The following is a 109,446-nucleotide window of genomic DNA, read 5'->3' as shown; positions in this document are numbered from 1 at the left end:
GCCAGGATGAGGCCGATGCACAGCAGCCTCTGCGGCGTGGCGGAATCGCCCATGATCACGATGCCCAGGATCGCGGTGCCCGCCGCTCCGATGCCGGTCCAGACCGCGTAGCCGCTGCCCACGGGCAGGGTGCGCAACGCCAGCGACAGCAGGAAGACGCTGGACAGTCCGGCGGCCACCGTGAGCAGCCCTGGGACCGGCCGCGTGAAGCCTTCCGACGCCTTCAGGCTGAGGGCGAAGACGATTTCGAGAACGCCGGCGACGCCGAGCAGCAGCCAAGCCATGTGAAATATCCTTTCGTCGCCTCGCCCGGCGTGACGGCCGGGCAAGGGCTCTCATGAAAGCCGAAGGCTCAGGCCTTGGCGGCGGCGGGGGTCGAACGGAACGTAACGCCGAAGCGGTTGAAGGCGTTCATCAGGCCGATCGCATAGGTCAGGTCGGCCAGGTCCTTGTCGCCGAACTCGGCGGCGGCGGCGTCGTAGTCGGCGTCCGGGACGCCGGTCTCGGCCACCCGGGTCACGGTCTCGGCCCAGGCCAGGGCGACCCGTTCGCGCGGGCTGAACACGCCGCCCGCGTCATGCCACACCGGGACCAGCACCAGCTTGTCCACCGAGAGGCCGGACTTCAGCAGGTCGCGGGAGTGCATGTCGATGCAGAAGGCGCAGCCGTTGATCTGCGAGACCCGCAGGTAGACGAGGTCGATCAGGCCCTTGGGCAGGTCGCTCTTGAGAAGGGTGGCGTACACGCCGCCGAAGGCCTTGAAGCCCTCGGGCGACGCCTTGGCGTAGTCGATGCGGTTGGTCATGACGAGATCCTTGTCTGATTGAAGACCTGGATCGTGACGCTTCATGGTCCACTCAAGAAGGTCCATGAAGCGCCTTATCGACTAGGCCATGATCGGCATGGTCCCGGCTCCTGTCACAGGAGCTTCAGGATGCGCCGCCCCAGGCTTTCGGCGACCGCCTGGGAGTCGATGTTGGTGAAGTTGATCAGGAGGGCCTGGGCGCCGTCGCCCTCCAGCGCCCAGTCCGACAGGGCTTCCCCGTAGAGGCCGTCGCCCCGCATCCGCGCCACCAAGCCACGGTCGGACAGCTCGTCCCGCGGCCGCAGGATCAGGTGCATGCCCCCGGGCTGGGCGTCGATCCGCAGGCGGCCGTCCAGCACGCTCTCCAGGCCCGCCACCGTCAGTTCCCGGCGCTCGGCGTAGAGCTTGCGCATCCGCTGGATGTGCCGCGCGAAGTGTCCTTCGGTGATGAAGGCGGTGACGATGGCCTGGGTCAGCTCCGGACTGCCGCCGGTGAAGGCTTGGCTGACCTGCTCGAACCGCTCGACCTGGGCCTGCGGCACGACCACATAGGCCAGTCGCAGGCTGGGCAGCAGCACCTTGCTGAACGTGCCCGCGTAGAACACGCGCCCGGCGCGATCCAGGCTCTTGAGGGCCGGCAGCGGGCGGCTGACATAGCGGTACTCGCCGTCGTAGTCGTCCTCGACGATCCAGGCGTCCTCGCGGGCCGCCCAGTCCAGCAGGGCCAGGCGGCGGGGCAGGGACAGGGAGACGCTCAGTGGGCTCTGGTGGGCGGGCGTGACCACGGCCGCGCGGGCCCGAGGCGCGCGCCGGAGGCCTTCGGCGACGTCCATGCCCTCGCGGTCCACCGGCACGGGCGCGACGGCGATGTTCAGGTATGCCAGCAGTTCGCGCGTGGGCGGATAGCCGGGATCCTCGAGCCAGACGTGATCCCCCGCCTTCAGCAGCGCCTGGGCGATCAGCGTCAGGCTGTGGCGATAGCCCGAGGTCACGAAGACCTGGGACGGGGCGCAGTCGATCCCGCGCGAGACCTGCAGATAGGCGGCGATCTCGGCCCGCAGCGCCGGCAGGCCATAGACCGGCGGGTGGACCATGTCGGACGGCTGCATGGCCCGCACAAAACGCGCGCCCAGCCGCGCCCAGATCTTGCGGGGGAACCGGTCAAGGGCGGGCAGGCCCATCTGGAACGGCAGGATCGACTCCGGCCGAAAGCTGACCGCGACGGGGCCGGCGTCGGGCCGGGGCGGAGGACTTGGCAGCGGCGATCCCGGCTTGAGATCGGGCGTCACGACGGTGCCCGCCTGGCCGCGAGCCTGGATGTAGCCCTCGGCGGCCAGCAGCGAATAGGCGGCGTCGATGGTGCCTCGGGCCAGGCCCAGTTCCTGGGTCAGCGCCCGCGCCGAGGGGATCCGGTCGCCCGGCTTCAGCACGCCGCCGGCGATGGCTCCGCGAAAGCGCTCGTAAATCTGCCGGTAGAACGGCTCGGCCGCCGTGGGATCCAGCGGGGAGATGCTGCCTGGCTTGGGAGCGGTCATGGCCGACCGTACCATCGCGTGGCAATCATGGCCTATCTGGAATTGCCGTTCATGGACCTTTGGCTCGGACCATGAGGCTCTAGCGTGACCGCCGAACAAACCTGGAAACGGCGATGAAAACGATCCTGCATGTCAGCTGCAGCCCGCGCGGCGAAGTCTCCGAAAGCCTCAGGCTCTCGCGCAACATCCTTGGCTTCCTGCTTCAGGCCCATCCCGAGGCGGTCGTCGTCGAGCGGGTGATCGGCGGGGTCGAGATCCCGTCGATCGACGCGGACTACGCCACCTCCCAGCAATCGCTGGCCGACGTCTCCCAGGCGGGCTCGATGGCCATGTCCGAGACGCTGGTCCGGGAGCTGGAGCGGGCCGACATCGTGGTCATCGGCACGCCCATGCACAACATGACCGTGCCCGCCGCGCTGAAGGGGTGGATCGATCACGTCGTCCGTGCCCGCCGGACGTTCAACGTCACTTCGGCGGGCAAGGTCGGCCTGCTGCGCGACCGTCCCGTCTTCGTGGCCGTGGCCTCGGGCGGCAAGTTCTCCGGCGGGCGCGCGCGCCAGCCCGATTTCCTGACGCCCTATCTTCAGGCCGTCCTAGGGATGATCGGACTGCACGACCTGACGTTCTTCTCGGTCCAGGGCACGGGTGCTGGTCCGGACGCCGTGGCCGTGGCCAGGGGCGGGACGGATCGGGCGCTGGAGGCGCATTTCACGCGAAGTTCGGCGCCGCTCGCCGACGCCTAGTCCTTCAGCCCCCGCAGCCTATTCACGTGCCCCATCTTCCGTCCCGGCCGGGCTTCGCCCTTGCCGTAGAGGTGGACGCGGGTCTCGGGTTCGGCGGCCAGCTTGGCCCAGGCGTCGACTTCCTGGCCCAGCAGGTTGGTCATCTCGACATGGGCGCGCGGGGCGGTGGGGCCCAGGGGCCAGCCGGCGACGGCGCGGATGTGCTGCTCGAACTGGTCGACCTCGCAGCCGTCCTGGGTCCAGTGGCCGGTGTTGTGCACCCGGGGGGCGAACTCGTTGACCAGCAGCTTGCCGCCGGCCAGCTCGAACAGCTCGACCCCGATCACGCCGACATATTCCAGGGCGGTCAGGATCTTGGCGACGATGGCCTCGGCCTGGTCGCGGGTGGCGTTGCTGACCTTGGCCGGGGCGCTGGTGCGGCGCAGGACGCCGCCCTCGTGGTGGTTGTCCGACAGCGGATAGCAGGCGATCTCGCCGTCGCGGCCGCGGGCGGCGATCACCGACAGCTCGCGCACGAAGTCGGCCGGGGCCTCGAGGATGGCGGGCTGGCCGGCGATCTTCTGGAAGGCGGCGGCGGCCTCGGTCGGGCGCTGGAGCCAGGCCTGGCCCTTGCCGTCATAGCCTTCGCGGCGGGTCTTCAGCAGCGACGGGGCGCCGATCCTGGCGACGGCGGCGGCCAGGCCGTCCGCGTCGTCGACGGCGGCGAAGGCCACGGTCGGGACGCCGATCTCGGCCAGGAAGCTCTTTTCCACCACCCGGTCCTGGGCGGCGGCCAGGGCCTTGGCGCCGGGCGCGACCAGCACGCCCTGGGCGGTCAGCTCGGCCACCGTGGCGGCCGGCACGTTCTCGAACTCGTAGGTGACGACGTCGCAGACCTCGGCCAGGCGCTTCAGCGCCCAGCGGTCGTCATAGGGGCCGACGATCTGGCGCGAGGCCACGCGGCCGGCCGGGCTGTTCTCCTCGGGATCCAGGATCACCACGTCGAAGCCCAGGCGGGCGGCGGCCAGGGCCAGCATGCGACCCAGCTGTCCCCCGCCGAGGATGCCGATCGTCGAGCCAGGGGCCAAAGGGAAGGTGGGCGGCGAGGAGGAAGCCATCAGTCTTCAACGCTTTCGACGACGCTGTCGGTCTGCTCGGCCCGGAAGGCGGTCAGGCGCTGGGCCAGGGCCGCGTCCGAGATCGCCAGGATCTGGACGGCCAGCAGGCCGGCGTTCTTGGCGCCCGCCTCGCCGATGGCCAGGGTGGCGACGGGAACGCCGCCGGGCATCTGGACGATGGACAGCAGGGAATCCAGGCCGTTCAGGGCCTTGGACTGCACCGGCACGCCCAGCACCGGCAGGATGGTCATCGAGGCGACCATGCCCGGCAGGTGGGCCGCGCCGCCGGCTCCGGCGATGATCACCTTGTAGCCGGCGGCCTGGGCGCCCGTGGAGAACTCGACCAGGCGCTGGGGCGTGCGGTGGGCGGAAACCACCTTGGCCTCGTAGGCCACGCCCAGGGCGTCGAGCGCGTCGGCCGCCTTCTTCATCGTCGGCCAGTCCGAGCGGCTGCCCATGATGATGGCGACGGGTGGCGTGACGGTGGGCATCGGCGACGATTTCCCTAGAGGCGGCTGTGGAGCGGCGAGTGCGCTCCGTAACCTGACGGCCGTGAATCGCGGGCCTTATAGCCGCTGGCGTCCGGGCTCCAAAGCCCGTTCTCACCGAATGATCCCGGTGAAAACCGCAATCGATCCACAGGGATAGAGCGGCGCCGCGACGCTGCGACACATGGTCGTCGCCATTGTCATGGTTAATGAAAGAACGCAGAAATACGCAAAGCTTCACCGCATAGTGATTCCCCCGAGTGGTTTCCGTCGTCCCATGAAGATCACCAGCGCGCGCACCGAATCCTTCTCGGCCATCCGTCGCCGGGCGCTGACCGAGGCCGCCGGCCCCGTTGTGGCGCGGGCCGTGGTCGCGGCCGACACGGCCGGTTTCCTGGGGCTGTCGGAAACCGACCTGACCCCGCAGGTGCAGTCGGCGCTGAAGACCCTGATGGTCGAGATCGACGACCTGCGCAACGAGGTCGCCCGGCTGAAGTTCAAGCTGGGCGAGGCGCAAGGCCTGGCTGACATGGACGTGCTGGCCCCGGTGCTGAACCGCCGGGCCTTCCTGCGCGAGATCAAGCGGGTCGCCGCCTTCGCCCAGCGCTACGGCTCGCCCGCCAGCCTGGTTTTCTTCGACCTGGACGGCTTCAAGGCCGTCAACGACCGCTTCGGCCACGCGGCCGGCGACGAGGCTCTGAAGGCCGTCGCCGGGCGTCTGCTGGCCAATGTCCGCGAGAGCGACGTGGTGGGCCGGATCGGCGGCGACGAGTTCGCCGTGCTGCTGGTCCAGGCCGACCAGCAGACCGCCAACTCCAAGGCCGAGACCCTGGCCGCCGCCGTGCGCGGCATGCCGGTGCAGGTGGGCGAGTGGTCCGTGCCGCTGCGCATCTCGTGGGGCGTGCGCGAGATCGAGGCCGGCGCCGACCCCGAAGTCGCCCTGGCCGAGGCCGACGCGGCGATGTTCCTGAAGAAGCGCGTGCGCAAGGAAGCTTGATCGCCGCCCGCTTTGCGATGTGAAGAGTTTTCAGAATATTCGGGATTGCGCCTAAATTCGCCAATTCTGGAAACAATAGGCGTTCTGGGGGTTGTTACGGTCCAAGAGGACTTCAACAATGAACGCTCATCAGATTCTGTTCGTGGAAGATGATCCGATCATCGGCATGTCGKCCTCGCAATTCATTCGAGATCGCGGCTTCAAGGTGCTGGACGCCGATTGCGTTCTGGACGCCATGAAGGTCATCGGTCGGCATGGCTATCTGTCGGCGCTGGTCACCGATATCGATCTTGGTCCTGGCCAGGACGGCTTCGCCCTGGCGCGTCAGGCGCGCACGGCCTATCCGCGCCTGCCGGTGGTGTTCATCTCCGGAACGGCCGAGGCGCGTCATGCCGTCGAGGGCGTGGAGGGCTCGGTGTTCATCAGCAAGCCCTATCACCCGCGCCAGGTCGTCGAGGCGCTGAACGACATGCCGGCCTATCGCACGGCGGCCTGACCCTTCGCGCCCGACGCTTCACGCCGGTTCTTGAAGCCGGCGTTCGCGGGCTCTACCAATCCTCCGCCGTCGTCCGGAGGTCCTTGAATGTCCAAGTCGCATCGCTACGCCACGACCCTGACCTGGACGGGCAATACCGGCGAGGGCACGGCCAGCTACCGGTCCTACGAGCGAGCCTACGAGATCGCCGCCGACGGCAAGCCGGCGCTGCTGGGCTCGTCCGATCCCAGCTTCCGGGGAGATCCAGGGCGCTGGAACCCCGAGGAACTGCTGCTGGCCTCGATCAGCTCCTGCCACCAGCTCTGGTACCTGCACCTGTGCGCCGTGAACGGCGTGGTCGTCACCGCCTATCGCGACGAAGCCACGGCGGTGATGGTCGAGGACGAGACCGGCGGCGGTCGCTTTGAGAGCGCTGTCCTGCATCCCCACGTGACGATCGCGGCGGGCTCGGATCCGGAAAAGGCCATGGCCCTGCATCACGAGGCCAACGCCAAGTGCTTCGTGGCCAACTCGCTGAACTTCCCGGTGGGGCATGCGGCGAGCGTGGAGGTCGAGGGCTGACCCCTAGGCGATGATGTCCGGCATCAGCTGGTCTTCCAGCCGCACGATCTCGTCCTTCAGGGCCAGCTTGCGGCGCTTGAGGCGGGCGATCTGCAGCATGTCGGGCAGGGGGCGTTCCTCGAGGGCCGCGACCGCGTCGCCGAGGTCCTGATGTTCCTCGCGCAAGGTCGCCAGACGCCGCTCGATGGCGATGTCGCTGTCGTCTGAAGCGTCGTCGTCGTTCATGGACGCCCCTGCTGTCGTGGCCCGATGATCCCCAAGGGGGCGGTGATAGATAGCAAAGCCTGACAGTCGGTAAAGGGTATCACGCCAAGGGGCCGCCAAGCGCGTCGGAAAGGGCGCGCAGGGCGCTTTCGCGCGGCGGATCGCCGGACGCCCGGGCGGCTTCCAGCAGCGTGTCGAACACGTCCAGTTCCGCGCCCGGTTCGCCGCTGAGCGCCTCCAGGCTCTCCATCAGCACCTTCTCGCCGTGCAGTTCGGTCGCCTTGACCGCGTTGCGGAAATCCTCGCGGGCGCCGTCGTCGATCCCGGGCCAGGCCGGCTTGATCGTGCGGCGGACGGCGCGCAGCGGCGAGCCGACCTCGGCGTCCCAGCGCTTGACCAGCCGGGCGGCCTCCCTGGCGTCGGCGGCGCGGCCCTCGCTGGCCCGCCAAGCCGCCCACAGAAGATAGGGCACGTTCTGGCCGTGTCCGTCCTGCAGCGACAGGCACGCCTGTGCGACAGACGGTCGCGCATAGACCTCCAGGGCCCACTGCCAAAGCCGCATCTTCGTTAACCCCTCCAGCCTTTTCAGGCGTCGCCAGTAATCGTCGCCAGGTCTTCGCCCCAGCGTTTGACCGGTCGCCAGGACAGGCCGAACAGGTCGAACGCGCGGCCCACCGATTGGTCCACCATCTCAGCGATCGATTGCGGTTTTGCGTAGAAGGCGGGCAGGGGCGGGGCGATCACCGCGCCCATCTCGGCCAGCTTGGTCAGGGTGCGCAGGTGGCCCAGGTGCAGCGGCGTCTCGCGCACCATCAGCACCAGCGGGCGTCGCTCCTTCAGGGTCACGTCGGCGGCGCGGGTCAGCAGCGAAGCCGTTACGCCCGTTGCTATCTCGCTCATCGTGCGCACCGAGCAGGGGGCCACAATCATGCCGAGCGTGCGGTACGACCCAGACGCGATCGCCGCCCCGATGTCGCCCACGCGATGGACGACGTCCGCCTTTTCATTGACCTCCCCGACGGAAAATCCGGTCTCCTGCGCTAGGGTCAGGACGGCCGATTTCGACAGGACCAGGTGGCTCTCCACGCCCAGTTCGCGACAGGCGTCCAGCGCCCGCAGACCGTAGACAACCCCTGACGCACCAGAGATTCCGATGACGAGACGAGGTTTTTCGAGCAGGGCCGCGGGGTCCGACATGGTGAATTTTCGTCCGTCTTGGGAGCAAGCTGCGCCAGGTCAAGCGCCGCCGATTGCAATCATATGTGATCTGACAGCTTCGAACAGCGGGTGTTGACTTCGATCTCCAACAGCAAGGAGCCGACAGCCATGGCCATCGAATCCCGTATCCGCGAGCTTGGGTCCCGTCATGAGAACCTCGACCGCACGATCCAGGAGGAGACCAGTCGACCCGTCAGCGACACCTCCCGTCTTCGGGAGCTGAAGCGGCAGAAGCTCAGGCTCAAGGAGGAGATCGAAGGCCTTAGGGCCCGACTTCATTAGCCCCCTCCACGTCCCCGCGTCGTGAGACAGCGGTGACGGACCGAGGAGGCCGAAATCGAAAAAGGCCCGCTCCGTTCAGACGGGGCGGGCCTTTTGATTCTCCGGCGGGACGGATCAGTCCTCGTCGTCTTCCTCGTCGTCGGCCACGTAGGTCGACTTGCCGAACACGTCCTCGGCCTTGGGCTCGATGCGGCCCTTGCGGATCGCGGCCTCTTCGTCCTCGTGATCGTCCGGCAGGACGCTGGTTTCCGAGGCCGGACGCAGGGTCGGGTCTTCCGGCAGGATGCCCTTCTTCAGGTCGTCCTTGGCCTTCTTCTCGGCGGCCTTCTTGACCAGGGCGTCCAGCTCCAGCTGGCCGACCAGGCCCAGGGTCACGGGATCGACCGGCTTGATGTTGGCGGCGTTCCAGTGCGTGCGGGCGCGGACCTGCTCGATGGTCGACTTGGTGGTGCCCAACAGCTTGGAGATCTGCGCGTCGGTCACCTCGGGGTGGTGGCGCAGGAACCAGGCGATGGCGTCCGGACGGTCCTGGCGACGCGACACCGGGGTGTAGCGCGGGGCCTTCTTCTGCGGCTTCAGCAGTTCGGCGTGGCGGCTGACCTGGGCCTTCATGCGGTAGGCGTCGTTGGCCTGCGCCTTGTCGAGCTCTTCGCGGGTCAGCTGGCCGTTGCCCATCGGATCGGCGCCGCGGATGTCGCGCGCCACTTCGCCGTCGGCGATGCCGGCGACTTCCAGCGGGTGCAGGCCGCAGAAGTCGGCGATCTGTTCAAAGGTGAGCGACGTGTTTTCCACGAGCCAGACGGCGGTCGCCTTGGGCATCAGGATGTCGGCCATGAGGGGCTCCAGAAATGACGGCGCCCGACCTTGCGGCCGGGCGGGATGTTCAGCCTGGAGCTATAATGCGCTTTCTCGGGAAATGGAACGGGGATCGATAATCGAGATCAGCCCGGGCCGGTCGGCGTCTAGCGGTCGTAGCGGCGCGGGTCAGGTCGGGAGATGCTCGCTCCAGGGACCTGGCGGGACGGCGGGATCGGCATGCTCGGCGACGAAGCGCGCGCGCCAGTCGTCGTTCAGCGCGTCGCGCTGGATCGCCAGGTCGATGCGGTCGGGATCGATCCGCGGCGGATCGGTCAGTCCCATCAGCCGGCTCACGGCCTCGACCGCCGGGGCGGGCGCGCGCACCACGTCCTCATAGAGCAGGCACACCGGCGTCACGGCGTTGACCGCGAAATAGTCGCGCCATCGCGCCTGCTCGACCAGCAGCATCGAAAGGCGGGCGCGGATCAGGGCGGGGTCGTAGGTCGGCTGGGCCACGACGGACGAGGTCGACCGGTACTGCCCCGTCTGTTCGGCCCGAGCCCAGGATATGGCCTGGCCCAGCACGTCCCGCCGCTCGAGATAGACGAAGGAAAGGCCGGGCAGGCGGCAGGGCCACCGCGTCTGGGCCACCTGGTCGAACTGGCTCATGAACAGCTTGAGGCCGTAGATCCCGTTCGGCGTGGCGCCCAGGCGGGGGATCGCCGCCAGCTGCGCCTCTGGATCATCCGGGAAGTCCGGATGATCCAGTACGCGGCGCGCCGGTCCGTTGAAATACTCCAACGGCCGTCCAAGAACGCCCGTCGACGTCAGCAACTGGGACAGGAAGTTACTGCCCGAGCGCGGCGTGGTGCAGATGGCGTAGCCTCGGTTGGCGATGACCATGCTTCGTCAACGCGCGAAAGCGCCTAGCGCAAGCCGATCGTCGACGTCGGTGTATTCGCCGCGCCGTTGGCGTCGAAGATGTTGTTGCCGTACGAGATTATCTGCCCTCCCGCGGCTGGCAGCAAACCGCTGGTGTTGCCGGTGATCACGGTCGAGGACAGCCGCGCCACGGCCGCGGCGCCGTTGGAATTGACGCCGGACGCGTTCAGGCTGGCCACCGTGTCGGTAATGGTCAGCAGGCCTGGCGAGACCGCGCCGGAGACGATCGAGAGTCCTGACAGGGTGTTGGCGGTGACCACGCTGTCCGTGACGACGATGTTCACCGTTCCCGACGTGCCGCTGGCGTCGCCCCGCACGCCGCGCGTGTTGTTGAAGACCTTGGTGTTGCTGATCGACACGTTCGCCGCGCCGGAACCGGTGGGCGCGACCAGAATTCCCGCGCCGTCGTTGTTCAGGCCGTTTTCGGTGATGGTGCACTGGTCGATGTTCAGTTCGACCAGCCCCGCCGTGTGGTTCAGCAGCACGCCGTTGCCGTTGGGCGCGGCCGTGCGGTTGCCGTTGATGTAGCAGTTCTCGATGTTGACCGTGCCGGCGTTGAGGATGCGGATGCCGTTCAGGCCGGTGTTGGCGGCGTTGATCGTCAGGCCGCGCAGCGTGATGACGTCGGTCGCCAGCGCATTGATGATCACGCCGTTGGTCCCGGCCGACAGTATGCCGCCCAGGGCCGGATCGGTGCCGATGGTGACGGACTTGGTGATCGTCACCGCCCCGAAGCCGCCGGGGTCGAGGACGTCGATCTCGCCGCCGGCCGCCGTCTTGCTGATCGCGCCGGCGAAGGTCTTGCAGGGCGCCGTGCGGCTGCACGGATTGGCGTCGTCGCCCACGCCGGACACCCAGGTTCGGGTCGCCTGGGCGTTGGCCGTCGCGGGGACAGCCAAGGGGGCGGCGAGCAACGCGACGGCGATGAATATGGATTCTATGGAGATTTTCATGGAGCTTCCCTCTATTGCGGTCCTTTGGACTCCCGCGCCAAGCGGCACTGCAAACAGAAGACGCGGATTAGTTGATGCGCTCAAGTTTGCACAATAAGGTAGAGTTTGGATAAATCCAGCCTCTGGAGTGTTTGGAGTTCAGGGGAGGGACCGCCGGTCTCGCCGTAGGAAAACGGACGACAATTCCGTCGCGAACGAACAGGTGGGATCTTGGGGAGTCATTCGTCCGTGAGCGTTGCGTTCGTCGTGGCGCATCCGGGCCATGAGCTGCGGCTCGCGCGCTGGTTCGTCACGACCAAGCCGTTCTTCTTCATCATCGCCAAGGGGGCGAGGTCGACGTCGTCGGAGGCGCGGATCCAGGCCAGCCGGGCCATGGCCGTGGAGCTGGGCGCGGTTCCGGTCGAGCCCTTCGGCTCGGTCTTCGACCGCGTGCTCTACGACTGGATCCTGAGCGGGAACGGTTCGGCGTTCGACGCCCTGGCGGACGAGCTGCGCGACGCCTTCGTCGCGCGCGGCGTCTCGCGCGTGGTGACCGACGCCTGGCAGAACTACAATCCGGTCCACGACCTGACCCACCTGCTGGCGCGCGTGGCCGCCGCCGAGGCCGGGGAGCGGTTGCGCCGCCCGATCGAGGTCCTGGACTATCCGGTCGTGCAGGGCGCGCTGGCGCGGGCGGCGTGCGGGGCCGAGCGGACGCGCATCGCCCTGACGGAAGCGCAGGTGGCCGACAAGCTGGCGCTGATCTCGCGTCATCCCGAGATTTCCGACGAGATCGCCAGCCTGCTGGAAGCGGCGGGCCGCGATATCCTGAGCGTCGAAACCCTGCACGACACCCGGCCGCTGGCCGACCTGACGCCCAGCTTGGACGCTCCGCCGCTTTACGAATGTTATGGACAGGAGCGCGTCGCCTCCGGTCTCTACGCCGAAGTGCTGCGCTGGAGCCACATGGCGCCGATCGTGACGTCCCTGACGTCGCGCCTGGCCGCCGCGGGCCGTCGCTGAGCGGCCGGAGATGCGTATGAGTTCTTCGAACCCGCCGGGGCTGCGAGTCCTGCTGACCAACATCACGCTGGCGGGCCGCTCGGGCACCGAGACCGTCACGCGCGATCTGGCGCTGTCGCTGCTGCGCGCCGGCCACAGACCCATGGTCTATTCGCCAAGCCTCGGGCCTATCGCCGAGGAGCTGCGGGCCGCGTCGATCCCGGTGACCGACGACATCGACAACATCCGGGAGGCGCCGGACGTGATCCACGGGCATCACGTCGTCCAGACCGCCGTGGCGGCCGCGCGGTTCCCCGACGTCCCGGCGCTGTTCGTGTGCCACGACTTCACCACCTGGCACGACGCACCGCCGCGCCTGCCCAACATCCGGGCCTTCGTCGCCATCAGCGACGGCTTTCGGGATCGGCTGGTCGTCGAGGAGGGCGTCGACCCGGCCAGGGCCCATGTCGTGCTCAACGCCGTCGACACCGAACGCTTCCAGTGGGGCCCGCCCCTTCCGCCGCGACCGCGCAGGGCGCTGGCCTTCGCCAAGAACCACGGGCATCTGGCCGCGATCCAGGAGGCCTGCGCGGTGCGCGGCATCGAGGTCGACACCGTGGGATTCGCCGTGGACCGGCTGGTCGACGCGCCCGAGACGCTGCTGCACGACTATGACCTGGTCTTCACCAGCGCCCGCTCGGCCCTGGAGGCCATGGCCTGCCTGCGCTCGGTGATCGTGTGCGACGGACGCGGCCTGGCCGGCCTGGCCACCGCGGATCGCTACCCGGCCTGGCGGCGCGAGAACTTCGGGCTTCGCGTCCTGTCCCGGCCCGTCACCGTCGAGGCCCTCCTCGCCGAGATCGATCGCTATGATCCCGCCGACGCCGCCGAGGTGGGCCGCAGGGTGCGCGAGGAAGCCGGCCTGGACGTCTGGACCGACGCGTATCTGGCGCTGTATCGCCGGATGATCGAGGACTTCGCGCCGGCCGAGCCAGGCGAGGCGAGCCGGGCGGTGGCCAAGCATCTGCAGACCTGGGATCCCAATCTGACGAACTCGCCCTGGCTGCGGGAGCGGGCCGGCCTGCTGGACTCCCTGCAGCGGGTCTCCAGCGGGGTCGAGGCGATCGCCCTGGACCGGCTGGTGACCGTCGCCGAGGCCTGGGGTCTTGGACTGGCCGGCTTCCACCCGTCGGAACCCTGGGGCGCCTGGTCCGCCCGGCGTCGGTGCAGCGTCCGCTTCAGGCTGAAACCCGGCGCGGCGCCGAGCCGGATCACGGTCGCGCTGATGCCGTTCTTCACGCCCTCCCGGCCCCGCTACGACGTCATGGTGGGCCTGAACGGGCGGCCGCTGGGGCGGATGGACCTGGACCAGACCGCCTGGCGCGCCGGCGAGCCCCTTCGACAGACGTTCGACATTCCGGACGACGCCGGGCTCCATGACGACGACGTGGCGTGGCTGACCTTCGAGACCGAGCGCTGCATTTCACCTCTCTCCGAAGACCTGTCGGTCGACGGGCGCGAGCTGGGTTTCGCCTTGGTCTCGCTGTTCTTCTCCAGGATGTGACGGACCAGATCGGACGCCGGTCAGAACCTGCGGCCGATCCCGAACGTGGCGCGGGAGCTGTAGGTCGACCAGACCCCCGCCGCGGAGCCGTCCGCGAACCGAACCGGCGACCGGTCGACCGCACCGAGACCGGTGAGCGTGGTGACGATCGCCGGATCGCGTCGCCGCTCGATCTGGACAAAGGCGTTCCACGGGCCGGCGGCATAGTCCAGGCGACCGCCCAGCCGGCCGATCGTCTGGGTGCTCCTGTGATCGATGCGGGACGAGACGTCCGCGCCGCCTAAGGCGATGTGGCTGGAATAGGTCAGGTCGCTGCTCTGTCTCCCAGCCGCGCCGTACAGCGACCAGGCGAGGGGGCCCCAGAACCTTCCGCTCAAGGCGGCGGTCGCCTGGACGCTCGCCGTCGGGCCGTCCACCTTGCGGAAGAAGTTCAGGGCGGGGCCGGAGCCGACCAGGACCTCGGCCTCCTTGACCGACCACCAGCCGCCGGTGAACTCGCCGCCCAGGTTGACGACCAGGTCGGGAACCGGCGAGGCGATCCTCAGCGCCCGCCCGAACGCGAAGTGCGCCTGGGTGAGGTCGCCGCTTTGTTTCAGGGCGTCCTGGGCCAGTTGAGGCTCGACCTGTCCTGGAAAGATCGAGGGAAAGATCAGGACGTTCCGCGTCGTGGGGATCATGCGCGTGTAGGTGCATGCGTTCACCCGCACGGCGATGTTCTGGCATTGGACGCTCAGGGCGGGCGTCCCCAGGCTTTCATAGGCGTTGGGCGACGAGGCTGTCTCGCTCTTGGTCGTGGAGGCCTCGGTCGACAGGCCCAGGCGGAAAATCCACCGCGCGTCGTCCAGACCGTCCGGGGCGAAACGGACGCCCAGGTCCAGGCCCGAGGACCAGCCGCGCACGTTGGCGATGGAGCCTTCGCGCAGGGCCGACACGCCGTTGGCGACGAAGACGCCCGTGGCGGGATCGCCGGCGACGGGTGTCGGGAAGGCGGGCGGCGGCGGGGGCGTTATCGGGCCGGTGATCTGGGTCGGACCGGTCTGCGTGATGACGCCGCTCTGGGTGGCGCTGGCCAGTCGCGACGCGCGGGACGGCTGGCGGTCGCTGACAAAGACGGCGGCCTCGACCTGGAGGCGAGGCGAAGCCGAGGCCGGGCCGATGCTCGGGGGCGCGGCGGGCTCCACTGGAGCAGCGGCCTTCCGGGGCGAGGCGGTCAGAACGAGAAGCAGCGCGCTGTCCGGACGAGAGGCGATCGGAAGCGGCATGGCGGTGTCGGGCCGCGCGACGGCGGCCTGGGCGTCGTCGAAGGCAAGCATGACGTCTTCTCCCGACGAACGTCGTTATGGCTTGACGTTTCGTTGGCGACATACAGCCTTGGATAGTTGTCCGGCGCAATCCCACGCTGGAGGGGCGGCGGCCCTAGGCCAGCAGCACCACCTTGCCCACGTGCTCGCCGGCCTCGAGGTGGGCGTGGGCGGCGGCCGCGTCTTCCAGCGGGAAGGTGGCGTCGATCACCGGCTTGAGCTTGCCCGCCGCGATCCAGGGCCAGACCACACGCTCGATCTCGGCGGCCAGGCGGGCCTTCTCGTCGGCCGAACGGGGGCGCAGGGTCGAACCGGTCAGGACGGCGCGCTTCTGCATGATCTTCATGACCGGAACCTCCAGCACCGGCCCCGCCAGGGCGGCGATGTAGACGATGCGTCCGCCGGTGTTCAGGGCATCGAGGTTCTGGCTGAAATAGCTGCCCCCGACCATGTCGAGCACCACGTCGACCCCGCCGGCCGCCTTGGCGATCGCGGCGAAGTCCTCGGTCTTGGCGTCGACGGCGATGTCGGCGCCCAGGGCCAGGGCCTGGGCCTTCTTGTCGGCGCCGCGGCCGGTGGCGATCACCCGCGCGCCGTGCGCCTTGGCCATGGCGATCGCCGTTGTCCCGATACCGGACGTCCCACCATGAATCAGAAGGGTCTCGCCAAGCTTCAGCGCCCCATGTTCGAACACATTGGCGAACACCGTGAACACCGTCTCGGGCAGGGCGGCGGCGTGGGCGAAGTCGAAGCCTTCCGGCAGGGGCAGCGCATGGCGGGCGTCGACCACGGCGTATTGCGCATAGCCTCCGCCGCCCAGCAGGGCGCAGACCTTGTCGCCGGCCTTCCAGCGACCCGATCCGACTTCCACCTCGCCCGCGACCTCCAGGCCCAGGGTGGTCGGCGCGCCGGGCGGCGGCGGGTACAAACCCTGGCGCTGCAACAGGTCCGGCCGGTTGACGCCCGCCGCCCGCACGCGGATCAGGATCTGGCCGGGGCCCGGTTCGGGGCGATCCACGGTCTCGGGACGAAGGGCGTCGGCCGCCCCCTTGCCGCCTTCGATGGCGATGGCGGTCATGGTCTCGGACATGGTGGAACATCCCGTGAGGCTTGCGTCGCGCCCTTGGTAGGCGTCAGATGCCGGATCGAAAAGGGGTCGAGCAAAGGGAGACCGATCCGATGATGGAAGAACCGGTCGAGCCGCGCGCCTTCCGTGGCGATGCGCTCAACGCCACCACGCATGAAGACCTGGACACCTACGGCGTGGCCGAGCTGGAAGAGCGGATCGAGGCGCTGGAAGCGGAAATCGCCCGCACCCGCGCCCAGCTGACCAAGAAAAAGGCGGGACGGGACGCAGCCAATGCGCTGTTTGGTCGCCTAGACTAACGATCGGTTTACGCTACAGGCGGACTCTCCAGCTCGCCTGACTCGGATAATCGGCTTTCGGTCGGACTTTGGGGGAGGGGCGGTCGCGAAACGGGACGATACGTCTGGCACGGGGGTTGCAGTCCCTCGGTCTGGCGAGACGGTCTCGCGGCCTTTCGAAGGGGCAATGAGTAGCTATGACCGAGTTGAACGTGGCCCAGGCCCCCTGGCGTGCTGGCGTGATCCAGGATTTCGCCCGCTCCGAGCTGTTTGACCGCACCTTCGAGGAAGGCATGACGCTGGTCGAGGAGACCGCCGCCTATCTCGACGGAGCCGGCCGTCACGACAGCAAGATTCTCTCGCGCAACGCCGCCCTGGCCTACGCCAGCGAAAGCATGCGCCTGACAACCCGTCTGATGCAGGTGGCCTCGTGGCTGCTGGTCCAGCGCGCGGTCAAGGAAGGCGAGATGGAGGCCCAGGCCGCCTGCGCCGAGAACTATCGCCTGGGCCTGGAAAGCGGCGAGCCCGCCGCCGTCGAGGACCTGCCCTTCGGCCTGGTCAATCTGCTGCAGCGCTCCGAGCGGCTCTATGAGCGCGTCCGCCACCTGGACAAGCGCATGTATGTCGAAGCCTCGGCCAACGAAGAAGCCCCGCGCCCGGTGCAGGCCCACTTCGACCGCCTGAGCGCGGCGTTCGGCGTCTAGCTCACCCTCTTCCCCCTCTGGGGGAGGCATCTATATACGTGATTGACCCGGCAGCTTGACTCGCACCCATCGGCGCCTGAGCTTGGCCGCCGATGGACGACGATAAGATCACTGAAGAGGAGTTCGCGGCCTGGCTTAGCCCGGCCTCAGCCCTCATTGTCCTTGACCAGCTATCGGATGCCGCCGCTATCAGGGCGATACTAAGTCGAGCCTCTAACGGCCTTATCCTGGGCGCGGCAGCCACGGCGAGGTGGACGTCTGGGGGCAAGCCCAAAACCGCAGAACTATTCTCCATCCCTAGCGACTGGTGGGAAAAGTCGGATGTTGCCGAAACATGGCACGACTTCTGGACGGTAGGCGACATGGTCGTGCGCCTATCGGATGTCCGGTCTTCCGCAGTGCACATTCACTTGTTCGACGTTCGTTTCGACCCCATAGGCATCCCCGCCATTTTAGGAGGCCTTCTCGCGCGGAGCAGACCTCCGGCATCGGCGCTCCGCCTTGCCGCGCCCCGTCAAAAGCCGGCCACGACGGATGCCGAACGCGCGCCTGTCACAACTGATGATGTGAAGGCCTGGCATCGAGCGCTTTCGAAGAGCGACAAGGCCTTGGGTATCCGGGCGTTGTGGGCGATGGCGAAAAGCGATCTGGGATCAGGCGTCGTTCGAAAGCAGATCGAGCCGTTCGTGGCGGGCCGAACGCGGGGACCTAAGGGGCCACGCAAAGGATAATTGTCCCGCGATCCAACGATAATTGTCCGGGACAATTTTCGGGACAATTACGTTGTCCGCCGGGGAAATAGACGGGGAAATTTAAAGTCGCGATCTTCTCACCGTGCGTTGCGCCACCCCACACCGGGGTAAAATGGTGCAGCCGCTTCGATCGATGAGAAGGAGACGACATGACGGATTGATGAGCCCAGACAGCAGAAAGGCCCGGTTTGCCGCCGGGCCCGTCCACTGTGTCTCGCTCGCGCGATCCACGCTCTTAAGCAAGGCGAAGAATCGCACGGGCGAGACCTCCTGACAACCTTGTTCAGAGGAGGCGCTATTGACGCCCTTCACCATTGTGCGGCCTCACCGCCGCATCACCCCGCGCGGACGTATCGTCTATGTTCGTCCTCACTACCGCCCGCAGCCGCATCGCCGCTGCTAGTCGGGTTGGCCCGGCTTGATCTTCGGAGCAGGCCGGGCCGCTTTCCTCTTCGCCCCTGGCGGCGGCGTGACCTCTTCGGGTTTGGTCTGGGCGTAGCGCGCCAAGGCCTCCCCGAAGTCCATGTCTAGAAATAGCGGCGGTTCCGTCTTCTTGCTGGTCATGCGATCAGCACCTTGTACGTCAGGCGGCATTCGATCCCGGCCAGCAGGTCGCCGAAGCGTTGGCCCTTGGCGAGGTCGCGGCGGTTATAGCGGAAGCTCATTTCGCCAACGTAGCGGTCCAGATGCTTCGGCGACACCCAGTGATGAACGCCGATGATCTGGCGCTTGAGCTGCGACCAGACGCCTTCAATCGAGTTCGTGTGGAAGTCGCCCTTGCGGTACTGGCCAGCGCTGTGACGAACCACGCCGTGATTGAAGGTGCGGCCCAGATGGCGATAGCCCGCGTGCTCGTCCGTCGAAACCGACGAGGCGTCCGGCGAGACGACCTGGTGGACGAAGCCGTCCAGGGTGGCCGTGTTCGTGCTGGTGACGACGCGGGCGACAACATCACCATCCCGGCTCACAGCGCCGATGACGGCGGTCTTGCCGGCGGTCCCATTGATGCCCTTACGCTTGCTCTTGGGCTTGTTGCTTTCCTTGCCGCCGACATAGGTCTCATCGATCTCGACGTCGCCGCTCAGGGGCGCGTTGAAGCTGTTGGTGCGGGCCGCGTGGCGCAGCCGGTGCAGAACGAACCAAGCCGACTTCTGGGTAATGCCCAGATCGGTCGCCAGCGTGGTCGAGGCGATGCCCTTGGGGTGGTTGGTAATCATCCAGATCGCGGCATACCAAGTGCGGAGCGGCAGCTTGGTGTCCTGAAAGATCGTGCCAACCTTGATCGAGAAGCGCTTGCGGCAGGTGTAGCACTTGTGGGTGTTCGTGCCGGTCAGGGTGCCGATTTTCGTCTCATCGGCGTTGCCGCAGAGCGGGCAGAACTTACCGTTCTTCCAACGCGAAGCCGTCAGGTGATCGATAGCCGATTGCTCAGTCGGGAAGGCCCGAAAGAGTTGCAGCAGGTTGTCGAACTTCTGGATCACGGGGGCGGCTCCTGTTGGAACCGTTATCCTCCATTACCGACTTTGGGTCAAGCACGTATATAGATGCCTCTGGGGGAGGAGGGCCGAAGGCCCGGAGGGGCAAGTGCTAGCCGCACGATCGCTGACCTCTGTCGGCCTTGCCGTCCCCTACTTGCCCCCACCTGACCGCTTCGCGGTCTGTCCGCCCCCATAAGGGGGCGGAGGAGTATCCCAAAACAGAAAAGGCCGGCCCGCTAACGCGGAACCGGCCTTTCGTCGCCCTTACGGCGAGAAGCGTGAGACGCTTACTTCTTGGCGGTGAAGCCGGCGAACTTCGCGTTGAAGCGCGAGACGCGGCCGCCGCGGTCCAGCATGGCGCTGTTGCCGCCGGTCCAGGCCGGGTGCACGCGCGGATCGATGTCCAGCGCCAGGGTCGCGCCTTCTTTCCCGTAGGTCGAACGGGTCTGATAGGACGTGCCGTCGGTCATGGTGACGGTGATGAAGTGGTAGTCGGGGTGAATGTCTTGTTTCATCGGGCGATCCAACCGACTTGAGGCGGCGTAATGTGGGCGGGCGCCAAACCTTGCGGGTGGCTCTCGGAGACGCGCGGCTATAAAGAAAGCGCGCGAATTTGGCAAGGGACAGTTGATGAGCGACGTGAACGCGGGCGAGATTTCGGCCGAAGGCAGGCCGAGCGCGGGCGCGGAGCTGGTGCAGAATCTGGCCGAAGCGGCCAACCGACGTCCCCGCCGCAAGGACATCCGTCCGCTGGCCCATCTGCTGCCTTTCGTGCGCCGCCACGTCGGCGACGCCCTGGCCGCCGGCTTCTTCCTGCTGTTCTCGACCGGCGCGACCCTGGGCCTGACGGGCGCTTTCAAGGGCGTGATCGACAAGGGCTTCACAAAAGGCTCGGGCGACGCGATCAACAGCGCCTTCATCGGCCTGGCGGCGGTGGCCCTGCTGCTGGCGGTGGCCACGGCCCTGCGATTCTTCTTCGTCACACGGTTGGGCGAGCGCGTGGTCGCCGACCTGCGGCGTGCGCTGTATGGCCACACCCTGAAGTTGGACCCGGCCTTTTTCCTGAAGACCCGCACCGGCGAGGTGCTGTCTCGGATGACGACCGACATCACCATCGTCGAGCAGTTGGTGGGCACCAGCGTCTCGGTGGCCCTGCGCAACACCCTCAGCCTGATCGGCGGCCTGGGCTACATGGCCGTGGTCAGCCCCAAGCTGGCGGGCTTCATCGTGCTGATGGTGCCGGTGATCCTGGCGCCGATCTTCCTGCTGGGCCGCAACGTGCGGAAGCTGTCGGTCAGCGCCCAGGACAAGTTCGCCGACGCGGTGGGCTACGCCGGCGAGAGCCTCGACGCCCTGGACACCGTCCAGGCCTTCGGTCGCGAGAGCGCGGCCGACAACCGGTTCGGCGGCGCCGTCGAGGCGGCCTACAAGGCGTCGATTCGGCGGGTCAACGCCCGGGCCAGCATGACCGCGGTGGTCATGGCCCTGGCGTTCTGCGGCGTCACCCTGCTGCTGTGGGTCGGCGCGCACCTGGTGCTGTCGGGCGAGATGACGCCCGGCACCCTGGCCCAGTTCGCCATGCTGGCGGTGTTCACCGCTGGTTCGGTCGGCGCCCTGGGCGAGGTCTGGGGCGACGTGCAGAAGGCGGCCGGCGCCATGGAGCGGATCTCCGACCTGCTCAACTCCGAGCCCGGCATCGCCGCGCCTGAGAAGCCCCAGACCCTGCCGGTCCCGGCCCGGGGCGGCATCGCCTTCGAGGGCGTGACCTTCGCCTATCCCGGTCGCCCGGACCTGCCGGCCCTGAGGGGCTTCGACCTGGTGGTGAAGCCCGGCGAGACCGTGGCCCTGGTCGGTCCCTCGGGAGCGGGCAAGAGCACAGTGCTGCGGCTGCTGCTGCGCTTCTACGACCCGCAGGCGGGCGTGGTCCGGCTGGACGGCGTCGACCTGCGCGCCGCCGATCCGGGGCAGGTGCGCGAGCGCATGGCCCTGGTGGCCCAGGACAGCCCACTGTTCTCCGGCTCGGCCATGGACAACATCCGCTTCGGCCGCGAGGACTCCACCGAAGCCGAGGCCCGCGCCGCCGCCGACGCGGCCCAGGCCACGACCTTCATCAACGCCCTGCCCCAGGGCTTCGACACCCCGGTCGGCGAGCGGGCCAAGACCCTGTCGGGCGGCCAGCGCCAGCGTCTGGCCATCGCCCGCGCCCTGGTTCGAAACGCCCCGATCCTGCTGCTGGACGAGGCCACCAGCGCCCTGGACGCCGAGAACGAGCGCCTGGTCCAGAAGGCCCTGCACGACGCCATGAGCCAGCGCACGACCCTGGTCATCGCCCACCGCCTGGCCACCGTGCTCAAGGCCGACCGCATCGTGGTCATGGAGGACGGCCGCGTCGTGGAGCAGGGCACCCACGCCGAGCTCTCGGCCCAGGGCGGCCTCTACGCCAAGCTGGCCCGGCTGCAGTTCGGGGTCGAGGCGGCCTAGGAGCGGATTGACCCGGTCTGCGCAACCCCCGATGGTAAGGCCAAGCTTACCTAGGGGCGCTTCGTGACCGACTATCTGCGCATGATCAATCCAACCGCGTCGCTGACGACCGAGGACGAGGCCACCAACGCGGCGCGAGCAGGCGCCTTGGGCGCGTTCTTGATGGCCGTGCCGGGGCTTGTCGCGTCCGGGGCCATGCTGCTCGACGTGGACGGCTATCTGGAAAAGACGCGCCATGTCATGGCGGCGATGTACGGGGAGAAGAGCGAACTGGTCCAAGCGACCATGTCGACCCTGACGCCGCAACTCATCTACGTCTCGGCCGCCTGGGGGGTGATGCTGAGCTTGGGGATCGTGATCCTGGGCGTGGTCCAGTGGAGGAAACCCAATCTGGTCATCCCCCTGGTGCTCGGGCTGTTCACGGCCTACGGCCTGCTCATGCTGCTCCTGGGATTGATGGGGGCCAATCCGGCGGCGGCGGCCATGGAAATCCCCCTGTGGCGCAACGCCCTGGCGGTGTTGATCGATGTGGCGTGTCTGGTGCTGTTCTGGGCCGGGTTCCGAGGCGGCAGGCGGCTCAGCGCTCTGCGGCGCGCGGCGGTCTAGACCTCCGCCTTCGCCGAGGCCGTCGCGGCGGGGAGGGCGGCCAACAGGCCCTCCTCGCGGCGGATGATGTCGATGTGCTCCAGCTGCAGCCGAAGCTCCTGGATCGCCTTGGTCTCGGGCATGCCCTGGCTTTCGGCCCAGGCGGCGACGGCGGCCAGCGCCTCGCCGATCCGGCCCAGCTGCCGGCCGTAGGTGCCGACCTCGTTCAGCACCCGGGTCTCGACCTCGGGCGCCTTCGAGGTTCCAAGGTTGATGCTGAGCAGGCTGAAATTGCCGAAGGTCCAGGACCACGGATTGATCGTCTGGGTCAGCTGGTTCGGGGCGAGGGCGAGCTTGAAGTCGGGCATGGCGGGGCTCCCGGGGCGAGGAGCGGTAGTATCAATCATGGGGAGTGTTCTGGCTTGAGACACTTTTGAGAAGATGCTCGCCAATCGACTACCCGCTCAACGAATAGGCGCTTCCCTCTCCCCTTGCGGGAGAGGGTGGCCTCCGGAGGAGGTCGGGTGAGGGGTTGAAAGACCTATCCGCCGCGATCAGTCAAAGGCCGGTCGCGGCGTTTTGCTTTTGAGAGACCCCTCATCCGTCGGCTTCGCCGACACCTTCTCCCGCAAGGGGAGAAGGAAGAATCAGGCCGCCTGACGCCCTTCGAGGCTTTCCAGATCCACCCCAAGCCGCTGACGCAGTTCCTCCCGCCCCAGCATCGTCAGCCGGGCCGCGCGGCTGCCGGCGACGGTCTCGATCCAGCCCAGGGCGACCATGCGGCTCAGCAGGCTCACGCCCAGCGGGCCGGCCAGGTGATGGCGGCGTTCGGTCCAGTCCAGGCACTGGCGGGCCGCGCCGCGCTTGGAGCGCATCGCGTCCAGCTCCAGGCCCAGGTCCTCGAACCAGGCGCGGCCGGCGGGCGGGACGTCGTAGAGCTTGCCCTCGACCGGACGGATGATGTCTTGGGCCGCCAGGGCGTCGGTCACCGCGATGCCCAATCGGCCGGCTAGGTGGCCGTAGCAGCAGCGGCCGTCGCGCAGGGCGCGGGCCAGGGGCGAGCGCGGCTGTTCCAGCGAGCGGACGGGCGCGGCCAGCACGGCCAGGGCCTCCAGCACGTGGGCGACCTCGGCGTTGGCCAGGCGATAGTAGCGATGGCGGCCCTCGCGCTCGACGCTGACCAGCCCGCCGTCGACCAGCTTGGCCAGGTGGTTGCTGGCCGCCTGGGCGGTCAGGCCGGCGGCCCAGGCCAGCGCCCCGGCCGGATGGGCCCGGCCGTCCTGCAGGGCCTGCAGCATGGCCGCCCGGCTGGGATCGCCGATCAGGGCGGCGGGGGAGGCGATGTTGGCTTCCATGATCCGATCATAAAACAGCCATCGCGCGGATGCTTCACCCTTGCGTGTAACATCCCGCGGCGTCCTCGGCGAAGATCGGGCCCATGACCAACGTCCGAGTCGCGTCCTCCGCCCGTCCCGCCGGCCTGCCGATGATCCTGCTGGCCGCCAGCTTCGGCTTCACGATCGTCCAGCTGGACGTGACCATCGTCAATGTGGCGCTGGACGCCATCGGCCGCGAGTTCGGGGCGCCGACCGCCAGCCTGCAGTGGGTGGTCGACGCCTACACCCTGCTGCTGGCGGCGCTGCTGCTGTCGGCCGGGGCGCTGGGCGACCGGTTCGGACCCCGCCGGGCCTTCCTGACGGGCCTGGTGCTTTTCGCCCTGTCCTCGGCCGCCTGCGGCCTGGCGCATGACGCCCTGCAGCTGATCCTGTCGCGCGCCGTCCAGGGCGCGGCCGCCGCCCTGCTGGTGCCGCCGTCCCTGGCCCTGATCACCCACGCCGCGGCCGGCGACGACAAGGCGCGGGCCTGGGCCGTGGGCTGGTGGACGGCGGCCGGCGGGGTGTCGATCGCCGCCGGACCGGTGATCGGCGGCCTGCTGATCGGCGCCCTGGGCTGGCGCTGGGTGTTCCTGGTCAACCTGCCGCTCTGCCTGCTGGGCGCGGCCCTGACCCTGGCCTTCGTGCCCGAGGTGCCGCCGCGCGAGAAGCGGCCGCTGGATCTGCCCGGCCAGGTCCTGGGCTTCGTCGCCCTGGCCTGCCTGGTCGGGGCGGTGATCGAGGGCGGGCATCGGGGCTGGGGCGATCCGCTGGTGCTAGGCGCCCTGGTCGCCGGCTTCGCGGCGGCGGCGGCCTTCCTGGCGGTCGAGACGCGCAGCGCGCATCCGGCGGTGCCGCTGGCGGTGTTCCAGAACCGCATGGTCTGGTCGGCGGTGGTGATCGGGGTCGCCGTCAACTTCACCTATTACGGCGTGATCTTCGTGCTGGGCCTCTTCCTGCAGCGGTCGGCGGGCTACGACGTGGTGCGGGCGGGCTTGGCCTTCCTGCCGCTGACGGCGACCTTCATCGTCTCCAACCTGCTGAGCGGGCGCATCGCCCATCGCTTCGGCGCGGCGCGGACCATGGCCGGCGGGGTGCTGGTGGCGGCGCTCGGCTACGCCCTGACCAGCCGGCTGTCGGCGCACAGCCCTTTCTGGGCGATGATCCCCGGTTTCCTGCTGATCCCCGCCGGCATGGGGACCGCCGTGCCGGCCATGACCAGCGCCCTGCTGGCCAGCGTCGACCGCCATTTCTCGGGCACCGCCTCGGGCGTGCTGAACGCCTGTCGCCAGGCGGCGGGCGCGGCGGGGGTGGCGGTGATGGGCGCCCTGGCGGCCGGCGGACCCGAGCGGATCGCCGCCGGCCTGCGGACCTCCGGCCTGATCGCGGCGGCGGTGCTGGTGGGGGCGGCCTGGGTGGCCTGGCGCAGCGAGGGGCGGAAGACCGCCTCGACCGTCGGATAGTCGACCGCAACGGAATGAATTATCGACCGTTTTCGCCGTCGCAGGTGGGAACGGGCTGTTTTTCGTTGGATGAGAGTCCCAGGCGCCGGCGCCGCGGCTTGAAACCCCGCCTGCCTTGAGGTCTGCTGCATCTTGGCCGTTGACCACGGCCGGGAAGGGGCACGGGCATGGTGGACACCCGTGATCAGGGGCGCGCCCCAGACACGCTTGCTCCGGACGCGCCGGACGACATGCGCGAACGGATCGACCAGTTCGACTGGGCGGCGACCCCGCTCGGCGCGCGCGAGACGTGGTCGCCCAGCCTGAGCCTCGCCGTCGACATGATCGTCGCCAGCTGTTTCCCCACCGCCCTGCGGTGGGGCCCCGAACTGGTGTTGATCTACAACGACGCCTACGCGCCCATGCTCGGCGAGCGGCATCCCCACATGCTGGGCAAGACCTTCGCCGAGGCGCCGCCGACCTCGGCCGCCGATTCCGAGGAGCCCGAACGGGCGATCCTGGCCGCCGCCAGCGGCGGCAGGATGATCGAGGACCTGTTCCTGACCACGGTCCAGCCGGACGGCTCGGTCACCGAGGGCTATTTCACCATCCGCCTGAGCCCGATGCCGGACGCCGCCGCGCTCTCCGGGGTTGGCGGGGTGCTGATCGGCCTGAGCGACGTCACCCGACGGGTGAGGGCCGAGAAGGCCCTGCGCGCCAGCGAGGAGCGCTACCAACTGGCCCTGAGGGCGGCCAGCGGCGTGGGCACCTGGGACTGGGACATCGTCGCCGACAAGGTCTATGCCGACGCCCGCTACGCCGTGTTCCACAATGTGGATCCCGAGCAGGCCGCCGCCGGCGTCTCACTGGCCGAATACAGCAAGGCCCTGCACCCCGACGACTTCGCGCGGATGCTTCAATCGGGGCGCACCCATCTGAAGAACACCGGTGATTTCGACGAGGAGTACCGGCTGATCCAGGCAGACGGCTCGATCCGCTGGGTGCAGACCCGCGGCCGGGTCGAGCGCGACGCCAACGGCTGGGCGGTCCGCCATCGCGGGGTGATGGTCGACATCACCGAGCGCAAGCGCATCGAACAGGCCCTGGAGGCGGCCGAGGCCGACCTGCGCATCGCCGTCGACGCCGCCGGCCTGGGCCGCTGGGACCACAATCCCCAGACCGGCGAGCGCTACTGGGACAAGCGCTGCCGCGAGATCTACGGCCTGCCGGACGGCATGATCGAGAACCCGCTCGACGCCTTCGAGCGCCTGGTCCACCCCGACGACCTGCCGTCGGTGATGGAGGCCGTGCGGACCGCCATGGACCCGGCCAGCGACAACACCATCAATCGCGAATACCGCATCCGGCGCGACAACGACGGCGCGGTGCGCTGGATCGAGACCTTCGGCCGGGCCTTCTTCCACGACGGCCAATGCGTGCGCATCGTCGGCGTGGTCTCCGACGTCAGCGACCGCAAGGAGGTCGAGGCCGACCAGGTGCTGCGCGAGGCGACCATGGCCCTGGCCCTGGACGCGGGCAATGTGGGCACCTGGGACTACGACGTCCGCAAGCGCCTGCTGCGCTGGTCCGAGCGCGGCTACGACATGTTCGGCATGACGCCCGGGGCGGACGTCGGCCTGGACGACTTCTACGCCGCCATGCACCCCGACGACCGCGAGGCCACCCGCCAGGCCCTGCTGGCGGCGATGGATCCGGGCCAGCGCGCCGACATCGACGTCGAATACCGCACGATCGGCCGCGACGACCGCCAGGAGCGCTGGATCTCGGCCAAGGGGCGGGGCTTCTTCGACGAGGCCGGCAAGCCGGCGCGGGTGGTCGGCGCCACCGTCGACATCACCGAACGCAAGAAGGCCGAGCTGCACCTGCGGCTGCTGGTCAACGAGCTCAATCACCGGGTCAAGAACTCGCTGGCCACGATCCAGGCCATCGCCGCCCAGACCTTCCACGCCGCCCGCTCGCTGCCCCAGGCCCAGGAGGCCTTCTCGGCCCGCATCGTCGCCCTGGCCGAGGCCCACGACCTGCTGACCCGCGAGAACTGGGAGGGGGCGGACCTGCTGGACCTGCTGGGCCGGCTGGAGGACCTGCACGGCGGGTCCGGGCGCTTCACCACCGAGGGCGGATCGGTGCGGCTGTCGCCGCGCATGGCCCTGTCGCTGTCGATGGCCCTGCACGAGCTGGCGACCAACGCGGTCAAGTACGGGGCGCTGTCGAGCCTGGAGGGCCAGGTGCGGATTTCGTGGGTCGTGGTTCCGGGCGGCGCTCATCCCCGGCTGGTGCTGACCTGGACCGAGAGCGGCGGCCCGCCGGTGTCGCCGCCCACCCGGCGCGGCTTCGGCTCGCGGCTGATCGAGCGCGGCCTGGCGGCCGAACTGTCGGGCGAGGCGCGCATCGACTTCCAGCCGAACGGCGTGGTGTGCCGGATCGAGGCGGGGCTGGACGGGTAGGGGGCTTTCGAACCCCTCTTAATCCGTCATTCCGCCCTTGTGGCGGGAACCCCTCCGTCCGCCGTGCCTCACCGTCAGCTGAACGAGGGGTTCCCGCCACAAGGGCGGAATGACGGTTGAATTGGGGAATTACGCCTGAAACCCGGAAGGGTCGCCTAGGAATCGACGGTCGTCGGCGCCGTCGTCTTCACCGCCGCCGGCTTCAGCGCCTGGACCACCGTGGCGCCCAACGCCAGCAGGGCCATCGGAACCAGGGCCAGCAGCCAGACGAGGACGATCATGGCCAGTTGCAGCACGCTGATCGCCACGACCAAGGCCTTGGACTCCTGGCGGAGGCCTCCCCGGTGGTTCTGCGAACGGAACGTGGTGTGCACGGCGGGCATGGATACTCTCGACTCAACTCTATGTCCCCGACCCGACATAGAGCCTAGCTGCGTCGGAATGCCGCGCAATCAGGTAAAACCCTAATTGGAGCTTTACCGTAAACGAAGGTTGCGGGCGATCTGGGCGTCGCTGCGCCGCAGGCTCACCAGGGCCGCGCCCGCCAGGCCCAGCGGGATCAGGGCCCAGGGCCAGAATCCGGCCACGGCGATCCCCGTCGCGCCGGCCACCAGGGCCGAGACCAGCATTTCGGCGATGGTGGCCATCCACGAGGATCCGCCGCGCCGTTTGAAGTCCGACCGCTTGCCCGGCCGCTGATGCCAGATGTTGATCAGGCCGCTGCTCCAGGCCGCCAGGGCCGCGCCCAGCGCTGTCCAGGCGCCGGCGGCGGGCAGGAACCAGGTCAGGGCGGCGATTGGCAGGAGCAGGAACAGCGCCACCGGGATCAGGGCGGCGGCGATCTTGGCGCGGCGCAGGGTGCGGATCCGGGCCGGCGACACGGCCAGCAGGTCGGGCGCCTCCTCGGCCGACAGGGTGATCCAGGCAAGACTCCCGGCCACCTGTCCGGCCAGGAACGCCACCACCCCCGCGCCGCCCGCCAGGGCCGGGCCGGTCCCGTGGACGGCGTTGCGGCTGAGCAGCAGGGCGGTGGGGATCAGGTACAGCACCCGCAGCAGCACCTGCGACAGCAGGGCCGCGTCACGGCCGATGAGCAGCAGCTCCTTGCGCAGGGTGGCCAGGAACGGGCCGGCGGCGAAGGCGCGGCTGGCCTCGCCCCGGGTCGCCTTGGTCGGCTTTGCGGCGGTCTTGCCCTGGGTGGCGGCCGCGGCGTCCGAGAACCGCCGGCCCAGGGTCAGGGCGGCCAGGGCGAACAGCGCGGCCGATCCGGCCAGCAGGGCCAGCAGCGGCAGGGGCTCGCCCAGCATGGCCCGCAGCGGCAGGCTGACGATCGGCGCCGGATGCAGCCGGCCCTCCTGGGCCTGGCGGGTGATCTCGGCGAACAGGCTGTTGCTCTTCTGGGCGCCCAGGATCGTGCGGGTCTGGCTGACCAGGAAGAAGGCGGCGCCGACCAGGGCCGCCAGCACCTGGGCCACGGTGCGGGTGCGGCGCGGGCCGATCAGGGCGAACAGGGCCATGGCCAGCAGCAGGCCGGCGGCGGTCGAGGCCAAGGCCAGGGCGCCCAGCACCCCGAACACCCCGATCCAGCCCGGATGCCCCCAGATCACCGACGGCCCCAGCAGCGGCGTGACGATCAGCAGGAAGACGGTGATCACCCCGCCGGCCACGCCCAGCGAGCGCACGAACAGCACCTTGGCGGGCCCGATCGGCGAGGAGAACAGCAGGTCCAGGTCGCCCCGGTCGTACAGCGCCTCGCTCGAGGCGCTCAGGGTCTGGGACAGCATCAGGGTGAAGATCACCAGGCTGCCCAGGGCCGCCAGGCTGATCGAGATCGGATTGATCGGGACCTCGACGTCATGCAGGCCCAACGCCGCCAGCACGCCGCCGCCCAGCATCATCGCCCCGACCACGATCAGGCTGATCAGCCCCCGCGCGCCCTTGCCGGCCCGGCCGGCGCGGAAATTGCGCCAGTAGATCCGCATCTCGTGGGCCAGCAGCCAGAGGATCGAGCCCGGCGCGATCAGCGTCACGCGGCGGCTCCGTTGGCGTCGACGGCGGTCAGCTGAAGGAAGACGTCTTCGAGGCTGGAGCCGCCCTTGCCCTCGCCGGCCTGGGCCCGCAGGGCGTCCAGCGTGCCCTCGGCCAGCAGGCGGCCGCCGGCGATGATGCCGATGCGGTCGGCCATCCGTTCGGCCACTTCGAGAATGTGGGTGGTCAGGATCACCGATCCCCCGGCCCGGACCCGATCCTGCAGCATGTCCTTGACCAGGCGGGCGGAGGCGGCGTCCAGGCCGGTCAGGGGCTCGTCGAGGATCAGCAGGCGGGGATCGTGGATCAGGGCCCCGGCCAGGGCGACCTTCTGCTTCATGCCGCGCGAGAAGCCCTCGCAGCGCGTCCGGGCCTCGGCCGCCAGGCCCAGTTTCGAAAGCAGCGCCTCGGCCTGGGCCTTGGCGGCCTTGGGCTCGACGTTCCAAAGGCCGGCCACGAACTCCAGATATTCCAGCGGCGTCAGCCGGTCGTAGACCATGGCCTCGTCGGGAGCCCAGGCGGTGATCGCCTTGGCGGCGGCCGGATCGGCCCGGGCGTCGATCCCGAAGACGCTGATCTCGCCCTTGTCGGGCTTGGTCAGGCCCGCGACCATCCGCAGGGTGGTGGTCTTGCCCGCGCCGTTCGGGCCCAGCAGGGCGTACAGCTCGCCGGCGTGGACGGTGAGGTCCAGGTCCATGACCGCCGGCTTGGTGAAGGTCTTGTCGAGGCCGCGAACGATCAGAGCTTCGGTCAAGCGCGGCGTCTCCCCTGGTGCGGGGTCATGTGAACGCGATTGGCCAAAGGGTTCAAGCGGTGCGGTGAACACTTGCCCCCTACGGGCCTTCGGCCGTCTTCCCCACAGGGGGAAGAGGAGTCCTGCGCGCGTCCTCCGCCCCCCAATGAGGGCGGACAGACCGCCGCGCGCGGATCGCCTCTTGACTCATTTCGACGATTAGCTAATCGTCTTATCATGAGCCAGGTCTTCAAAGCCCTTTCCGATCCGACCCGCCGGCGGGTGTTGCACCTCCTGCGCAAGGGACCGATGAGCGCGGGCGAGCTCAGCGACCAGTTCGACGTCTCCAAGCCGACGATGTCGGCGCACTTCGCGGTGTTGAAGGAGGCCGAGCTGGTGCACGCCGAGAAGGCCGGCAAGTCCGTGATCTACCACCTGAAGCTCTCGGTGCTCGAAGAGGCGCTGCTGGGCTTCGTCCACTCGTTCGGCCTGGGCGCGGAGGAGCCCCAGGCCGAACCCACGAAGGAGCCAGCACGATGAGCAAGGACACGATCCACCGGGAAATGACCGAGGGCCTGGCCTGGGCCGGCGGCATGATCGCCCTGGCGCTGGGCGCGACCCTGGCGCGCAGGCTGGGCGCTATCGACGCCGACACGGTCCTGAGGCTGGTCATCGGCGTCAACGGGCTGATGGTCGCCTGGTACGGCAACCGCATGCCCAAGACCTTCGTCCCCAGCGTCCGGGCCCAACAGGCCAAGCGGGTCGGCGGCTGGTCCATGGTGCTGAGCGGTCTGGCCTACGCCGCGCTCTGGGTGTTCGCGCCGATCCGGGTGGCGACGTTCGGCGGGTGCGCGGCGCTGATCGCGGGGATCGCGGTGACGGTCGGCTATTGCCTGTGGCTGCGGGCCAAGGCCAAAGCCGTCTAGTTCGGCCGCCCGTCCGGCTCCAGCTCGAACGCCGCGTCCAGGGCGACCTCGTCGACGACGGTCCCCTTCAGCGCGGCGTCCAGCACCTCGCCCAGCGAGCTCCAGACGAAGGCCAGCTGCTCCAGCACGGCCGGCAGGCGCTCGGGCTCGAAACCCGGATAGAGGTCGGCGACCAGCCACAGGCCGGTCAGCACGTCGAAGCCGAACCGGCAGCCGATCATCCGGAACTGGGCGCGGGCCACGGTCTCGAACAGGGCGTCCAGGCTGCGGGCCTGATCCAGGTCGGCCTGGTCGAACACCTGGCAGCGCACCTGCAGCCAGTCGCCCTCGGGGAACAGGTAGAAGGCCCCGCCGTCGTCGGACCCGGACACCTCCAGGCCACGGTCGATCTCGGCGACGACATAGCCCGCCTCGCGGCAGGCGTCGGCGATGTCCTGGAGGTTGATGGGGGTGTCGTCGGCCATGGTCGGATCCGATCGTTGGTGTTGAGGAGCCCTAGCTCCGGTAATCCCCGTTGATCGCCACGTACTGCTTGGTCAGGTCGCAGGTCCACACCGTGGCCGAGCCCTTGCCGACGCCGACGTCCACCGAGACCTCGAACTCCTGCTTCTTGACGTACTTGCTCATCGCCGCCTCGTCGTATTCGGCCGAGACCAAGCCGTCGCGGGCGGCGTAGAGGTCGCCGAACTTGACGCTGATGCGCTCGCGATTGACCGGCTCGTCGGCGCGGCCCACGGCCATGACGATGCGGCCCCAGTTGGCGTCCTCGCCGGCGAAGGCGGTCTTGACCAGCGGGCTCTCGGCGATGGTGCGGGCGATCTTGCGGGCCGACAGCGGGCTCTCGGCGCCGTTGACGGTGATCTTGACGAACTTGCTGGCGCCCTCGCCGTCGCGGACCAGCTGCAGGGCCAGGTCCAGCAGCACGGCCTCCAGCTTCTCGCGGAAGTCGGCCAGGCGGCGGTCGCCCGCGCGGTGGATCTTGGGCGCGCCCGACTTGCCGGTGGCGAACAACAGCAGGGTGTCGTTGGTCGAGCGGTCGCCGTCCACCGTCACGCAGTTGAAGGTGGTGCGGGTGTAGAGGCTGACCAGGGTCTGCAGGGCGGCCGGGGCGATGGCCGCGTCGGTGGCCACGAAGGCCAGCATGGTGGCCATGTCGGGCGCGATCATGCCCGAGCCCTTGGCGACGCCCGCGATCCGGACCTCATGGCCGTCGATCACCGCCGTGGCGTAGGCGCCCTTCGGGAAGGTGTCGGTGGTCATGATCGCCGAGGCCGCGCCGGCCCAGGCGTCCTCGGTGAAGCGGGTCTCCACCTCGCGCAGGTTCGAGATGATCTTGCTGTCGTCCAGGATGACGCCGATCACGCCGGTCGAGGCCATCATCACGTCGCGCTGGCGGCAGTCGAAGCGCTTGCCCACGGCCGTGGCCACCCGGCGCACCGCGTCGGCCCCCGGCTTGCCGGTGAAGCTGTTGGCGCAGCCGGCGTTGACCACCAGGGCGCGGACATCCTCGCCCTTGCTGGCGGCCAGCTGACGCTTGCACCAGTCGACCGGGGCCGAGCCGACGCCGTGGCGGGTGAACACGCCGGCGCAGCTGGTGCCCTCGGCGAAGCGCATCAGCAGCATGTCCTCGCGGGCATGCTTGTAGAAGCCGGCCCGGCCGGTGGCGATCTCGACCCCGGCGATCGGCGGGATGGTCGGGAACGGCACGGCCAGCGGCGAGACGGCCAGGCCCGGCTTGCCCGGAGCGGGCGAGGCGGCGGCCGGCTTGGCGGCCTGGACGGCTTCGGGCGAACCCTGGCTGGCGTCCTTCTGGGCGCGGCGCAGGCCGGCGCGCTTGAGGGCGGCGGTCAGCGGGTCCAGCGCCCGCTCCAGGGTGTGGCCGACGCTGGCGCCGACCTGGCCGACGATCTCGGCCGGGGTCGAGGCGGGCGCGGCCTTCGCGGCGGCTTTCGGAGCGGCCTTGGCGGTCTTCTTGACCGCTGGCTTAGGAGTCTTGGTCATTTCTTGGCCGGAGCTTGAGCGGCGGGAGCGGACGCTGGCGGGGCGTCGTCGAGGTCGGAGGAGGGGGCCTGGTCGGCCGAGCCGGGAGGCGCCGAGGCCGGCTCCTGCGGGGCGCCGGGCACGTCCTGGGGCTTGCCGGTCAGCATCTCGACCTTGGAGCCGCCGCGCAGCTTCTCCAGCAGGTCGCGGACCTGGTCATAGGTCAGGAAGCGCACGATCTGCGGCCGGGCGGCCTCCAGCGTGATCGGTTCCTCCAGGCGCTTGTCCTCGACGCGCAGCACGGCCCAGCCGCCCTCGGTCTGGAACGGACCGACTAGCGCGCCCTTCTCGGCGCCCTGCAGGGCCCCGGCATAGGCCGGCGGCATGACGTCGACGGTGAAATAGCCCAGGTCGCCGCCGTTGAAGCGGGTGGCCGGGTCGGTCGAGCGTTCCATGGCCAGGGCGTCGAACGACGCGCCGGCGATCAGCAGCTTCTTGACCGCCTCGGCGTCGGCCTGGCTGCCGACCAGGATCTGGCGGGCGCGGATCTCCTCCGAGCGCTTGGACAGCTTCTGCTGCTCGGCATAGAGGCCGCGGATGGCGTTCTCGTTGACGGCCTTCTCGACGACGCTTTCCACCAGCATGTCGCCCAGGATGCGCTCGCGCGCGGCGGCCAGGCGGCGCTGGGCCACCGGATCCTTGTCCAGCTTCTGCTTGAGGGCCTCTGAGGCCAGCAGCTTCTGGTCGATCACCTCGTCCAGGCGCTGGCGGAACAGGTCCGAACCGATGTCCAGCGGCTCGCCTTCGCTGATCAGCCCCTGGGCCACGGCCTCGCGCTTGACGTCCGAAGCCCACACCGTGTGCCCGTCGACCCGGGCGACGGCGGTGTCGCCGGGTTCGGGCGGACGCTCGTCGGCCTTGTTTCGGCCGCAGGCGGCGATCAACAGGCTGAGGACCAGGATGGCCGCGAGGCCATACGCACGAGGCTTACCAATATTCATCTGGGGCCGATCTCCGGCTGACTATTCCTCAGCGCTCTAGCGCGGTTTATCGCCAAGAGGAAACAGCTTCGCGATATGGATCGGAAAACGCGCGAAGCGGTTAAACCGGGCGCAAACCGTAACCACGGGCCCCCGCCTCGCGTTGACACCCGCTAGGCCGGTGCTTAAGTCTCCGCGCGCGTACAAGAAGTGGAAATCCCGCTAGCTTCGACGCCTATAATTTACCGTAGTGAAGGCCTTCAAGCCCTAGCGCCGGCCTCACAGACACCCGCTCCGGAACCCTCACTTCATGCTCGGCTTCGCCAAAAAGTTCTTCGGCTCTTCCAACGAACGCAAAGTCAAGGCGATGTCCGCCAAGGTGGCGAAGATCAACGCCCTGGAGCCGGAATACGCCGCGCTGTCGGACGAGGCCCTGAAGGCCAAGACCGACGAGTTCAAGGCCCGCCTGGCCAAGGGCGAAACCCTCGAGGACCTGCTGCCGGAAGCGTTCGCCGTGGTCCGCGAGGCCGGCAAGCGCGTGCTGGGCATGCGCCACTTCGACGTCCAGATGGTCGGCGGCATGGTCCTGCACGGCGGCGGCATCTCGGAAATGCGCACCGGCGAGGGCAAGACCCTGGTCGCCACCCTGCCCACCTACCTCAACGCGCTGGAAGGCAAGGGCGTCCACGTCATCACCGTGAACGACTACCTGGCCAAGCGCGACGCCGAGTGGATGGGCCAGATCCACAACTTCCTGGGCCTGTCGTACGGCGTGATCGTCAACGGCTTGAGCCAAGGCGAGCGCCAGCGCGCCTATCGCAGCGACATCACCTACGGCACCAACAACGAATTCGGCTTCGACTACCTGCGCGACAACCTCGTCTACAGCGTCGAGGAGATGGTCCAGCGCGGCCACCACTACGTCATCGTCGACGAAGTGGACTCGATCCTGATCGACGAGGCCCGCACCCCGCTGATCATCTCGGGCCCGACCGAGGACCGCAGCGAGTTCTACAAGATCATCGACGTCCTGGTGAAGGATCTCATCAAGGACAAGACCAACTACGATCACGACGAGAAGCAGAAGCAGGTCATCCTCACCGAGGAAGGCCAGGAGCGCATCGAAGAGATCCTGATGGCGGGCGGCCACCTGGCCGAGGACACCGCCGGCCTCTACGACGCCGCCAACATCTCGGTCGTGCACCACGTCAACCAGGCCCTGCGCGCCAACGTGCTGTACACGTTCGACAAGGACTACATCGTCAAGGACGGCGAGGTGATCCTGATCGACGAGTTCACCGGCCGCATGATGACCGGCCGCCGGCTGTCGGAAGGCCTGCACCAGGCCATCGAGGCCAAGGAAGGCGCCAACATCCAGCCCGAGAACCAGACCCTGGCCTCGGTGACCATCCAGAACTACTTCCGCCTCTACAAGAAGCTGGCCGGCATGACCGGCACGGCCGCGACCGAGGCCCAGGAATTCGACGACATCTACAAGATGGGCGTCAGCGAAATCCCGACCAACCGTCCGGTCCTGCGCATCGACGACGACGACGAGGTCTATCGCACCGAGCGCGAGAAGAACGACTCGATCCTCAAGCAGATCACCGACTGCCACGCGCGCGGCCAGCCGATCCTGGTCGGCACCGTGTCGATCGAGAAGTCGGAAGAGCTGTCCAAGCTGCTGTCGACCTATGACTGGGAATGGGAAGGCAAGAAGCACAAGGGCATTCCGCACCAGGTGCTGAACGCGCGCTTCCACGAGCAGGAAGCCGGCATCGTCGCCGACGCGGGCGTGCCCGGCGCGGTGACCATCGCCACCAACATGGCCGGCCGCGGCACCGACATCCAGCTGGGCGGCAACATGGACATGCGCCTGGCCAACTGGCGCCAGCAGCAGAAGGGCCTGGGCATCACCCCGACCCACGAGGACGAGCTGGCCCAGCGCGCCGAACTGGAAGTCGAGATCTCGGCCGCCAAGGCCCAGGCCCTCGCGGCCGGCGGCCTGTTCGTGCTGGGCACCGAGCGCCACGAAAGCCGCCGCATCGACAACCAGCTGCGCGGCCGTACGGGCCGTCAGGGCGACCCAGGCCGTTCGAAGTTCTTCCTGTCGTGCGAGGACGACCTGCTGCGCATCTTCGCCGGCGAGCGCCTGGACGCGATCATGCGCACCTTCGGCGTCCAGGAAGGCGAGGCGATCACCCACAAGTGGCTGAACAACGCCATCGCCACCGCCCAGAAGCGCGTCGAGCAGCGCAACTACGAGATCCGCAAGAACCTCCTGAAGTACGACGACGTCGTCAACGACCAGCGCAAGGCCGTGTTCGAGCAGCGCCAGGAGTTCATGGAGGCGACCGACCTCTCGGAGATCATCACCGAGATGCGCCATGACGTGGTCGACGACTTTGTCGCCCGCTACATGCCGCCCAAGGCCTATGCCGAGCAGTGGGACATCGAGGGCCTGGACGAGCGCGTCCAGGCGATCCTGGGCCTGACCCTGCCGCTGAAGGAATGGGCCGCCGAGGAAGGCATCGGCGACGAGGAGATGCGCGAACGCATCACCAAGGCCGCCGACGCCTACGCCGCCGAGCGCGAAGTGATCATCACCCCCGAGCAGATGCGCTCGGTGGAAAAGAACTTCCTGCTGCAGATGATCGATCTGCAGTGGCGCGAGCACCTGATGCACCTGGACCACCTGCGCAACGTCATCGGCCTGCGCGGCTACGGCCAGCGCGACCCGCTGAACGAGTACAAGACCGAGGCCTTCTCGCTGTTCGAGAAGCTGCTGGGCGACCTGCGCACCAACACCACCCGCTGGCTGATGACGGTCGAGATCGCCTATGCCGAGCCCGAGCCGCTGCATTCGCCGGAAGGCCTGGTCGAGGTGCACCTGGACCCGCTCAGCGGCGAGAACGTCGCGGTGGCCGGGGCCCTTCCGGAGGGCCTGTCGCCCGAGCAGCGCGAGGCCCTCCCGGTCTCGGTCCTGCCGGAAGGCTGGGAATTCACCGCCCGCAACGGCGCCTGCCCCTGCGGGTCGGGCAAGAAGTTCAAGCACTGCCACGGGGCGCTGGTTTAAGCCCCGAGCGCTTGGTGATCTGGAAACGCCCGCCCTGGGAAACCGGGGCGGGCGTTTTCTTTTTGCGGCGTCCCGGCCGAGCTCTCACCCCCCCGCGATCAGCCCCTTGGCCGGGTCCGTCTCGTGCACCGCCAGCAGGTTCATGCCCGCCTCGAACACCGCGTAGCCGTGCTCGGTCAGGAAGGCGCGCAGGGCGGCCTCGTCGGCCTTGATCCGCTCGATCAGCATCTGCGGCCTGCAGGCCGCGATCGTGGCCCGGGCGCCCAGCAGGGCGTCCATCTCCATGCCCTCGATGTCGATCTTGATGAAGTCCAGGCGCGTCAGGCCCAGGTCGTCGATCGCCATCAGCCGGGTGGGCTGGGCCGCCGCGTAGTCGATCGTCTGGCCGATGAACTCGGTGGTCGCCGTCTGGCGAATCTCCAGGCTGCCGAAGCTGGAGGGCGTGAAATAGTCGGGGGCGGGCACGGCGATGATCCCGGCCTCCTGGCCGATCGCCGCCCAGATGGCCCGGGCGTTGAAGCAGTTGTTGAGCGTGATGTTACCGGCCAGGGCGTAGAACATCCGCTCCTGGGCCTCGAAGGCCACGACCTCGCCCCAGCCATGCATCAGCTGCGCCCACTCGATCGTGTGCACGCCGATATTGGCCCCGCAATCAAGCGCCATGACCCCGTCGCCGAAGTGGCTGCGCCGCATCTCCAGCAGTTGCAGCACGACATTGACCTCTTCCGGATCGAAGGCCGAGGTCTCCAGCAGTTGGTGGCCCACGCCGTAGCCGCCGCCGTCCGCCAGACGATGATAGTCGTGCCGGTTGACCAGCATCGTCCCATGGATGGTCGAGGTCAGCACGAAGGCCGTGGGGCGGGAATTGAACTTGCGCATGACGACCTCGACGAATTTGCCCGTCCAGCAGGCCGCCAAGGCGCTGTTTGGGTCAAGCCGCTGGCCCTGATCACAGCTGGACGCCCAAACGAAAACGCCCGCCCCGGTCTCCCGCGGCGGGCGTTTCTGATGGGATCGAGCGGCTGCGGGGCCTTAGTCGATCGGGTTCCAGCGTTCCGACGGGGCGGCCGCGCGCTTGGGGCCGCGGAAGTCGCCGCCGCCCGAACGGGCCTGGCCCTGGGCGGCTTGACCCTGACCCTGGCCGCCGCCGTTGCGGCCACGGTTGTCGGTGCGACCTTGGCCGCCCGGCTTGCCCTGGCCCTGACCTTGAGCCTTCTGGCCCTGGCCGCCGCCCTTGGCCGGACGGTTGCGCTGGCGGCGCAGTTCCGAGGGGACGTTGTTGCGCGGGTCGGCGCGGCGCGGATCGACGTACTTCTCCGGCGGAGCCAGCTTGTCGGCCACGGCCGCGGCGGCCGCCAGGTTCTTGTCGTTGCGACGGTCGAAGGTCGGGATCGTCTGGCGGGTGGCCTTCTGGATGTCTTTCAGCAGCGGACGCTCGTCATCGGCGCAGAAGCTGATGGCCACGCCGTCCTTGCCCTTGCGGGCGGTGCGGCCGATCCGGTGGACATAGGCCTCCGGCACGTTGGGCAGCTCGTAGTTGAACACGTGGCTGATGTCGTTGACGTCGATGCCGCGCGCGGCGATGTCGGTGGCGATCAGGGCCTTGACCTCGCCGGCCTTGAACGAGGCCAGGGCCCGTTCGCGCTGGCCCTGGGTCTTGTCGCCGTGGATGGCGGCGGACTCGATGCCGCTGGCGGTCAGGTACTTGGCCACGCGGTCGGCGCCGCGCTTGGTGCGGGTGAAGACGATGGCGCGCTCGACGGCCTTGTCGGCCAGCAGTTCGGCCAGCAGGGGACGCTTGCGCTGGGCTTCGATGAAGATCAGCGACTGGTCGATGCGCTCGACCGTGGTGGCTTGCGGGGTGACCGACACCTGGGCCGGGTTCTTCAGCAGCTCGCCGGCCAGCTTGCCGATCTCGCTGGGCATGGTGGCCGAGAAGAACAGGTTCTGGCGTTCCTTGGGCAATTGGCTGGCGATCTTGCGGATCGGCACCACGAAGCCCAGGTCCAGCATCTGGTCGGCTTCGTCGAGGACGAAGATCTCGACGCCGTTCAGGTGGGCGGACTTTTCGCCCAGGTGGTCCATCAGGCGGCCCGGGGTGGCCACGACCACGTCGACGCCGGCCGCCAGGGCCTTCATCTGCGGGCCGTACTTCACGCCGCCGAAGATGGTGGCGACGGTCAAGCCCATGTGGGCGCCGTAGGCCTTGAAGTTGTCGGCGATCTGGGTGGCCAGCTCGCGGGTCGGGGACAGGACCAGGCAGCGGAAGCCGCGGCGCGGGGCCGGCTTACGGTCCTCGGCCAGGCGGTGCAGGATCGGCAGGGCGAAGGCGGCGGTCTTGCCGGTGCCGGTCTGGGCGATGCCCAGCAGGTCGCGGCCCGACAGCACGGTCGGGATGGCTTGCGCCTGGATCGGGGTGGGCGTGGTGTAGCCCTTGTCGGTCAGCGCCTTCAGCAGGGGTTTGGCGAGGCCGAGATCGGTGAATTGAGTCAAGTCAGATGCTTTCGTGCAGCCACGAGACGGCGCATGCGATCCTCGCACGGCTCGCCTGGCGGCGGGTCGGTGGGGAGCGCCCCGCGTGACACGGGCGGTCTGATGAGAAGCTTTCAGGGCGCTCGACAGGCTGGACCAGGAAGGTCCCTCACGCGGCTGGAGCACCGATAACGCCAGATGGCGTAGCCGCTATGTCGTTTATTGCAGGTGCGAAGTCAAGGGCTGTGCTTGGAAAGTCCTTTTGTCGCAAGGCTTCGGAGACCCGCACCGGGATGCGGGTCTCCGAATTCAGGGTCAGAACTTCCAGTTCAGGCCGACCAGCAGCGCCTGTCGTCCGCCGTCGCCGAACTCGCCGGCATAGGTCGCCGACAGGGTCATGCCGGGGGTGACGTCGTAGCCCGCGCCGGCGCCGACGGTGGCCAGGGTCCCGCTGCGGTCCAGCCCGACGGCGCCGATCGGCGTCGGGAAGCCGGTCAGGCCGGCGGACGCTGCGGTGTCGCCGCCGCCGGCCGTCGAGCGGAAGCCCAGCGAGGCGTAGGGATGCAGGCGCGCGCCGGCCGTCTGGCCGCCCAGCACCTCCACCTGGCCGTCGACGAACCAGGCCGAGGACTTGTCGCCCTGGACGCTGAGGGCGAAGGCCCCGCCGCCGCGTTCGACCAGGCCGTCGCGCGTGGCGCCGACATAGCTGGCGCCCAGGCGCGGCTGCACGGCCCAGTCGCCGTTCAGTCGCGCGCGGTACGACAGGTTGACGTCGGCGATCCAGCTCTTGAGCTTGTAGTCGCCGTTCGCGGTCGTCCCGCCGGGGGCGGCGCGGCGCGTATCGGCGTCGGCGCCGTCGTGGGCCGCCATGGCGCCCAGCTGGAAGCCGCCGATCCGGACTTGCCCCTGGGCGCCGATCACGAAGCTGTCGGTGCTGGTGCGGACGTCCAGGTCGCTGATGCGCTGGCGGCCGTTCAGGTAGCCGACGAAGACCCCGGCCCAGGCCGACTCGACGCCGTAGCCGACGCCGGCCAGGCCGCCGGTAGTGTCGATCTTGCCCTCCGCCACGCCGACGGCGGCGTCGCCGTCCAGGGTGCGGCGGCTGGCTATCCCTTGGCCGAAGCCGAACAGGCCGGGCGTCTGGGGCGCGAAGCGGGCCTGGTTGCGCGAGGCGTCGACGATCGACAGGCCTTCCTCGATCGCCAGCTGGGTCGCCGACGCATAGGCCTGGGGCGTGACCCGGGCCAGGGCGCGCGGATCGCTCCTGCTGGTGGTCGGGTCGACCAGGGCCGGCAGGGCGGCGATCAGCGAGGCGCTGACGGTGTTGTCGACCAGGGCGGTGTTGAACTGGCCGATCAGGGTCGAGACCTGCGACGAGAACGTCGTGTCGGTGGTGAACAGGCCCAGGGCCTGCAGGCGGTTGGTCGACTGCTCGATGTGCAGGTTCAGCCCCTGCGCGCCGTCGATGGTCGAGAACGAACCGACGATGCCGCCGCCGGCGGTGATCAGGTCGATGCGGCGGCCGGGCGTCAGGGCCGAGGCGCCGGTCAGCTTCAGGGTGGCGCCCTGGGCGATCGTCACCGTGCCCGACACCACCAGCTGGTCGCTGACGGTCGGGGTGAACTCGAACAGCGAGGTCGAGCCCGCGGCCAGGGCGACATTGCCCGTCACCGTCATCGTGCCCGGCGAAGCGCCGGGGCTGAGCGTGCCGGCCACGGTGATGTCGCCGGTCACCGATCCGGCCGAGCCGAAGGTCGCGCCCTGCGCCACGGTGATGGTCGACGCGGTCAGTTGCGAGCCGGCCAGGCCGATCAGGCGGCCGTTGTTGACCGCTATGCTGTCGAAGCCGTAGCCGCCGGACACGCTGATCACGCCCGACTGGACGCTCAGGACCTCGAAGCCGTTGAACGGCGTGGCGCCCAGCGCGATCGGCGCGGCGTCCGTGCCGCCCAGGGCCAGTTCGAGACGATCCTGGCCCGCCCCGCCCTGGGCCGAACCGGTGAAGGTCCCGCCGGTGGTCAGGCGCAGGACGTCGTCGCCGGCGCCCAGGTCGACCGCGCCGGTGAAGGCCCCGGCCACGGTCATGGTGTTGGCCGCGCCGTCCAGCGTCAGGTCGCCCGCCTCCAGGCTGGCGCCGGCGGCCAGGGTGAGGTCCTTGTTGTTGGTGACCAGGTGATCGAACTTGGCCGCGCCGCCCGTGAAGTTCAGCGCGCCCGTGCCGGTGACCTGCAGGGTCTCGAACTGCTGGAGCTGGTCGCCGCGCAGCGACAGGTCGGACGTCAGGTCGATCACGACCTTGTCGTCCCCTCTACCGCCCAACACCGTGCCGAGCAGTTGGCCGCCGGCCGCCAGCGAGAACACGTCGTCGCCGCCGCCCAGGCGCACCGTGCCCGCCAGCACGCCGCCGGACAGGATCGACAGCGTTCTGGCGGCGTCGCCGTCGAAGGTCACGGTTTCGCCGGCCGCGCCTAAGACGCCGGATACGGCCATCTGGCCGCTCTCCAGGAAAATCGTCTCGAAGCCGCTCAGCGAACCGGAGACGGTCATGGGGACCGTGGCGAAGCGCACGGTGTCGTTGCCCGCGCCGCCCTTGTAGACGCCGGCGAGCTGGTCGAAATCGATCTGCAGGAAATCGCCGCCGCCGCCCAGGTCGACCTGGGCGACGTCGGCGTCGAGCCGCACGGCCTGGTCGTCGTCCCCGGCGGACACGCTGCCGACGGTGTAGCCGTCGGAGGTCAGGTGGAGGGTGTGCTCGCCGGCCAGCCGGATGGAATCCCAGTTCTGGTCGAGCGTCAGGGTCAGGTTCCCCGACCCGGTCACGCCCAGGTTTTCGAAGCCTGTGCGATTACGCAGGGCGAGGCGGTTGCTGGTGAGCTCGAGGATGTAGGTGTCGTTGCCCGCGCCGCCGTCGATCGAGCCGGCGACGGTCGAGGTGTCGAGTTCGGTGAAGCTGTCGTCACCGGCGCCCAGGTTGACGGACCCGCCGATCGCGCCGCGATTGACGACCGTGTCGACGCCGTCGCCCAGCGAGACGCCGCCCGAGATCGAGCCTTCGACCGTGAGGTGCTCGGACCCCGCGCCGCCGCTGAAGGTGACGCCGCCGGTGGTGGTCACGGTGTCGCCGGCCAGCACGATCGCCGAACTGTCCTCCAGGACGATCGGGCCCGTTCCGAAGTCGCCGGCATAGCTGATGCTGCCGCCGCCGATCTGCTTGAAGCTTTCGAAATTGACGAACTGGGAGCCCGTGACCTTGCCGCCGCCGGTGGAGTCGACGACCAGGGTGTCCAGGCCGTAGCCGCCGTCCACAGTGCCCGTCATCTTGCCGCCCACCCACTGGACGAAGGTGTCGTTGCCGTCGCCCAGGTTCACCGCGCCGGTGATCGCGCCGTAGTTCTCGAGCCGGTCGTCGCCGTACGACAGGTTGATCGCGCCGACGATGGAGCCGTCGTTGCGGACCGTGTCGGCGTAACCGCCGGTGCTGATCGCCAGCGCCGTGTCGCTGATGATCTGGCCGGTGGCCGTGTTGGTGATCGTCGAGGCGGCGGAGGTGTATTGGATGATCGCGTTGCCGGCCGTGCTGTGGATCACGCCGCTGTTGGTGACGCTCGGCGAGGTGTCGGTCGGCGTATAGTAGTTGTAGTAATACAGCATGACCGCATCGCCAGCGGTGTTGATGACGCCGCTGTTCTCGACGACCTGGGCGTTGTTCACACCCAGCGAGGTCTGCCCCGTCTCCGACTGGACGATGCTGCCGGTGTTGACGATCTTGAGGGCGCCGCTGATCGCGACGGCGCCGTCCAGGACGATCGTGCCGGAGTTGGTCACCACGGTTCCGCCCGTGATCCCCGCCGTCGCGGGCGAGGTGAACGGACGGCCCACGACGGTCATCGCGCCGGCGTTCTCGAACGACGACTTGTCCCCCAGCGCGACGCCGACGCCCGAATAGTTGGTGCTCTTGAACGAGAGCGCGCCGCGGCTGACGATCGAGACCTCGCCCAGATCGCTGTACGACCCGTCGAACGGCGTGGTGACCACGACGCCGTAGCTGTCGGTGAGGTTCATGTCGGCCGACAGGTCGACCTTGCCCTTGCCCGCCAGCATCAGCATCGTGGTCAGGGTCTGGTCGGACGTCAGGGTCAGTTTGGCGTCGTTGCCGAGCTCGTAGACGGTCCGTTCGAAGTTCAGGGCGGAGGCCGCCTTGGTGGTGGTGTCGGCGGCCACCCGCAGGATCAGGCGGTCGACGCCGTCGCCGCCGTCGACCGTGCCGGTGATGTTCTTGAACTTGCCGTCGGCGTAGTTGTCGACGCTGGTGACGAACACGTCCTCGCCGCTGCCCATCAGCAGGCCGCCGTTCAGGACGCCGCCCTTGTCGATGAACACGTCGGCCGAGGAATAGCCGGCGGTGAAGTCGACGTCGCCGTTAAGCGTGCCGGCGTTGATGGCGCGGGCGTTGTAGCCGCTGGACAGGGACCCCTTGGAACCGGTGACGACGCCGCCGGCCAGGTTCTCGAACGTGGCGCTGCTGATCTGCACGCCGAAGCCGTTGGTCGCCTTGATGGTCCCGCTGTTGGAGAGCGCGCCGTACACGGTCGCCCCGTACGTGCCGCCTTCGATCGCGCCGGTGTTGCTCCCCGTCATGCCGTAGTTGCCGAGCGCCAGGCCGACGCCGGCGGTCGAGCGGATCGTGCCGCTGTTGACGAAGTTGGCCGAGCCGACGTTGGCCGCCGTGCCGTCGGCGACGATCGTGCCGCTGTTGGTGAAGGTCCCGCCGGGCGTCGACCACAGGAAGTTCGCCAGAACCGCGCCGCCGCGCGTCGCGGTGATCGCGCCGGTGTTGACGAACTCCTTCAGGTTCTGCAGGGCCAGCGCGTAGTCGGACGGCTGGACCGCCCCGCCGGGCGGCGAGAAGGTCGAGGCGATCTCGCCGGTGTTCTTGAAGCCGAGCGAGACGTTGTAGTCGTAGGGCGGGCCCACCGTCGTGACGAACGCCGCGCCGTTGCTCGTCACCTTGCCGGTGGTGACGAACCGGCCCGCGCCGCCGATCAGAAGGCCGTCGACCGCGTCGCCGTTGAGCGTCAGCGTCGCGTTGGCGCCGATCATCGTGCCCAGCTTCTGGAAGTTGGTCGGCAGCGCGACCTGGGCGAGCGAGTCGAGCGTCGCGTCCTGGGCGAAGTCGAAGCGCAGGGTGTTCGTGCCGCCGCCGCCGTTGATGGCGCCGGAAATCCCCGCGATCTGGCCCGTGGCGGCGTCCCAGCGCGCGATCAGGGTGTCGTCGGCCGAGCCGAACTGCACGGCGCCGTTGATGGTCCCCTGGCTGTTGTCCAGCAGGGTGGCGGAGCTCTGGGTGAGGATCCCGCCGTTGATCGTCCCGGCGTTGACGATCGTGCCGCCCGCGGCGCGGATGGCGGTCGGGACGACGCTCTGGATGACGCCGCCGACGTGGTTGGTCAGGGTCAGGACGCCGGTCGTCTCGATCGCGGCCGAGGTCCCGTCGTTGCGGATCATGCCGCTGTTGGTGATCGGAACGAAGCCCGTGGGCAGGAGGATCGTGGCGTTGTAGCCGCTCGCGGACATCGTGCCGGTGTTGGTCACCGACTGGGGGTACACCGCGAAGCTGCTGTAGCCGTTGTAGGTGAAGCTGTAGGCCGACTTCCAGCCGCCATCGATGATGCCGGCGTTGTTCAGGACCCCGACCGCGGCGGTGATGGCGCCGTAAGCGCCCATGATGACGCCGCCGGCGCGGTTGGTGACCGATTGGAAGCCCGCGAGTTGCACGTCGTTCGCGTCCAGGGCCCCGGAAAACCAGGTCGAGACGATCATGCCGCTGTTGTCGACCGTGCCGATGACGGGGGCCCAGCCCGCGTTGTTCGTGCCGTAGAGCCACACGCCCCGGCCGCCTTCGACCCTGCCGGTCTTCCCCACCGTCACGTCCAGCCGGGTGGCCGGAAAACTGTTGTTGGCGCCCACGCTGACGGCCCGAACGGCGGTGTCGTATGGGCCGCCGGAGAGCAAGCCGTCGACATTGAGCGTCACCGTCGTGCCGGCGACTGCGCCGGCCTGCGAGGTGACGACCAGGGCGTAGTTTTCGCTGTTGGGCTTCTGCAGGACCGCGCCGGCCTCGACGTTGATCGCGCCGCTGGTGGATACGGTGATCATGTCGGCGGTGGTCCCGGAACAGACCATGGGCGTCGTCGGCGTGGGGGCGACCGGTAGACAGTCCGCATAGGCGGCGCCGCCCATCCCCATCGTCAGCGCCAAGACACTGCAACCCAACAGACGCGTGCGCTTGGCGCGCGCGAATACACTCGACTTAACCACAGAAAACGCCCCCCGAAATACTACCTGGGGGGGGTCTAGCTTTGCCGCATTACTCCGTCGAGTTTCATTTCGGAGAACTAGGGCGTTTCGAAGAACCGCTCCACTTGCGCGGCCCAGCCGTAGGTGGCGCTGCCCAGCTGGTCGCGGTCGTAGGCCGGGGCCTCCTTGAAGCGGTCCTTGGTCAGGTCGGCGACATAGACCTCGTCCTTGTCGTCCCAGGTCAGCAGGCGCCAGGGCAGGGGGCGGAACTTGCCGCCGGCCGCGAACAGGCCCGCCGGTTCGACGGCCACGTAGCGGGAGATGCCGGCGTCGCGATCGATGAACACCTCGCGGATCACGCCCAGCTTGTGGCCGCCGGCGTCATTGATCTTCACGCCGATCAGGGCGGCGCTCTTCACCAGGCGATCTTCGACGCTCATCGGGGTCTCCTTCGGGTTGTTCCGGGGAACAAACGCGGCCACGGCGAAGATCGATCCATTGGTCAGACCTTGGTCGGGATGGTCAGGCCACTCGCCTTGCGAATGATAGTGGGCCCGTCTATGCCTGTTACCGCTACCGTCGCGGCCGGGCCGTCACAGGCGGAGCTGGGGAGAAACGCATGAGCGGCAAGATCCGGGCCCTGCGCTGGTGGATGATCGGTCTGGTGATGCTGGGCGCGGTGCTCAACTACCTGACCCGCAGCACCCTGGGCGTCGCGGCCCCGACTGTGCTGGCCGACCTGCACATCGGCCCCCAGGAATATTCCTGGATCACCGGCGCGTTCCAGCTGGGCGTCATGCTGCAGCCCCTGTGCGGCTACGTGCTGGACTCGATCGGGCTGAAGCTGGGCTTCGCCCTGTTCGCCACGGCCTGGTCGCTGATCACCATGGCTCACGGCCTGGCCGGCAACTGGCAGATGCTGCTGGGCATGCGCGGCGCCCTGGGCGTGGCCGAGGGATGCGCCCAGCCGGCCGGAATGAAGGCGGTGTCGACCTGGTTCCCGGCCAAGGAGCGAGGCTTCGCCGGCGGGTTCTTCAACATCGGCGCCTCCATGGGGGCCGTGCTCGCGCCGCCGCTGGTGGCCTGGTCGATCCTGCTCTGGAACTGGCGAGCCGCCTTCCTCGTGGCCGGCGGCCTGGGCCTGCTGTGGGTGGTGCTCTGGCTCTTCGCCTACCAGTCGCCCGACAAGCACAAGGCGTTGTCGGACGCCGAGCGCGACCTGATCGCCTCCGGCCAGGAGACTCACCTGGAGGACGGCGGGGCCAAGCCGTCGATGGCCAAGCTGCTGACCCAGCGCAACTTCTGGGGCATCGCCCTGCCCAGGTTCCTGGCCGACCCGACGTGGGGCACGCTGTCGTTCTGGGTGCCGCTGTACTTGACCACCGTGCGCCATTTCGACCTGGCCCAGATCGCGATGTTCGCCTGGCTGCCGTTCGTGGCCGCCGACATAGGCTGCCTGTTCGGCCCGGCCGTGGTGCTGTTCCTGCAGAAGCGCCGCGTCAGCCTGATCAACGCCCGTCGCTGGGCCTTCACCCTGGGGGCGGTGTTGATGACCGGCATGATGTTCGTGGGTCGTGTCGAAAGCCCCTACCTGGCCATCGCCCTGCTGTGCCTGGGCGGATTCGCCCACCAGACCCTGTCGGTGACGGTGATCACCATGTCGTCGGACCTGTTTCGCAAGAGCGAGGTGGCGACGGTGGCCGGCATGGCCGGGTTCTTCGGCAATCTGGGCGTGCTGATCTTCTCGCTGCTGATCGGGGGCCTGGTGGCCACGGTCGGCTACGATCCGTTCTTCGTCGCCCTGGGCGTGCTGGACCTGGCCGGCGCCGCCCTGCTGTGGACCCTGGTCCGCGACCCCGCCAACACGCCGCCGGCCGCCAAGCCCGTCACCGTTCCCGCCCTGTAGAGCCTTCATGCCGCAAGACCTGATCCACAACCCGATCCTGCGGGGCTTCAATCCCGACCCGTCGATCATCCGCGTCGGCGAGGACTATTACGTCGCCACCTCGACCTTCGAGTGGTTCCCGGGCGTGCAGATCCACCACTCGCGCGACCTGGTGAACTGGCGGCTGCTGAGCCGGCCCCTGACCCGTCCCAGCCAGCTGAACATGCTGGGCGCGCCTGACAGCTGCGGGGTCTGGGCCCCGTGCCTGACCCACGCCGACGGCAAGTTCTGGCTGATCTTCACTGACGTGAAGCGCTATGGCCGCACCACGGTGGGCGGGGCGTCGGGCGCGTCCCTGCGCGACTTCCACAACTACCTGGTCACGGCCGACGACATCGAGGGGCCGTGGTCGGACCCGGTGTTCCTCAACAGCAGCGGCTTCGACCCCTCGCTGTTCCATGACGACGATGGCCGCAAGTGGCTGCTGAACCAGCTGTGGGACCACCGGCCTGGCCGCAACCGCTTCGCCGGCATCGTGGCCCAGGAGTACGACGCCTTCGCCGCCAAGCTGGTCGGGGAGCGGAAGCTGATCTTCCCCGGCACGCCCCTGGGCCTGACCGAGGCGCCGCATCTCTACAAGCGCGATGGCTGGTACCACCTGATCACCGCCGAGGGCGGCACGGGCTTCGGCCACGCCGTGACCATGGCCCGCTCGCGGACCCTGGAAGGGCCCTACGAAGTCCACCCCGACGGACCGGTGCTGACCTCGCGCGACCGGCCGCACGTGGCGCTGCAGCGGGCCGGCCACGCCGATCTGGTCGAGACGCCGGACGGGACGACCTGGATGGCCTATCTGTGCGGCCGTCCGCTGCCCAACCGCGGCCGCTGCGTGCTGGGCCGCGAGACGGCGATCCAGCCGATGACCTGGGGCGACGACGGCTGGCTGCGCACCCGCGACGGGTCCGGCGATCCGGAACTGACCCCGCCGTCGCCGGGCCTGGCGCCGCATCCGTTCCCGGCGTCGCCGGACTGGACCGACTTCGACGGCCCCGACCTGCCGCTGGACTTCCAGTGGCTGCGCTCGCCGTTCCCCGAAGACCTGTTCAGCCTGACCGCGCGCCCCGGCTGGCTGCGCCTGCATGGCCGCGAGACCATGGGCAGCCAGTACCGCCAGGCCCTGGTCGCCCGCCGCCAGCAGGCGATGTGCTACAGCGCCCGCACGGTGCTGGACTTCGCGCCCGAGCATTACCAGCAGGCCGCCGGGCTGGTCTGCTATTACGGGGCCAACAAGTTCCACTACCTGTTCGTGTCGCGGGACGAGGAGAACGGCCGCCACGTCCAGGCGATGTCGGCCCTGCCCGACAGCCCCCAGGCCGACGCCTTCACCGCGCCTATCCCGCTGCCCGACGACGGCCTGGTCCACCTGCGGGTCGAGGTCGATTTCGAGCGTCTGCGCTTCGCCTTCAGCCTGGACGGCGAGGCCTGGACCTGGCTGCCGCAGGTGTTCGACGCCTCGATCCTGTCGGACGAGGCCACCAGCCCGGGCGCGCCCAACTTCACCGGCGCCTTCGTCGGCATGGCCTGCCAGGACCTGTCGGGCATGGCCCTGCCGGCCGATTTCGACGGGTTCGGCTATGTCGAGCGGGAGTATCGGGCGAGCGTGGGGTGACGCCTAAGAATCCCTCTCTCATAGAGAGAGGGAGGGGCCTGCCGCCGCAGGCGGTGGGAGGGTGAGAGGTTTCACCGTCAACCAGCAAATCCCGGGCGGTCGGGCCTCTAACAACGGTCCAAATTCCACCGGCGATCCGACCGACCGCATGGCCCTGTCTTCGTCGGAGCTCGGTTCTGAGAGATTGTAACCTCTCACCCTCCCACCGCTACGCGGCGGGCCCCTCCCTCTCTCTAAGAGAGAGGGATTCAAGGTTGCCAATCCGCTCGCCGCATCCGACTAACGCCCTCATGACCAAGCCCACCGTCCTCGTCGCCGCCGCCGCCCTGATCGATGTCGACGGCCGCGTGCTGATCTGCCAGCGCCCCCAGGGCAAGCAACTGGCCGGTCTGTGGGAGTTTCCCGGCGGCAAGGTCGAGCCCGGCGAGACGCCCGAACAGTGCCTGATCCGCGAGCTGGACGAGGAGCTGGGCATCAAGGTCGCCCAGGCCTGCCTAGCCCCGTTCGTTTTTGCCTCGCACAGTTACGAGTCCTTTCACCTACTCATGCCACTGTACCTGCTGCGGCGCTGGGAAGGACTGGTGACCGCCAAGGAGCACGAGGCGCTGAAATGGGTGAAGCCGGACCAGTTGGCGGACTATCCGATGCCGCCGGCCGACCTGCCGTTGATCGCCTGGCTGCGCGATCTGCTCTGAGCCGCTTTTGGCGCGACGAGCGCGGCGCCACGGCCGTCGAGCTCGGCTTCATGGTCGCCATGATCGCCCTGGCCCTGGTCGGCATCCTGGGCGCCTTGCAGGGCAATATCTCGATCTCGTTCGGCAAGATCGCCTCGGCGATGGACAAGGCCAACTCCGAGAACCCCTAGGGCTGAAGCGCCCTGGCCGCCCGCCCTAGCTTCCCGCCTTGTCGCCCGCCGGCTGCTCGACCGTGTTCAGCGCGTCGGCCAGCCGCATCTTGGCCGAGCCGGGGCGCAGGGGCTTCTGCTGGCTTTCGTGCGGGGCCCAGCCCGTCACCGTGATGATCTCGAACGTGGCCGGCACGCGGCCGTCGGGCTCGGCGAAGCGCTGCTGATAGATCTCCATCGCCCGCAGCAGCACCTTGCGGCCCAGCGGCTTGCGCGAGCGGTCGATCAGCACGCTGGTCTCGCCCATGGTCCGCAGGTCCTTGAGCAGGGCGATCGGATGGGCGTAGCGCACCTTGACCCGGTCCTTGTCGGCGACGGGCAGGGCGAAGCCGGCGCGCTGCAGCAGGCCGGCGGCGTCGACCGTGTCGGCGAACGGCGAGACGCGCGGGAAGGCCCCGCCGGTGACCTCGTCCTCGGCGGCCAGCAGGGCCTGGCGCAGCTCGGTCAGGGTGGCCCCGCCGAACAGGGCGCCGACGAACAGGCCGTCGGGTCTGAGCGCGCGGCGGATCTGGATCAGGGCCCCGACCAGGTCGTTGGTCCAGTGCAGGGCCAGGGTCGAGACGGCAAGGTCGATGGTCGCGTCGCCGAACGGCAGGCGCTCCTCGTCGACCGCGATCCGCACCCCGCCACGGCCGGCGAGCATGCCCTCCGACAGGTCGGTCTCGATCAGCAGGCCGATCTTGGCGCGGGCGTCGCTGTCTTCCAGGGCGCGCGAGAAAGCGCCGTTTCGGCTTCCGAGATCGACCGCCACCGGAAACTCCCGCAGGATCGCCTCCAGGCGCATCACCGCGTCCTCGGCGGCGCGGGCCTTCAGGAAACCGGCGGCGTCGAAGCCGGGGGCGGCGCGGTCGAGACGGGCGCGCAGCAGGGCGCGGTCGAAAAGCAGGGGGGCGGTGGTCATGTCCGCGCAAGATGGGACTTCTCGCGCCTTATGGAAACCTCCCGCTGGCGTCACGGCGTTCGCGCAAGGGATGCTGGACCTGATCCTGCCGCCGCGCGCCTTCGACGGCGGGGCGGCCCTGACCTCGGGCCTGTCGGCCCAGGCCTGGAGCCGCATCACCTTCCTGGACGGCCCGGTCTGCGACGGCTGCGGCGCGCCGTTCGCCTTCGACGCCGGCGAGCTCCGCTGCGTCCTGTGCCAGACGAGAGACTGCGCCTTCGCCCGGGCGCGGGCCGCCTGCCTGTACGACGAGCACTCCCGCGACCTGATCCTCAAGCTCAAGCACGCCGACCGCACCGACCTCTCGAGCCTGTTCGCCCGCTGGCTGTCGCGCTGCGCCGCCGACCTGCTGGAGGAAGCGCAGGCCGTGGTCCCCGTGCCGATGCACCGCTCGCGCCTGCTGCGCCGCCGCTACAACCAGGCCGCCGAGATCGCCCGGCCGCTGTGCGCCATGGCCGCTCGGACCTATCTGCCCGACACCCTGGTGCGAAAGCGCGACACCGACAGCCAGGGCGGCAAGTCGGCCGACGGCCGCCGCCGCAACGTCGCCGCGGCCTTCGCCGTGCCGGAGTCGAAGCGTCATCGGGTGATCGGCCGCAAGGTGCTGCTGATCGACGACGTCCTGACCACGGGCGCCACCGCCGAGGGCTGCGCGCGGGCTTTGTTGGCCGCCGGCGCCACGCAAGTGTCACTCGCGGTCGTCGCGCGCGTTACAGAAATGCAAGCGCGTCCTATATGAGGACCGGAAACGACTTCTGTTACGGATTCCCCATGGCCAAGGTCACCATCTACACCCGTCCGTTCTGCGGCTACTGCGCCCGGGCTTTGAAGCTGCTCAACGACAAGGGCGCCGACTTCACCGAGGTCGAGGCGGGCATGGATCCCGCGCTGCGCAAGGAGATGATGGACCGCTCGGGCCGCACCACCTTCCCGCAGATCTTCGTCGGCGAGCAGCACATCGGCGGCTGCGACGACATGTTCGCCCTGGAGCGCGAGGGCAAGCTGGACCCGCTTCTGGCCGCATGACCCCCCTTCAAGCGCCCTTGCGCGTCGGCCTGATCCAGACCCGCACCCCGGCGACCCACGAAGCGGCGCTGGAGCACGTCGCGCCGATGGTGCGCGAGGCGGCGGCGCGGGGCGCCCAGTTCATCCTGACGCCCGAATGCACCAACGTGCTGCAGAAGGACCGGACCAAGCTGCTGCCGACCCTGGTCTCGCTGGACGATGACCTGGTGGTGCGCGGCCTGCGCGACCTGGCCCGCGAGCTTTCCGTCTGGATCGACGTCGGTTCGGCCCTGGTGAAGCGGGAGGACGGAAAAGCCGCCAACCGCCAGGCGGTGATCGACCCGACCGGCGCGATCGTGGCGACCTACGACAAGCTGCACATGTTCGACGTCGACCTGCCGACCGGTGAGACGGCGCGGGAATCGGCGACCTACGAGCCCGGCGAACGGGCCACTGTGGTCGAGACGCCGTTGGGCGCCTTCGGCCTGACCATCTGCTACGACATGCGCTTTCCGGCCCTGCACCGGGCCCTGGCGTTGGGCGGGGCCAAGATCCTGACTGTTCCGGCCGCCTTCACCCGGCCCACCGGCGAGGCCCATTGGGACATCCTGCTGCGGGCCCGGGCCATCGAGACCGGCTCGTTCGTGATCGCGGCGGCCCAGGGCGGCTTCCACGAGGACGGCCGCGGCACCTGGGGCCGCTCGATCGTCGTGGGCCCCTGGGGCGAGGTGATCGGGAAACTTGACCACGACGAGCCGGGCGTGTTGATCGCCGACCTCGACCTCGCGGCCGTCGACAAGGCCCGCGCGGCGATCCCGGCCCTGAAGAACGCCCGTGCCTTCACGGGTCCCTGACCCCATATAGGCTGCATGATCAAGTACGCGCTCGCTTGCGACCACCACCACGCCTTCGAGGGTTGGTTCGGCTCGTCGTCCGACTATGACGACCAGGCCGCGCGCGGGCTGCTGGAATGCCCGCTGTGCGCCTCCAAGTCGGTGCGCAAGCAGATCATGGCCCCCGCCGTGGCCGGGACCAAGGCGCGGAAGGCCTCGCCCGAGCCCAGCGCCGCCATGCGCGAGATGATGATGACCGCCATGGGCGAGGTCCGCCGCCAGGTCGAGGAGAACTTCGACTATGTCGGCGACCGCTTCGCCAAGGAGGCGCGCGACATCCACGACGGCAAGTCCGAGGAGCGCGGCATCTACGGCGAGGCCTCGCCCCAGGAGGTCAAGGCCCTGGTCGAGGACGGCATCAAGATCGCGCCCCTGCCGCCGCCCCCGCCGAAGAAGACGGAAGTGAACTAGGCCGGGGAGCGCGCACGAAAAAGGGGACGGTTTCCCGTCCCCTTTCCCGACGTGCCGTTCAGAGCCGCTTAGTAGTAGCGGTACTCGTAGTGGCAGTTCTTCTTCTTGGAATTCTTCTTGGCGATCTGGTTGCCGGCGACCGCGCCGACCACGCCGCCCAGCACCGCGCCTTCGGTCTTGGCGCCGTTGCCGGCGACCACGGCGCCGAGCGTGCCGCCCGACAGGGCGCCGATCACGGTGCCCTTGTTGCGAGCGCTCTTGGTGCTCTTGCAGACCCAGACCTTGTGGCGGCTCTGGGCTTCAGCCGCGGTGACGGCGATCGAGGAGGCCGTGAAGCCGAGAGCGACCACGACGGCGAGAGTCTTAAGTTGAGCGCGCATGGCGAGCTCCCTTCATTGCTGTTGAATGTCTTGAGCGGTGAAACGCCCAAGCTGGGATTGGGTTCGATGAGTGTCGGCTTTCCGACCTGAACGGGGGATGAAACGACGGCGGCGCCGCCGTTCATCTCCGCGTCAGGTCGGGCGCCGGTCAGCCCTGGACGCGATAGCGGCCCTCGCTGTCGGGGCAGACGCGGACGTAGCGGGTCTCGACGCGGCCGTTGTAGTCGGTGTCGGCCGGGGCCAGGCGGCAGCGCTTGGAATAGTTGTCGTAGACGGCGCTGGAGCTGGCGCGATAGCGGCTGCTTTCGCGATAGGGCACGGTGTCGTCATAGGTCCAGTACTGGCCGGCGGTGTCGCAGCGGCCCTTGGCCGAGGCGTTGCCGATGCTGGCGCCGATGCCCGCGCCGACCAGGGCGCCCAGCACGGTGCCTTCCGGCTTGGCGTTGCGGGCGGCGATGTTCGAACCGGCCACGGCCCCGACCAGCGCCCCGATCACGCCGCCGGCGGTGGCGTTCTTCTTGGCGTCGGTGCGGCAGGGCTCGTTGTACGAGACGTTGTCGCCGTAGCCGCCGGCGTAGGGCGCGCTGTAACGCGTGGCGTAGTCCGGATAGCGACGGTCATACGAGCCCGAGCCGTAGCGACGGTCGTAGTCGGCGCGCGACCGCTCGTAGTCGGCGCGATCGCGTTCATACTGGGCGCGCTGGCTCAGATAGTCGCTGTTGCTGGTGGTGTAGCCGCTCCCGCTGACGCTGAAGCGCCGGGCTTGATCCGGATAGCGACGGTCATAGGCGCCGTTGCCGTTGCGACGGTCGTAGTCGCGGCGGGTGTCCTCATAGACCTGGCGGTCGCGATCGAACGCGGTCTGCTCGCGATAATAGTCCGAGCTGTTCTGATAGCCGGGGCTGTCGAAGCGGGTGGCGTACTGCGGATAGCGACGGTCGTAGGCCCCCGAGCCGTAGCGACGGTCGTAGTCGGCGCGGGCCCGCTCATACTTGGCGCGTTCGGCCTGGTAGGCCTTCTGCTGGGCGCGATAGTCGGCCGAGCGTTCGTCATAGGCGGCGCGCTGGTCGCCGTAGGTTTGCAGGCGTTGCTGGTAGGCGGCGTCAGCCGATTGGGCCAGCACAGGCGCGGCCGTGCTCAGGGCGACGGCCGAGGCCATCAGCCACACAGTGGTCTTGGAAGTCATGATAGCTCTCTCCGTTCCGACGAACGGATCGACGTCTGGCCCCCGAAAACGAGCCGCCAATCCTTGGTAGGGTGTCCCTGGCCAATAGAAGGCGCGACAGCGGTACAGGTTCCGTTTTTGTCTCTGGAGCGCTGCGTCTTGTCTCTGGAGCGGCTTTCTCCGGGGCGTCTAGTCCTTGGTGACGGTCATCATGTAGTTGATGTCGACGTCGACCGAACGGCTCCAGCGGCCGGTCAGCGGGTTGTAGGCCACGCCGTACGGGCCGTGCACCTGGACGGGCTCGCTCGCGAGGAAGGCCCGCAGTTCGTCGGGCTTGAGGAACTGCTTCCAGTCGTGGGTGCCGGGCGGCACCCAGCGCAGCACGTATTCGGCGCCGATCTTGGCCAGGGCCAGGGCCTTCAGCGTGCGGTTCAGGGTGGCGACGATCAACAGGCCGCCGGGCTTCAGCAGCCTGGCGCAGGTGCGCAGGAATTCCCCCGGATCGGCCACGTGCTCGATGACCTCCATGGTCAGCACCACGTCGAACGGCCCCGCGCCCTCGGCCAGCAGCTGTTCGGCGGTGGCCGGGCGATAGCCGATCTCGATCCCTTGCTCGGCCGCGTGGGCGGCGGCGGTCTTGATGTTGTTCTCCGAGGCGTCGATCGCGGTGACGGTGAAGCCCAGCCGCGCCATCGGCTCGCTCAGCAGGCCGCCGCCGCAGCCGATGTCGAGCAGCGACAGGCCGTCGAACGGGGTGCGCGCATTGCCGTCGCGGTCGAACCGCTCGAGCGCCTGCTCGCGGATGAAGCCCAGCCGGCAGGGATTGAACACGTGCAGCGGCGCGAACTTGCCGTGCGGGTCCCACCACTCCGCCGCGATGGCCGAGAACCGCGCCACGTCGGCGGGATCGATGCTCCAAGAGGGGGCGTTTCCGGCGGAGGAGGGCGCGTCGGCGGACTGGCTCATGCTCCTCATGTAGCAACGACGTGGCAAGCGGCACAGGGCATGGCGTCACACTCGACGAAAAAGACACCTGCGCGACATTGCCGTTGCGCCTCCGCGCCGCTAGAAGACCACGCCTTGCGCGAGCGGCGCGGTTCGTCCGCTCCCGGCGCAAGAATTGACCTTAGGTTTTTACGGGGTAGGGCGTGTCACGTCTGGTGATGAAGTTCGGCGGCACCTCGGTGGCCGACCTGGAGCGCATCCGCCGGGTGGCGCGCCTGGTCGCGGCCGAAGTGGCCACGGGCAAGCAGGTCGCGGTGGTGGTCTCGGCCATGTCGGGCAAGACCAACGAGCTGGTGGCCTGGACCGACGGCTCGGGCCGCGCGGCCCAGGGCCTGCCTGAGTCCGACGACGAGTACGACGCCGTCGTGGCGTCCGGCGAGCAGGTCACGGCCGGCCTGCTGGCCATGACCCTGCGCAACATGGGCCTGAACGCCCGTTCGTTCCTGGGCTGGCAGGTGCCGATCCTGACCGACGACGCCCACGGCCGGGCCCGCATCGAGGACATCCCGCCGGCCAATCTGGAAGCCTGTTTCGCGGCCGGCCAGATCGCCGTGATCGCCGGCTTCCAGGGCGTGACGTCCGACCAGCGCATCACCACCCTGGGCCGGGGCGGCTCGGACACCAGCGCCGTGGCCATCGCCGCGGCGATCAAGGGCGACTGCGACATCTATACGGACGTCGACGGCGTCTACACGACCGATCCCCGGATCGAGAGCAAGGCCCGCAAGCTGGCCAAGATCAGTTACGAGGAAATGCTGGAAATGGCCTCGCTGGGGGCCAAGGTGCTGCAGACCCGCTCAGTCGAGATGGCCATGGCCCATCGCGTCCCGGTGCGGGTGCTGTCGAGTTTCGTCGAGCCGGGCGAAGCCCCGGGCCAAGGTACGATCGTCTGCGACGAGGAAGAAATCATGGAAAAGCGCATCGTCTCGGGCGTCGCCTATAGCCGCGACGAGGCCAAGATCACCCTGCTGGGCCTGCCCGACCATCCGGGCGTGTCGTCGCAGATCTTCGGCCGCCTGGCTGACGCCAATGTGAACGTCGACATGATCGTGCAGTCGCGCGCCCGCAGCGCCGACACCGCCAACATGGAGTTCACGGTCGGCAAGCGCGACGCCGTCCGTGCCGTCGAGATCGTCCGCGCCGCCCAGAAGGAAATCGGCTTCGAGGACGTGGCCGTCAACGAGGACGTGGCCAAGGTGTCGGTGATCGGCGTGGGCATGCGTTCGCACGCCGGCGTGGCCCAGTCGATGTTCCAGGCCCTGGCCGAGAAGAACATCAACATCCAGGTCATCTCGACCTCGGAAATCAAGATCAGCGTGCTGATCGACGCGGCCTACACCGAACTGGCCGTTCGCGCCCTGCACGCGGCCTACGGGCTGGATCAGCTGTAGCCTTGCTGGGGGAGGCGACGTTTCGCCGTTAGCGAAACGTCGCGTTCTGACGGTATGAAGGGCCTCGAATCCCCTCCAGGAGCCTCCATGTCGGTCTTCCATTTCGATCCCGAGACGAAGTCCGTCACCTTCCAGGGCGATGCGGGGCTGGACCTGCTGTACGACCTGCTGCTGCGGGCCAAGTTCGGCGACGGCTATGAGAAGCCCCTGCTGGTCAGCCCGTGGCTGGCGGCCCTGCTCAAGCAATTGGACGTGTTCCTGCCCGACGACGGCCAGTGGTTCCCCGAACAGCCCGGCCGGCCGATCTTCGACGAGGACGACCTGCTGGCCATGGGCGACGCGGTGATCGAGGAAGGTCACACCGTCGGCTGGTGGACCATGACCGAGCCCGAGAAGCGCGCCTATTTGCGCGAGGTGATCGCCGCCCCACATCCTCTGACGGACGCCGAGGTCGAGTTCATCGAGCGCGACATCGACGGCGCGGTCGAACAGGCCAAGCAACTGGTGGAAGCGATCAGCGAGCCCCTGGCTATGCCGGGGCACGGCTGACGAGATAGGCCCAAAGGGGCAGGGAAGGCGGCGGCGATGGACCATGGACTGAACGGCCGCCCCGCCCAGCTTTCCCTTCGCCGCTACGGCGCCGATGCCGATCCGCACGCCCACGACGACTTCGACCAGATCGTCCTGCCGCGCCGGGGCGTGCTGGAGATGGAGATCGACGGACGCGGCGGCCGGGTCCAGGCCGGCCAGGCGGCCCTGGTCCGCTGCGGAACCCGCCACGCCTTCGCCGCCGACGGCGACAACCTGTTCGTGGTGGCCAATATCGGCGCCGACCTGATCGCCCCGTTCGAAGCCTTGCGGGATCGAGCCTTCCTGCCGGTGAACGCGCCGGTGCGCGGCCTGCTGGACTTCGTCTGCGGCGACGCGGCGCGCGAGGTCGAGGACGAGGTGGCGGCCCTGTGGGCGCCCCTTCTGCTGCGGGCCCTGGCGGCCGGCGGGCCCGAGTCTGGATTGGGACCGGATCCGCGCCTGGCCCGCGCCGCCGCCCTGATCGAGCGCGACTTCGCGCGGCCGCTGGCGGTCGCCGACCTGGCGGCCGAGGCCGGCATGAGCCAGAGCCGGTTCTTCGCCGGCTTCGCCGCGGCGTTCGGCCGTTCGCCGCACGGACAGTTGGTCGACACCCGCCTGCGCGCGGCCCAGCGCCTGCTGACCGACACCCGCCTGTCGATCGCCCAGATCGCCGCGCGCACCGGCCACGCCGACCAGAGCGCCCTGACCCGGGCCATGCGGAGCCGGCTTGGGGTGACGCCGGCCGCGTGGCGGCGCGGTTCGCGCTAGCTCGACCTCCAGATTTTTTCCCAGCCCCTGTCGAAATCGCGCGCCCTGGCGCGACTTCTCCTCGAAGGCCCGTGGGGCCCGCAACGAGGAGCATCGAGATGATCACGATCAGTGCGTTCGGCATGGTGCCGCCCTTCGCCCAGGGCCTGGTGCGCGATCTGCGCGTGCGTTGGGCGCTGGAGGAAGCGGGCATTCCCTATCAGGCGCGGCTGCTGGAGCAGGAGGACAAGAACACCGCCGCCTATCGCGCCCTGCAGCCGTTCGGCCAGGTGCCCTACTTCCAGGAGGGCGACTTCGTGATGTTCGAGACCGGCGCCATCGTCCAGCACATCGCCGAGCGCTCGCCGACCCTGTCGCCGCTGGACCCCGAGGGGCGGCTGCGGATGAACACCTGGCTGTTCGCGGCCCTCAACTCGGTCGAGCCGGCGCTGGAGAACGTGATCCATATCGACCTGTTCTACCCGAACGAGGCCTGGGCCAAGGAACGTCGCCCCGGCGCGGTGGCCTTCGCGGTCAAGCGCCTGGAAGGGCTGGCCGCCTGGCTGGACGGCCGCGAGTACCTGGAGGACGACCGCTTCACGGCCGCCGACCTGATGATGACCACGGTCCTGCGCATCCCGCGCAACACCGACCTGGTGACGTCGAACCCGGTGCTGGACGCCTATGTCCGCCGCTGCGAGGCCCGCCCGGCCTTCCACCGCGCCCTGGCGGCCCAGGCGGCGCCGTATGCGGAGGCGACAGCGGCGGCTTAGGGACGTTCCGCCCAATCTCCGGGAGCTTTCGCCAAGCCTCCCGGAGCGGGCTCTGCTAGGTCCAAGGCATGAGCCAACAGCAGCGCCTCGCGATCGGACTTCTCTGCGGCCTCGTCGCGGGGGCGTTCTGGGGCGGGGTGTTCCTGGCGCCCAAGCTGCTCCACGCCTTCACGCCGCTGCAGATGACCGCCGCGCGCTATCTCTGCTACGGCTTGGCCTCGGCGGCCTTGCTGGCGCCCGTCGCGCGCAAGGTGCTGGCCCGGCTGACCTGGGCCGACTGGCGCGACCTGGCGGGGCTGAGCCTGCTGGGCAACATCGTCTATTACATCTGCCTGGCGGTGTCGGTGCAGATCGCCGGCGTCGCCCCGGCCTCGCTGATCATCGGCCTGCTGCCGGTCACCATCACTCTAGTGGGGGCGAAACCGGGGGAGGGCGTGGCCCTGCGAAAGCTGGCCGCGCCGCTGCTGCTGGTCGCGGCCGGCGTGCTCTGCATCAACGTCGCCGCCTTCCAGACCGCCAGCGGGGTGGGCGTCGGGCGGCTGGTGCTGGGTTTGCTGGCCGCCGCCGGTGCCCTGGCGCTGTGGACCGTCTACGCCGTCTGGAACGCCCGCCGCCTGGCCGCCACGCCGCGCTTCAACAGTCACGAATGGTCGCTGCTGACCGGCGTGGTCACCGGCCTGCTGTCGCTGCTGCTGGTGGTTCCGGCCTTCCTGGGCGGAGCGCCGCATGTCCTGGACGCCTGGATGCTGTTCTGGGGCGTCAGCCTGGCCGTCGCCCTTGGCGCCTCGGTGATCGGCAACGGTCTGTGGAACGCCGCCAGCCGCCTGCTGCCCCTCAGCCTGTCGGGCCAGCTGATCGTCTTCGAGACCCTGTTCGCCCTGATCTACGGCTTCCTGCACGAGGCCCGCTGGCCGCTGCCGCTGGAGGCCGCCGCCATCGTCCTGATGCTGGCCGGCGTGCTGTGGTCGGTGCACCTGCATCGGCCGGAGGCGCAGGGGCATCCGGCGGAGTAGCGCCGTGCGTCCTTCGAGGCCCGCTGCGCGGGCGCCTCAGGATGAGAAGCTTTGCTGCTGATTTCCTCATCCTGAGGTGCGAGGCGCAGCCGAGCCTCGAAGGACGCACGGCCGTCCCCCAAACATGACTGTAATCTGAACATCGGCGTTCAGATCGGGTTCAAAGGCCAAGTCTCATAAAGGTCCCAACAGCGCCGAACCGGACTTCCTCCGGCCTGACGCTCTCAAGGAGCAAGTGCGATGAAGACCATTGGTAAGTTCACGAAGATCGCCGTCGCCGCGGCCGTGACCGGCGCCCTGGTCCTGCCCGCCTCGGCCGCCTTCGCCGGCGACAAGAGCAACAAGACCGAACGCGCCATCATCGGCGCCCTGATCGGCGGCATCGCCGGCGCGGCGCTGTCGGACGGCGACAAGGGCGGCATCGCGATCGGCGCCGTCGCCGGGGCCGCCCTGGGCGCCTCGACCGGCAACAACGATCGCGATCATCGCTATTCCAGCGGCTATCGCGACACCCGTTACGGCAACGGCTACGGGTCGAGCTATAACAGCGGCTACGGCTACAACAGCGGCCATGGCCAGTCGTACAACAACGGTTACGGCCGCGACCGTCGCAACGACCGCTACAACACCGGCTACCGTCAGGACGGCGGCCAGTATGGGAACGGCTACTACGGCCAGCGCCGCTAACCGCCTCCCAGCCGAAACGACCGGCGCCGTCCCTCCGGGGGCGGCGCCTTTTTCGTGCGCGAACCACGATTTGACCGCGAGCGAACGCTGTGCGGGGCGCGAAATCTGCTATAGCCCGCCTGAGGGCGATGCGGCTTCTTAACCTTCGACGCGTTCTGTCGGGACCTGCCGTATCGGACCAATGGCCTAAGGGCGGCCAGTATGGCCAACCGGTCAAGGTGGGGAGTGCGCGCGCAAACATGGCGGCGTCCGGGATCGCTGTTCGGGGACCACGCAGCCTGCTTCGGCAGATTCGCGAGGCCATGGCCGGTGGCGGACCCGCCCAGGCCAAGCTCGACATGGTGGTGCGCACCATCGCCATCTCGATGGTCGCCGAGGTCTGCTCGATCTATCTGCGCCGCGCCTCGGGCGACCTGGAGCTGTTCGCCACCGAAGGCCTGTCGCGCGACGCCGTCCATGTCACCCGCATGAAGCCGGGCGAGGGCCTGGTCGGCGAGACCATGCGCCTGGGCCGGCCGCTGAACCTGTCGGACGCCGCCAGCCACCCGTCGTTCTCGTACCGCCCGGAAACCGGCGAAGATCCGTACCACGCCTTCCTGGCCGTGCCGCTGCTGCGCGGCGGCCGCACCATCGGCGTGCTGGTCGTCCAGAACCGCACCGAGCGGGTCTATGACGAGGAAGAGGTCGAGGACCTGCAGATCATCGCCATGGTCCTGGCCGAGATGGTCAGCGCCGGCGAACTGCTGGGCCTGACCGAGCTCAAGGACGTCGAGATCGCGCCGCACAAGCCCGAGCGGCTGAAGGGCGCGCGCTTCGCGGAGGGCCTGGCTTACGGCGTGGCCGTGCTGCACGAGCAGCCGGTGGCCCCCGAGCAGCTGCTGTCCGACGACGCCCTGGCCGAGGAGGCCCGGCTGAAATGGGCCATCGAGGCGCTGCAGACCCAGATCGACGAGATGCTGGAGGGCCAGCACGGCCTGGTCGGCGCCAGCTACGAGGTTCTCGAGACCTACCGGATGTTCGCCCACGACCGGGGCTGGAACCGGTCGCTGCAGGAAGCCGTGCGCTCGGGCCTGACCGCCGAGGCCGCCGTTGAACGTGTGAGGTCGGAGCACCGCGCCCGCCTGGGCCAGGCCCGCGACCCCTATCTGCGCGAGCGCCTGCACGACCTGGAAGACCTGAACGACCGGCTGCTGCGCCACCTTTCGGGCGACGTCCACGCCGTGCGCGTGCTGCCCGAGGACGCGATCCTGATCGCCCGGAACCTGGGCCCGGCCGACCTGCTGGAATACGACCGCACCAAGCTCAAGGGCATCCTGCTGGAGGAAGGCTCGGCCGCCAGCCACGCCGGCATCGTGGCCCGGGCCCTGGACATCCCGTGCGTCGGCCGCCTGGCCGGCCTGCGCGACCGGGTCAGCGAGGGCGACCCGGTGGTGGTCGACGCCGAGACCGCCGAGGCCTGGCTGCGGCCGCGCGCCGACGTGATCAAGGCGCTGAAGGCCCGGATGGAGGTCCGCGCCCAGCGCAAGGCCGAGTTCGCCCGGATCCGCGACACGCCGGCGGTGACCAAGGACGGCGACAAGGTCACCCTGCTGATGAACGCCGGCCTGGCCGTCGACCTGGACATCCTGGGCGAGACGGGCGCGGAGGGCATCGGCCTGTTCCGCACCGAGTTCCAGTTCATGGTCGCCGAGGAGATGCCCCGGCTCGAGGCCCAGACCAGCCTCTACGAGAAGGTGCTGGAGGCCGCCGACGGCATGCCGGTCACCTTCCGCACCTTGGACCTCGGCGGCGACAAGCTGCTGCCGTACATGGAGCTGGAGCGCGAGGACAATCCGGCCTTGGGCTGGCGCGCCATCCGCATGGGCCTGGACCGGCCGGCCCTGCTGCGCATGCAGATCCGCGCCCTGATCAAGGCCGCGCGGGGCCGCGAGCTGCGGATCATGTTCCCGCTGGTGGCCAATGTGGACGAGTTCCGCGCCGCCCGCGCCTTCGTCGACCAGGAAGTCGCCTGGGCCCTGAAGCGTGGCCGGCCCGAGCCGGCCCGCCTGGACGTTGGGGCGATGATCGAGGCCCCCTCGCTGCTGTGGCATCTCGACGCGCTATTGCCGATGACGGACTTCGTTTCGGTCGGCACCAACGACCTGATGCAGTACTTGTTCGCCGCCGATCGGGGCAATCCCAGGGTTTCGGACCGCTACGATCCGCTGTCGCCGGCCGCCCTGCGCGCGCTGAAGACCATCCAGCAGGCCTGCGCCGACACCGGCACGCCGGTCTCGGTCTGCGGCGAGATGGCGGGGCGTCCATTGGAGGCTTTCGCCTTGCTGGCCTTGGGTTTCGACCGCCTGTCGATGCCGCCGGCCGGCATCGGGCCGGTCAAGCAGATGGTGCTGTCGTGCGATCGCGAGGCCGCCCGGCGCAATGTCGAGGCCCTGCTGAAGACCTCGGCCGGATCGCTCCGTGGCGAGATCGAAACCCTGGCGCGCAAGCTTTACGTCGCCATCTAGACACGGCCACGGTTAACCAAGCGCCGCCTTATAGTGTATTGAATCCGGCGACTTACTTTGATATCGACCATAAAGTATTAACAAATCCCGGCTAGGACGGGTGGGGCAAGTTGTCGGGTTGGTCTCCCAGGGGGCTGAATTCTCCGATAACGCGAATTTGGGGTCTCATGGCAGCCATGCCGCTGGATACGGGCAGGGTCTCGCACTTGCATCTGGTCGCCGACGGCGAGCGCGAAGACGCGCCGATGGTCGCGCACCAGCCTTCGATCGACTACGGCGTCGACATCGGTTCGGCCCTGCGCGCGGCCCGCGAGTTCCGCGGCCTGAACCTGCAGGACGTCGCCGACGCCACCCGCATCCGCCTCAGCTACATCGAAGCGCTGGAAGACCTGCGCCTGGACGAGCTGCCCTCGCGCCCGTTCACGATCGGCTATGTGAAATCCTACGCCAAGATGCTGGGCCTGGACGGCGACGCCGCCGTGGCCCGTTTCAAGGTCGATGTGCCCGACGACAGCGAGCCGCTGCGCGCCCCGGTCGGCGTGCGCCACGAACGCGATCCGCGCCTGGGCCTGATCCTGGCGCTGGGCGTGCTGATTGTGGCGGCCATCGTGCTGTGGAACGTCGCCCAGCGCGCCATCGCCAAGGACGTTCCGCCGGCCCAGGTGGCCCAGGAGCAGGCGACCGCCGCGGTGTCGTCGCCCGCCGCCGTGCCGGTCGATCCCAACGCCGTGCCGGGTTCGGTCTCGCTGGGCGCGCCGCTGCCGGCCCCGGTCGAATCGACCACGCCCGAGCCTTACAAGACCCCCGGCCTCGACGACGCCGCCGCCAACGGCGGTTCGGCCGACGCCGTCAGCGCCGCCTCCAAGGCCCGCGCCTCCGAAGCGGCCAAGAGCGGCGTCGATCCCAACCAGGTGTTCAACGTCGGCGCCCCGTTCCGGGCCAAGGGCGCGATGTACGGCGCGGCCCCGGCCGAAGCCTCGGGCCTGATCCTGCAGGCCCGCAAGCCGGGCTCGCTGACCGTCCACGACGCCGGCGGCGCGATCTATTTCAGCCGTTGGATGGCGGCCGGCGAGGCGTTCCGCGCCCCGCGCAACGGCGGCCTGATCGCCGAGGTCTCCGACCCGGGCGCCTTCGAGGTCTACAACGGCGGCGCCCTGACCAGCCGCATGCCCGGCCTGACGGCCTCGCTCGGCAAGCTGACGACGGCTCCGGTTGCTCCGGTCGCGGCCGCGGCGGCCTCGCAGCCCAAGCCGGCCGCGCCGCAGGCGCCCAAGCCGCAGGGCTGATAGCCGCCGGGGACATGCCCTTGGGCGTGTCCCCATTCGCGTCCTGAACTCTTCACGGTTCACGCACGGCCTGCTGATGGGGACACGCTCAAGGGCATGTCCCCGGCCGACCCTAACCCCGTCGTCCGCCCGACTTCGCGAACAGCAGGTCCGACCAGTTCCAGGCCCGTGATCCCAGCGCCAGGCGCGGCGCGCCCGGGCCGTCACTGAGCGAGATCAGCACCAGGCCGCGCATCGGGTCGTCGCGGCAGGCCTTGGGCGCGAACGCCACCTCCAGCATGATCAGCTCGCGCACGCCCGCCAGGCCCTTGCCCTCCTGGCCCGGGCTCTGCACCCAGTCGCCGTTCCAGACCAGCACCGCCTTGCCCTTGGCCGCGGCCTCGGGGTGGACCTGGGACAGGGCGGCGCGGACGCGGGGGTTCTTGCGCAGGGCGTCCTGCAGCAGCCGGACCATGTCGCAACCGCCGCCGCCAGGGCCGCTCCCGACGCCGCCGGCCCCCGATCCGCTGCCGGCCGTGGCCGCGCCGGCCAGCTCGGCCTCGCCCAGCTCGGCGACCACCACCGGCCTGGGGGCGGGCTTGGCGGGCAGGGGCTCGACCTCCGGCGGCGGGACCAGTTTCGGCGGGCGCACGGGCAGCTTGGGCGGCGAGACCTTGGCCGGGGCCGGATCGCCGGCCGGCTCGGGCGCCAGCTTCGGCGGTTCGGGCGGAGGCGGGGGCGGTTCGTACAGGGCCACGACGATCGGATCGGGCTCCGGGGCCATCGGCGGCTGGATGCGCACCGTCCACAGGGCCAGCAGCAGCGCGCCGTGGGCCGCGACGCTGAGCGCCCCGGCGATGACGCCGTCCGCCGTCGCGCGCCGGCGTCGGACCGGCGTGGGGACCAGGGGATCGTACGGCTGCGGTCGCCCGCTCATCGAAACTCCAGAACCGTCCAAGGAACCGTCTAGAGACCACCCGCCCGAGTCAGGATCATGGCGCCCGCGACATTTGCGCCCCAGCGCGCTCTTTGGCGCGCGCTCTTTTGGGGACGCTCTTGGGTTCCGGCTCCAAACCCCTTAGATTGGACGCATGGCCACCGACCACACCCACCTCCGTCCCTGGCGCCAGATCGAGCGTCGCCAGTCGCGGAAGATCCGCGTCGGCAATGTCGAGGTGGGCGGCGACGCGCCGATCACCGTCCAGTCGATGACCAACACCCTGACCAGCGACGCCGCCGCGACGCTGGAGCAGATCCGCCAGCTGGAGGAGGCCGGCGCCGACATCGTCCGCGTCTCGTGCCCCGACACCGACTCGACGGCGGCCTTCAAGACCATCGCCCGCGAGAGCCGCGTGCCGCTCGTGGCCGACATCCATTTCCACTACAAGCGCGGCATCGAGGCGGCCCAGGCCGGCGCGGCCTGCCTGCGGATCAATCCGGGCAACATCGGTTCGCCCGACCGCGTGCGCGACGTGATCCAGGCGGCCCGCGACCACGGCTGCTCGATGCGGATCGGCGTCAACGCCGGCTCGCTGGAGCGCGAACTGCTGGAAAAGTACGGCGAGCCGTGCCCCGACGCGATGGTCGAGAGCGCCCTGAACCACGCCCGCATCCTGCAGGACCACGACTTCCACGAGTTCAAGATCAGCGTGAAGGCGTCCGACCCGTTCATGACGGTGGCGGCCTACTACCAGCTGGCCGAGCGCATCGACTGCCCGCTGCACCTGGGCGTCACCGAGGCCGGGGCCCTGCGCACCGGCACGGTCAAGTCGTCGATCGGCATCGGCTCGATGCTGTGGGCCGGCATCGGCGACACCATCCGGGTTTCGCTGGCCGCCGACCCGGTCGAGGAGATCAAGGTCGGCTTCGACATCCTCAAGTCGCTGGGCCTGCGCCACCGCGGCGTCAACATCATCGCCTGCCCGTCGTGCGCCCGTCAGGGCTTCAACGTCATCAAGACGGTGGAGGCCCTCGAGCAACGCCTGGCCCACATCAGCCAGCCGATGTCGCTGTCGATCATCGGCTGCGTGGTCAATGGCCCGGGCGAGGCGCTGATGACCGACCTGGGCTTCACCGGCGGCGGCGCGGGTTCGGGCATGGTCTACATGGCCGGCAAGCCCGACCACAAGCAGTCCAACGACGGCATGATCGACCACATCGTCGAGCTGGTCGAGCAACGCGCGGCCCAGCTGAAAGCCGCGGCCGACGCCGAGGCGATCGCGGCGGAGTAGCGGCGGCTAGTCTTGCCCCCTACGGGCCTTCGGCCGTCTTCCCCCATGGGGGGAAGAGGAGCCGCGCTCGACGTCCTCCGCCCTCCTATGGGGGCGGACAGGCGGCGAAGCCGCCAGGTGGGGGCAAGTGATCACCCCAGCGAGGTCTGGATCGGCACCCCGCCCTTGATGGCCAGGGTCACCGGCGTCCGCTCGGCCACATCGGCCAGCCGCGCCCGCTGCGCCTCGTCCAGCGGACCCGCCGGAAGCAGCACGCGCTCGATCCGGGGCGGGGTCTCGCCGCCGTGGTAGTGCAGTTGGACCTCCAGCGACTCCAGCGGCCATTGCTTGTGCTCGGCGTACATCTTCAGGGTCATGGCCGTGCAGGCCCCCAGCGAGGCCAGCAGCAGGTCGAACGGCGCCGGCCCGACGTCGGCCCCGCCGTTGCGCTCGGGCTCGTCGGCCGTCAGGGCGTGGCGGCCGGTGGTGATCGCGGTGGCGTAGCGGGCTTCGCCGATGCGGACGGTGGCGGTGGCCATGGACGGCTCCTCGTAGTGACTTGGTCCTGAAAGTGGTGTCGGGCGCCGGGGTCGGAAGCGCTAGAACAAACCGGCCGGGATCTCAGATCACCGCCCGCGAGCGCTCGTCCGCCCCGGTCAGCGCCGTTGCGACGACCCGCAGGCCCTGCTCCAGTTCGGCCAGGTCCATCGCCGGGCCCAGGCAGATGCGAACGCCGGTCTCCAGGCCCGGCGCCACGACCGGGGCGCCGGGCGGTGTGACCTCGACGCCGCCGCGCAGGGCCCGGCCGGCCAGGCGTTCGGCCTCCAGTTCGCCCATCGGCAGCCACAGGTGGGGCGCGGCGGGCGAGGCGGGGGGCTCCGCCGCCGAGCCCAGGAACGCCATCGCCATCGCCAGGCGGGTGGTCGTCTCCGCCACGCCGGCGGCGGCGATGACGTCGGCGGTGCCGTCCTCGATCCATTGGGTGGCGATCAACCCGCCGAGGGCCGGGGGGGCGTAGGTCAGGGCGCGGGCGGCGCGCAGCACCCGGTCCAGGTGCTCGCCCGGGGGCGTGACCAGGTAGCCGGCCCGCAGGCCTGGGGCCAGCGACTTGGACACCCCCGAAACGTGGAACACCCGCTCGGGCGCCAGCACTGCCAGGGGCGGCGGATGGTTCGGGCCGGCATAGATCGCGTAGATGTCGTCCTCGACCAGCCAGAGGTCGTGCTTGCGGGCGACGGCGACGATCTCTTCACGCCGGTCCAGGCTCATGATCCGGCCGGTGGGGTTCTGCAGCGTGGGCAGCAGGACCGCCACCCGCGCGCCGTCCCGGGCGGCCGCCTCCAGCGCGTCGGGCCGCACGCCGTCGGCGTCCATGGCCAGGCCCCGCAGCCGCAGGTCGCCATACTCGGCGATGGCCTTGACGCCCTGGTAGGTCGAGGCCTCGCACAGCACCGTGTCCCCGGGCCGGGCCAGGGCGCCGAGCGCCAGGGCCAGGCCCTGCTGGGCGCCGGCGCAGCAGACCAGCCGCGTCCAGTCCGCGCCCTCGAGCCCCCCCGTTCGCGCCAGCCAGGCCGCGCCGGCCCGCCGCTGGGTCTCCAGCCCCGCCACGGGCGCGTAGGCCAGGTGGTCCAGCAGGTCGGGGCGTCGCCGCAGCTTGGCCAGGGCGTCGACCAGATGGTCGGCGGCGGCCCGTTGCGGCGCGATGTTCTGGGCCAGGTTGATCGGTCCCGACGGGACGGCCGCGCGCGTCTGCGACGCCGACGTCGCCCCGCGCACGAAACTGCCGCGTCCGACGTGGGCCTGCACCAGCCCGGCCTTCTCGGCCTCGACATAGGCCCGGGTCACCGTGCCCAGGCCCAGGCCCAGGCGGTGGGCCAGGTCGCGCTGCGGCGGCAGGCGATCGCCTTCGCTCAGGGCGCCCGAGGCGATGTCCTCCCGCAGGGCGTCCAGCAAGCGCTCATACAGCGGCGCCTCGCCGGGCGAGAGGGTCGGGGTCCAGCCGGCCATCAGCGATCTCCAAAATTGTCACTGAAACAATATAGGTTTTGACTCATGATGCAATTGGCAAGATGACCGTGACATTCCTGTCCTCCGTCCCTGTATGTCACGCCTTGCCTCAAGTTGGGGCGCCGCCTCAGAGGAGTGCCCGCCATGACCGCCCAGCTTCTGCTCGCCTTCGCCCTGTTCGCCTTCGCCACCGCCGGCACGCCCGGTCCCAACAACATGATGCTTCTGGCCTCGGGCGCGAACTTCGGGTTCCGCCGCACGGTGCTGCACATCCTGGGAATCAGCGTGGGTCTGGGCGTTATGGTCGTGGCCATGGGGCTGGGCCTGGGTGGCGTTTTCAAGGCCTGGCCCGTGCTGCACGACATGCTGAAGTGGGTGGGCGGCGCCTACATGCTGTGGCTGGCCTGGAAGATCGGCACGGCCACGGGGATTTCCGACAAGGGGACCGGCGCCAAGCCGATGACCTTCCTGCAGGCCGCGGCCTTCCAGTGGGTCAATCCCAAGGCCTGGGCCATGGCCCTGACCGCCGCCACCACCTACACGCCGGAGGGCTCGACGATCGGGGTGTTCTTCGTGGCCGGGACCTTCATGCTGGTCGGCGCGCCGTGCAGCGCCGCCTGGGCCGGTTTCGGCCAGGGCATGCGGCGGTTCCTGGACCGGCCGCCGGTGCTGCGGGCCTTCAACCTGACCATGGCCGCCCTGCTGGTCGTGTCGCTGTACCCGCTGGTGGTCGAGACCCGCCCCGCTGGAGCGTCCAAGGAAGCGCCGCGCGTGCTGGCCGACCTGCCGCCGACGCCGCGCTGGTCGTCTCGCGGCTAGGGCAGATTGCAGAAACTTAAGTAGCGCCAGCGAACGGCTGAGGTCTGGTGCGGCTGCCGAAATCCGGAGTCGTCCATGTCTCTCGCCGTTCGTTCCGCCCTCTGCGCCGCCCTGCTCGTGATGGGGAGCGCGGCCGCCAATGAAGCGGGGGCCGCCGTCACCCCGGTGCCGGTGGGCCAGCCGCTGGCCCGCTTCGCCAACATCAAGCCCGGCGTGCACCGATACCTGCGCTTCAAGCAGGCCGGCGACACGATCCGCGTCGCCGACGTCTGGACCCGCGAGGTCCGCTTCGAGGACCAGGACGGCCAGCGCCGCCTGCATATCGTCCAGCACTGGGACGGGGTGGGCGCCACGCCGTCGGACCGCCAGCTGGACAGCTGGTTCGAGGTCGGCACCTTCCGCCCCCTGACCCACATCCGCCGCTCGCAGAAGGACGGCGTCGCCAAGGTCGAGGGCTTCGCGTTCCAGCCCGACAAGATCGTCGGCCTGAAGGACCTGCCCGACAACGCGGCCAAGGATTTCGAGGTCGCTTCGCCGCAGCCCAGCTTCAACTTCGAGACCGACATGGAGTTCATCCAGGCCCTGCCGCTGGCGGCGGGCTATGAGGCCAGCATCGTCTTCACCCATCCGAGCGGCGGTCCGCCGGCGGCCTATGTGTTCAAGGTGGCCGGCTCCGAAGTGCTGGACCTGCCCGGCGGCGGCAAGGTCGACTGCTGGGTGGTCACCGCCGACTACAACCACCCGGAAATGCCGGTGACCCGCTTCTGGTTCGCCAAGGCCGGGCAGGTGATGATCAAGCAGGTCTCGACCATGCCGGACGGATCCGGGGTGATCGGCAAGACGCTGCTGTACTGAGCCTCTTTAAGATCCGCTCATCCCGGCGAATGCCGGGACCCAGATGGAATGGCTTTGAGGTGGGTTCCTCAAGCTCAGAGTTGATCCAACCCGACACACCGCCAAGGGATCTGGGTCCCGGCATTCGCCGGGATGCGCGGAGGTTAGGGGCTTGTTTGGTGGGGCGGATCAAGTCCTGATCGGGCCTCGTCACGAGGTCACCGCCATGCGTCTGCCGTTCCTGCTCGCCGCCATCGCCACCCTGGCCGCGACGCCCGTCCTGGCTCAGGACCTCAAGGTCACCGTCCAGGGCCGTGACTCCGTGGTCCTGACGCCCGCCGACCTCAAAGCCCTGCCGCGCGCCAAGGCGACGTTCACCGCCCACGGCAAACAGATCACCTACGAGGGCGCGCTGCTGAACGCCGCCCTCAAGCAGGCGGGGGTGGTGTCGGGCGACCGGCTGATGGGGCGCTACCTGAACCAGGTGGTGGTCGCCAAGGGCTCGGACGGCTTCACCAGCACCTACTCGCTGGGCGAGACCGACCCGATCTATCGCGCCAATCCGGTGATCATCGCCGACACCAAGGACGGCCAGCCGCTGGACGCCAAGGAAGGTCCCTACCGCCTGGTCGTCGACGGCGACCTGCGCCCAGGACGCTCGCCGCGGATGCTGGTGTCGATCGAGGTGAAGACGGTTCCGTAGGAGCGGACGGACGGGGACAGGCGCATGCGCCTGTCCCCGGCGCTTGTGCGACTAGCTCTGCACAGGCCCCATATAGTCCAGCTTGCCGATCTGCACGCCCTTGTGGCGCAGCACGTCGTAGGCGGTGACCACGTGGAAGAAGAAGTTCGGCAGGGCGAAAGTCAGCAGGTAGTCCTCGCCGGTGAAAGTCAGGGTCCCGCCCGGCAGCTTCAGCTCGACGGTGCGGTCCTCGCTGCCCTCGAAGGCCTTGGGGTCGACGCTCTGGATGTAGGCCAGGGTGTCGGCCACCCGCTTCTGGAGCTGAGCGAAGGTCGTTTCCTCGTCAGGCATGGGCGGGGCCTCGACGCCGGTCAGGCGGGACACCGCGCCCTTGGAGGCGTCCGACGCGCGCTGCACCTGGCCCGACAGCGGCAGCATGTCCTCGGTCAGGCGGGCGGCGACCAGGTCGTTCGGGTCCAGGCCCTGGGCCTTGGCGTGGGCCTCGCCCTTTTCGAGCAGGCTCGCCAGCACCTTCAGGGCGCGGACGAAGACGGGGACCGAGGCGCGGTGCATCGACAGGGGCATGGAAAGCTCCGAAAGCGAAAGGCGGCGCGGGGGATGTTTCGCCGCTCGCAGCAGATGGGGGCGCGGGGTGAAGCTTTACAACCCCACGCCGGCGCGCGACCGACCAAGGGGTGACGCGGGGCGTGCGGGGCGGTAGAGAGACCGCCCAATCTCCCACAGCGTGACGTTTCCCCTTGCGACTGCCCCAGGCCCGCCTCGACCAAGTTCTCGACCGCTTCCGTGAAGTCGAAGCCCGCATGGGCGCGGCGACGGACGGCGCCGAGATCGTCAAGCTCTCCAAGGAGCACGCCGAGCTGCGCCCGGTGGCCGAGTCCGTCCAGGCCCTGGCCAAGCTGAGCGCCGAGCGCGCCGAGCTGGAGGAGATGGCCGGCGATCCGGAGATGGCGGCCATGGTCGCCGACGAGATCCAGGCGCTGGACGAGAAGCTGCCGATCATGGAGCGCGAGCTGGCCCTGATGCTGGCCCCGCGCGACAAGGACGAGAACGCTTCCGCTATTCTAGAAGTCCGGGCCGGCACGGGGGGCGACGAGGCCGCCCTGTTCGCCGGCGACCTGTTCCGCATGTACCAGCGCTACGCGACGCTGCAGGGCTGGAAGGTCGAGGTCGACAGCGTCTCGGAAGGCGAGATGGGCGGCTACAAGGAAATCATCGCCTCGGTCACCGGCGACGGCGTGTTCGGCCGCTGGAAATTCGAGAGCGGCGTGCACCGCGTCCAGCGTGTGCCGGCCACCGAGGCGCAAGGCCGCATCCACACCTCGGCCGCCACCGTCGCGGTGCTGCCCGAGGCCGAGGACGTCGAGATCGAGATCAACGACAGCGACCTGCGGATCGACACCTACCGCTCGTCGGGCGCCGGCGGCCAGCACGTCAACAAGACCGACTCGGCCGTGCGCATCACTCACTTGCCGACCGGCGTGGTGGTGACCAGCTCGGAAAAGTCGCAACACCAGAACCGCGCCCGGGCCATGAAGAACCTGAAGGCCCGGCTGTACGACATGCAGCGCGAGGCCCTCGACTCGGCCCGTTCGGACGCCCGCAAGAGCCAGGTCGGCAGCGGCGACCGCTCCGAACGCATCCGCACCTACAACTTCCCGCAGGGCCGGGTCACCGACCACCGCATCAACCTGACCCTCTACAACCTGGCCAAGGTGATGGAGGGCGACGCCCTGGACGACGTGATCAAGCCGCTGATCGCCGAGGACCAGGCCGCGCGTCTGGCCAGCCTGGAAGAGGGCTACTAGCCGCCCTCCGCCCGCGGGGCGTTTCTGGCCCTCCGCACACATCCTTTCCAGCCGACTTCGCCGACGCCTTCCCTCACGGGGAGGCTCGCCGTCCCGTGTCCTACGCCCAGGACGCGACGCGTCTCGCGCTTTCTTGTCAGCGTTGCAACAAATGCAAACTCTCGACACGAAGACCAAAAAGGCGTTATCGTCCCGTTTAACGGGAATGCATCCCACAATATGAGCTGTCGACCTCGACCCCGAAACCGCCCCAAGCGGGCCCTCGGGAACCGAGCCACGACAGAAAATCGGGAGGAGACCACGATGAAGTCCATGAGAACGCGCCTTTGGCTCGGCGGATCGGGCGCCGCCATCACCGCCGCCCTGCTGTCGGTTCCGGCCGCCGCTCTGGCCCAGGCCGCCCCGGCCCCGGCGCCCAACGTCGACACGGTCGAGGAGATCGTCGTCACCGGCATCCGCGCCTCGCTGCGCAGCGCCATGGACGTCAAGCGCAACTCGCTGCAGGTGGTCGACACCATCTCGGCCGAGGACATCGGCGACTTCCCAGACAAGAACCTGTCGGAGGCCCTGCAACGGGTGACCGGCGTGCAGATCAGCCGCCAGGACGGCGAAGGCCGCGGCGTCAGCATCCGCGGCGCCGATCCCAGCCTCAACCGCGTCGAGATCAACGGCTCGTCGGCCCTGTCCCTGACCGTCGGCGGCAGCGACCGGGCGGTCGACTTCCGCGACATCCCGGTGGAGTTCGTCTCGCGCCTGGACGTGGTCAAGTCGCCCACCGCCGACATGGCCGAAGGCGGCATCGGCGGCACGGTGCGGGTCATCACCCGCCGGCCGTTCGACAGCAAGACGCCCTACGTGGCCGGCTCGGTCCAGGGCGTCTATTCGAACCTGGCCGAGGAATACGATCCCAAGCTGGCCCTGATCGGCAGCCGCACCTTCTTCGACGACAAGTTCGGCGTGCTGCTGTCGGGCACCTGGGAAAAGCGCCACCTCAACAGCAACAACGCCCGCACCACCGGCTGGATTCGCCGGGCGGCCACCGCCACCGGGACCGGCGCCACGCCGGGCCGCAGCACCGACGTCAACGCCGACGGCACGCTGGACTGGGTGCCGGAAATCCCGCGCCTGATCATCGACCGCCGCGTCACCGAGCGGAAGGCGATCAGCGGCGTGCTGGAATGGCGTCCGACCGACAACTTCAAGGCCTATTTCGACGCCACCTACGCCACCGCCACGGAAGACGTGAACAGCAGCTTCCTGCAGCTGGGCGCCTCGGGCGGCCTGATCGACTACAGCAAGACCACGCTGGGCGCCGACAACACGGTCAATCACATCGAGCTGACCAGCGACGCCAACTTCCCGATGGACCTGGCCTATCGCAACATCCTCGGCGACCTGACCCGCACCCAGTACACCACGGCGCTGGGCGGCGAGTGGAAGAAGGACAAGTGGACCATCGACGCGCGCTTCGACTATTCGAACGCCGAGGTCCAGAACAACGAGATCAACTCGACCGCCACGGTGTTCGGCGTGCCGCGCGCCATCGTCGACTACAAGGGCGGCCAGCGGGCCCCGAACTTCTCGTTCCCCGGCCTGGACGTCACCACCGGCCAGGGCGTCAACCGGCTGGACGCGCTGTTCAACCCCCGCAACAACACCTCGGACGAGACCGCCGAGCAGTTCAACATCACCTACCGGCCCGAAAGCTCGTGGCTGACCTCGATCAAGGTCGGCGCCCAGGGCCGCCAGTTCCAGACCGACCAGATCCTGTACCAGCGCACCACGCGCCTGAGCTGCCGCGACACCGTGGCCAGCTCGGCCAACGCCGTCACCGTCGTCCTGGCGCCTTGCGCGACCATCGCGGGCATCGTCGACGCCAATTCCGTGACCAACCCCATCGAGTTCTTCAAGACCGGCGACCTGGGCTATTCGGGCGGCATCCGGCACTGGAACGACAACACGATGGCGACCTACCAGGCGACCCTGGCGGCCGCCGGCAAGGTCAACGACGTCTACGCCGTCAACCCCAACCCCAACACCGCCCAGAAGTTCGGCGACCCCGGCAGCTACCAGGCCTTCCTCGACACCTGGTCGGTCGAGGAAAAGACCAACAGCGGCTACGTCCAGGCCAATTTCGACTTCTCGACCCTGCCCGTTCCGATCAGCGGCACGCTGGGCGTGCGGGTGGTCGACACCAAGACCACCTCGACCGGCTATAACCGCGTCCAGACGGGCACGGGGGCCGGCCAGCAGGTGAACTTCGTGCAGGCGTCGCAGGACGGCGGCTACACCAAGACCCTGCCGTCGCTGAACCTGCGCTTCGAGTTCATTCCCAACCAGCTGATCGGCCGGATGGCGGCCAGCAAGGTCATGGCCCGGGCCGCCCCCAGCCAGCTGGCCCTGCGCCGCAGCATCGACGTCGTCGGCCTGACCGGCTCGCGCGGCAATCCCGACCTGCAGCCGTTCGAGGCCACCGCCTACGACGCCGGCCTGGAATGGTACTTCTCCAAGGACAGCTTCGTCTCGGCGACGCTGTTCCGGAAGGAGATCTCGTCGTTCATCATCAACCAGTCGGCGCCGGAAACCATCGACGGCACCGTCTACAACATCACCCGGCCGATCAACGGCACCGATCAGGTCAACATCAACGGCCTGGAGATCGGCGGGCAGTACGCCTTCACCTTCCTGCCGGCCCCGTTCGACGGCTTCGGCGTGCTGGCCAACTACACCTATCAAAAGGACAAGGGCTTCAAGGGCACGAACCTGCTGACCGGCGAGATCCTGCCGTTCCCGGGCCTGTCGCGGAAGAGCTACAACGTCTCGCTCTACTACGAGAACAACAAGTTCAGCGTCCGTGGCTCGTACAACTGGCGCGACCAGTGGCTGATCACGCCGACCGGCCGCGGCAACCTGCCGGAGTTCAACGAAGCCTTCGGCTCGCTCGACGCCTCGGCCAGCTACAACGTCACCGACAAGATCACGGTCTTCCTGGAAGGCGTGAACCTAACCGACGAAGTGCGCATCGAGAACAACAACGCCGTCCGTCGCATCGGCAACGAGACCTACGGTTCGCGCTATTTCTTCGGCGTGCGGGCGAAGTTCTAGGCCGCGGCGCGCGCTTCGGGATAGAGGCGTGTCAGGCGGAGCGACGCGGCGGCCTTCCTTCATGGGAAGGGGGCCGCGTCGCTCCAGCCGGCTCTTTCCGACCAGGAAGGGCGATCTTCTGTAATCGCGTGGCTTGCTCATGATCCAAACGCCGTTTGGCGAGACCTTTCGTTTCAATGTCTGGGACGATGAAGCGAGCGCCGACCTTGGTTTCACCCTGGCCGATCCGACGGCGACGCGGCTGGACCTCGAGGTCGCCGCCGTCGCCCGGCCCCAGGTGCTGGCCTTCGTCCCCGACGTTCCGAACGGCGGAGCCATGCTGGTCATGGCCGGCGGCGGCTACACCCAGCTGATGGCCGGCAAGGAGGGGGTCGAGGTGGCGCTGTGGCTGAACGCCCTGGGCTATCACGCCTTCGTCCTGATCCACCGGCTTCCCGACGCCGTCGGCGGCCCGCAGGCGCCGGTCGACGACGCGGCGGAGGCGATGCGTCTGATCCGCGCCCGCGCGCCCGCGCTCGGCGTCGATACGGACCGGGTGGGAGCCCTGGGCCTGTCTTCCGGCGGCCACCTCGCGGCGTGCCTGGTCGCCGCCTATCCGGACGTCTGGGTCCCGCCGGTCTCGGCCGCCCCCGCCTTGAGCGCGCGTCCGGACGCCCTGATCGTCGGCTACGGGCCGATCTCGACCAACGCCCACGGACGGGCCGTCGTCGCCGACAAGCCGCCGCTGTCGCCGGTCGAGAAGCAGGCGCTGTACGACGCCCTGCAGCCGGACGCCGGGCTGCTGGCCGATCCGCCCCCGGCCTTCATCGTCTACGCCGCCGGCGATCCGATCGTGCCGGTCGACAACGGCCTGCGCCTGCAGAGGGCCTATTTCGACCGGGGCGCGCACGCCGAGCTGCACGTCTTCGCCGACGCCCCGCACGGCTTCGCCCTGCGTACGCCGGACCTGCCGGTCGGCGCCTGGCCGGGGCTCTGCGCCCGTTGGCTGACGGCGGTGGGGGTCTAGAGGGCTTTTTCGAGCACCACGAACGACAGCTCGCGCTGCGGCTTGCCGAACCGCTCGCCCACCGGGAAGGGCTTGGTCTCGCCGGTCAGGGCGTAGCCTCGGCGCTGGTACCAGGCGATCAGGGTGTCGCGCAGGTGGACCACGGTCATGCGGACCCGCTTGGCGCCCAGCCCCTTGGCGTAGCTCTCGCCATGGGTCAGCAGGGCGCGGCCCAGCTGGCGGTCCTGCTGGTCGGGGCGGATGGTCAGCATGCCCAGGTACCAGGCTCCGCCCCTCTTGGCGTCTTCTGGGGGAACCTCGCCGTCGGGCTCGATCCACACGCAGCCCAGCAGCGGCCCGTCGTCCTCGTCGCGCAGCGTCAGCAGCACGGCGTTCGGGCTGTCGGCCAGGTCTTCCTTGAGGCTTTCCAGGTCGATGCGCTGGCCGTCGATATAGCCGGCTTCGGTGGTCCATCCGGCCTGGGCGCCTTGCCCGCGATAGGCGGAGTTGACCAGGTCGACGATGGCGGGGAATTCGGTTTCGACGGCGGGGGCGAAGATCATGGCGCACACTTAGTGAGGCTTCGCCGGTTCGCCAAGGTTCAGCTGGGCGGCTTGGACCGGCCCAGGCCCCGCGCGTGGGTCCAGTAGCGGCCCGAGACCCGTTTGACCGTGCCCGCCTCGCGCTGGATGAACTCCCAGGGGTGGAAGGCCAGGCCCACGGTGTCGGCCATGGCCGCGCCGCGCTCGCCCATCGGCTTTTCGGGGCCGGTGGTGGAGTCGATGGCGGTCTGGTGCTCGATCTCGGCGTTCAGCTCGGCCCCGACCAGCACGGTCATGATCGAGAACCACATCCAGACCATGAAGGCGATCACCGCCCCAAGCGGGCCGTAGGTGGCGTCGTAATGGGCGATGTTGTTGACGTAGAGCGAGAAGCCCAGGGAGCCCAGCAGCCAGGCGGCCGCCCCGAACACCGATCCCCAGATCACCCAGCGCCAGCGCGGCCGGGCGCGGCAGGGACCGAAGCGGTAGAGCATGGCGAAGGCCAGGGCCGTCACCACCAGCACGATCAGCCAGCGCAGGGGGATCCAGATCACCGCCGCCGAACTCAGGCCGACGCGCTCGAAAATCACGGGGGCGGCGATCAGGATGCTGGCCAGCACGATCGCGTAGAGCAGAGCGCAGAAGGTGAAGGCGTAGGTCCAGGCCGTCTTGGTGACGAAGTTGCGCTTCTCGTCCTCGTCATAGGCGATGTTCAGCCCGTCGAAGAGCGCCTTCATGCTGGCGTTGGCCGACCAGATCGACAGCAGCAGGCTGAGCACGAAGGCCACGCCCAGCTTGGCCTGCTCCTGGCTGGCCAGGCGCAGCATCTGCTCGCCGATGATGTTGACGACGCTGGCCGGGAAGACGGTCGACATCTCCTGAAGCTGCTTCTCGACCGCCCCGATGTCGGCGAACAGGCCGTACAGCGAGACGAACGCGCCGATGGCCGGGAAGATGGCCAGCAGGGTGTAGAAGGTCACGCCGCCGGCCACGGCGGGCAGGCGGTCGACGCTGATCTCGCGGAAGGTGCGCCACAGGATGTCGCGCCAGCCCAGGACGGGAATGCGGTGCGGATGCCGGGCGGCCCGGCCGCGCATCGGCTCGGCCTTGTCGAAGTCGTGCGGCGGCATGGCCCGGTCCTCGGACAAGCCGGGCGGATGATCGAGCGGGGTCTCGTTGGGGGCAAGTGCGCGCCCAGGCTTGGGCAGGACGAAGGGGACCAGGGCCAGCAGGGCGATCCAGGGGGCCAGGTGATAGGGCCGCGAGGCGATCCACGACCGGATCGGGCGTCGCGGAACGTTATCGGTCATGGTCTGGCCCTCCGCTGGAGGGAACACGTCGCTCGCCGCTCCGTTCCGCGCCTCCACAGAGCTTGGCTTGCCAAGGGATGAGTCGTCGCCGACCTTGCGCGCCATGCACGCCCGGATCGCCAGCCTTTATCGCCACCCCGTGAAGGGGTTCACGCCCGAGCGCCTGGCTGGGGCCGAGCTGGTCGCGGGCCGGTGCTTTCCCTGCGACCGGCTCTACGCGGTCGAGGACGGGCCCAGCGGCTTCGATCCCGCCGCGCCCGCCCACATCTCGAAGATGAAGTTCACGGTGCTGGCCAAGATCCCCCGGGTGGCCAAGGCCCGCACCGCCTATGACGAGGCGACCGGCGTGTTCACCGCCCGGGCCGAGGGCCGTCCGGACTTCGCCGGCGACCTGCGCGGGGACGCTGGACGGCGCGGCTTCGAGGCCTGGCTGGCCGACCTGCTGGGCGACGATATCCGGGGCCCGCTGCGCGTGGTCGAGGGGCCCGGCGACTACCGGTTCATGGACAGCCGCAGCGGCTATGTCTCCATCGTCAACCTGGCCAGCGTCCGCGACCTGGCCGACAAGTTAGGCCGGCCGGTCGATCCCCTGCGGTTCCGCGCCAACCTCTATGTCGAGGGCTGGCCGGCCTGGGTCGAGAACGACTGGACCGGCCGGGCGATGCGGGTGGGCGAGGCGAGGGCGGAGGTGCTGAAACCCATCGTCCGCTGCGCCGCCACCCACGTCGACCCCGTCACCGCCGAGCGCGACATCGACCTGGTGAAGGCCCTGTTCGACCACTACGGCCACATGCTCTGCGGGGTCTACCTGAAGGTGGAGCAGGGCGGGTTGGTGGCCGAGGGGGATGAGGTCAGCCTCGCCTAGAGCTTGTCCTCGACATCCATCTGCTGGTGCAGGGCGCGAACCACGACGATCGTCTCGTCGCGGATCATGTAGAACAGCATGTGAGAGTCGGCGGGATGCTTGCGATAGCCGGCCCGAATTTCGTCGTAGGATTGGCCAAGCGCCGGATTCTCGGCGAGCCGTTCGATGATGGTGGTCAGGTCGCGGATGTAGGCGTCCGCCCGCCGACGTCCCCACCGGCCCCGCGAATAGATCCATGCCTCCTGCAGGTCGCGCCGGGCGCGCGGCGCGATCGTGTAGGCGTTCACGTGTTCGCCGGCTCCATCTCGGCCATCTCGGCGAGGAAGGTTTCGACGTCGAACGGTTGCGGCGCACCGCTTTCCTCGCCTTCGATCAGGGCAGCGCGCAGGGTGGCCAAGCGCGTCTCGCGCTCTTCCAGCAGGCGCAGGCCTGCCCGCACGACTTCGCTGGCCGAGCCATAGCGGCCGTCGGCCAACTGGCCTTCGATGAAAGTCTGGAAGTGCTCGCTCAGAGCGATCGACGTATTCTTGCTCATCGGGTCCTCGCAGATCGTGAGGATACCAAAAACTGGTACCGACTTCAAACTCGCCCCGGCGGCGATGACGCGCTAAGGAGCCGCCTCATGACCCTGACCCTCGTCAAAGCCTGGAACGCCGCCAAGGATCGTCTGAAGAACGTTCAGATCGACCAGCCGGCCATCGACGCCCGCCTGCTGCTGGAGGTGGCCGCCGACGTCACCCGCACCGACATCATCACCGATCCCTATCGCGTGCTGACCGACGCCCAGATGGCGACGCTGGACGATTTCCTGAACCGCCGCGCCGCGCGCGAGCCGGTCAGCCACATCATCGGCCGCAAGGGGTTCTGGAAGATCCTGCTGCAGGTCAACAAGAACGTCCTGACCCCGCGCCCCGAGACCGAGGTCATCGTCGACGAGGTGCTGAAGGCCTTCCCGGAAGCCATGAGCTTCAACATGCTGGACCTGGGCGTGGGCTCGGGCACGATCCTGCTGGCGGTGCTGGCCGAGCGCCCGGCCGCCAAGGGCCTGGGCATCGACGTCTCGGAAGAGGCCCTGGCCGTGGCCCGCGAGAACGCCGCCAACCTGGACCTGGCCGGCCGCGTGGCCCTGCTGCGCGGCGACTGGACCAACGGCCTGGGCGACGACAGCTTCGACCTGGTGGTCTCCAACCCGCCCTATATCGCCACCCACGTCATCGAGACCCTGGAGCCCGAGGTCCGCGACCACGAGCCGCGCCTGGCCCTGGACGGCGGCCCGGACGGCCTGGACGCGTATCGTTTCCTGGCCGGCGAGATCCTGCGGGTGCTCAAGCCCGGCGCGATGTTCGCCGTCGAGATCGGCTACGACCAATCCGCCGACGTCGAGGCCCTGTTCAAGGCGGCAGGGGCCCAGAACGTGCGGACCATCAAGGATCTGTCGGTCAACGACCGCGTTGTTACCGGTACGAAGTAGCGGCCGGAGTTGCGGCCGAAGTCCCTGATTGAAAAATTCCTTGGAAACCCTGACGTGAGGCGGTAGACGAGTAACGTCTCCTTCCAAAACGCCGGGTGACGGGAAAAGCGATCGTCTCGACGATCGTAAGGCTCCCCTGGCAGGCGCGAACGGCCGATCTGGCTGATCGCCGCGCCCGAACCGGGCGGAGGCTCTACGGAAACCAACGTCTCTAGAACATCGAAGGCAGGACCTAACAGGGTTCCACCCCGCTCCAGAGGCCAAACACCGGACGCGCAGATCGCCGCCGGACAGGTTCAGAAGAGAAGATGAGAGATTTCAAGGGCATGAAGCGCCAGCGCGGCCGCAACAATCGCGGCGGAGCGGGTAGCGGCGGCAAGCCTCAGCAGCACAACGCCAACCGGGCCTTCGACTCGAACGGTCCCGAGGGCGTGAAGGTGCGCGGCGCGGCCCAAGGCGTTTACGAGAAGTACCAGCAGCTGGCCCGCGACGCGACGTCGTCCGGCGACCGGGTCCTGGCCGAGAACTATCTGCAGCACGCGGAGCACTACTTCCGCGTCCTGCGGGCCATCCAGCCGAATCGTCCGGTCAGCGACATCATCGGCAAGGACGCCTATTCGGCCTACGAGATCGATTTCGAGGCCGAACCCGAAGAACAGACCGAAGCCCCCGAGGCGGCCCAGGCCGAGGCTTCGGCCGACGGCGAAGGCGGCGATGGCGAACAGCGCCGCGACCGGTTCGAGAACCGTCCGCGCGACGATCGCCCCAGGGACGGCCAACGTGACGGGCAACGCGACGACCGTCCCCGCGACGGCCAGCGCGACAACAACCAGAACCGCGACGGCCAGGGCCAGGGCCAGAGCCGCCGGGACCGCTGGCGTGATCGCGACGACCGTCCCCGCGACGGCCAGCGCGACGATCGCCCCCGCGACGACCGCCCGCGCGATGACCGTCCCCGCGATGACCGTCCCCGTGACGATCGCCCCCGGGAAGATCGTCCGAGAGAGGACCGCTTCCGTGATGATCGTCCCCGCGACGATCGCCCTCGGGAAGACCGCTTCCGCGACGAGCGCCCCCGCGAGGACCGCCCGGCCGCCGCCGAGGTCGCCGAGGCTCCGGCCCAGAGCGAAGGCCGTCGCGAGCGTCCGCGCCGTGACCGCGCCCCGCGCGACCGCGATCCGATGGCGGTGATCGAGCCGCAGGCCACGCCGTTGACCAGCGAGGCTCCGGCCTCGCCGCTGCTGCGCGGCCAGGACGGCGACGTCAGCCACGCTCCGGCCTTCCTGGGCCGCAAGTCGACCCGCGCCGAGACCGCGGTCGACTCCGGCCCGATCTCGACCTCGTCGATGCTGGCGGCCGACGCCGAAGCCGCTCCCGCCAAGCCCAAGCGTCGCCGCGCCCCGCGCAGCTTCGAAGGCGCCGCGCCGGAGTCCGAAGAGGCCTAGGCTTCTTCACGCATCGGCCAATCTTCAGTCAGCCCCCGACCCTGTCGGGGGCTGACGTCGTTTCGGGGCTTGGGTTTCAGGCCGGCCCCCATTGCGCTGGACGCCAAACCCCGCCTAGCCTCGCCTCCTCACATCCGGGGGCGACCATGCGCGGCAAGACCAAGACCTTTCTCCTGACGGCGGCGGCCCTTTCGGCGCTCGCGGCGACCTCGGCCAAAGCTCAGTCGGCTGACGAAACCGCCTTCCGCGGCCTCTACAAGGAGCTGGTCGAGATCAACACCACGGCCTCGGTGGGCAGCTGCACGGCGGCGGCCGAGGCCATGGGCGCGCGGCTGAAGGCGGCGGGCTTCCCCGAGGCCGACGTCAAGGTGCTGGCCCCGGCCGAACATCCCAAGTTCGGCGCCCTGGTCGCCACCCTGCGCGGCAAGGATCCCAAGGCCGGCGCCATCCTGCTGCTGGCCCACATCGACGTGGTGGAGGCCAAGCGCGAGGACTGGGTGCGCGACCCGTTCAAGCTGGTCGAGGAAGACGGCTACTTCTACGCCCGCGGCGCCAGCGACGACAAAGCCATGGCCGCGATCTTCACCGACAGCCTGGTCCGCTACAAGAAAGAGGGCTTTCAGCCCAAGCGCGACATCAAGCTGGCCCTGACCTGCGGCGAGGAGGGCGGGCCGTTCAACAGCGTGCCCTGGCTGCTGGAGAAGTATCCCGAGACCATGAAGGCCGACTTCGCCCTGAACGAGGGCGACGACAGCCAGTTGGACGAGAAGGGCCAGCCCCGGCTGCTGGGCATCCAGGTCGGCGAGAAGGTCTACATGGACTACAATCTCGAAGTGACCAACGCGGGCGGCCACTCCTCGCGCCCGATCAAGGACAACGCGATCTACCACCTGGCCAACGGCCTGGCGCGGCTGGGCGCCTACGACTTCCCGATCGCCCTGAACGACGCCACCAAGGGCTATTACGAGCAGAACGCTAAGATCGAGCCCGATCCCGAGGTGGCCGGCGCCATGCGGGCCATGGTCAAGGACCCGAACGACGCCGCGGCCGCCGCCATCCTGGCCCGCGACCCGGGCCGCAACAGCATGATGCGCACCACTTGCGTCGCCACCATGGTCGACGCCGGCCACGCGCCCAACGCCCTGCCGCAGCGCGCCAAGGCCAACGTCAACTGCCGCATCCTGCCGGGCAACGATCCCAAGATCATCCGCGACCAACTGGAGAAGGTCGTCGCCGATCCGGCCATCAAGATCACCCTGGCGGCCGATCCCGACCCGGTCAGCCCGCCGCCGCCGCTGACGCCCAGGATCATGGCCCCGGCCACCAAGGTCGCGACAAAGATCTGGCCGGGCGTGCCGTTCATCCCCGCCATGCTGACCGGCGCCACCGACGGCCGCTTCACCAACGCCGCCGGCGTGCCGACCTACGGCCTGTCGGGCCTGATGGCCGGCGCCGACGGCGACCACATCCACGGCCTGGACGAGCGCATCCAGGTCAAGGCGCTGATGAACGGCCGCCAGTTCCTCTACGAGGTGGTCAAGCTGTACGCGGACGGGAAGTAGGGCGGGGTAGCCTCCACACGTGGAAGTGGGTTAGGCAAGGGACGGGCCGCGCAGGCGGCCGTCGGATCCTGGAGCCCGTGATGCGCGTCCCGTCCTTGTCCGTTCTGGCCATGGCTCTGATGCTCGGCGCCTGCGCCTACAATCCCGACCTTGGTCGTCAACAGATGACCATCGTCAACGATTCCAGCCTGACCCAGGCCGGCGAGCAGGCGTGGAGCCAGGCCCTGGCCAAGAGCAATGTCAGCAATGACCGGCGGGCCAACGCCCGCGTGCGCTCGGTCGGCCAGCGGGTGGTCGAGGCGGCCGGGCTGGGCGACCGTCCCTGGGACTACGCGGTGTTCGAGGACAACGCCCCCAACGCCTTCGTCCTGCCCGGCGGGCACGTCGGGGTGACCACGGGCCTGCTGAACCTGGTGGACAACGACGACCAACTGGCCGCCGTGATCGGCCACGAGACCGGCCACGTCGTCGCCCACCACGCCGCCGAGCGGCAGTCGCAGACCCTGACCTCCAGCCTGCTGCTGGGCGTGCTGGGCGCCGCGGCCGGATCGCCGGACGCGGCCCGGGCGATCTCCAGCTACGGCGGCGGCGCGGCCAAGTACGGCTTCCTGCTGCCGTTCTCGCGCAAGCAGGAGCTGGAGGCCGACCGCCTGGGCGTCGACTTCATGCAGCGGGCCGGCTACCGCCCGCGCGAGGCGGTGATCCTGTGGGAGCACATGCAGGCCCAGGGCGGATCCGGCTCGCCCGAGTTCGCCTCGACCCACCCTTCGGACGCCAGCCGGATCGTGGCGCTGCAAAACTATATCGCCCAACGGGGGTGGTGAGCCTTGTGTGGCTGAACGGCCACACCTAAATCCCCGTCCTGGGTTGTTTGTGCTCAATGGAGGCAAGCGGCCCGCATCCGCCTTTGGAGGGGATACCGTATGAAGATCGATCTCTATTCCGACCGCGCCAAGTCCGCGGTCCAGTCGGCCCAGAGCCTGGCCCTGGCCAAGGGGCACCAGCAGCTCGGCCCCGAACATCTGCTGAAGGTCCTGCTCGAGGAGAAGGACGGCTTGAGTCGCGCCCTGATCCAGAGCGCCGGCGGCCGGCCCGATGCGGCCGACGCGGCGACCGACGCCCTGCTGGCCAAGACCCCGCGCGTCGACGGCGCCGGCGGCCAGCTTTACATGAAGCCCGACACCGCGCGCGTCTTCGAGGCCGCCGAGAGCGGCGCCAAGAAGGCCGGCGACGCCTTCGTCACCACCGAGCGCCTGTTGATCGCCATCGCCAAGGAAGGCGGCGACGCAGCCAAGATTCTGAAGGACGCCGGGGCCACCGCCCAAGGACTGGAGACCGCCGCCGCCGCCGTCCGCAAGGGCCGCACCGCCGACAGCGCCTCCAGCGAGGACGGCTATGACGCGCTCAAGCGCTACGCCCGCGACCTGACCGCCGCCGCCCGCGACGGCAAGATCGACCCGGTCATCGGCCGCGACGAGGAGATCCGCCGCACGATCCAGGTCCTGTCGCGCCGCACCAAGAACAACCCCGTCCTGATCGGCGAACCCGGCGTGGGCAAGACCGCCATCGTCGAGGGCCTGGCCCAGCGCATCGTCAACGGCGACGTGCCCGAGAGCCTGAAGGACAAGGCGCTGCTGTCGCTGGACATGGGCAGCCTGATCGCCGGCGCGAAGTACCGCGGCGAGTTCGAGGAACGGCTGAAGGCCGTGCTCGGCGAGGTCACGGCCGCCGAGGGCTCGATCATCCTGTTCATCGACGAGATGCACACCCTGGTCGGGGCCGGGAAGGGCGATGGGGCGATGGACGCCTCCAACCTGCTCAAGCCCGCCCTGGCGCGCGGCGAGCTGCACTGCGTGGGCGCCACCACGCTGGACGAGTACCGCAAGCACGTCGAGAAGGACGCGGCCCTGGCCCGTCGTTTCCAGCCGGTGTTCGTCGGCGAGCCCACGGTCGAGGACACCGTCTCGATCCTGCGCGGCCTGAAGGAGAAGTACGAGGTGCACCACGGCGTGCGCATCTCGGACTCCGCCCTGGTCGCCGCCGCCACCCTGAGCAACCGCTACATCGCCGACCGCTTCCTGCCCGACAAGGCCATCGACCTGATGGACGAAGCCGCCAGCCGGGTGCGGATGGCGATCGACTCCAAGCCCGAGGAGCTGGACGAGATCGACCGCCGCCTGGTGCAGCTGAAGATCGAGCGCGAGGCCCTGTCCAAGGAAACCGACGCCGCCTCCAAGCAGCGTCTGGAGAACCTGGAGGTCGAGATCGACGACCTGCAGTTCCGCTCCGATGAGATGACCGCGCGCTGGAAGGCCGAGAAGGACAAGGTCGGCGGCGCCGCCCAGGCCCGCGAGGCCCTGGACCGCCTGCGCGCCGATCTGGCGACGGCCCAGCGGGCCGGCGACTTCGCCCGGGCCGGCCAGCTGCAGTACGGCGAGATCCCGGCGCTGGAGAAGCGCCTGGCCGACGCCGAGGCCGGCGAAACGGGCGCCGGGGCCCAGAAGGCCCTGACGCCGGAAGTCGTCGACGCCGAGCAGATCGCCGCCGTGGTCAGCCGCTGGACCGGGGTGCCGGTCGAGAAGATGCTGGAAGGCGAGCGCGAGAAGCTGCTGAAGATGGAGGACGCCCTGCGCGGCCGCGTCGTCGGCCAGGACGAAGCGCTGGAGGCGGTGTCCGATGCGGTCCGCCGCGCCCGGGCCGGCCTGCACGATCCGTCCAAGCCGATCGGCAGCTTCCTGTTCCTGGGCCCGACGGGCGTGGGCAAGACCGAGCTGACCAAGGCCCTGGCCGAGTTCATGTTCGCCGACGAGCATGCGATCACCCGCATGGACATGTCGGAATACATGGAGAAGCACTCGGTCAGCCGCCTGATCGGCGCGCCTCCCGGCTATGTCGGCTACGACGAGGGCGGGGCGCTGACCGAGGCCGTGCGCCGGCGTCCCTATCAGGTCCTCCTGTTCGACGAGGTCGAAAAGGCCCACCCGGACGTCTTCAACGTTCTCCTTCAAGTGTTGGATGATGGCCGTCTCACCGACGGCCAGGGCCGGACGGTCGATTTCAGGAACACCCTGATCATCATGACCTCCAACCTCGGTTCGGAGTTCCTGGCCAACCAGGAGGACGGCGCCGACGTCGAGGAGGTGCGGCCCTTGGTGATGAACACGGTGCGCGGCCACTTCCGCCCCGAGTTCCTCAACCGGATCGACGAGATCATCCTGTTCAAGCGCCTGTCGCGTTCGAACATGGGCGACATCGTCCGCATCCAGCTGCAGCGGGTGGACAAGATGCTGGCCGAGCGCCGCATGACCCTGGCGCTGGACGCCGAGGCCCTGCAGTGGCTGGCCGACAAGGGCTACGACCCGGTCTATGGCGCGCGCCCGCTCAAGCGCGTGATCCAGAAGGACCTGATCGACCCGATCGCCAAGAAGCTGCTGGCCGGCGAGCTGGAGGACGGCGGCGTGATCGCCGTCGGCGCCGGTTCGGACGGGCTGGCGATCGACAAGGCGACGCTGCAGTAACCTCGCTCGGTTTCGCCGAATCCCAAACGGGCGCGTCCGATGGACGCGCCCGTTTTTGGGTCTGGCGGAGAGCTGAAAAGAGGTTCAGGATGACCTCTCGCCCCTCACATATCGCAAATATTTATTGGGAACCTTTGCCCGGTTTGCGCGTACGCGCGCGTTACTTAGAAGCGGCGTAGAGATGTCCGAGAGAATGGCTAAGTCTGTCCAGAACAGGCCCAGAATTCGCCTCTTTCGAATGTCGATTTTCAACTGACGAAGCGCCGCTGCTGGACTGTCGAACGGTCCAGCTTGGTGCTCGGTGTTGAAACAAGGTGGAAGGGTGTCCCCATGATTAGCGTGAATTACAAGATGATGATGGTGAGCGCTCTGGTGGCTGGAGGGCTGTCTGTCAGCGGCTGCGCGACCAAGGGCTTCGTCAACGAACAGGTCGGCGCGGTGAACACGCGGGTCGATAGCACCGACGCCAAGGTGGCCGAGGTGGACCGCACCAGCCAGGAAGCGCTGAAGCGCGCGACCGACGCCGGCAAGCTGGCCGAGGGCAAGTTCCTGTACTCGGTCGTGCTGAGCGATGACTCGGTGAAGTTCCCGCTGAACCGTTATGAACTGTCGCCGGAAGCCGAGCAGCGCCTGGCCGACTTCGCTTCGAAGCTGAAGGGCGACAACAAGAACGTCTATCTGGAAATCCAGGGCTTCACCGACGCCACCGGTGACCCGAAGTACAACGAAGGCCTGGCCGGCGAGCGGGCCGAGACGGTGCGCAAGTTCCTCAGCAAGCAGGGCGTGCCGCTGAACCGCATGGCGACCATCTCGTACGGCGAGGAAGACCCGGTGGCCCCCAACGACAACCCCGACGGCCGCGCCCAGAACCGCCGCGTGGTGATCCAGGTCCTGGCCTAGAACGCGATCTGGGGACAGGCGCATGCGCCTGTCCCCATCCGACCTCTTCCTTCTCCGCCCGTCCCGACGAAGGCCGGGCCCCAAGCTGGCTTTCCGAACCTTCCGTGGAGGTGGGGGCGGCCCGCCTGGCTTGGGTCCCGACATTCGCCGGGGCGGGCGGACTTTCCTTGTCAGCCCACGATCGCCGGGCTCAGCAGGTCCTCCAGCCCGATCCGGCGGTACATCTCGGCCCGCACCCGGTCGGCGACGCCGTTGACGACCTCGGCGCCGTCTTCCGACGGGTCGATGTGGACGCGGAAGGGGCGCTTGCCGAACTCGGTGTCGACCACGGCGGCGATGGCCTTGGCCACCTCGCCGGCGTCGGCGTCGGCCGGCTCCAGGGCGGCCAGGCCGTCCAGCGCCTGTTTGGCGACCCCGGCATAGGGGCCGTTGTCGTATTCCGCGGCCCGGGCCTCGTCGGCCGGCTTGCCGGAGTGGGCGAAGTGGTTGGTGCCCTTGGTGAAGGCGCCGGGCACGATGATCGAGGTCTCGATCCCCCAGCGCGCCAGCTCGGTCGAATAGCTGACCGCCAGGCTGTCCATCGCCGCCTTGGCCGCGAAATAGGGCGACAGGTAGGGCGGGGTGCCGCCGCGGGTCGAGCTGGACGAGACCCAGACCACCAGCCCCTTGCCCTGCTTGCGCAGCTGCGGCAGCGCCGCGCGGTTCACCCGCTGGGTCGACAGCACGTTGACGTCGTAGAGCTGGGCGAACTGCTCGGGGGTGAAGGCCTCGGCCGGACCGAAGCTCATGTGGCCGGCATTGTGGACGATCACGTCCAACCGGCCGTTGTCGGCGACGATCCGGGCGATCCCGGCCTCGACCGAGGCGTCGCTGGCGACGTCCAGCTCGACGGTGCGCAGGTCGACGTCGTTGTCCTTGGCGTAGGCGGCGATCTCGGCGACCCGGGGGGCGTTGCGGCCCTCGGTCTCGCGCATCGAGGCGTAGACGGTGTGGCCGGACTGGGCCAGGGCCTTGGCGCTGAGCAGGCCGAAGCCGCTGGAAGCGCCGGTGACGACGATGACTTGGTTCTGGGTGGTCATGGCTGTGTTCCTTGAAGGGCTGTGCCGGGGAGGGGTCTGAAGGCCGGGATCAGATGATCCCGCCGTTGGCGCGCAGGGTCTGGCCGTTGATCCACGCGCCGTCCGGGCCGACCAGGAAGGCGATGGCGGCGGCGATGTCCTCGGGCTGGCCCAGGCGTTCCAGCGGGGCCAGCTTGGTCAGGTGGTCGATCACCGCCTGCGGCTTGCCGTCGAGGAACAGCTTGGTCGCGGTGGGGCCAGGGGCGACGGCGTTGACCGTGATGTTCCGGCCGCGCAGCTCCTTGGTCAGGATGCTGGTCATGGCCTCGACCGCCGCCTTGGTCGCCGCGTAGACGCCGTAGGTCGGCTGCAGCAGGCCCACCACGCTGGACGAGACGTTGACGATCCGCCCGCCGTCCCGCAGCCGCCGGGCCGCCTCGCGCAGGGTGTTGAACGTGCCCTTGAGGTTGACGGCGATCTGGCTGTCGAACAGGGCGTCGTCGCTGTCGGCGATCGTCGCCAGCTTCATGATGCCGGCGTTGTTGACCAGCACGTCGACGCCGCCGAAGGCCGTCTGGGCCGCTTCGAACATCTTGCGGACCGCCTCGGGGTCGGCGATGTCGGCCTGGTGGGCCACGGCCTTGCCGCCGGCCGCCTCGATCTGGCGGACCAGGTCCTCGGCCGGCTGGGCCTTGCCGGCGTAGTTGACGACGACGGTGAAGCCGTCGCGAGCCAGGCGCTCCGAAACCGCCCCGCCGATGCCGCCCGAGGCGCCGGTGACGATCGCTACCTTGTTGCTTTGGTTGGTCATTTCGTCTCTCCAGGCCGACACCGCGTCGGCTGTGACGACAAGATGAGCCTTTGACTGAAGGAGATAATCAGCCGATATTCGACAACATTATTCAGATTTGCGAATAATGGAGACGCCGTCCTGGACCGCTTCGACGCCATGCGCCTGTTCGTCCGCATCGTGGAGCGGCGCAGCTTCAGCCAGGCGGCGCTGGACCTGAACCTGCCGGCCTCGACGGCCACCGAGGGGGTCAAGCAGCTGGAGGCGCGGCTGGGCGTGCGCCTGCTGCAGCGGACCACCCGCCATGTCAGCCCCACCCTGGACGGCGAGGCCTTCTACCGCCGCTGCCTGACCATCCTGGGCGAGCTGGAGGACGCCGAGGCCGAGTTCAGCGACGCCAAGCCGCGCGGCATGCTGCGGGTCGACGTGCACGGCACCTTGGCCCGCCACTTCCTGCTGCCCGGCCTGCCAGCCTTTTTGGAGCGCCACCCCGACATCCGCCTGCATCTGGGCGAGGGCGACCGGCTGGTCGACCTGGTGCGCGAGGGCGTCGACTGCGTGCTGCGGGTCGGCGACCTGAAGGACAGCGCCATGATCGCCCGCCGGGTGGGTCTGCTGGACGAGGTGACCTGCGCCGCGCCGGTCTATCTGGAACGGCATGGCATGCCGACGACGCCGGACGACCTGACGGTCCAGAACCACGTGATGATCGGCTTCGTCTCGTCGGCGACGGGCGAGCACTTCCCGCTGGAGTTCACGGTCGGCGGGGCGTTGAAGTTCGTGACCCTGCCGACCGTGCTGTCGGTGACCGGGGCCGAGACCAACATCGTCGCCGCGCGCCTGGGCCTGGGGATCATCCAGGCGCCGCGCTACCACGCCCAGGCCGATCTCGAGGCCGGGCGGCTGGTCGAGATCCTGCCCGACTTCCCGCCCAGCCCCACGCCGGTCTCGCTGCTCTACCCGCAGGCCCGCCATATCCCGCCGCGCGTGCGGGTGTTCATGGAGTGGCTGACGGGGGAGTTCTCGCGGCGGGCGGGATGACCCTTAGGCCGGGGCGTTTTCCTTCGCCGCCGCGATCAGCGCGTCGTCGATCTCCGAGGCCCGCTTGGCCGCCGGGCGTTGGCTGATGCCGGCCCAGTAGGCCTCGAAGGCCGGGCGCTTCTCGATCGTGCCGAACATCATGCCCCAGCCGATCTGCGCGCCGACATAGACGTCGGCGGCCGAGAACTTGTCGCCGGCGATGTAGGTCTTGCCGCTCACCGCCGCCTCCAGGGCGTTCAGGGTGTCCTCGATGCAGCCATAGCCGGCCGAGGCGCGGCGTTCGGGCGGGACCTCGACGCCCAGCGACTTGTTGGTCACCGCCGCCTCGACAGGGCCGCAGGCGAACATCAGCCAGCGGTAGTAGGTCCCGCGCTCGGGCGAGGTGGTCGGCGGGGCCAGGCCGGCCTCGGGAAAGGCGTCGGCCAGGTAGGCGCAGATCGCCGCGCCCTCGGTGACCGTCACGCCGCGATGGGTGATCGCGGGCACCTTGCCCATCGGATTGACCGCCAGATATTCGGGCGCCTTCATCGACGCGGCGTAGTCGAGCACCACGGTGCGGTAGGGGGCGCCGACCTCCTCGAGCATCCAGCGGATGATCCGGCCGCGCGACATCGGGTTTGTGTAGAAGACGAGTTCGTCGCTCATGGAGGCGCTCCCTGGAGCCTGTCCGAAGGACAGGCTCGTTCAAACATGGAGAGCGTGACATTCGCCGAAACCGGCATCCACTTTCGGCGTCACGCTCTCAAGGTGGCGCGATCCTAGCGTGCGCGGTCGGGCGCGCAATCTCGGCAATCGATGTTCTTTGAGCGGCGGCTAGGCCGAAGCCGCGAGCGCCTTGGCCGGCGCCTTGTCCATGGCGGTGTTGAGCGCGGCGACCAGGCCGGCGGCGGTCATCGGCTTGGACACCGAGCCGTCGAAGATCCCGCCGGGACCGCCAGGGCGGGCGTCGGCCGAGAAGGCGATGATCGGGGTCACGGCGTTCAGCCCGCCTTCGCCGCGGATGCGCAGGGCGGCCTGGGCGCCGTCCAGGCGCGGCATGCGCAGGTCCATCAGGATGGCGTCGAACGGCTGGGCGGCGGCGGCGGCCACGCCTTCCTCGCCGTCCACGGCCTCGGCCACCTCGGCCCCCATGGCGGTCAGGATGGCGTTGACCAGCTCGCGGTTGGCCGGATTGTCGTCGACGACCAGCACCCGCAAGGCGGGCGGCAGCAACGGCGCGGCGGCCTCCGAGGCGGCCTGGATCTCCAGGCCCACCGCGTACGGGGCGAAGATGTCGAAGCTGAAGCAGGCGCCCTGGCCGGGCACGCTGACCACGCCGATCCGGCCGCCCATGGCCTCGACAAGGCCCTTGCAGATGGCCAGGCCCAGCCCGGTGCCGCCGTGCTTGCGGGTCAGGCCCGCATCGACCTGCGAGAAGCGGCGGAACAGCAGGTCCACGTCTTCGGCGGCGATGCCCGGACCGGTGTCGGCGACCGCCAGGTGGAGGCGGTGGTCGGCGTCGTCATAGCGGGCCGAGACGGTGATCTCCCCGGCTTCGGTGAACTTCACCGCGTTGCCGATCAGGTTCAGCAGCACCTGGCGCAGGCGGCCGCTGTCGATCATCAGGTCGGACGGCAGGCGCGCCAGGCCCTCGGCACGCAGGGGCACGCCCTTGGCTTCGGCTTCCAGCGAGAACAGGTCCAGCACCTCGTCGATGATCTGGTCCGGCGCGACCGGCTCCAGCTTCAGCTCCAGCTGGCCGGCCTCCAGTTTCGAGAAGTCGAGGATGTCGTTGATGGTGGTCAGCAGCGCCTTGCCGCCGCTCAGCACCCGGCCGATGAAGCGGCGGGCGTCGGGCGACAGGTCCGGCTCGTCGTCGACCAGGCGGGCGAAGCCCAGCACCGAGGTCAGGGGCGTGCGCAGCTCGTGGCTCATATTGGCCAGGAACTCGCCCTTCACCGCGGCGGCGGCCTCGGCCTCGTTGCGGGCCTCGCGCAGCTGGCGCTCCATGGCCTTGTGCTCGGTGACGTCGCGGACGATGTCGGTGATGCCGGTGAGCGCGCCGGTCAGCGGATCGCGCTGCAGGCCGGGGCGGGATTCCAGCCAGATCACCTGGCCGTCCTTGCGGATCGCGCGGTACTCGATGCGGGTCGGCCCGTTGTCGTGATGGGCGGTCATGTGGGCGATCTGTTCGACGACGAGGGCGCGGATGGCCTCGCGGTCGTCCTCGTGCACGGTGGTCATGCCCTCGCGGCCGACCAGCTCCTCGGTCGTGTAGCCCAGCATGGCGACGCAGGCGGGCGACACGTACTGGATGATGCCGCGCAGATTGCTGTGGACGATCATGTCCTGGGCGTTCTCGGCCAGCTGGCGGAAGCGCGCCTCGCTGCGGGCCACGGCGGCGTTGGCCTCGGTCATGCTTTGCAGCATCTGGCGGCGGTGCCGCTGGATCGAGGCCACGGGCAGGCTGATGAAGATCGCCACGGCCAGGAACAGCTGCAGCACGATCGCCTGGTCGGGCGACCCGGCCGGCAGAAGGGTGATCGGGCCCTGGCCGGCCATGGTGAAGATCACCGCCACGACGGCCACCAGGGTGGCGCTCAGCGCCGCGCCCAGCACTTCCAGCCGCCAGGCGACCAGCAGCATCATCGGCGGCACGATGAACAGCAGCGGGCGGGGCTGGGTGAAGACCACGATGGTCACCACCAGCAGCAGCAGCAGGCAGACGACGCCGGAGATCGACAGCGGCCGCTCGCGCAGATAGTGGCGGATGCGCACCAGGGCCAGCAGGCACGGGGTGATGGTCATCAGGCCCAGGATGTCGCCCAGCGACCAGACGCCGATATTGGCCAGCAGCACGCCGCCGCGCATGGCGGTGTGGATCGTGGCGGCGACCGCGCCGGTGGAGATCGGGGCGGCCAGGCCGCAGATCAGGGCGAAGGCGATCATGTCCCGGGCCCGGCCCAGGTCGACTTCCTGCCCGCAGACGCGGCGCACGCCCCAGGCGCAGATGAAGATCTGGACGATGTTGCAGCTGACCAGGATGACGTTGACGGTCAACAGGTCCTGGACGTGGGCCCCTGCCGCCAGGCCACCGATCAGGCAGCCCAGCAGCACGGCCGGCCAGTGGCGGTCGCGGCACGACAGCAGGCAGGCCACGCCGAAGCCGTTGGACAGCCAGATCGGGGCCACCTGGCCGTAGTTGCGGGGGAACTCGACGCAGAGATAGGCCAGCAGGGCGTAGCCGACCGCCGCGACGACGGCGAGGGCGGCGGTCTTCACCAGGTCGCGGCCGGTCCAGTTGAAGACTGGCCTCTTGAAGACTGGCCTCGCGGTCGAAGAGTTCGTCTCTGTCATCACCCTGCTTTCGCGGGTCGTCCGGCCCCTTTTCAGGCTAAGACGAACCACTGCGCAGGACTAGGGCGAAGGCCTTAAAGAACAGTGGCTTGCGGCGCGGCTCATCGCCGCGCCCTTGAGGTTGTATTCGACCTCCTACGACCCAAAGCCCGCCGCCGTGACCAGGCGCGCCACCTCGGCGATCACGGCGTTGCGGCCGTCGTTGTCGAGCGTGGAGCGGCTCAGATAGGTGGTGATCAGCAGGGGCGGGCGGCCGGACCCAACCTGGCCGGAGGGCCAGATCACGGCGATGTCGTTGGTCGTCCCGACCTTGTCGTCGCCCCAGCTTCCGGTCTTGTCGCCGACCTTCCAGCCGGCGGGCAGGCCGGCCCGCAGGCGCTTGTCGCCGGTCTGGTTGGCGACCAGCCAGGCGATCAGCTGCTGGCGCGAGGTCGGCGACAGGGCCCCGCCCAGGGTCAGGGCGCGCAGGCTGGCCAGCATGGCGTTGGGCGAGGTGGTGTCGTGGATCTCGCCGGGACGGACCACGTTCAGCTCCGGCTCGTAGCCGTCCAGGCGGGTGACCTTGTCGCCCAGGCCGCGGAGGAAGGCGGTGAGGGCCGGCGGCCCGCCGAAGGTGTAGAGCAGCACGTTGGCGGCGGCGTTGTCGCTGAGGGTGACCGTCGCCTCGCAGAGCGCTCCGACCGTCATCCCGTCGCCGACATGCTTCTCGGTGGCCGGCGAGTGGGCCACCAGCACGCTCTTGCCGTAGACGATCCGCCGGTCCAGCCGCTCCAGGCCCTGGTCCACCCGCTTGAGCACCAGGCCCGCGACAAGGGCCTTGAAGGTGCTGCACATCGCGAAACGCTCGTCGCCGCGATGGGCGAAGGTCTTGCCGTCGGCCGTATCGAGCACGGACACGCCCAGCCGGCCGCCGCTGCGGACCTCCAGGGCGACGATACCCCGGCTAATGCCGCTGGTCAGCCGCGCGGTCGCCGCCGAGCCGGCAGGGCCAGCCAGGGAAAGGGCGGGCAGTGCGGAAATGGCCGTTAATACTTGGCGTCTGTCGATCATCAGGTCCTCCATGGCCCGCAAGATGGGCGACGGGTGACCCTCGGATCAAACGATGATACTTCGGCGCAAACCCTAGAAAATTTTGGGTGTCGAGATGAGCCGCGCGCAACTGCCCCTCAACGCCCTGCGGGCCTTCGAGGCCTCGGCCCGGCATCTGAGCTTCACGCGGGCGGCCATCGAGCTGTGCGTGACCCAGGCGGCCGTCAGCCATCAGGTCAAGGGCCTGGAGCAGCGGCTGGGCGCGACCCTGTTCCGCCGCCTGCCGCGCGGCCTGGCCCTGACCGACGAGGGCCTGGCCCTGCTGCCGACGGTGCGCGACAGCTTCGACCGCATGGGCGACGTGCTGGAGCGGTTCGCGGCCGGGCGGGTGATGGAGGTGCTCAGCGTCGGGGTGGTGGGCACCTTCGCGGTCGGCTGGCTGCTGCCCCGCCTGCCGGCCTTCCGCGAGGCCCACCCGTTCGTCGACCTGCGGCTGTTCACCAACAACAACCGCATCGACATCGCCGGCGAGGGCCTGGACTGCGCCGTGCGGTTCGGCGACGGGGCCTGGCATGGCACCCAGGCCACGCCGCTGTTCGCCGCCCCGATGACGCCGCTGTGCTCGCCGGCCGTCGCCGAGCGGCTGAAGGCGCCCGAGGCGCTGGGTTCGGAGGTCCTGCTGCGCAGCTACCGCGCCGACGACTGGCCCGACTGGTTCGCCGCGGCCGGCCTGACCCCGCCGCCGATCCGCGGGCCGGTGTTCGACAGTTCGTGGGTGATGGTCGAGGCGGCGATGCAGGGGGCGGGCGTAGCCCTGGCCCCGTCGATGATGTTCGCCCGCGACCTGGAGCAGGGCCGGCTGGTGCGGCCGTTCGCCCTGGAGGTCGGGTCGGGGATGTACTGGCTGACCTGGCTGAAGTCGCGAGCGGTCACGCCGGCGCTGGGGGCGTTCCGGGATTGGCTGGCCGAGCAGATCTAGAGCCGGGGACATGCACTTGTGCGTGTCCCCGCGCGGACCCTAGGCGATGATCTCCGGATCGTTCCGCCTCAGCCATGCCGAGGCGTAGCTGCACAGGGGCACGATCTTCATCCCTTCGCTGCGGGCGGTCTCGGCGACCTTGCCCATCAGGCGGCCGGCCGCGCCGGTGCCGCGCAGGGCGGGATCGGCCTCGACGTGGGGGATGACCAGGCGGTGGCCGCTGCGCTGGTAGTCGGCGAAGGCGATGCGCCCGTCGACTTCCAGTTCGTAGCGGCTCTTGGCGGGGTTGTGGCTGAAGGCGTCGGTCATGGTTCCGATATGGCTGGACGGCGCGCCGCGCCAGGGGTGATGGTGCTTGGGGGGCTAACGCGCGAGCGAGGTGGGCGATGCGGGCTCTAGTGGCATTTGTGGCGTTCGGGACCTTGGTGACCATGGCCGCGTGCGGCCAGAAGTCCGAGACCCAGAAATCCGGGAACGGGACCGCGCAGGCGCCCAAGGCCGCGACGGCGACGGGAGAGGCCCCGGCGACGGCGCCGGCCGCCGCCGCCCCGGCCCCGACCAGTTGGCCCAAGCGCAAGCCGGGCCTGTGGACCCAGACCATGACCCTGAAGGCCCAGGGCTTCACGCGCAGCTTCCGCTTCTGCGTCGACGACACCAGCGATGAGAAGATGGGTCTGGACACCCAGGGCGACGACAAGCGCTGCCAGCGCAAGTCGATGACTCGGGGCGCGGACGGCGGCTGGACGGTGGTCTCGGCCTGCGACATGGGTCCGGCCGGCCAGACCGACAGCACCATCCACGTCGCCGGCGACTTCAACACCCGCTACGTGATGGACGTCACCAGCACCACCACGGGCGCGGCCCAGCCGGCGATGAACGGCGAGCACAAGATGAACATGACCGCCGAGTGGTCGGGGGCCTGTCCCGCCGGCTGGAGCGGCGGCGACGTCGAGATGCCCGGCGGCCGGCGGATCAACCTGCTGACCAAGGCGGTCTCGGGCGGATAACCCAAAGTCTGTCATCCCGGAAACGGCGCAGCCGTTATCCGGGACCGCCGGAAGCGCATGCGTTCACGCGTCGGTCCCGGATCTTCGCGCTCCGCGCTCGTCCGGGATGACAGCGATTTTGCTTAGACCAGCTCCACCGCCATCGCCGTGGCCTCGCCGCCGCCGATGCACAGGGAGGCCAAGCCCTTCTTGCCGCCGCGCGCCTGCAGGGCCGAGATCAGGGTGCACAGGATGCGCGCGCCCGACGCGCCGATCGGGTGGCCCAGGGCGCAGGCGCCGCCGTTGACGTTCAGCTTGGCCGGATCGATGCCCAACTCCTGCTGGGCGATCATGGCGACCACGGCGAAGGCCTCGTTGACCTCGAACAGGTCGACGTCGGCGACCTCCCAGCCGGCCTTCTTCAGCGCCTTCTTCATGGCCGGCACCGGGGCGGTGGTGAACAGGCCCGGCTCGTGGGCGTGGGCGGCGTGGCTGACGACACGGGCGACGATCGGCAGGCCCAGGCGTTTGGCCACGCTCTCGCGGGTCATGACCAGGGCGGCGGCGCCGTCGCTGATCGAGGACGAGTTGGCCGCCGTGATGCCGCCGTCGCGGGCGAAGGCCGGGCGCAGGGTCGGGATCTTGGCGGCGTCGGCCTTCAGCGGCTGCTCGTCCTGGGTGACGGTCTCGACGCCCTTGCGGGTGGTGATGGTCACAGGGGTGATCTCGGCGTCGAAGGCGCCCGAGGTGATGGCCTGCTTGGCCTTGGCCAGGCCCGCCACGGCGTAGGCGTCCATGGCCTCGCGGCCGAACTGGTAGGTGGCTGCGCTGTCCTCGGCGAAGGCGCCCATCAGCTTGCCGGGGGTGTAGGCGTCCTCCAGCCCGTCCAGGTACATGGAGTCCATCATCTGGTCGTGGCCGATGCGGGCGCCCGACCTGTGCTTGGTCAGCAGGTAGGGCGCGTTGGTCATGCTCTCCATGCCGCCGGCCACGATGATCTCGGCGCTGCCGGCCGCCAGGGCGTCGTGGGCCATGATCGCGGCCTGCATGCCGCTGCCGCACATCTTGTTGACCGTGGTGGCCTCGACCGAGAGGGGCAGGCCGGCGCCGACGGCGGCCTGGCGGGCGGGCGCCTGGCCGAGGCCCGCGGGCAGGACGCAGCCCATGAAGATTTGCTCGACCTGGTCGCCCGAGACGCCGGCCCGCTCGATCGCCGCCTTCACCGCCGCGGCGCCCAGCTCGGTGGCCTTGGCCCCGGCCAGCGCGCCCTGGAAGCCGCCCATCGGCGTGCGGGCGAACGAGACGATGACGACCGGATCAGCGTTGGACATGCTTGAACTCCACCCTTGGGGATTTTGCGGCGGAATAAACCCTCTTCGGCGCGTCGGGCGCAAGCGTTTCGCGCAAAAAGCGGGCCGCGACAGAATGCGGATGTCTCCGCCGCGAGCCCGCAGTGCGCAACCGAGAGAGTCAATTGCTTTAAAAAACCTACTCGCGTCGGTCTGCAAAAGCAACCCTTGCATTCCCCGGCGGAAGGCTTCACCTTCGCGTGATGGGCCGCACCGCTGACTACACCAACGAACGCTGCGCCATCGCCGCCACCCTCGAGGTCGTCGGCGATCCGTGGACCCTGCTGATACTCCGCGACGCCTTCCAGGGCGTGAAGCGGTTCGAGCAGTGGCAGGAACGCCTGGGCGTGGCCCGCAACGTCCTGGCCGCCCGCCTCAAGAGCCTGGTGGCCCACGGGGTGCTCGAGCCGCGCCGCTATTCGGAACGCCCGCCGCGCCAGGAATACGTGCTGACCCCCAAGGGCCGCGCCCTGTCGCCGGTGCTGTTGACCATGGCCGAGTGGGGCGACCAGCACGTCTACGGCCTGGGCAAGGGGCCCGTGCATTTCGTGCACAAGACCTGCGGCCATGACTTCCATCCCAAGCTGGCCTGCGAGGCCTGCGGCGAGATCGTCGACGGCCGCGACCTTTCCCGGGTGATCCACGAGGAGCAGGCCCTGACGGTCGGCGAGGCCCTGGAGGCCTCGGTCAGGATCGCCGCCGAGTGAGCTACCGCTTCCACGTCCATCGCGCCAAGCCGGCCTACCGGCTGGTGACGGCGGACATGGGGACGGGGGATGGGGCGGGGTTTCCGGCCGGGACCGATCCCGACGACTGGCGCTTCACCCGCCTGCGCGAGCGCGCCGACACCAATCCCGACGTGGCCCGCCTGGTCGACGAGACCGGCTTCTGCCTGTTCAAGATCGGCATGAGCTTCGACGAGATCGTCTGAGCCTTACGGAGCGCGGCGCCGAGGGCTTCCAGGAACAGACAATGTCGACGTCCGCGAAGGGTGGTTAGCGGACCTATGAGCGCCTAAGCTCAGGGAATGAAGGGCGCTGTCATCATCCCGAGAAGGACCCGCGACTTCGAGGTGGCTCATCGCTTCGAAGGCGGTGAACATTACATTGAAGTCTCGGTTGGTTCCTCGGCCAACGAACTCTACTGGGACATCCCCGCAAGGCGCTTCATCGCTGAGCCTGAACGGTATGAGGGCGTGCCAGAAGTACTGATAAGTCACGGCGCTGGATGGCTTCTCCCGGTCATTCCGAAGCTTGCGAGCGACGCGGAAGGACTCACTTCCAACGACCTCGCCCGCATGGCGAACGAGACGCAATCCGTCCGCACGTCCCGCCGCATCGACGTTCTGGTCCAAAGGGAAATTGGCTTGCCGCAAGGCGAGGCGATACTGCTTTACGAGCCTCTAGCGGCGCCTGCAGCTTCCAGCGCGGAAGATTATAACAACATCGTCCGTGTCGATAGAAACGACGGGATTCTCTGGCGCGTAAACGCCCCACCTCCCTCAAACCCATCTGACGCGTTTGTTTCGATCGAAGCTGGCGATCGACTAGTCGCGCAAAGGTTCTTCGGCGACCGGTTCGAGATTGATATCGCTACCGGCGAGACGACCCATCTAGGCTGGTCAAAGTAGCGTCGTGCGGAACGGTCCGCTTGGGGTCGGACTGGGAACGGGCGTCCGTTCGCGAGCGCCGATTTCAGGGCGAACTTCCGACGATCCTGTGGAAGGTCGAAAAAGGGTCGGAACCCCGACTTAGTCCGGACGTTTTGAGCCTTCGAGCGCCCAATCCCAAAGGGGGGGCGCTCGGGCGGGGGCGCCCTGAGTGCAGTGGGGTCCGCGTTGAGTGAAGTCATGGGTCGGGTCGGCGCGGTTGGGCCCGCCGCGAGCGTGTGCAAGCGGACGCTGGACGTGCTGGGCGCGCTCCTCGTCCTGCTGTTCTTCCTGCCGATCGGATTGATGATGATCGCCGCGATCCGATGCAGTCGGGGCGGGCCGATCTTCGAGCGCGAGCAGACCGTGGGCCTGGGCGGCAGGATCTTCGCCCGCTGGCGGCTGCATCAGCCGGTCGAGCGCGAGAGCGTGTTCGATCGCGTGCTGTGGCAGGCCGGACTGACCGACCTGCCCTCGGCGGTCAATGTCATCGACGGCGACATGTCATTGATCGGGCCCAGGCCGCATTCGCCGGCGCAGTACGCCTGCCTGAGCCAGGGGCGGCCGGACTACGCCAGGCGGCTGGAGGCGCGGCCGGGGATGATCTGGCCCCGCGCGAGCGAGGGCGAGCCGTCCTGGAGCGCCGAGCTGGACTATGTGGTCCGATGGTCGGTCTTGGTGGATCTGAAGGTGGCGAGTCTGTACGCGGTCCAGGGCCTGTTCCGCGAGGAACAGGGCGTCGACTAGATCAGCGGGCGACCAGCGCCAGACCGACGATCGCGGTGGCCCACAGTGCGAGGTTGGCCAGGATCACCGTCAGCTTGGTCAGCGAGACGTGGCGATCATGGTGGCGCTTGTAAGTGTAGGCGGCGGTAGCCATCGGCCTTCAACTCCAAATTCTACAATCGCGTCAAAAACTTGGCGCGAACGCACAGTAGATACGTCTACATGCCACAAAAGTTTCGTATGTCACTCGCTTACGGCGTGAAAATTCATTGTAACCGGCGATTATTTTGCTGAGCGTCCCGTTTCGAACGCTGTTTTTTATCAATATTGTCAAATAATCGCGTGAGACGCGAGATTTTGCTGCTTTTCAAGGCATTCCAAGGCGGCGCGCGCGGAGAGGCGCGCTCGCGTGTTTTAAGCGCTGCAATACAATTTTGGGGTGTTGGCGATCGCGAGTCGAACCCCGCGCCGCGGCGGCCTAGATCGCCGCGCGCTCGGTGGCCACGATGAAGCCGCCACCCAGCACGCGCTCGGGGTCGGCGGGGTCGTACAGCACGCAGGCCTGGCCGGGGGCGACGCCCTCTTCCAGCACGTCGAACACCAGGCGCGGCTCACCCCCATTTGGACCTGGGACCAGGGCCAGGCGGCCCGGGACGGGTTCGCGGGTCGAGCGCACGCGGGCCAGCACCGGCGCGCCGGCGGCGGCGGCGGCTTCCAGGCTGTCCTCGACGCCCAGCCAGTTGCCTTCCTTCAGCGACAGCGCCTGGGTCAGCAGGGCCTCGCGCGGACCGACGATGACCTGGCGCTTGTCGGCGTCGATCCTGACCACGAACAGCGGGTCGCCGACGGCGATGTTCAGGCCCCGGCGCTGGCCGATCGTGTAGCGGGTCACGCCCTCGTGGCGGCCCAGCACGCGGCCGTCCATGTGCACCATGTCGCCGGGCAAAGCCCCTTGAGGACGTATCCTGTCGATCACCGTGGTGTACTTGCCCTCGGGCACGAAGCAGATGTCCTGGCTGTCGGGCTTGTCGGCAATGGCCAGGCCGAGCTCGGCCGCGACCTGCCGCACCGTCGGCTTGTCCATGCCGCCCAGCGGGAAGCGCAGGAAGTCCAGCTGCTCGGCCGTGGTGGCGAACAGGAAGTAGCTCTGGTCCTTGGCCGGGTCGGCGGCTCTGCGCAGTTGGGGGCGATTAGCCCCCGCAGCGAAACTGCGCTGCACGTAGTGGCCGGTGGCCATGGCCTCGGCGCCCAGGTCGCGGGCCACGTCCAGCAGGTCGCGGAACTTGACGGTCTGGTTGCAGCGCACGCAGGGGATCGGCGTCTCGCCGCGCAGATAGGCGTCGGCGAACTCCTCGATCACCTGCTCCTTGAAGCGGCTTTCGTAGTCCAGGACGTAGTGCGGGATGCCGATCCGCTCGGCCGCCATGCGGGCGTCCATGATGTCCTGGCCCGCGCAGCAGGCGCCCTTCTTGGCGATCGCCGCGCCGTGGTCGTAGAGCTGCAGGGTGACGCCGACCACGTCGTAGCCGGCCTTGGCCAGCAGGGCCGCGGTGACGGTGGAGTCCACGCCGCCGGACATCGCCGCGACGATCCGCGTCCCCACCGGCAGGCCCACGGCCTCGCGCGCCTGCTCGACGGCGCGGTCGAGGGCGGAGGTGGTCGTGGCGGTGTCCAGAAGAGCGGTGTCGGCGTCCATCGCGGCCATATAGCGGTTCGAGGCCGGTTTTGCGAGGTTGCGGGTGTCGCGGTCGCGCGCCGCCGCGCCGCGCTGACCGTCCGGCTACCCGAATGCGAAGGAGCAAACTCGGTAGTCGCCCCGATTGAACGGCGCGCGGGGACGGGGTTTGGCTAGGGCCGATGTCGGGCCGGCCGACACTTGGCAGGAGCCGCGAAATGGCTGCGACAACCTCGACCGACGGGCCGATCCACGTGACGGTCCACAACTTCGTCCGCGCCGAGACCGACATGTACTTCGCCAAGTCGGTGGCCGACGGCGCGTTCGGCAGGCTTCAGCACAACCGCGCGCCGGTGGCCATCGACGCCCAGACTGTGGTGCGGTCGAACCGCGACACGCTCTATTCGATGGGCGTCTTCGACCTGGCGGCGGGTCCGGTGACGATCGAATTGCCCGACGTCGGCCGGCGTTTCATGTCGATGCAGGTGCTGTCACAGGACCACTACACCCTCGAGGTGGTCTACGGCCCCGCCAAACGCGTCTACGATCAGGCCCAGGCCGGGACCCGCTACCTGTTCCTGATCGTCCGGACCCTGGCCGACCCGAACGATCCCGCCGACGTTGAGGCCGCCAACGCCGCCCAGGATGCGATCGTGCTGTCGCAGCCGGCGAGCGGCACGTTCGAGGTCCCGACCTGGGATCCGGTCTCGCAGGGAAAGATACGCGACGCCTTGGCCGTGCTGGGCGCCTCGGGCGGTCTCGCCAGGGCGTTCGGGACCCCGGAGGAGGTCGATCCGATCGATCGCCTGATCGGCGCCGCGATCGGCTGGGGCGGCAATCCGCCGGAGGCCGCGTCCTACGACAGCATCGAGCCGGCCCGGAACGACGGCGAGACCGTCCATGTCCTGACCGTCAAGGACGTGCCGGTCGACGGCTTCTGGTCGCTCAGCGTCTACAACGCCAAGGGGTTCTTCGAGCAAGGGGCGCAGGGCGGCTGTTCGCTCAACAACCTGACCGCCAAGCCCGAGGCCGACGGCTCGTTCCGGGTCCAGTTCGGCGGCTGCGGGCCGGACGTCGCCAACTGTCTCGCGATCATGCCCGGCTGGAACTACACCATCCGCCTCTATCGGCCCCGCAAGGCGATCCTGGACGGCTCGTGGACCTTCCCCATCGCTCAGCCCTTGGGCTGAACGCCCTACCTCAGCACGTTCAGCAGCGACGAGTTCTGCAGGCTGGCGAACACCTGGGCCGAGGCCTGGACGGCCAGCTTGGCGGATTCCAGGCGGGTGATCGCCTCGGCCATGTCGACGTCGGTGATGCCGCCGACCATGGTGGTCAGGGTGTCGGACTGGTCCGAGAGCTCGGTCTGGGCCGTCTCGAAACGCTTCTGGTTCAGGCCGTTCTGGGCCTGGGCGGTGACCAGCCCCGTCTTGACGCCGTCGAAGACCGGCAGCAGGCCCTTGAGGAAGTCGCTCTGGGCCTGGGTCAGCTTGCCGGTGAACGGGCCGTTGGCGTCGACATAGGCCTGGACCTGCTGGAAGGCGCCGTAGACGCCCGTGCCCAACTTGTCGGCGAGTTGGCCGGTGTTGACCGAGGTCGTGTCGTCGATGCGGTTGCTGGTGATGTACTGGTCGTTCTTGAACAGCGTCGCGATCGGCGGGCCGGCGGTGAGGTCGGCCATCTTGGTGGCGCTGGTCGGCACGGTGTCGGACTTGGCGCCGGCGAACACGTAGCGGCCGTTGAACTTGCTGTTGAGGCCCTGCACCACGTCGCCGAACGCGCCGGTCATCTGCTGCATCAGGGTCTCGGCGCTGCCGGCCGCGATGGCGTTGGCGATGGCGTCGCGGGCGTCCTGGGTGGCGTCGGAGATCTGGCCGATGCCGATGTCCTGGACGTCCAGGCGGTTGGTGACCCGGGTGGTCTGGTCCAGGAAGCCGGCGACCTTGGCCTGGGCCGTCTTCATGGCGGTCAGGACCTCGGCGTTCTTGGCGTAGCCCTTCAGGTCGGTGGCGTTCTTCTGGCTGGAAACCTGCTCGCCGGCGATGTTCTGCAGCACCTGCGCGCGCATCAGGTTGCTGGTCATCACGCCAAAGTTGCCGGAGGTGGAGACGCGGGTCATGGCTTAACCTCAGATGATATTGGTGAGGACATCGAACATGTCCTTGGTCGCCTGGATCAGGCGGGCCGAGGCGTTGAACGCCTGCTGATAGGTGGTCAGGTTGACCAGCTCCTCGTCCAGGTTGACGCCTTCCTGCGACTGGCGCTGGGCGTCGACCTCGGTCTTGACGGACTCGGCCGCTTCCTTGCGGCTGGCGGCGGAGTTGGCCTTGCGGGCGATGGAGCCGCTGAAGTCCGCGCCGTAGCTCAGCACGCTCTTCTTGGAGCCGGCGGCGTCGCCGGCGTTGGCGAACGCGGCGATGCTGTCGCCGGCCTTGGCCAGGGCCAGGGCGCCGCGGCCGTCGCCGACCGCCAGGGCCGGGGTCCCGGCCGCCGCGGTCAGGTCCAGCTTGGCGAACGGCAGCTTGGCGGGATTGGCCTCCATGGCCGGATCGATCTTGAACAGGCCGCCGCGCGTGCTGCGTTCGCTCATGCCGACGCCGAACAGCTGGCTGAGCGACGGGCCGCCGGCGCCGCGCTGGGTCTTGTCCTCGACCACCGAGAGGGTGACGGGCGTGGCCCCGTTGGCCGCGAAGGTCAGCTCGCCCTTCGAGCCCAGGGAGAACGTGCCGTACAGGCCCACGCCCGAGTTGCGGGAGTTCAGGGCGTCGATGGTTTCCTGCATCGAGCCGGTGCCGGTCGGGATGGCCACCTGGATGTCGCGGATGCGGCTGCCGTCGGTGTCGGTCAGGCGCAGGGTGATGGTCTGGCCGGGCGTGAAGCCGCTGGGATCGGTGGCGATCATCCCCGTCTCGTAGGGCGAGTAGCCGTCCGAGCGGATGATGTCGTTCATGCCGAAGAACTGGCTGAAGCCCTTGCCGGCCTTGGTCGACGGCGTGGTCGCGTCGTCGACGATGGCGACGCCGCCGGTCGCGGCCGTGGCGTTCAGGCTCAGCTGGCCGTTGGTGAAGCCGGCGGTGGCCGTGCCGCCCAGGGCGGTGTTCAGCTGGGCGATGAAGTTGGTGTTGTTGAAGGTCGGGCCGGCGGCGCCGTTGACGGTCATGGTTCCGGCGCCCGGGCCGGGGCCGAAGTCGACGTCGACGCGCTGGACGACGGCGCCGGCGGCGTTGGTGATGGCGATCGTCGTCTTGCCGGTGAAGTTGGCGAAGGCGGTGTTGGCGTCCAGGCCGATGTCCTTGCCGGTCATGCTGTTGGGCGCGGGGACCGAGCTGGAGGCGTTGGAGGCGCGGTTCAGCTCCTCGGCCGCGCGGCTGACGAACTCGCCCAGCTGGTCGGAGAGGTTGGGCAGTTCCTGGTTGCGCAGCTGCAGCAGGCCCTGGATCTCGCCGTTGGTGACGGCCAGCGGCATGACCTGGCCGCCGCTGTTGGCGGTGACGACGGTCAGATAGCCGTTGGCCGGGCCCGACTGATTATAGGTGATCGTGGCGGGGCCGTTGCCGGCCAGGGTGACGCCCTCGGCCGAGCGCACCGTGACGCCGCCGTTGGCGCGGTCGCTGACCTGCACGTTCATATAGGTCGACAGCTCGTTGATCAGTCCGCTCTGGACGTTCTCGGAGCCGGTGCCGTCGGCGCCCGACATCTTGGCGCGGGTGATGTCGACGTTCAGGGCGTCGATCTGCTTGAGCAGATCGTTGACGCGGTCGACATCGGCGCCGATGCGGTTGTCGGTGTCCTTGATCTGGCTGGACAGCGACGAGGTGATGCGCTTGCTCTCGCTGAGGAAGTCCTCGACCTTGGTCACGGCGCTGCTGCGCAGCAGGGTCGAGGACGGATCGTCCACCGCCATCGAGAAGGCGGCGTAGACGTCGTCCAGGGTCGCGAAGAAGTTGTTCGTGGTGGTGGGGTCGCCGAACAGCTTCTGGGCGTTGTCCATGGCCGTGGCGATCGCGCCCGTGCGGCCGGAGTCAGAAGCGCCGTTCAGGCTGGCGGCGGCCATGAACTTGTCGGTGGCCCGCTTGATGGCGTCGATGTTGACGCCCACGCCCATGCCGTTCGACACCAGGTTCGACTGGGCGATCTGCTTGCGGACGTAACCGGCGGTGTTGATGTTGGCGATGTTGTCGGAAACGACGCGCAGGCCCGTCTGGGCCGCCATCATCCCCGAGGTCGCAACGTTCAAGATGGTGTTCAACGACATGGTCTATTCTCCGGCCTGCTCGGCAAACCACGAACGGCACGACGCGACCTTGCCCGGCGAAAACTGCCGGGCGTTGTGGGGTTCGACCCCTTCGGCGATGTGCAAGCCATTGAAATGCATGGCAATTCGTTCCTGACGTCGAGCGAGCGACAAGAACGTATGCGCAAGGAGGGCGCCAACTCGGGGTGGGGCGCGACGACGCGGCAAGCCTGGTCGCATTAACCAAGTTTAGCCCGGCAAAAAGCGCCGTGGTCGGCCTATTCGAAGTCGTAAACGCAAGATTAATATCAATAAAAACAGTTAGTTAGTCAGAATTTTCGAGTTGGCCCGGCGGTTGCTCAGGGAAGTCCGGATCAAGGCGTGTCCTCTCCGGGCCGCCATCCTCCGTGGACCTAATCGACGCATGACCGCGATCGCTGCTCCCGCTTCCGTCCTGCCTTCGGCCCCGGCTCCCGCCGGCGGCTATGACAAGGACGCGGCCGAAGGCTTCGGCGCGCTGCTGGCCCAGACGGGAAGCGCGAACGCCTCGAACGACAAGGCCTCCACGCGGGACGCCGGCAAGGCCGCCTCCAGCGCCAAGGCCGCCGATCGCGCCGCCGACGCCAAGGCCGCCGACGCTTCGGACAAGGCCGCCGACGCCAAGGCGCCCGCCAAGACGGCCGACGCCGCCAAGGCCGACGACAAGGCTTCGGACGCTCCGGCCGCCGAGACCAAGACCGACAGCAAGGACCAGGCCGACACCACCGTCGCCGCCGACGGCCAGGCCGTCGACGCGACCACCGGCCAGGCCGAAGCCGCGGCCCTGGCCGCCGCCGCCCTGATCGCCGCCATGCAGGCCCCGACGGTCGAGGCGTCCAAGCCCGTCGTCGACGCCGACGTGACCGGCGCGGCGCCCGCCGCCCAGGCCGCGACCGCCCAAACGGCCTTCGCGCCGGTCGTCGCCTCGGACGCGCAGACTCAAGAGACGGCCGTTCCCGCCGCCGCCCTGGCGACCGACGCGGCCGACACCGTTCCGGCCCTCGACCTGCCGCAAGCCCCGGCCGTCTCGGCCGCCGAACTCGCCGCCGCGGCCGCCGCCAAGGCCAAGACCGCCTCGACCGCTCCGGCCGCCAAGGCCGACGCCGCCGTGACCGCGCCGGTCGCGCCGCCGGCCGCTCCGGCCGCCGACGCCGCCGCCGTGGCGG

The 109,446-nt window shown here is 69.0% G+C and carries 105 protein-coding genes and 2 pseudogenes (1 of these 107 only partly in view); 55 read left to right on the top strand and 52 right to left on the bottom strand.

The window, feature by feature from the left end; genetic code table 11:
* The 3 genes from AC1DMQ_RS05870 to pdxR all read right to left on the bottom strand — a co-directional run.
* Positions 1-284: the 5' portion of a DMT family transporter gene (locus AC1DMQ_RS05870; protein ID WP_477032613.1), read on the bottom strand. 37 nt of this gene lie to the left of the window's left edge; 284 of the gene's 321 nt are visible here — the first part of the coding sequence; the start codon lies at positions 282-284; its stop codon lies off the left edge, out of view.
* A gap of 68 nt (positions 285-352) precedes the next feature.
* Entirely contained in the window at positions 353-805 is a 453-nt protein-coding gene (locus tag AC1DMQ_RS05865) for a carboxymuconolactone decarboxylase family protein (protein ID WP_477032612.1), read from the bottom strand.
* A 113-nt stretch (positions 806-918) separates the two neighbouring features.
* Positions 919-2,340 carry a MocR-like pyridoxine biosynthesis transcription factor PdxR gene (gene pdxR / locus AC1DMQ_RS05860; RefSeq protein ID WP_477032611.1) on the bottom strand — a complete coding sequence of 474 codons (1,422 nt, stop codon included), beginning with the start codon at positions 2,338-2,340 and terminating at the stop codon, positions 919-921.
* A 113-nt stretch (positions 2,341-2,453) separates the two neighbouring features.
* On the opposite strand from pdxR, the gene AC1DMQ_RS05855 reads away from it, so the two are divergent.
* On the top strand, positions 2,454-3,083 hold the full coding sequence (locus tag AC1DMQ_RS05855; protein WP_477032610.1) for an FMN-dependent NADH-azoreductase: 630 nt from the start codon (positions 2,454-2,456) through the stop codon (positions 3,081-3,083).
* On the opposite strand, the gene AC1DMQ_RS05850 is transcribed toward AC1DMQ_RS05855, so the two are convergent.
* The gene (locus tag AC1DMQ_RS05850; protein ID WP_477032609.1) at positions 3,080-4,180 is read right to left on the bottom strand and encodes a 5-(carboxyamino)imidazole ribonucleotide synthase; all 1,101 of its coding nucleotides are present in this window, start codon (positions 4,178-4,180) and stop codon (positions 3,080-3,082) included. The genes AC1DMQ_RS05855 and AC1DMQ_RS05850 overlap by 4 nt on opposite strands.
* The gene (purE, locus tag AC1DMQ_RS05845) at positions 4,180-4,671 is read right to left on the bottom strand and encodes a 5-(carboxyamino)imidazole ribonucleotide mutase (RefSeq protein WP_477032608.1); all 492 of its coding nucleotides are present in this window, start codon (positions 4,669-4,671) and stop codon (positions 4,180-4,182) included. The genes AC1DMQ_RS05850 and purE overlap by 1 nt, the downstream gene beginning before the upstream one ends.
* Before the next feature lie 274 nt (positions 4,672-4,945).
* Between purE and AC1DMQ_RS05840 the strand changes: the two genes are divergently transcribed.
* The 3 genes from AC1DMQ_RS05840 (at position 4,946) to AC1DMQ_RS05830 (ending at position 6,722) form a co-directional block, all read left to right on the top strand.
* Complete coding sequence (locus AC1DMQ_RS05840; RefSeq protein WP_477032607.1) at positions 4,946-5,665, top strand: GGDEF domain-containing protein; 720 nt, start codon at positions 4,946-4,948, stop codon at positions 5,663-5,665.
* Between the two features lie 118 nt (positions 5,666-5,783).
* Entirely contained in the window at positions 5,784-6,161 is a 378-nt protein-coding gene (locus AC1DMQ_RS05835) for a response regulator (protein WP_477032606.1), read from the top strand.
* 87 nt (positions 6,162-6,248) lie between these two features.
* Positions 6,249-6,722 (top strand): OsmC family protein, encoded by a 474-nt coding sequence (locus tag AC1DMQ_RS05830; RefSeq protein ID WP_477032605.1) that lies wholly within the window; start codon positions 6,249-6,251, stop codon positions 6,720-6,722.
* Between the two features lie 3 nt (positions 6,723-6,725).
* Here the strand turns inward: AC1DMQ_RS05830 and AC1DMQ_RS05825 are convergent, their stop codons facing one another.
* From AC1DMQ_RS05825 to AC1DMQ_RS05815, 3 genes are all read right to left on the bottom strand, one after another.
* Positions 6,726-6,947, bottom strand: a complete 222-nt coding sequence (locus tag AC1DMQ_RS05825) for a YdcH family protein (protein WP_477032604.1) — start codon at positions 6,945-6,947, stop codon at positions 6,726-6,728.
* 79 nt (positions 6,948-7,026) lie between these two features.
* Positions 7,027-7,488, bottom strand: a complete 462-nt coding sequence (locus tag AC1DMQ_RS05820; RefSeq protein WP_477032603.1) for a TIGR02444 family protein — start codon at positions 7,486-7,488, stop codon at positions 7,027-7,029.
* A gap of 23 nt (positions 7,489-7,511) precedes the next feature.
* Positions 7,512-8,123: a UbiX family flavin prenyltransferase gene (locus AC1DMQ_RS05815; protein WP_477032602.1), complete on the bottom strand. Its 612-nt coding sequence runs from the start codon at positions 8,121-8,123 to the stop codon at positions 7,512-7,514.
* A 129-nt stretch (positions 8,124-8,252) separates the two neighbouring features.
* On the opposite strand from AC1DMQ_RS05815, the gene AC1DMQ_RS05810 reads away from it, so the two are divergent.
* Positions 8,253-8,426: a YdcH family protein gene (locus AC1DMQ_RS05810; RefSeq protein WP_477032601.1), complete on the top strand. Its 174-nt coding sequence runs from the start codon at positions 8,253-8,255 to the stop codon at positions 8,424-8,426.
* 114 nt (positions 8,427-8,540) lie between these two features.
* On the opposite strand, the gene AC1DMQ_RS05805 is transcribed toward AC1DMQ_RS05810, so the two are convergent.
* From AC1DMQ_RS05805 to AC1DMQ_RS05795, 3 genes are all read right to left on the bottom strand, one after another.
* Positions 8,541-9,260 (bottom strand): DUF1013 domain-containing protein, encoded by a 720-nt coding sequence (locus AC1DMQ_RS05805; RefSeq protein ID WP_477032600.1) that lies wholly within the window; start codon positions 9,258-9,260, stop codon positions 8,541-8,543.
* A gap of 150 nt (positions 9,261-9,410) precedes the next feature.
* A complete protein-coding gene (locus AC1DMQ_RS05800; protein ID WP_477032599.1) occupies positions 9,411-10,127 on the bottom strand; it encodes a Stf0 family sulfotransferase in 717 nt (238 codons plus the stop codon).
* Between the two features lie 23 nt (positions 10,128-10,150).
* A complete protein-coding gene (locus AC1DMQ_RS05795) occupies positions 10,151-11,119 on the bottom strand; it encodes a right-handed parallel beta-helix repeat-containing protein (RefSeq protein ID WP_477032598.1) in 969 nt (322 codons plus the stop codon).
* Positions 11,120-11,347: 228 nt separating this feature from the next.
* Between AC1DMQ_RS05795 and AC1DMQ_RS05790 the strand changes: the two genes are divergently transcribed.
* Together AC1DMQ_RS05790 and AC1DMQ_RS05785 are read left to right on the top strand one after the other, a co-directional pair.
* The gene (locus AC1DMQ_RS05790; RefSeq protein ID WP_477032597.1) at positions 11,348-12,121 is read left to right on the top strand and encodes a hypothetical protein; all 774 of its coding nucleotides are present in this window, start codon (positions 11,348-11,350) and stop codon (positions 12,119-12,121) included.
* A gap of 16 nt (positions 12,122-12,137) precedes the next feature.
* The gene (locus AC1DMQ_RS05785; RefSeq protein ID WP_477032596.1) at positions 12,138-13,664 is read left to right on the top strand and encodes a glycosyltransferase; all 1,527 of its coding nucleotides are present in this window, start codon (positions 12,138-12,140) and stop codon (positions 13,662-13,664) included.
* 20 nt (positions 13,665-13,684) lie between these two features.
* On the opposite strand, the gene AC1DMQ_RS05780 is transcribed toward AC1DMQ_RS05785, so the two are convergent.
* Together AC1DMQ_RS05780 and AC1DMQ_RS05775 are read right to left on the bottom strand one after the other, a co-directional pair.
* Entirely contained in the window at positions 13,685-14,977 is a 1,293-nt protein-coding gene (locus tag AC1DMQ_RS05780) for a hypothetical protein (protein WP_477032595.1), read from the bottom strand.
* 103 nt (positions 14,978-15,080) lie between these two features.
* Positions 15,081-16,055, bottom strand: a complete 975-nt coding sequence (locus tag AC1DMQ_RS05775) for an NAD(P)H-quinone oxidoreductase (RefSeq protein ID WP_477032594.1) — start codon at positions 16,053-16,055, stop codon at positions 15,081-15,083.
* Positions 16,056-16,144: 89 nt separating this feature from the next.
* On the opposite strand from AC1DMQ_RS05775, the gene AC1DMQ_RS05770 reads away from it, so the two are divergent.
* Entirely contained in the window at positions 16,145-16,351 is a 207-nt protein-coding gene (locus AC1DMQ_RS05770; RefSeq protein ID WP_029914264.1) for a DUF1192 domain-containing protein, read from the top strand.
* Between the two features lie 176 nt (positions 16,352-16,527).
* Entirely contained in the window at positions 16,528-17,034 is a 507-nt protein-coding gene (gene rcdA / locus AC1DMQ_RS05765) for a protease adaptor protein RcdA (protein ID WP_477032593.1), read from the top strand.
* Positions 17,035-18,185: 1,151 nt separating this feature from the next.
* On the opposite strand, the gene AC1DMQ_RS05760 is transcribed toward rcdA, so the two are convergent.
* The 3 genes from AC1DMQ_RS05760 to rpmE form a co-directional block, all read right to left on the bottom strand.
* Complete coding sequence (locus tag AC1DMQ_RS05760; RefSeq protein WP_477032592.1) at positions 18,186-18,350, bottom strand: hypothetical protein; 165 nt, start codon at positions 18,348-18,350, stop codon at positions 18,186-18,188.
* Positions 18,347-19,267 carry an IS1595 family transposase gene (locus AC1DMQ_RS05755; RefSeq protein ID WP_477032591.1) on the bottom strand — a complete coding sequence of 307 codons (921 nt, stop codon included), beginning with the start codon at positions 19,265-19,267 and terminating at the stop codon, positions 18,347-18,349. Before AC1DMQ_RS05755 ends, AC1DMQ_RS05760 begins: the two co-directional genes overlap by 4 nt.
* A gap of 284 nt (positions 19,268-19,551) precedes the next feature.
* Positions 19,552-19,779 carry a 50S ribosomal protein L31 gene (rpmE, locus tag AC1DMQ_RS05750; protein ID WP_477032590.1) on the bottom strand — a complete coding sequence of 76 codons (228 nt, stop codon included), beginning with the start codon at positions 19,777-19,779 and terminating at the stop codon, positions 19,552-19,554.
* 112 nt (positions 19,780-19,891) lie between these two features.
* Between rpmE and AC1DMQ_RS05745 the strand changes: the two genes are divergently transcribed.
* Positions 19,892-21,745 carry an ABC transporter transmembrane domain-containing protein gene (locus AC1DMQ_RS05745; RefSeq protein ID WP_477032589.1) on the top strand — a complete coding sequence of 618 codons (1,854 nt, stop codon included), beginning with the start codon at positions 19,892-19,894 and terminating at the stop codon, positions 21,743-21,745.
* 63 nt (positions 21,746-21,808) lie between these two features.
* The gene (locus AC1DMQ_RS05740) at positions 21,809-22,351 is read left to right on the top strand and encodes a hypothetical protein (RefSeq protein WP_477032588.1); all 543 of its coding nucleotides are present in this window, start codon (positions 21,809-21,811) and stop codon (positions 22,349-22,351) included.
* Here AC1DMQ_RS05740 and AC1DMQ_RS05735 read toward each other — a convergent pair.
* Positions 22,348-22,698 carry a hypothetical protein gene (locus AC1DMQ_RS05735; protein WP_477032587.1) on the bottom strand — a complete coding sequence of 117 codons (351 nt, stop codon included), beginning with the start codon at positions 22,696-22,698 and terminating at the stop codon, positions 22,348-22,350. The genes AC1DMQ_RS05740 and AC1DMQ_RS05735 overlap by 4 nt on opposite strands.
* 279 nt (positions 22,699-22,977) lie before the next feature.
* Positions 22,978-23,685, bottom strand: a complete 708-nt coding sequence (locus tag AC1DMQ_RS05730; protein WP_477032586.1) for an ArsR/SmtB family transcription factor — start codon at positions 23,683-23,685, stop codon at positions 22,978-22,980.
* 83 nt (positions 23,686-23,768) lie between these two features.
* Between AC1DMQ_RS05730 and AC1DMQ_RS05725 the strand changes: the two genes are divergently transcribed.
* A complete protein-coding gene (locus AC1DMQ_RS05725; RefSeq protein ID WP_477032585.1) occupies positions 23,769-25,166 on the top strand; it encodes an MFS transporter in 1,398 nt (465 codons plus the stop codon).
* 167 nt (positions 25,167-25,333) lie between these two features.
* On the top strand, positions 25,334-27,610 hold the full coding sequence (locus AC1DMQ_RS05720) for a PAS domain-containing sensor histidine kinase (protein WP_477032584.1): 2,277 nt from the start codon (positions 25,334-25,336) through the stop codon (positions 27,608-27,610).
* A gap of 155 nt (positions 27,611-27,765) precedes the next feature.
* Here the strand turns inward: AC1DMQ_RS05720 and AC1DMQ_RS05715 are convergent, their stop codons facing one another.
* The 3 genes from AC1DMQ_RS05715 to AC1DMQ_RS05705 all read right to left on the bottom strand — a co-directional run bounded on the left by AC1DMQ_RS05715 (position 27,766) and on the right by AC1DMQ_RS05705 (position 30,335).
* The gene (locus AC1DMQ_RS05715) at positions 27,766-27,993 is read right to left on the bottom strand and encodes a hypothetical protein (RefSeq protein WP_477032583.1); all 228 of its coding nucleotides are present in this window, start codon (positions 27,991-27,993) and stop codon (positions 27,766-27,768) included.
* A 93-nt stretch (positions 27,994-28,086) separates the two neighbouring features.
* Entirely contained in the window at positions 28,087-29,640 is a 1,554-nt protein-coding gene (locus AC1DMQ_RS05710; protein ID WP_477032582.1) for a hypothetical protein, read from the bottom strand.
* Positions 29,637-30,335, bottom strand: coding sequence for an ABC transporter ATP-binding protein (locus tag AC1DMQ_RS05705; RefSeq protein WP_477032716.1), 699 nt, complete (start codon positions 30,333-30,335; stop codon positions 29,637-29,639). The genes AC1DMQ_RS05710 and AC1DMQ_RS05705 overlap by 4 nt, the downstream gene beginning before the upstream one ends.
* 273 nt (positions 30,336-30,608) lie before the next feature.
* On the opposite strand from AC1DMQ_RS05705, the gene AC1DMQ_RS05700 reads away from it, so the two are divergent.
* Complete coding sequence (locus AC1DMQ_RS05700; RefSeq protein ID WP_477032581.1) at positions 30,609-30,911, top strand: autorepressor SdpR family transcription factor; 303 nt, start codon at positions 30,609-30,611, stop codon at positions 30,909-30,911.
* On the top strand, positions 30,908-31,297 hold the full coding sequence (locus AC1DMQ_RS05695; protein ID WP_477032580.1) for an ammonium transporter: 390 nt from the start codon (positions 30,908-30,910) through the stop codon (positions 31,295-31,297). Before AC1DMQ_RS05700 ends, AC1DMQ_RS05695 begins: the two co-directional genes overlap by 4 nt.
* Here the strand turns inward: AC1DMQ_RS05695 and AC1DMQ_RS05690 are convergent.
* Genes AC1DMQ_RS05690 through AC1DMQ_RS05680 form a run of 3 tightly spaced genes read right to left on the bottom strand, consistent with a single transcriptional unit; the run spans position 31,294 to position 34,278 of the window.
* Positions 31,294-31,761, bottom strand: a complete 468-nt coding sequence (locus tag AC1DMQ_RS05690) for a hypothetical protein (protein WP_477032579.1) — start codon at positions 31,759-31,761, stop codon at positions 31,294-31,296. The genes AC1DMQ_RS05695 and AC1DMQ_RS05690 overlap by 4 nt on opposite strands.
* Before the next feature lie 31 nt (positions 31,762-31,792).
* Entirely contained in the window at positions 31,793-33,298 is a 1,506-nt protein-coding gene (gene argJ, locus AC1DMQ_RS05685; protein ID WP_477032578.1) for a bifunctional glutamate N-acetyltransferase/amino-acid acetyltransferase ArgJ, read from the bottom strand.
* Positions 33,295-34,278, bottom strand: a complete 984-nt coding sequence (locus tag AC1DMQ_RS05680; protein WP_477032577.1) for a peptidylprolyl isomerase — start codon at positions 34,276-34,278, stop codon at positions 33,295-33,297. Before AC1DMQ_RS05680 ends, argJ begins: the two co-directional genes overlap by 4 nt.
* Positions 34,279-34,567: 289 nt before the next feature.
* On the opposite strand from AC1DMQ_RS05680, the gene secA reads away from it, so the two are divergent.
* Positions 34,568-37,333: a preprotein translocase subunit SecA gene (gene secA / locus AC1DMQ_RS05675; protein WP_477032576.1), complete on the top strand. Its 2,766-nt coding sequence runs from the start codon at positions 34,568-34,570 to the stop codon at positions 37,331-37,333.
* Between the two features lie 84 nt (positions 37,334-37,417).
* Here secA and AC1DMQ_RS05670 read toward each other — a convergent pair whose 3' ends face one another.
* The 4 genes from AC1DMQ_RS05670 to AC1DMQ_RS05655 form a co-directional block, all read right to left on the bottom strand.
* The gene (locus tag AC1DMQ_RS05670; RefSeq protein WP_477032575.1) at positions 37,418-38,212 is read right to left on the bottom strand and encodes an FkbM family methyltransferase; all 795 of its coding nucleotides are present in this window, start codon (positions 38,210-38,212) and stop codon (positions 37,418-37,420) included.
* A gap of 153 nt (positions 38,213-38,365) precedes the next feature.
* Positions 38,366-39,826, bottom strand: a complete 1,461-nt coding sequence (locus AC1DMQ_RS05665; RefSeq protein WP_477032574.1) for a DEAD/DEAH box helicase — start codon at positions 39,824-39,826, stop codon at positions 38,366-38,368.
* Positions 39,827-40,120: 294 nt separating this feature from the next.
* Complete coding sequence (locus tag AC1DMQ_RS05660) at positions 40,121-45,961, bottom strand: hypothetical protein (protein WP_477032573.1); 5,841 nt, start codon at positions 45,959-45,961, stop codon at positions 40,121-40,123.
* A gap of 239 nt (positions 45,962-46,200) precedes the next feature.
* Positions 46,201-46,542: a PRC-barrel domain-containing protein gene (locus AC1DMQ_RS05655; RefSeq protein WP_477032572.1), complete on the bottom strand. Its 342-nt coding sequence runs from the start codon at positions 46,540-46,542 to the stop codon at positions 46,201-46,203.
* A 179-nt stretch (positions 46,543-46,721) separates the two neighbouring features.
* Here AC1DMQ_RS05655 and AC1DMQ_RS05650 point away from each other — a divergent pair, with 179 nt between their 5' ends.
* The 4 genes from AC1DMQ_RS05650 (at position 46,722) to AC1DMQ_RS05635 (ending at position 50,521) form a co-directional block, all read left to right on the top strand.
* Positions 46,722-48,008, top strand: a complete 1,287-nt coding sequence (locus AC1DMQ_RS05650) for an MFS transporter (protein WP_477032571.1) — start codon at positions 46,722-46,724, stop codon at positions 48,006-48,008.
* A 7-nt stretch (positions 48,009-48,015) separates the two neighbouring features.
* Positions 48,016-49,656: a glycoside hydrolase family 43 protein gene (locus AC1DMQ_RS05645; RefSeq protein WP_477032570.1), complete on the top strand. Its 1,641-nt coding sequence runs from the start codon at positions 48,016-48,018 to the stop codon at positions 49,654-49,656.
* 290 nt (positions 49,657-49,946) lie between these two features.
* A complete protein-coding gene (gene mutT / locus AC1DMQ_RS05640) occupies positions 49,947-50,351 on the top strand; it encodes an 8-oxo-dGTP diphosphatase MutT (protein ID WP_477032569.1) in 405 nt (134 codons plus the stop codon).
* Positions 50,267-50,521: a Flp family type IVb pilin gene (locus tag AC1DMQ_RS05635; protein WP_477032568.1), complete on the top strand. Its 255-nt coding sequence runs from the start codon at positions 50,267-50,269 to the stop codon at positions 50,519-50,521. The genes mutT and AC1DMQ_RS05635 overlap by 85 nt, the downstream gene beginning before the upstream one ends.
* 25 nt (positions 50,522-50,546) lie before the next feature.
* Here AC1DMQ_RS05635 and AC1DMQ_RS05630 read toward each other — a convergent pair whose 3' ends face one another.
* The gene (locus tag AC1DMQ_RS05630; RefSeq protein WP_477032567.1) at positions 50,547-51,461 is read right to left on the bottom strand and encodes a methyltransferase domain-containing protein; all 915 of its coding nucleotides are present in this window, start codon (positions 51,459-51,461) and stop codon (positions 50,547-50,549) included.
* On the opposite strand from AC1DMQ_RS05630, the gene AC1DMQ_RS05625 reads away from it, so the two are divergent.
* The 4 genes from AC1DMQ_RS05625 to AC1DMQ_RS05610 are packed head-to-tail and all read left to right on the top strand — an operon-like array spanning position 51,460 to position 53,809.
* The gene (locus AC1DMQ_RS05625; protein ID WP_477032566.1) at positions 51,460-52,239 is read left to right on the top strand and encodes a phosphoribosyltransferase family protein; all 780 of its coding nucleotides are present in this window, start codon (positions 51,460-51,462) and stop codon (positions 52,237-52,239) included. The two genes, AC1DMQ_RS05630 and AC1DMQ_RS05625, sit on opposite strands and share 2 nt — an antisense overlap.
* Before the next feature lie 32 nt (positions 52,240-52,271).
* On the top strand, positions 52,272-52,526 hold the full coding sequence (grxC, locus tag AC1DMQ_RS05620) for a glutaredoxin 3 (protein ID WP_477032565.1): 255 nt from the start codon (positions 52,272-52,274) through the stop codon (positions 52,524-52,526).
* A complete protein-coding gene (locus tag AC1DMQ_RS05615; protein WP_477032564.1) occupies positions 52,523-53,359 on the top strand; it encodes a carbon-nitrogen hydrolase family protein in 837 nt (278 codons plus the stop codon). Before grxC ends, AC1DMQ_RS05615 begins: the two co-directional genes overlap by 4 nt.
* A 15-nt stretch (positions 53,360-53,374) precedes the next feature.
* Positions 53,375-53,809 (top strand): DUF1178 family protein, encoded by a 435-nt coding sequence (locus tag AC1DMQ_RS05610; protein WP_477032563.1) that lies wholly within the window; start codon positions 53,375-53,377, stop codon positions 53,807-53,809.
* Between the two features lie 68 nt (positions 53,810-53,877).
* Here the strand turns inward: AC1DMQ_RS05610 and AC1DMQ_RS05605 are convergent, their stop codons facing one another.
* The 3 genes from AC1DMQ_RS05605 to ubiG form a co-directional block, all read right to left on the bottom strand.
* A complete protein-coding gene (locus AC1DMQ_RS05605) occupies positions 53,878-54,189 on the bottom strand; it encodes a glycine zipper 2TM domain-containing protein (RefSeq protein WP_477032562.1) in 312 nt (103 codons plus the stop codon).
* 148 nt (positions 54,190-54,337) lie between these two features.
* Positions 54,338-55,375: a glycine zipper 2TM domain-containing protein gene (locus tag AC1DMQ_RS05600; RefSeq protein ID WP_477032561.1), complete on the bottom strand. Its 1,038-nt coding sequence runs from the start codon at positions 55,373-55,375 to the stop codon at positions 54,338-54,340.
* A gap of 168 nt (positions 55,376-55,543) precedes the next feature.
* Positions 55,544-56,320 (bottom strand): bifunctional 2-polyprenyl-6-hydroxyphenol methylase/3-demethylubiquinol 3-O-methyltransferase UbiG, encoded by a 777-nt coding sequence (gene ubiG / locus AC1DMQ_RS05595; protein ID WP_477032560.1) that lies wholly within the window; start codon positions 56,318-56,320, stop codon positions 55,544-55,546.
* Between the two features lie 182 nt (positions 56,321-56,502).
* On the opposite strand from ubiG, the gene AC1DMQ_RS05590 reads away from it, so the two are divergent.
* The 5 genes from AC1DMQ_RS05590 to AC1DMQ_RS05570 all read left to right on the top strand — a co-directional run bounded on the left by AC1DMQ_RS05590 (position 56,503) and on the right by AC1DMQ_RS05570 (position 60,853).
* Positions 56,503-57,750 carry an aspartate kinase gene (locus tag AC1DMQ_RS05590; protein ID WP_477032559.1) on the top strand — a complete coding sequence of 416 codons (1,248 nt, stop codon included), beginning with the start codon at positions 56,503-56,505 and terminating at the stop codon, positions 57,748-57,750.
* An 87-nt stretch (positions 57,751-57,837) separates the two neighbouring features.
* Positions 57,838-58,299 (top strand): hypothetical protein, encoded by a 462-nt coding sequence (locus AC1DMQ_RS05585; RefSeq protein WP_477032558.1) that lies wholly within the window; start codon positions 57,838-57,840, stop codon positions 58,297-58,299.
* Positions 58,300-58,335: 36 nt separating this feature from the next.
* A complete protein-coding gene (locus tag AC1DMQ_RS05580) occupies positions 58,336-59,088 on the top strand; it encodes a helix-turn-helix domain-containing protein (protein ID WP_477032557.1) in 753 nt (250 codons plus the stop codon).
* A gap of 98 nt (positions 59,089-59,186) precedes the next feature.
* The gene (locus tag AC1DMQ_RS05575) at positions 59,187-59,840 is read left to right on the top strand and encodes a glutathione S-transferase family protein (RefSeq protein ID WP_477032556.1); all 654 of its coding nucleotides are present in this window, start codon (positions 59,187-59,189) and stop codon (positions 59,838-59,840) included.
* A gap of 68 nt (positions 59,841-59,908) precedes the next feature.
* Complete coding sequence (locus AC1DMQ_RS05570; protein WP_477032555.1) at positions 59,909-60,853, top strand: DMT family transporter; 945 nt, start codon at positions 59,909-59,911, stop codon at positions 60,851-60,853.
* Here AC1DMQ_RS05570 and AC1DMQ_RS05565 read toward each other — a convergent pair.
* A pseudogene (locus tag AC1DMQ_RS05565) lies at positions 60,853-60,975 on the bottom strand (hypothetical protein); the annotation flags it as partial. The gene AC1DMQ_RS05570 and the pseudogene AC1DMQ_RS05565 sit on opposite strands and share 1 nt — an antisense overlap.
* Positions 60,976-61,093: 118 nt before the next feature.
* On the opposite strand from AC1DMQ_RS05565, the gene AC1DMQ_RS05560 reads away from it, so the two are divergent.
* The 3 genes from AC1DMQ_RS05560 (at position 61,094) to AC1DMQ_RS05550 (ending at position 65,330) form a co-directional block, all read left to right on the top strand.
* Positions 61,094-61,540 (top strand): glycine zipper 2TM domain-containing protein, encoded by a 447-nt coding sequence (locus tag AC1DMQ_RS05560; RefSeq protein ID WP_477032554.1) that lies wholly within the window; start codon positions 61,094-61,096, stop codon positions 61,538-61,540.
* Between the two features lie 239 nt (positions 61,541-61,779).
* Positions 61,780-64,044, top strand: coding sequence for a phosphoenolpyruvate--protein phosphotransferase (gene ptsP, locus AC1DMQ_RS05555; RefSeq protein WP_477032553.1), 2,265 nt, complete (start codon positions 61,780-61,782; stop codon positions 64,042-64,044).
* Between the two features lie 167 nt (positions 64,045-64,211).
* A complete protein-coding gene (locus tag AC1DMQ_RS05550; protein ID WP_477032552.1) occupies positions 64,212-65,330 on the top strand; it encodes a helix-turn-helix domain-containing protein in 1,119 nt (372 codons plus the stop codon).
* Positions 65,331-65,442: 112 nt separating this feature from the next.
* Here the strand turns inward: AC1DMQ_RS05550 and AC1DMQ_RS05545 are convergent, their stop codons facing one another.
* On the bottom strand, positions 65,443-66,246 hold the full coding sequence (locus AC1DMQ_RS05545; RefSeq protein ID WP_477032551.1) for a hypothetical protein: 804 nt from the start codon (positions 66,244-66,246) through the stop codon (positions 65,443-65,445).
* 154 nt (positions 66,247-66,400) lie between these two features.
* Between AC1DMQ_RS05545 and ispG the strand changes: the two genes are divergently transcribed.
* The gene (ispG, locus tag AC1DMQ_RS05540; RefSeq protein ID WP_477032550.1) at positions 66,401-67,540 is read left to right on the top strand and encodes a flavodoxin-dependent (E)-4-hydroxy-3-methylbut-2-enyl-diphosphate synthase; all 1,140 of its coding nucleotides are present in this window, start codon (positions 66,401-66,403) and stop codon (positions 67,538-67,540) included.
* A gap of 131 nt (positions 67,541-67,671) precedes the next feature.
* On the opposite strand, the gene AC1DMQ_RS05535 is transcribed toward ispG, so the two are convergent.
* Complete coding sequence (locus tag AC1DMQ_RS05535) at positions 67,672-68,058, bottom strand: OsmC family protein (RefSeq protein WP_477032549.1); 387 nt, start codon at positions 68,056-68,058, stop codon at positions 67,672-67,674.
* 82 nt (positions 68,059-68,140) lie between these two features.
* Positions 68,141-69,526 (bottom strand): aminotransferase-like domain-containing protein, encoded by a 1,386-nt coding sequence (locus AC1DMQ_RS05530; RefSeq protein WP_477032548.1) that lies wholly within the window; start codon positions 69,524-69,526, stop codon positions 68,141-68,143.
* A 144-nt stretch (positions 69,527-69,670) separates the two neighbouring features.
* Here AC1DMQ_RS05530 and AC1DMQ_RS05525 point away from each other — a divergent pair, with 144 nt between their 5' ends.
* The 3 genes from AC1DMQ_RS05525 to AC1DMQ_RS05515 all read left to right on the top strand — a co-directional run bounded on the left by AC1DMQ_RS05525 (position 69,671) and on the right by AC1DMQ_RS05515 (position 71,882).
* On the top strand, positions 69,671-70,345 hold the full coding sequence (locus AC1DMQ_RS05525) for a LysE family translocator (protein ID WP_477032547.1): 675 nt from the start codon (positions 69,671-69,673) through the stop codon (positions 70,343-70,345).
* Positions 70,346-70,420: 75 nt separating this feature from the next.
* The gene (locus AC1DMQ_RS05520; protein WP_477032546.1) at positions 70,421-71,200 is read left to right on the top strand and encodes a DUF3108 domain-containing protein; all 780 of its coding nucleotides are present in this window, start codon (positions 70,421-70,423) and stop codon (positions 71,198-71,200) included.
* 205 nt (positions 71,201-71,405) lie between these two features.
* Positions 71,406-71,882, top strand: a complete 477-nt coding sequence (locus AC1DMQ_RS05515) for a molybdopterin-dependent oxidoreductase (protein WP_477032545.1) — start codon at positions 71,406-71,408, stop codon at positions 71,880-71,882.
* Between the two features lie 51 nt (positions 71,883-71,933).
* On the opposite strand, the gene AC1DMQ_RS05510 is transcribed toward AC1DMQ_RS05515, so the two are convergent.
* Positions 71,934-72,446 carry a DUF1993 domain-containing protein gene (locus AC1DMQ_RS05510; RefSeq protein WP_477032544.1) on the bottom strand — a complete coding sequence of 171 codons (513 nt, stop codon included), beginning with the start codon at positions 72,444-72,446 and terminating at the stop codon, positions 71,934-71,936.
* A 173-nt stretch (positions 72,447-72,619) separates the two neighbouring features.
* Between AC1DMQ_RS05510 and prfA the strand changes: the two genes are divergently transcribed.
* From prfA to AC1DMQ_RS05495, 3 genes are all read left to right on the top strand, one after another.
* Positions 72,620-73,687 (top strand): peptide chain release factor 1, encoded by a 1,068-nt coding sequence (prfA, locus tag AC1DMQ_RS05505; protein ID WP_477032543.1) that lies wholly within the window; start codon positions 72,620-72,622, stop codon positions 73,685-73,687.
* Positions 73,688-73,990: 303 nt separating this feature from the next.
* Positions 73,991-76,792: a TonB-dependent receptor gene (locus AC1DMQ_RS05500; RefSeq protein ID WP_477032542.1), complete on the top strand. Its 2,802-nt coding sequence runs from the start codon at positions 73,991-73,993 to the stop codon at positions 76,790-76,792.
* Positions 76,793-76,931: 139 nt separating this feature from the next.
* Positions 76,932-77,798: an alpha/beta hydrolase gene (locus AC1DMQ_RS05495; protein ID WP_477032541.1), complete on the top strand. Its 867-nt coding sequence runs from the start codon at positions 76,932-76,934 to the stop codon at positions 77,796-77,798.
* On the opposite strand, the gene AC1DMQ_RS05490 is transcribed toward AC1DMQ_RS05495, so the two are convergent.
* Positions 77,795-78,340, bottom strand: coding sequence for a GNAT family N-acetyltransferase (locus tag AC1DMQ_RS05490; RefSeq protein ID WP_477032540.1), 546 nt, complete (start codon positions 78,338-78,340; stop codon positions 77,795-77,797). The genes AC1DMQ_RS05495 and AC1DMQ_RS05490 overlap by 4 nt on opposite strands.
* 38 nt (positions 78,341-78,378) lie before the next feature.
* Positions 78,379-79,629, bottom strand: coding sequence for a YihY/virulence factor BrkB family protein (locus tag AC1DMQ_RS05485; protein ID WP_477032539.1), 1,251 nt, complete (start codon positions 79,627-79,629; stop codon positions 78,379-78,381).
* 103 nt (positions 79,630-79,732) lie between these two features.
* Between AC1DMQ_RS05485 and AC1DMQ_RS05480 the strand changes: the two genes are divergently transcribed.
* Positions 79,733-80,494: an MOSC domain-containing protein gene (locus AC1DMQ_RS05480; protein ID WP_477032715.1), complete on the top strand. Its 762-nt coding sequence runs from the start codon at positions 79,733-79,735 to the stop codon at positions 80,492-80,494.
* On the opposite strand, the gene AC1DMQ_RS05475 is transcribed toward AC1DMQ_RS05480, so the two are convergent.
* The gene (locus AC1DMQ_RS05475; RefSeq protein WP_477032538.1) at positions 80,491-80,781 is read right to left on the bottom strand and encodes a type II toxin-antitoxin system RelE/ParE family toxin; all 291 of its coding nucleotides are present in this window, start codon (positions 80,779-80,781) and stop codon (positions 80,491-80,493) included. The genes AC1DMQ_RS05480 and AC1DMQ_RS05475 overlap by 4 nt on opposite strands.
* Positions 80,778-81,029 carry a type II toxin-antitoxin system ParD family antitoxin gene (locus AC1DMQ_RS05470; protein ID WP_477032537.1) on the bottom strand — a complete coding sequence of 84 codons (252 nt, stop codon included), beginning with the start codon at positions 81,027-81,029 and terminating at the stop codon, positions 80,778-80,780. The genes AC1DMQ_RS05475 and AC1DMQ_RS05470 overlap by 4 nt, the downstream gene beginning before the upstream one ends.
* Positions 81,030-81,116: 87 nt before the next feature.
* Here AC1DMQ_RS05470 and prmC point away from each other — a divergent pair, with 87 nt between their 5' ends.
* The 6 genes from prmC (at position 81,117) to AC1DMQ_RS05440 (ending at position 89,390) form a co-directional block, all read left to right on the top strand.
* Positions 81,117-81,965: a peptide chain release factor N(5)-glutamine methyltransferase gene (gene prmC, locus AC1DMQ_RS05465; RefSeq protein WP_477032536.1), complete on the top strand. Its 849-nt coding sequence runs from the start codon at positions 81,117-81,119 to the stop codon at positions 81,963-81,965.
* 308 nt (positions 81,966-82,273) lie between these two features.
* Positions 82,274-83,410: a DUF4167 domain-containing protein gene (locus AC1DMQ_RS05460; RefSeq protein ID WP_477032535.1), complete on the top strand. Its 1,137-nt coding sequence runs from the start codon at positions 82,274-82,276 to the stop codon at positions 83,408-83,410.
* A 146-nt stretch (positions 83,411-83,556) separates the two neighbouring features.
* Positions 83,557-84,972, top strand: coding sequence for a M20/M25/M40 family metallo-hydrolase (locus tag AC1DMQ_RS05455; protein ID WP_477032534.1), 1,416 nt, complete (start codon positions 83,557-83,559; stop codon positions 84,970-84,972).
* Positions 84,973-85,052: 80 nt separating this feature from the next.
* Complete coding sequence (locus AC1DMQ_RS05450) at positions 85,053-85,796, top strand: M48 family metallopeptidase (RefSeq protein WP_477032533.1); 744 nt, start codon at positions 85,053-85,055, stop codon at positions 85,794-85,796.
* A gap of 99 nt (positions 85,797-85,895) precedes the next feature.
* Positions 85,896-88,490: an ATP-dependent chaperone ClpB gene (gene clpB / locus AC1DMQ_RS05445; protein ID WP_477032532.1), complete on the top strand. Its 2,595-nt coding sequence runs from the start codon at positions 85,896-85,898 to the stop codon at positions 88,488-88,490.
* Positions 88,491-88,820: 330 nt separating this feature from the next.
* A complete protein-coding gene (locus tag AC1DMQ_RS05440; protein WP_477032531.1) occupies positions 88,821-89,390 on the top strand; it encodes an OmpA family protein in 570 nt (189 codons plus the stop codon).
* 170 nt (positions 89,391-89,560) lie between these two features.
* Here AC1DMQ_RS05440 and AC1DMQ_RS05435 read toward each other — a convergent pair whose 3' ends face one another.
* Positions 89,561-90,469, bottom strand: coding sequence for an SDR family oxidoreductase (locus tag AC1DMQ_RS05435; protein ID WP_477032530.1), 909 nt, complete (start codon positions 90,467-90,469; stop codon positions 89,561-89,563).
* Between the two features lie 49 nt (positions 90,470-90,518).
* Positions 90,519-91,259 carry an SDR family oxidoreductase gene (locus AC1DMQ_RS05430; protein ID WP_477032529.1) on the bottom strand — a complete coding sequence of 247 codons (741 nt, stop codon included), beginning with the start codon at positions 91,257-91,259 and terminating at the stop codon, positions 90,519-90,521.
* A gap of 138 nt (positions 91,260-91,397) precedes the next feature.
* Here AC1DMQ_RS05430 and AC1DMQ_RS05425 point away from each other — a divergent pair, with 138 nt between their 5' ends.
* On the top strand, positions 91,398-92,279 hold the full coding sequence (locus AC1DMQ_RS05425) for a LysR family transcriptional regulator (RefSeq protein ID WP_477032528.1): 882 nt from the start codon (positions 91,398-91,400) through the stop codon (positions 92,277-92,279).
* Between the two features lie 3 nt (positions 92,280-92,282).
* On the opposite strand, the gene AC1DMQ_RS05420 is transcribed toward AC1DMQ_RS05425, so the two are convergent.
* The 3 genes from AC1DMQ_RS05420 to bla form a co-directional block, all read right to left on the bottom strand.
* Entirely contained in the window at positions 92,283-92,924 is a 642-nt protein-coding gene (locus AC1DMQ_RS05420) for a glutathione S-transferase family protein (RefSeq protein ID WP_477032527.1), read from the bottom strand.
* A 168-nt stretch (positions 92,925-93,092) separates the two neighbouring features.
* Positions 93,093-95,540, bottom strand: a complete 2,448-nt coding sequence (locus tag AC1DMQ_RS05415; protein ID WP_477032526.1) for an MASE1 domain-containing protein — start codon at positions 95,538-95,540, stop codon at positions 93,093-93,095.
* A 210-nt stretch (positions 95,541-95,750) separates the two neighbouring features.
* A complete protein-coding gene (gene bla / locus AC1DMQ_RS05410) occupies positions 95,751-96,665 on the bottom strand; it encodes a class A beta-lactamase (protein ID WP_477032525.1) in 915 nt (304 codons plus the stop codon).
* Positions 96,666-96,759: 94 nt separating this feature from the next.
* Here bla and AC1DMQ_RS05405 point away from each other — a divergent pair, with 94 nt between their 5' ends.
* Positions 96,760-97,623 (top strand): LysR substrate-binding domain-containing protein, encoded by an 864-nt coding sequence (locus tag AC1DMQ_RS05405; protein ID WP_477032524.1) that lies wholly within the window; start codon positions 96,760-96,762, stop codon positions 97,621-97,623.
* Positions 97,624-97,662: 39 nt separating this feature from the next.
* On the opposite strand, the gene AC1DMQ_RS05400 is transcribed toward AC1DMQ_RS05405, so the two are convergent.
* Positions 97,663-97,932, bottom strand: coding sequence for a GNAT family N-acetyltransferase (locus AC1DMQ_RS05400; protein WP_477032523.1), 270 nt, complete (start codon positions 97,930-97,932; stop codon positions 97,663-97,665).
* Between the two features lie 122 nt (positions 97,933-98,054).
* Between AC1DMQ_RS05400 and AC1DMQ_RS05395 the strand changes: the two genes are divergently transcribed.
* A complete protein-coding gene (locus AC1DMQ_RS05395) occupies positions 98,055-98,630 on the top strand; it encodes a DUF3617 domain-containing protein (RefSeq protein WP_477032714.1) in 576 nt (191 codons plus the stop codon).
* Between the two features lie 122 nt (positions 98,631-98,752).
* Here AC1DMQ_RS05395 and AC1DMQ_RS05390 read toward each other — a convergent pair whose 3' ends face one another.
* A complete protein-coding gene (locus tag AC1DMQ_RS05390) occupies positions 98,753-99,940 on the bottom strand; it encodes an acetyl-CoA C-acyltransferase (protein ID WP_477032522.1) in 1,188 nt (395 codons plus the stop codon).
* Positions 99,941-100,161: 221 nt separating this feature from the next.
* On the opposite strand from AC1DMQ_RS05390, the gene AC1DMQ_RS05385 reads away from it, so the two are divergent.
* From AC1DMQ_RS05385 to AC1DMQ_RS05370, 4 genes are all read left to right on the top strand, one after another.
* Entirely contained in the window at positions 100,162-100,665 is a 504-nt protein-coding gene (locus AC1DMQ_RS05385) for a winged helix-turn-helix transcriptional regulator (protein ID WP_477032521.1), read from the top strand.
* Positions 100,662-100,889, top strand: coding sequence for a hypothetical protein (locus AC1DMQ_RS05380; protein ID WP_477032520.1), 228 nt, complete (start codon positions 100,662-100,664; stop codon positions 100,887-100,889). The genes AC1DMQ_RS05385 and AC1DMQ_RS05380 overlap by 4 nt, the downstream gene beginning before the upstream one ends.
* A gap of 96 nt (positions 100,890-100,985) precedes the next feature.
* Complete coding sequence (locus tag AC1DMQ_RS05375; protein WP_477032519.1) at positions 100,986-101,588, top strand: DUF7957 family protein; 603 nt, start codon at positions 100,986-100,988, stop codon at positions 101,586-101,588.
* Positions 101,589-101,795: 207 nt separating this feature from the next.
* Entirely contained in the window at positions 101,796-102,353 is a 558-nt protein-coding gene (locus tag AC1DMQ_RS05370) for a sugar transferase (protein WP_477032518.1), read from the top strand.
* 1 nt (position 102,354) lies between these two features.
* On the opposite strand, the gene AC1DMQ_RS05365 is transcribed toward AC1DMQ_RS05370, so the two are convergent.
* Together AC1DMQ_RS05365 and mnmA are read right to left on the bottom strand one after the other, a co-directional pair.
* Positions 102,355-102,486 carry a hypothetical protein gene (locus AC1DMQ_RS05365; RefSeq protein WP_477032517.1) on the bottom strand — a complete coding sequence of 44 codons (132 nt, stop codon included), beginning with the start codon at positions 102,484-102,486 and terminating at the stop codon, positions 102,355-102,357.
* A gap of 324 nt (positions 102,487-102,810) precedes the next feature.
* A complete protein-coding gene (gene mnmA / locus AC1DMQ_RS05360) occupies positions 102,811-104,037 on the bottom strand; it encodes a tRNA 2-thiouridine(34) synthase MnmA (RefSeq protein ID WP_477032516.1) in 1,227 nt (408 codons plus the stop codon).
* 188 nt (positions 104,038-104,225) lie between these two features.
* Between mnmA and AC1DMQ_RS05355 the strand changes: the two genes are divergently transcribed.
* A complete protein-coding gene (locus AC1DMQ_RS05355; protein ID WP_477032515.1) occupies positions 104,226-105,197 on the top strand; it encodes a DUF1254 domain-containing protein in 972 nt (323 codons plus the stop codon).
* Positions 105,198-105,202: 5 nt separating this feature from the next.
* Here AC1DMQ_RS05355 and AC1DMQ_RS05350 read toward each other — a convergent pair whose 3' ends face one another.
* Both AC1DMQ_RS05350 and flgK read right to left on the bottom strand, forming a co-directional pair.
* The gene (locus AC1DMQ_RS05350) at positions 105,203-106,126 is read right to left on the bottom strand and encodes a flagellin (protein WP_477032514.1); all 924 of its coding nucleotides are present in this window, start codon (positions 106,124-106,126) and stop codon (positions 105,203-105,205) included.
* A 9-nt stretch (positions 106,127-106,135) separates the two neighbouring features.
* Positions 106,136-108,262, bottom strand: a complete 2,127-nt coding sequence (flgK, locus tag AC1DMQ_RS05345) for a flagellar hook-associated protein FlgK (RefSeq protein WP_477032513.1) — start codon at positions 108,260-108,262, stop codon at positions 106,136-106,138.
* 403 nt (positions 108,263-108,665) lie between these two features.
* Between flgK and AC1DMQ_RS05340 the strand changes: the two are divergent.
* Positions 108,666-109,446 (top strand): annotated as a pseudogene (locus tag AC1DMQ_RS05340) (flagellar hook-length control protein FliK); the annotation flags it as partial.

Source organism: Caulobacter sp. 05L422, assembly GCF_056397765.1.
Note: the sequence above shows the minus strand (reverse complement) of the source record. Positions and strands in the feature narration are given on the sequence as shown.

Bases quoted from the DNA above. Each gene is read 5' to 3' on its own strand.
- AC1DMQ_RS05470 (WP_477032537.1), bottom strand. From the start codon at position 81,029: ATGAGCAAGAATACGTCGATCGCTCTGAGCGAGCACTTCCAGACTTTC.
- AC1DMQ_RS05770 (WP_029914264.1), top strand. From the start codon at position 16,145: ATGATGGAAGAACCGGTCGAGCCGCGCGCCTTCCGTGGCGATGCGCTC.
- AC1DMQ_RS05420 (WP_477032527.1), bottom strand. From the start codon at position 92,924: ATGAGCGACGAACTCGTCTTCTACACAAACCCGATGTCGCGCGGCCGG.
- AC1DMQ_RS05580 (WP_477032557.1), top strand. From the start codon at position 58,336: ATGGACCATGGACTGAACGGCCGCCCCGCCCAGCTTTCCCTTCGCCGC.
- AC1DMQ_RS05460 (WP_477032535.1), top strand. From the start codon at position 82,274: ATGAGAGATTTCAAGGGCATGAAGCGCCAGCGCGGCCGCAACAATCGC.
- AC1DMQ_RS05610 (WP_477032563.1), top strand. From the start codon at position 53,375: ATGATCAAGTACGCGCTCGCTTGCGACCACCACCACGCCTTCGAGGGT.
- AC1DMQ_RS05670 (WP_477032575.1), bottom strand. From the start codon at position 38,212: ATGCGCAAGTTCAATTCCCGCCCCACGGCCTTCGTGCTGACCTCGACC.
- ispG (WP_477032550.1), top strand. From the start codon at position 66,401: ATGGCCACCGACCACACCCACCTCCGTCCCTGGCGCCAGATCGAGCGT.
- AC1DMQ_RS05600 (WP_477032561.1), bottom strand. From the start codon at position 55,375: ATGACTTCCAAGACCACTGTGTGGCTGATGGCCTCGGCCGTCGCCCTG.
- AC1DMQ_RS05530 (WP_477032548.1), bottom strand. From the start codon at position 69,526: ATGGCCGGCTGGACCCCGACCCTCTCGCCCGGCGAGGCGCCGCTGTAT.
- AC1DMQ_RS05825 (WP_477032604.1), bottom strand. From the start codon at position 6,947: ATGAACGACGACGACGCTTCAGACGACAGCGACATCGCCATCGAGCGG.
- pdxR (WP_477032611.1), bottom strand. From the start codon at position 2,340: ATGACCGCTCCCAAGCCAGGCAGCATCTCCCCGCTGGATCCCACGGCG.
- AC1DMQ_RS05495 (WP_477032541.1), top strand. From the start codon at position 76,932: ATGATCCAAACGCCGTTTGGCGAGACCTTTCGTTTCAATGTCTGGGAC.
- AC1DMQ_RS05395 (WP_477032714.1), top strand. From the start codon at position 98,055: ATGGCCGCGTGCGGCCAGAAGTCCGAGACCCAGAAATCCGGGAACGGG.
- AC1DMQ_RS05805 (WP_477032600.1), bottom strand. From the start codon at position 9,260: ATGGCCGACATCCTGATGCCCAAGGCGACCGCCGTCTGGCTCGTGGAA.
- AC1DMQ_RS05615 (WP_477032564.1), top strand. From the start codon at position 52,523: ATGACCCCCCTTCAAGCGCCCTTGCGCGTCGGCCTGATCCAGACCCGC.
- AC1DMQ_RS05700 (WP_477032581.1), top strand. From the start codon at position 30,609: ATGAGCCAGGTCTTCAAAGCCCTTTCCGATCCGACCCGCCGGCGGGTG.
- AC1DMQ_RS05715 (WP_477032583.1), bottom strand. From the start codon at position 27,993: ATGCCCGCCGTGCACACCACGTTCCGTTCGCAGAACCACCGGGGAGGC.
- rcdA (WP_477032593.1), top strand. From the start codon at position 16,528: ATGACCGAGTTGAACGTGGCCCAGGCCCCCTGGCGTGCTGGCGTGATC.
- purE (WP_477032608.1), bottom strand. From the start codon at position 4,671: ATGCCCACCGTCACGCCACCCGTCGCCATCATCATGGGCAGCCGCTCG.
- AC1DMQ_RS05550 (WP_477032552.1), top strand. From the start codon at position 64,212: ATGGCAGCCATGCCGCTGGATACGGGCAGGGTCTCGCACTTGCATCTG.
- AC1DMQ_RS05570 (WP_477032555.1), top strand. From the start codon at position 59,909: ATGAGCCAACAGCAGCGCCTCGCGATCGGACTTCTCTGCGGCCTCGTC.
- bla (WP_477032525.1), bottom strand. From the start codon at position 96,665: ATGATCGACAGACGCCAAGTATTAACGGCCATTTCCGCACTGCCCGCC.
- AC1DMQ_RS05585 (WP_477032558.1), top strand. From the start codon at position 57,838: ATGTCGGTCTTCCATTTCGATCCCGAGACGAAGTCCGTCACCTTCCAG.
- ubiG (WP_477032560.1), bottom strand. From the start codon at position 56,320: ATGAGCCAGTCCGCCGACGCGCCCTCCTCCGCCGGAAACGCCCCCTCT.
- AC1DMQ_RS05865 (WP_477032612.1), bottom strand. From the start codon at position 805: ATGACCAACCGCATCGACTACGCCAAGGCGTCGCCCGAGGGCTTCAAG.
- AC1DMQ_RS05650 (WP_477032571.1), top strand. From the start codon at position 46,722: ATGAGCGGCAAGATCCGGGCCCTGCGCTGGTGGATGATCGGTCTGGTG.
- AC1DMQ_RS05840 (WP_477032607.1), top strand. From the start codon at position 4,946: ATGAAGATCACCAGCGCGCGCACCGAATCCTTCTCGGCCATCCGTCGC.
- rpmE (WP_477032590.1), bottom strand. From the start codon at position 19,779: ATGAAACAAGACATTCACCCCGACTACCACTTCATCACCGTCACCATG.
- AC1DMQ_RS05545 (WP_477032551.1), bottom strand. From the start codon at position 66,246: ATGAGCGGGCGACCGCAGCCGTACGATCCCCTGGTCCCCACGCCGGTC.
- AC1DMQ_RS05830 (WP_477032605.1), top strand. From the start codon at position 6,249: ATGTCCAAGTCGCATCGCTACGCCACGACCCTGACCTGGACGGGCAAT.
- AC1DMQ_RS05575 (WP_477032556.1), top strand. From the start codon at position 59,187: ATGATCACGATCAGTGCGTTCGGCATGGTGCCGCCCTTCGCCCAGGGC.
- AC1DMQ_RS05365 (WP_477032517.1), bottom strand. From the start codon at position 102,486: ATGGCTACCGCCGCCTACACTTACAAGCGCCACCATGATCGCCACGTC.
- AC1DMQ_RS05735 (WP_477032587.1), bottom strand. From the start codon at position 22,698: ATGCCCGACTTCAAGCTCGCCCTCGCCCCGAACCAGCTGACCCAGACG.
- AC1DMQ_RS05705 (WP_477032716.1), bottom strand. From the start codon at position 30,335: ATGGACCTGGACCTCACCGTCCACGCCGGCGAGCTGTACGCCCTGCTG.
- AC1DMQ_RS05850 (WP_477032609.1), bottom strand. From the start codon at position 4,180: ATGGCTTCCTCCTCGCCGCCCACCTTCCCTTTGGCCCCTGGCTCGACG.
- AC1DMQ_RS05775 (WP_477032594.1), bottom strand. From the start codon at position 16,055: ATGTCCGAGACCATGACCGCCATCGCCATCGAAGGCGGCAAGGGGGCG.
- AC1DMQ_RS05660 (WP_477032573.1), bottom strand. From the start codon at position 45,961: ATGATCACCGTATCCACCAGCGGCGCGATCAACGTCGAGGCCGGCGCG.
- AC1DMQ_RS05780 (WP_477032595.1), bottom strand. From the start codon at position 14,977: ATGCTTGCCTTCGACGACGCCCAGGCCGCCGTCGCGCGGCCCGACACC.
- AC1DMQ_RS05560 (WP_477032554.1), top strand. From the start codon at position 61,094: ATGAAGACCATTGGTAAGTTCACGAAGATCGCCGTCGCCGCGGCCGTG.
- AC1DMQ_RS05440 (WP_477032531.1), top strand. From the start codon at position 88,821: ATGATTAGCGTGAATTACAAGATGATGATGGTGAGCGCTCTGGTGGCT.
- AC1DMQ_RS05815 (WP_477032602.1), bottom strand. From the start codon at position 8,123: ATGTCGGACCCCGCGGCCCTGCTCGAAAAACCTCGTCTCGTCATCGGA.
- AC1DMQ_RS05435 (WP_477032530.1), bottom strand. From the start codon at position 90,469: ATGACCACCCAGAACCAAGTCATCGTCGTCACCGGCGCTTCCAGCGGC.
- AC1DMQ_RS05375 (WP_477032519.1), top strand. From the start codon at position 100,986: ATGAAGGGCGCTGTCATCATCCCGAGAAGGACCCGCGACTTCGAGGTG.
- AC1DMQ_RS05535 (WP_477032549.1), bottom strand. From the start codon at position 68,058: ATGGCCACCGCCACCGTCCGCATCGGCGAAGCCCGCTACGCCACCGCG.
- AC1DMQ_RS05500 (WP_477032542.1), top strand. From the start codon at position 73,991: ATGAAGTCCATGAGAACGCGCCTTTGGCTCGGCGGATCGGGCGCCGCC.
- mnmA (WP_477032516.1), bottom strand. From the start codon at position 104,037: ATGGCCGCGATGGACGCCGACACCGCTCTTCTGGACACCGCCACGACC.
- AC1DMQ_RS05630 (WP_477032567.1), bottom strand. From the start codon at position 51,461: ATGACCACCGCCCCCCTGCTTTTCGACCGCGCCCTGCTGCGCGCCCGT.
- mutT (WP_477032569.1), top strand. From the start codon at position 49,947: ATGACCAAGCCCACCGTCCTCGTCGCCGCCGCCGCCCTGATCGATGTC.
- AC1DMQ_RS05810 (WP_477032601.1), top strand. From the start codon at position 8,253: ATGGCCATCGAATCCCGTATCCGCGAGCTTGGGTCCCGTCATGAGAAC.
- ptsP (WP_477032553.1), top strand. From the start codon at position 61,780: ATGGCGGCGTCCGGGATCGCTGTTCGGGGACCACGCAGCCTGCTTCGG.
- grxC (WP_477032565.1), top strand. From the start codon at position 52,272: ATGGCCAAGGTCACCATCTACACCCGTCCGTTCTGCGGCTACTGCGCC.
- clpB (WP_477032532.1), top strand. From the start codon at position 85,896: ATGAAGATCGATCTCTATTCCGACCGCGCCAAGTCCGCGGTCCAGTCG.
- AC1DMQ_RS05760 (WP_477032592.1), bottom strand. From the start codon at position 18,350: ATGACCAGCAAGAAGACGGAACCGCCGCTATTTCTAGACATGGACTTC.
- flgK (WP_477032513.1), bottom strand. From the start codon at position 108,262: ATGTCGTTGAACACCATCTTGAACGTTGCGACCTCGGGGATGATGGCG.
- AC1DMQ_RS05645 (WP_477032570.1), top strand. From the start codon at position 48,016: ATGCCGCAAGACCTGATCCACAACCCGATCCTGCGGGGCTTCAATCCC.
- AC1DMQ_RS05350 (WP_477032514.1), bottom strand. From the start codon at position 106,126: ATGACCCGCGTCTCCACCTCCGGCAACTTTGGCGTGATGACCAGCAAC.
- AC1DMQ_RS05385 (WP_477032521.1), top strand. From the start codon at position 100,162: ATGGGCCGCACCGCTGACTACACCAACGAACGCTGCGCCATCGCCGCC.
- AC1DMQ_RS05625 (WP_477032566.1), top strand. From the start codon at position 51,460: ATGTCCGCGCAAGATGGGACTTCTCGCGCCTTATGGAAACCTCCCGCT.
- AC1DMQ_RS05525 (WP_477032547.1), top strand. From the start codon at position 69,671: ATGACCGCCCAGCTTCTGCTCGCCTTCGCCCTGTTCGCCTTCGCCACC.
- AC1DMQ_RS05455 (WP_477032534.1), top strand. From the start codon at position 83,557: ATGCGCGGCAAGACCAAGACCTTTCTCCTGACGGCGGCGGCCCTTTCG.
- AC1DMQ_RS05655 (WP_477032572.1), bottom strand. From the start codon at position 46,542: ATGAGCGTCGAAGATCGCCTGGTGAAGAGCGCCGCCCTGATCGGCGTG.
- argJ (WP_477032578.1), bottom strand. From the start codon at position 33,298: ATGACCAAGACTCCTAAGCCAGCGGTCAAGAAGACCGCCAAGGCCGCT.
- AC1DMQ_RS05855 (WP_477032610.1), top strand. From the start codon at position 2,454: ATGAAAACGATCCTGCATGTCAGCTGCAGCCCGCGCGGCGAAGTCTCC.
- secA (WP_477032576.1), top strand. From the start codon at position 34,568: ATGCTCGGCTTCGCCAAAAAGTTCTTCGGCTCTTCCAACGAACGCAAA.
- AC1DMQ_RS05690 (WP_477032579.1), bottom strand. From the start codon at position 31,761: ATGGCCGACGACACCCCCATCAACCTCCAGGACATCGCCGACGCCTGC.
- AC1DMQ_RS05405 (WP_477032524.1), top strand. From the start codon at position 96,760: ATGAGCCGCGCGCAACTGCCCCTCAACGCCCTGCGGGCCTTCGAGGCC.
- AC1DMQ_RS05820 (WP_477032603.1), bottom strand. From the start codon at position 7,488: ATGCGGCTTTGGCAGTGGGCCCTGGAGGTCTATGCGCGACCGTCTGTC.
- AC1DMQ_RS05510 (WP_477032544.1), bottom strand. From the start codon at position 72,446: ATGCCCCTGTCGATGCACCGCGCCTCGGTCCCCGTCTTCGTCCGCGCC.
- AC1DMQ_RS05515 (WP_477032545.1), top strand. From the start codon at position 71,406: ATGCGTCTGCCGTTCCTGCTCGCCGCCATCGCCACCCTGGCCGCGACG.
- AC1DMQ_RS05605 (WP_477032562.1), bottom strand. From the start codon at position 54,189: ATGCGCGCTCAACTTAAGACTCTCGCCGTCGTGGTCGCTCTCGGCTTC.
- AC1DMQ_RS05425 (WP_477032528.1), top strand. From the start codon at position 91,398: ATGCGCCTGTTCGTCCGCATCGTGGAGCGGCGCAGCTTCAGCCAGGCG.
- AC1DMQ_RS05430 (WP_477032529.1), bottom strand. From the start codon at position 91,259: ATGACCAACCAAAGCAACAAGGTAGCGATCGTCACCGGCGCCTCGGGC.
- AC1DMQ_RS05390 (WP_477032522.1), bottom strand. From the start codon at position 99,940: ATGTCCAACGCTGATCCGGTCGTCATCGTCTCGTTCGCCCGCACGCCG.
- AC1DMQ_RS05720 (WP_477032584.1), top strand. From the start codon at position 25,334: ATGGTGGACACCCGTGATCAGGGGCGCGCCCCAGACACGCTTGCTCCG.
- AC1DMQ_RS05400 (WP_477032523.1), bottom strand. From the start codon at position 97,932: ATGACCGACGCCTTCAGCCACAACCCCGCCAAGAGCCGCTACGAACTG.
- AC1DMQ_RS05725 (WP_477032585.1), top strand. From the start codon at position 23,769: ATGACCAACGTCCGAGTCGCGTCCTCCGCCCGTCCCGCCGGCCTGCCG.
- AC1DMQ_RS05795 (WP_477032598.1), bottom strand. From the start codon at position 11,119: ATGAAAATCTCCATAGAATCCATATTCATCGCCGTCGCGTTGCTCGCC.
- AC1DMQ_RS05520 (WP_477032546.1), top strand. From the start codon at position 70,421: ATGTCTCTCGCCGTTCGTTCCGCCCTCTGCGCCGCCCTGCTCGTGATG.
- AC1DMQ_RS05485 (WP_477032539.1), bottom strand. From the start codon at position 79,629: ATGACCGATAACGTTCCGCGACGCCCGATCCGGTCGTGGATCGCCTCG.
- AC1DMQ_RS05355 (WP_477032515.1), top strand. From the start codon at position 104,226: ATGGCTGCGACAACCTCGACCGACGGGCCGATCCACGTGACGGTCCAC.
- AC1DMQ_RS05680 (WP_477032577.1), bottom strand. From the start codon at position 34,278: ATGAATATTGGTAAGCCTCGTGCGTATGGCCTCGCGGCCATCCTGGTC.
- prmC (WP_477032536.1), top strand. From the start codon at position 81,117: ATGACCCTGACCCTCGTCAAAGCCTGGAACGCCGCCAAGGATCGTCTG.
- AC1DMQ_RS05730 (WP_477032586.1), bottom strand. From the start codon at position 23,685: ATGGAAGCCAACATCGCCTCCCCCGCCGCCCTGATCGGCGATCCCAGC.
- AC1DMQ_RS05800 (WP_477032599.1), bottom strand. From the start codon at position 10,127: ATGGTCATCGCCAACCGAGGCTACGCCATCTGCACCACGCCGCGCTCG.
- AC1DMQ_RS05695 (WP_477032580.1), top strand. From the start codon at position 30,908: ATGAGCAAGGACACGATCCACCGGGAAATGACCGAGGGCCTGGCCTGG.
- AC1DMQ_RS05635 (WP_477032568.1), top strand. From the start codon at position 50,267: ATGGGTGAAGCCGGACCAGTTGGCGGACTATCCGATGCCGCCGGCCGA.
- AC1DMQ_RS05785 (WP_477032596.1), top strand. From the start codon at position 12,138: ATGAGTTCTTCGAACCCGCCGGGGCTGCGAGTCCTGCTGACCAACATC.
- AC1DMQ_RS05480 (WP_477032715.1), top strand. From the start codon at position 79,733: ATGCACGCCCGGATCGCCAGCCTTTATCGCCACCCCGTGAAGGGGTTC.
- AC1DMQ_RS05490 (WP_477032540.1), bottom strand. From the start codon at position 78,340: ATGATCTTCGCCCCCGCCGTCGAAACCGAATTCCCCGCCATCGTCGAC.
- AC1DMQ_RS05450 (WP_477032533.1), top strand. From the start codon at position 85,053: ATGCGCGTCCCGTCCTTGTCCGTTCTGGCCATGGCTCTGATGCTCGGC.